Raw genomic sequence first — 112,571 nt, 5'->3', positions numbered from 1 at the left:
TAAAAGAATGGTTGAAAAAGTAAGCGGTGCGAAGAAATAGGCCTGCCGCAATACGCGAATCCGCCATAACGAGGCTGTCCCATGATTGTCCAAAACCGCGGTATGGTTGTCTTCTCCGGTGCGATGTTGCTTGCAGCCGGAAATGTGGGGGCCGAGGTTGGCAATCCCAGAGTCAACCAAATTGGCTATTTGCCCAATGCCGTCAAGATCGCCACATTTAAGTCCGAGACCAATTCCCCGCAGCATTGGGTATTGAGGAAGGACGGGAAAGTCATTGCAAAGGGGCGAACATTGCCTGGCATCGTGGATGCGTCAAGCGGCGACCGTGTGCAGCAAATTGACTTCAGTACTGTGACTTCTAGCGGATCAGGTTTCACCGTTGAAGTCGGATCCAATAGAAGCTATCCGTTCTCGATCACGTCATCAGTGTTTCGTGCGCCACTGTACGACGCTGCTAAATATTTCTATCACAACCGAAGTGGAATCGCGATCGATCTGCCATTCACGGGCGGCGGCAAAACGTCATTCGCACCCGATGCAAAATGGGCGCGTTCGGCGGGGCATGTCAACCAAGGCAAGAACCAGGGTGATTTCAAAGTGCCCTGTTGGCCAGGCACCTGTGAGTACGCGCTGGACGTTAGCAAAGGCTGGTACGACGCCGGCGACCACGGGAAATACGTGGTCAATGCTGGCATCTCCGTCTGGACCTTGATGAACATGTTCGAGCGGGGGCTTTACTGGGGCAGGGGAAAACGAATTGTGGACGGCGAGCTCAATATTCCCGAGAGCAAGAACGGTGTCCCGGACTTGCTCGACGAGATCCGCTGGGAACTGGAGTTCATGCTTTCCATGCAAGTACCCCAAGGGCTTGCGAAGACTGGCATGGTCCACCACAAAGTACACGACGTCAGCTGGACAGGATTACCGCTGTCGCCTTCCGAGGACCCGCAGACGCGCGCATTGGTTCCACCCTCCACCGCCGCCACACTCAACCTCGCTGCTGCGGCAGCACAAGCCGCGCGAATTTGGAAGGACATCGACCCAGCGTTCTCCGCGCAATGCCTGCAAGCGGCAAAGGCCGCCTGGAATGCCGCGATCCTGAACCCGTCGGATCTCTACAAGGGAGGGTATGACACAGGTGGTGGGGCGTATGACGATGGGGATGTCAACGATGAGTTCTATTGGGCCGCAACGGAACTCTATTTGACGACCAGTGACAGCCAGTACCTTTCCCGCATCGATGCATATTCCATTGCCCGTTCGGACTTCAGTTGGGATCACACGGCGCTGGCCGGGCTGATCTCCATGGCCACCGTCATGAATGCAGGCGCGAAGGCGCGGCGCGCCGCTGCGCAGCAGAAAATCGTCGCGATTGCAGACAAGCATTTGGCCGCGCAGCGTGTGGCTGGCTACTCCATTCCATTGACACTGAAGGAGTTTGAGTGGGGCTCCAACGGAGCGGTGCTCAACAAATTGATGTTGCTGGGTTGGGCCTACACCTTTACAAGCAAGCGCGACTACGCCAACGGCGTCGTTAAGGGTGTTGACTATCTGTTCGGTCGCAATGCGTTCTCTACATCTTTCGTCACCGGAGAGGGTACGGCGACCGTCAAATATCCGCACCACCGGTTTTGGGCGGGCGTTTTGAATCCGGATTTTCCGATGGCGCCACCGGGCGCCGTATCCGGAGGGCCTAATGCCAAGTTGCAGGATCCGGTTGCGATTGCCAAGTTGGGCCCATGTGTATCCAGACCTGCTACTTGCTGGATCGACGATATCAACGCCTATTCGGTAAACGAGGTGGCGATCAACTGGAACGCGCCGTTGGTCTGGGTACTCGATCTGGTCAACGATATCGGGAGTGACCGCAAGAAGTCAGCGCAGTAGCAAATTGGAAATTCCGTGTGACTCTCGAAGGGTCACTTGCCGGCTCATTCCCCAATCTTTGACGGACTGACTCCGGCATTCTGTTTATTGGGGAACGGCGCAAAGTAAGCCCCCAGTACGGACGGTATCGAAGCGGCCATGACGACCAGGAAGAAGGTCTGAAAACCCATATGGTCAGCCAGCACGCCGCTGGCCATCTGGGTTGGGATCAGCACGAGGTTCATGATGGCCGTGCAGTAGGCATAGTGCGTCATGTGGTACTTGCCTGGAGAAATCTGCTGCATCATGTACAGCATATTGGCGACGAAGCCAAAGGCGTACCCGGCCTTTTCGATGGTGACCAGAATTGCGATAACGGTCAGGGACACCGGCGCTTCGGGAGTCACCAGGCAACTCAAAATATAAAACGTAATGTGCGGCACGTTCAAACACAAAGCCATGAACACCAGTGTCTTGCGCGTGAGGCCAAACTTGCCGGCGAAGATGCCCCCCAACATGCCGAAGACAAGGCTGACGACGGTGCTGATCAGGCCGTCAATGAGGGCTTTGTCCTCCAGAAAGTGAGGGCAGGCGGCGCTGACAGCGGCCGTTGCACACATGCCAAGGCCTCCATTTGCGACACTGCCTTGCATAAATAACGGCGCTTCGATAAGCAAAAATCCTTCGCCCAGGCGAAACAAAAACACGAACATCAACATTCCAAGAAGGTGCGGCTTCTTGAGAAAGTCCACGAACTGGTCCTTGAAGGTGGACGCGACGGCCAGTGTGTTTTTGGGGCGCTCGGGGACAGAGCCCGGAGGAAGTACAAAGAAGTGATAGATGGCCAACAATGCCATGGCGGCCATGCTGACGGCTAGTGCAGCCGTCCAGGCTGCAGTGGCGGTCATCCCGTGCTTTTGCATGAAGCCAGCTGTGCCAACCACTACGGCCGTTGCGAAGATGCGCCCTGCATTCCAAAAAGCCCCCTGAAGTCCCATGAACTTGCCTTGGGCCTTCTCATCCAATGAGGTGATGTACACACCATCAATGCAGATGTCTTGGGTTGCAGACGCAAATGCCAGCAGCCACAACAGCAAGACACCAACGACAAAGTAGTTCGGCAAGGTCAATGACAGTGCCCAAACGCCAATCAAGGCGGCCAGCACGAGTTGCATGGCAATGACCCAAAATCGTTTGGTCTTGAACATGTCCAGGAAGCCGGCGTACAGCGGCTTCAAGGACCACATGATCCCCACACTCGCGGTCGATACCGTAATTTCAGCGTCGCTATGGCCCAGGTCCTTGAACATGGTCCCGGCCACCCAGATCACCATGGCGAAGGGGATGCCTTCCGCAAGGTATGCCGTGGGGACCCAGGCTATGGGGGATCGCTTTGTCTTGGTAGTGTCGGTCATGGAAATTGACCCGTTCAAGTCGAGGTAGCAGCTGACTTGCCCGCCTTGAACGCAGCGATGAAATCCCGGTACCACAGTGCGCTGTCTTTGGCCACGCGCTTTTGCGTCGCATAGTCGACGTAGAAAATACCGAACCGCTTCGTGTATCCGGAATTCCACTCGAAATTGTCGAGCAAACTCCAATAGAAGTAGCCCCGTACATTGACGCCAAGACTCACAGCACGGGCGACCGCGGCCACGTGATCATTTACATACTTCACGCGCTCAACATCCTTGATCTCACCTCCGACCAGGCTATCGGCATTGGCCATGCCGTTCTCTGTGATGAAGATTGGAGGGGGGCTGTACTCTCGCGAGATGCGCACCAGGTGCTGTGTCAGTGCTTCGGGGTAAATCTCCCACCCCATGTCGGTAAAGCCCTGCTTGCCGGGTGCGGGCTTGGGCGGCTGCTGTGTGCTGATGAAGCTGCGTGTGTAGAAATTGATGCCCAGAAAATCCAGCGGTTGGCAAATGAGTGAAAGATCGGCCGCTTCCATCTTGGGCGCGTCGGCACCCAGGTGATGGATAACGTCGGCGGGGTACTGCCCGCGGAAGATCGGGTCCATGTACCACCGGACATTGAGGCCGTCGTCAATGCGCGCCGCCTGACGGTCTGCCTCCAGCGGTTCGGCGGCATACGCGGGCGTGTGATTGAGTACGACGCCCAGCGACACCTTGCTGACTTCGCGCATCGCTTTCACTGCAGCGCCGTGCGCCATCATCAAATGATGGGAAACCTGCATTGCCATCGCGCGGTCTTTTTTTCCGGGTGCAAATTGCGCAACTTCGTAACCCAGTGTTGCGACACACCAGGGTTCGTTGAGCGTTGCGATGCTGGCAACCCGGTCTCCGAAACGCCGGGCGACTTCCGCTGCGTATTTTGCAAACAGCGGAACAATCTTGCGCGACTCCCAGCCTCCAAAATCCTCCTGCAATGCCAATGGCAGATCCCAGTGGTAGAGCGTGACGTGGGGGCGTATACCGGCCTTCTGAAGGCTATCCAGCAGCCTCTCGTAGAAGGCAAACCCCGCCTCATTCCACTCACCCTTGCCGTCGGGCTGCACGCGGGCCCAGGCCACTGAAAATCGATAGGCATCCAGTCCCAAGCCCTGCATAAGACCGATATCTTCCTTATAGAGGTGGTAGTGGTCGCAAGCGATTCGAATGTCAGATGCATCGTTGATCCGCCCTGGTTCTTCGCAAAAGCGGTCCCAGATAGTGAGCCCCTTGCCGTCCGTGGTGTAGGCGCCTTCGATTTGTGCGGCGCTTGTTGCAGCCCCCCATTGAAAATCATGCGGCAGGGCCCGGCACAGGTTTAGGAGTTCGGAGTTCGTGGGACTTGTCATTTTGAAATGTGGATTTGCGTAGAGGGGAAAGCCCCGATTTGCCGACTTGCAGGGATGGCGTTATTCAACGAAGACATGGTGGGCAGACGCGCAACAAGCCGACCATTGCGCGGCGCAACCCGAGTGAACAGGCGCGGCTAAATTCACGTTGTTGCCTTCGCATTTCGACTTGTCTCCAAACAGTTTTGCTGGCATGCATTGCTCAGCCCGACTATGGGGGTCGGTATTTTTAGGCGCGATCATACTATTTTTTGACAGCGTTGTCATAAATTGCGTTTTCCCATAGACTTATGGCCATGCGAGAGACAAGTTATCCACGCCTCCTTGCCGATGTCGGTGGCACCAATGCCCGTTTCGGATGCCAGTTTGAGCCGGGCGGTGCGATTGAATTCGTGCGCAGTTTTGCCTGCGCTGATTTCGAAACCCTGTGGGACGCAATAGTCCACTACCTCTGGATTGAAAAACTCCCGCAACCCCGCACGGGCGCAATCGGAATCGCCACTCCGGTTAACGGGGATCACGTGGGCATGACCAACCACCACTGGACTTTTTCGATTACGGCGTTACAGCATTGCCTGCACCTTGACAGACTGTTGGTGTTGAATGATTTCTCGACGCTGGCGCTGGCCCTGCCGACGCTAGGGGCAGAAGATCTGAGATCTATTGGTGGAGGACAGGCCGTGGAGGGCGCACCCATCGGGCTGATCGGCCCGGGCACGGGGCTGGGTGTTGCCTCGTTGGTGCCCATTCCTGGCAGCGATCAATTCATCGCGGTCCCTGGCGAAGGCGGGCACGTGACCTTGGGATCCTGTGAGCCAGAACAGGCTCAGGTGATTCAGGCGTTGCACGCCAGATTCGGCCATGTATCTGCGGAGCGGGCGCTGTCGGGCCCCGGTCTGGAAAACCTGTACCTGGCCTTGGCGCAGGTGCGAAACACCAGTGTCGACGCACGCAGTGCAGCAGAGATTACGGCAGCAGCCTTGGCCGGGAGGGATGCACACAGTGCGGATGTCCTCTCCATCTTTTGCAGTCTGCTGGGACAGGTCGCAGGCAACATGGCACTGACAGTGGGCGCGCGAGGCGGCGTCTACATCGGCGGTGGCATTGTGCCGCGGCTGGGCGAGTGGTTCGCGCATTCCGATTTCAGAAGCAGCTTTGAATCCAAAGGAAGATTTACGCGCTACCTCCGTTCCATACCGACGTTTGTGCTGAACGTAAGTTCAGATGCCGCATTGCGGGGAGCGAGTTGCGCGCTGGACAGTGAGGCGGTGGGCACGCCCATGCTTGCAGACGCTTCCGAATCCCCGGTTGCCTCCCGGGCTTCTTAACGGTTCAGGCAGGTTGCCGAACAAAAAATATGCATGGCGTGACGTAAATAGGGGGCTTTGCGTGCGGTGATGCACAGACGCGGACACAAGTGAATCTCAGAATCAACTGAAAAGGAGATTCCCATGCGCTACGAAGACTTGCAAGAGGGTGTTGCCCCCTACCTTCTGGGCGCAGTGACTATTTTTGTATTGCTGCTGGTCTTGCACCAAGTGCTGCGGAATGCGGTGCGCCAAGGCGCATCACTCAAGATTAGCTACGCCGAGCGCGTCGAAACCAATTGGCGCTGCAATGCTGCACATGGCCCACGCCAACGTGAGGACTGCATAGCCCAACGTACCGATGTCGCATCGAAAGCCGCAAACCAGCTTTTGGCCAATGCGGAGATGCGCAAGCCATGAATCTCAGACTGTTGGCCGCAGTCATGTTTTTGGCAGGCGCTCAGAGTGCCTGCAGTGACATCGCTACCTTGCCGGTTTCTGCCGGCACAGGCGCCAACCCTACCTTGCCTTCGCCCAATCCCGTGCTGATCCCGACCGTCAATATTGCCCCCGCCGTTGGATGGCCCTCAGGCGCGCTACCGCAAGCTGCGCCAGGCACGCGGGTCAATGCATTTGCGCGCGATCTGGACCATCCGCGCTGGCTGTATGTGCTGCCCAATGGGGATGTGCTGGTGGCGGAGTCCAATGCACCGCCCAAACCAAAAGAAAGCGGCGGCTTCATGGCTTGGGTGAGGGGGCTGGTGATGAAACGGGCGGGTGCGGGAGTGCCCAGCGCGAACCGCATTACGCTATTGCGCGATACCGATGGTGACGGCGTAGCAGACGTTCGAACGGTACTTCTGGAGGGCCTCAATTCACCGTTCGGCATGACACTGATCGGCAGCAACTTGTACGTTGCCAATACCGATGCGGTCGTGCGATTTCCATATACCGCAGGCGACACGCGCATTCGTGTCGCGGCTACCACTGTCGTCGCACTGCCCGCGGGGCCGATCAACCACCATTGGACCAAGAACCTGATCGCGAGCCCGGATGGCAGCAAGCTGTATGTCACGGTAGGCTCCAACAGCAACATCGCGGAGAAAGGCATGGACCTCGAAGCGCAGCGCGCGGCAGTGTGGGAGGTTGACACCAGGACCGGCACCAGCCGCATTTTTGCCAGTGGCCTGCGCAACCCAGTCGGGCTTGCGTGGGATCCGCGCAGTGCGTCGCTGTGGACCGTCGTTAACGAACGTGACGAGCTTGGAAGCGATTTGGTGCCGGACTACATGACCTCGCTGCGCGATGGTGCTTTCTACGGCTGGCCATACAGCTACTTTGGGCAACACGTGGACACGCGGGTGAAGCCGCAACGCCCGGACATGGTTGCCAAGGCCGTTGTGCCCGACTTCGCGCTGGGGCCGCATACAGCATCTCTGGGCCTCGCATCTTCGTTTGGTGCGTCGCTGCCGCCCTTTGGTGAGGGCATGTTCGTCGGCCAACACGGCTCATGGAATCGCAAACCGCACAGCGGCTACAAAGTGATTTTTGTTCCCTTTTCAGCGGGCAAACCGACTGGCGCCCAACCTGTGGACGTGCTGACCGGCTTTCTAAACGCCAAGGGCGAGGCGCTGGGCCGACCGGTGGGTGTTGCGATTGATTTGCAAGGCGCCTTGCTGGTTGCCGATGATGTGGGCAACGTGGTCTGGCGGGTCAGCGCCAGCCGATGATTCAGACGGATACCGCTCCGCGCTGCAACCGCTGGAGTTCAGTGTGTTCGGGTTGGAAGACCTGACACAGCGCGTCCATCAACGCTTGTGCTTTCGCCGAATGGTCGCCGCCAAAATTGCAGACATAGACATCCAACGTTACCGCCTTTTGCTCCGGCCAGGTGTGTACGCACAGATGCGACTCGGCCAGTAAAACCGTAGCTGTCACGCCGCCGGGGCCATGCCCTGTGGATGGGAACGCGTGAAACAACTGCGCCACCGCTTGCAGGCCGCTGGCCTGCACCGCCTGCACGCATCGCGCACCCAATTGCGCTGCATCAGTTAACCACAGTGCATCACATGCGCAGCCATGCAAATCCGCTGTGAGGTGCAAGCCCTGCATAGTCAGGCCCCCACGCCCGGCCGCTGCGCGGGTCGCTGCCCCCCAAGGGGGCTAACCCCAGCTTGGGGCGCCCCGGCGCTGGGGTTCCTCATCGCGCGACCACCACGGCGGTGGAAAAGACGGCGCCTGCTTCGCGCGGTGGTGCGCGCCAGTAGACCGGATTGGCATCCACCTGTCCGCCCAGCGCGGCAGCGGCTTGCCAGCCCCAGCGTGGCTGGTACAAAAATGCGCGGGCCATGGCGATCAGGTCGGCATCACCGGATTGCAAAATATCTTCTGCCTGCTGCGGCTCGGTAATCAGGCCTACTGCCATCGTTGGCAAGCCGGACGCTTCGCGTACCTGGCGCGCCAGCGGCACCTGGTAGCCCGCAGCCAAAGTGATCTTTTGCAGTGGCGACATGCCGCCGCTGCTGATGTGAATAAAGTCGCAACCTAGTGCTTTAAGGCGTTTTGCGAATTCGGCGCTTTGTTCGCCATCCCAACCGCCTTCGACCCAGTCTGACGCAGACAGACGCAGCCCCACTGGGCCTTTGAACACTGCGCGCACGGCAGCAAATACTTCTAGCGGATAGCGGATACGGTTCTCGAAACTGCCGCCGTAGGCATCTGTGCGCTGATTCGCCAGTGGTGACAAAAATTCGTGCAGCAAATAGCCGTGTGCGTTGTGGATTTCAATGGCGTCGATGCCCATCGCATAGGCCCGCTGCGCTGCGACGACAAAGGCATCGCGCACGCGGTCAAGCTCGGCCTGGGCCATTGCGGTGGGAGAGGTTTCGCCATCCTTGTAAGCCGTGGCGCTGGGTGCAAAGGTTTCCCAACCGCCCTGATCACCTGGCAACTGCTGCGCGCCCTGCCAGGGCAGCGCACTGGAGGCCTTGCGCCCCGCATGTGCCAGCTGGATGCAAACGGCGGTGTGTGGTGCGAGCTTGCGGGCGCGGTGCAGCTTGTCCGCAAGCGCACGTTCGGTTGTCTCGTCCCACAGACCCAGGCATGCCGGTGTGATACGCCCCTCTGGCGTGACAGCCGTCGCCTCGATAGTGAACAGGCCCGCGCCGCTGTTGAGCAGGTTGCCCCAGTGCATCAAATGCCAGTCGGTGGCGCAACCGTTGACGGCCGAGTACTGGCACATCGGTGCCACGACAATGCGGTTCGGAAGCGTCAGACCACCGCGGTGAGAAGGGAGTGTGTAGGGAGTGAAAAGCAGGCTCATGCGGTGAGCATAGCCCAGCGCAAAAGCCCTTGCAGGTCAGCCCGCTTTCACTCGGTAGCGGCGGTGGTGGTGGTGGTTGTAGCTGGCTGTGCCAAAAAGATGATGATGATGATCCAGCCGAGGAGGGGGACCAGCCACAACAGCTGCCACCAGCCGCTACGTTGGGTTTCGCGCAGGCGTCGGGTTCCTACGGCAAGCCCCGGTACCAAGGTGCCCAAGGAGAACACCACGCCCAGCATGGGACTGACGGCAGAGATGACGAAGTTGGCCACGACGCAGAACAATGCAAACCACCAGTACTCGGGGCGCGATGCCATGCCGGTGAAATCGGCGTACTTGGTAAAACAGGTTTTGACAGACTCCTGGAAATTCATCGCTCGGCTCCCGATAGTGATTGGATGGCCAGCATCGTAGACGATAAATGGCCAAATTGGCTACTAACGCCCGTATGAATTGCGTGACCAGCTATCAAAAGATGAGCGACCGGTGCCCCGGTCAGCGTGAAAGTCAGCCCTTTTTGGAGCCCACCAGCAACAGTGCCGCGCCGACTGCGATGGCAGCTACGCCCGCCCAGACCGGCACATTGATGGTTTCTTTTTCCTTGACGGAAAACTCTATCGGACCGAGTTTCACGTCATGTGTGTCCTTGGTGTAGCTGAAGCTGCCGTACAGCAGGCCCAGTACGCCGGCGACGATCAGTGCCAGTGCGGCGATTCTCAGAGAGTTCATGCTGTTTCCTTTGGATAGGGTTGCAGGGTAACACCCGGTGCCCTCATGTCTGTGCGTTTGACAACGGTTCGGTGGGTTTTGCGCCGTCGCGCACCAGCCAGGCGCTTAGTAAGGCGGCCACTGCCGCAAACCCCGCCCCCACCAGCATCGCCGTCTCGGAAAACTGCAAGTCCGCGCGTATGGAAGGCAGCGCCACATCCACAATGGTGGTGTCCAGCACGATCATCAGCGTGCCCAGGCACAGCACCATCAGGGCCAGCCAACGGGTGCGGGCGTCCAGTGTCGAGTTCACAAAAGAGTTCCCTTCATTCCAGCCCCGCACTGTACTGGCCCTTGTGTGGCCTACCCGTAACCCGACCCCCAAATTGCCCCGGTAAAATGGTGGGCTAACCCCAGCCCACCCCTCTCTTATCTACTCCGGAGTCGCTTGCCCCATGGCCCTCACGCAAAACCCCCAACAAATGGCCAACGCGATCCGCGCCCTGGCAATGGATGCCGTCCAACAGGCCAATTCCGGCCACCCCGGCGCGCCCATGGGCATGGCCGATATGGCGGTAGCCCTGTGGGGTGAGCACCTGAGCCACAACCCGACCAACCCCCACTGGATGAACCGCGACCGCTTCGTGCTGTCCAACGGCCACGGCTCCATGCTGATTTATGCGCTGCTGCACCTCACCGGCTACAAGCTGCCGATGAACGAGCTGAAGAACTTCCGCCAGCTGCACAGTAAGACCGCTGGCCACCCCGAGTTCGGCATCACCCCCGGCGTTGAAACCACCACCGGCCCGCTGGGTCAGGGTGTGACCAATGCGGTCGGCATGGCGTTGGCCGAAAAGCTGCTGGCTTCCGAGTTCAACCGCGAAGGCCACACCGTGGTCGACCACCACACCTACGTGATGCTGGGCGACGGCTGCCTGATGGAAGGCATCAGCCATGAAGCCGCATCGCTGGCCGGTGCATGGAAGCTCAACAAGCTGATCGCGCTGTACGACGACAACGGCATTTCGATTGACGGTCAGGTCACCCCCTGGTTTGCCGACAACACTGCATTGCGCTTTGTGTCCTACGGCTGGAATGTGATTGGCCCCATCGACGGCCACAACCCGGCGCTGGTGTCCAAGGCGATTGCCGATGCGAAGGCACATACTGAGCACCCCACGCTGATCATCTGCAAGACGCATATCGGCAAGGGCAGCCCCAACCGCGCCAACACCTCCAAGGCCCACGGCGAGCCGCTGGGCGCTGAAGAAATCAAGCTCACACGCGCGGCACTGGGTTGGGATTCCGCACCGTTTGTGATCCCCAAGGAAATCTACGCCGACTGGGATGCCAAGGAAAAAGGCAAGGCGGCAGAAGCAGCCTGGAACGTCAAGTTCGCCGCCTACAAAGCCGCCTACCCTGACCTCGCCAAAGAACTGGTGCGCCGCATGAAGGGCGACCTGCCGAAGAACTTTGTACAGACCGCGGTGGATACCGTGATCGGCGCGCACCAGAAGGCCGAGACCGTGGCTAGCCGCAAGGCATCGCAACTGGCGCTGGAGTCTTTCACCGCCGCGCTGCCTGAAATGTTGGGCGGCTCTGCCGATCTGACCGGCTCCAACCTGACCAACACCAAGAGCACGCCCAGCCTGCGCTTTGATGCGCTGACCGGTGCAGTCGTCAAGAACGAAGCGGGTCAAGGTGGTCGCCACATCAACTACGGCGTGCGCGAATTCGGTATGGCCGCGATCATGAATGGCGTTGCGCTGCACGGTGGTTTCATCCCCTACGGCGGCACCTTCCTGACCTTCAGCGATTACAGCCGCAACGCGATCCGCATGGCTGCGCTGATGAAGATCCGTGTGGTGCATGTGTTCACGCACGACTCCATTGGCCTGGGCGAAGACGGCCCGACGCACCAGTCCGTCGAGCACGCTGCATCGTTGCGCTTGATCCCGAACCTGGACGTATGGCGCCCGGGCGATACCGCAGAAACGGCTGTCGCCTGGACCGTCGCTTTGCAAAATACAGCCAAGCCCACCGCGCTGCTGCTGTCCCGTCAGAACATCAGCTACGCACCCAAGGGTGATTCGGCTGCGGCTCCTGACGCCAGCGGTCTGGACGCTATAGCCAAGGGCGCTTACGTGCTGGCCGAACCGACCGAAGTCGGCATCAACAAAAAGGCACAGGCCGTCATCATTGCTACCGGCTCCGAAGTGCAACTGGCACTGAAAGCGCAAGAGCTGCTGGCCCAACGCAAGATTGCAGTGCGCGTGGTCTCCATGCCCAGCACCACCACCTTCGACAAGCAAAGCGCTGCCTACAAGCTGGAAGTCCTGCCCGCAGGCATCCCCCGCGTGGCGGTGGAAATGGGCTCCACCGACGGCTGGTGGAAATACGGCGTCTCTGCCGTTGTCGGCCTCGACACTTTCGGCGAGTCTGCGCCCGCACCGGTACTGTTCAAACACTTTGGCTTCACACCCGAGAACGTGGCCGACACTGTGCACAAGGTGCTGCTGCGCAAGTAATCGGAACGTAACCCGCTGGCCAAAACATCCTGCAAAATCATTTCTTCTTTAAGGGGCTCCCATGACGATCAAGATTGGTATCAACGGCTTTGGCCGTATCGGACGCAACGTGTTGCGCTCAGCTATTCAAAACTTCAGCGATATCGAAGTCGTTGCAATCAATGACCTGCTGGAGCCCGAGTACCTGGCCTACATGCTGCAATACGACAGCGTGCACGGCCGCTTCAAGGGAACCATTGCGGTCGAGGGCAACACCCTGATCGTCAATGGCAAGAAGATCCGTTTGACACAGGAAAAAGACCCAACCGACCTGAAATGGAATGAAGTCGGTGCCGACATCGTGATCGAATCCACCGGCATCTTCCTGGACAAGGCCGGTGGCGAAAAGCACCTGGCAGCGGGCGCGAAGAAGGTCATCTTCTCCGCACCTTCCAAGGATGACACCCCCATGTTTGTCTACGGCGTGAACCACGCCACCTACAAGGGCGAAGCCATCATCTCCAACGCATCCTGTACCACCAACTGCCTGGCTCCGCTGGCCAAGGTTGTGCATGACAAGTGGGGCATCAAGCGTGGCCTGATGACGACGGTACACGCTGCAACCGCCACACAGAAGACAGTGGACGGCCCATCCAACAAAGACTGGCGCGGTGGCCGTGGCATTCTTGAAAACATCATTCCTTCTTCCACTGGCGCTGCCAAGGCCGTGGGCGTGGTGATCCCTGAGCTGAACAAGAAGCTCACTGGCATGTCCTTCCGCGTGCCTACTTCTGATGTGTCTGTGGTCGACCTGACTTGCGAGCTCAACAGCCCCGCTACGCTGGCTGAAATCTGCGCCGAGATGAAGGCACAGTCGCAAGGCGCGCTGAAGGGCGTGTTGGGCTACACAGAAGACAAGGTCGTTGCGACCGACTTCCGCGGCGAGACTTGCACCAGCGTGTTTGATGCGGATGCCTCCATTGCTTTGGACGGCACCTTCGTCAAGCTGGTGAGCTGGTATGACAACGAATGGGGCTACTCCAACAAGTGCCTGGAGATGGTTCGCGTCGTCGCCAAGTAATTCTGTTTGCGTTCTGTCTAAGGGGCGAGGGGTCTTCTCTCGCCCCTTTTTCATGCGCGCGAAGTCCTCTCTTTTGCCCGCTGACGGCACTGGGTAAGCCTCGAATAAAGGAGGAGGTCCCTCACGGGCCGGGGGACATTTGCGAAGGGGAGTACCCGACACGCATGATCCGGAAATAATGCTGCCATCACCATGCAAACAATGCCTCGACAACACGGCGCATAAAAACAATCCATGAACCGTGGCATTCTTTACGCCGCCCTGGCCTATACCTGTTGGGGCCTGTTCCCCATCTACTTTCATCTTCTGGCAGAGATCCCTGCTCTGGAAGTGGTGATGCACCGCACCGTCTGGTCATTGGTGTTTTTGCTCGGCTTACTGCTGGTGCGCAAGCACTGGGCGTGGCTGCCTGAGCTGCTGTGCAAACCGCGCATATTGGCAGCGTTTGCGCTGTCTGCGCTGCTGCTGTCTGCCAACTGGTTGATGTATGTCTGGTCTGTGCAAAACGGGCATGTGCTCGATGCGAGCCTGGGTTACTTCATCTTGCCTTTGGTCAACGTGGCGATGGGCTATGTACTGCTGCGTGAGCGACCCCGCCCATGGCAGTGGGTGGCAGTGGGGCTGGCCAGCGCCGGTGTGCTGTGGCTCACGGTGCAGGCCGGGCATTTGCCGTGGATTGCGTTGTTTCTCGCGTTCACTTTTGGTTTCTACGGCCTGCTGCGCAAGATCGCCACGCTGGGTGCGCTCGAAGGGCTGGCGCTGGAGACCATGATTCTGGCGCCGTTGGCACTTGCCGCCTTGGGCTGGTGGGCTGGTCAAGGCCAGGGCGTGCTGGTGCAGGGTGATATGCGAATGCTGGGTTTGCTGCTGCTGGCCGGGCCGCTGACCGCCATTCCGCTGCTGCTGTTTGCCGCTGGCGCGCGGCGTGTGCCGCTGACCACCATGGGCATCCTGCAGTACATCTCGCCGAGCCTGCAGTTTGCGTTGGGCGTCTGGATGTTCGGCGAGCCGTTTGAACACGCGCGCTTTGCCGGGTTCGCGTTGATCTGGGCGGCGCTACTGGTGTACAGCGCCGAAGGCTGGTGGCGCAGCCGCAGTCTGGGATGAAATAGTCCGCGGATGCCCGCCAGTAAAGCGTGAGCAGCTACCAAAATTATAGCGACCCCGTGGGTGTAAGGAATGCGCTGTTGGCCCGACCAATGGCAACAACGAATCCTCACCTATGCCCACCACCTACCTCTCCTCTTTGCGTCTGACCTATGTCTTGCTGATGTTCTGCGCGCTGCTATGCGGCGCGTCGGCCCAGGCGCAAAGCGCCGCAGCGCCGCCACTGTTGACACAGGCCACCACGCTGGAGGGCGCAAGTTTTGACCAATCCGCTCTCAAGGGCAAAGTGGTCATGCTGTTTTACTGGTCTACGCGTTGCGCGGTGTGTCGCTCGCACTTGCCTGAGTTGCGCGCCAATATGCTGGGCTGGCGTAACAAGCCCTTTGTATTGGTCACCGTCAACGTGGATAACGATGCGACGGAATGGCGCGCCTACGAGCATCTGGTGACCCAAACGCAATCTGCGCGCCCGGTGGTGCTGTGGTCGCCAGGGCAAGTCGCCGCCAAACTGCCGCTGACGCTGGTGCTGGATACGAACGGCAAGGTATTTGCCCGGCATGAAGGCCGTATTGCCCCCGAGGCCTGGGACGCGGTGGCCGAGATACTGCCTTAGTGGCGCTTTGCAAAGCAGGCAGGGGCAGCCGTCAGACCACAAATGGACCGTGGTTGCGTACCAAATACTTGCACAGCCTGAGGGGCAAAGGTGTATCGTGGTGGTCTTATGTCACTGACTATCGCCCAACTGGTCAACAACGCCACTGCTGGTAATCTGAGCAGTGGCCAGACCGCCAACCAAACGGCAGCGCAAACCACCGCCAATTCCACCACGGCCGCAAGCCCTGCCTCCAAGGCGATGGACAAGGCGACCGCCCGTATTCAGACACAGCTCGACACCACCACGGCCCAGCTTTCCTCTTTTGGCAAGCTCAAATCTGCGGTGTCGAACCTGCAGCTCGACGCAAAAAGCCTTGCTGCCACCACCCCCCAGTCCAGCGTTGCGAATGTGCGCGCTGCGGCCAGCAACTTTGCCGCCAGTTTCAGCGCCGCGGTGATCACAGCAAACGCCACCGCCAATCTTTCCAGCGCTTCGGCGCTGGAGTCCAGCAACGCCCGCCGTGTGACGCGCGATCTGGGAAATGCCCTGTCTGGCAACACTGCGGTTGCGGATGCAGCGAAGAAGCTGGGCTTCAAGCTGGAGTCGGACGGCACACTGACCGTTGATGCGAAGAAATTTGACGCGGCGCAAAAAGCCGATCCGGCTGCAGTGCAGGCCTCGTTGGTCAAGCTTGCGCAGGCTGTGGAGAAATCCGCCAGCAACGAATTGACCGCTGGTGGCGTGGTCAATGGCTCGATTGCGTCGTTGAACCAGCGCTCCACCACCCTGAAGACCCAACAGAGCGCGATACTCGCCGCGGTGAAGCAGTTGTCCGCCAGTCAGACCACGTTCGGCTCGAACACCGGCTACGTGGGCTACGGTTTGTCGGCCTACCTCAAGTAGGCCTCCGCCAAACCGTATTCAGGCTTAGCGCTGGAAGCGCGCCTGCGCCACTTCGTCGGCCACTACGCTGGTTGCGCGGCCTTCCTTGTCGGCACGTGTGAATACTTCCGTCAACGTGTCGCCGATCTCGCGCACATGTGCCTCGACATCGGCTTCCGGTTTCTTCAGGTATTCGTAGCAAACCTTGATGATGCCGCCGGCGTTGATCACAAAGTCCGGCACATACAAGACGCCCTTCTGGCGCAACTGTTCGCCAATCTCGGCCGTGGCCAATTGGTTATTCGCTCCGCCCGCAATGATGCTGGCTTTCAGGCGCGTAAGCGTGTTCGCGTTCAGCGTGGCGCCCAGTGCGCAAGGTGCGTAAATATCAGCTTGTGCGTCGTAGATCGCATCCACATCCACCACGGTCGCGCCAAACTCGGCACGCGCGCGGTCCAGCGCGGCGGTGTCAATGTCGGCAACGATCAGCTTGGCTCCCGCAGCGTGCAGGCGGCGTGCGTAGTCATAGCCCACGTGGCCCAGGCCCTGCAAAGCAACCGTCAGGCCCTCAAAGCTGTCGCGCTTCAGGTGGTGTTTGATGGCGGCTTGCGCACCGACAAAACAGCCCAGTGCGGTGAACGGTGACGGGTCGCCGCTGGCGCCCAGACCGGCCACGTAAGTAGTCTTTGTGGCCACATGCGCCATATCGGCGGGGCTGGTGCCCACGTCTTCGGCGGTGATGTAACGCCCGCCCAAACGCTCTAGCGCTTCGCCCAGTGCTTCAAACAGCGCAGGGGTCTTGTCAGTCTTGGGATTGCCTATGATCACGCTCTTGCCGCCGCCAATCGGCAGGCCGGCGACAGCGTTCTTGTAGGTCATGCCGCGCGAGAGGCGCAGCACATCGTTGACGGCCAGCGCTTCGGTCGCGTAGTTCCACATGCGGCAACCGCCCATTGCAGGCCCAAGGTTGGTGTTGTGGACGGCGATGATGCCTTTGAGGCCTGCCTTGGCGTTGGAGACGAAGACCACTTGTTCGTGGTCGTCAAAATTGAGTTCGTTGAAGATGAAAGCGCTCATGCTGTTTGGGTAAAAAAGCGTTGTAAGGGTGCGGGTCGGAGCGGGTAGCTCCGGGGCACGGCGTTGGCCGGGTAAGGCCGTTGGAAGTATAGGGGAGTGCGCTTTGGAGATAATGCGGCGCATTACTACCGATGCGAGGTCATACGTGAAACGCCGTCAATTTTCTGTCCAGCTCGCCGCCGCCAGCCTGGGCTTGCCTTTTTTGAACACCGCTCAAGCGCAAGCAGCGCCCACGGAGGGCACTGAGTACATGAAGATGCGCACCCCGGTGCCAGTCACGCCGCCCGCCGGCAAGGTCGAGGTGGTGGAGTTCTTCTCCTATGCCTGTCCACATTGCGCAGAGTTCGAACCCGCGCTGGATGCCTGGATCAAAAAGCTGCCGCCTGAGGTGTACTTTCACCGCGTTCCCGTCCCGTTTCTGGCCAATATGGCGAATTTCCAGCCGCTGTACTACGCGCTGGAAGAATTGCGCCTGGTCGACACGCTGCAGGCAAAGATTTTCAAGGCCGTTCACCAGGACGGCCAGCGCCTTGCAACACCCGATGAGATCGCCGCCTTTTTGACGAAAAGCGGCGTCGATGCCACCAAGGTCATGGCCGCGTTCAATTCCTTTGGTGTGCGCAGCAAAGTGATGCGCGGTACCCAACTGGTCAACGAATATCAGCTGGAGTCAGTGCCCATGCTCGCGGTGCAGGGTCGGTACCAGACCTCGCCGGCGATGGCCCGCAGCAGCGAAGGCGCCCTGCGCACGACCAGCTTTTTGGTGCAACGGGTGCGCAGCGGCAAATAAACGGTACGCCGCGCTGGCTCAGCGGTTGTCCGCAGCCCAGCAGTTGGCCTCGGTGCGCAGATCGTTGTGCACCCAGTATTCGTTGCCGCCCGCAAGCTGGAAGACACCGCCCAGGCTGGCCGCAGCGGCCACGCGGTGGCCAGCGCCCAACGCTTGTTCGCAGGCCTTGTCGGCTGCGCTGCGGGTGGCGAAATCGCTGCCACGGAAGGCGTCCGGTGTGGCCGACACCTCCAGCCACCGGCTGTTGCCTTCATCGACCACGACTCCACACGCCAGTGGCCGAGGTGTAGCGCAGTTCTGCGGTTTGACACACTTAAAGCCACAGTTGTTCAGATCGGCTGGCGTCGCAGGTACCGCCACTACGCTACCTGACGCACCGGTCGATGCGGGAAAGCCGCCGAGCACGCGGGCATTGGCTTCCAATTGGGCCGGAATGTCGGCCTCGGACTTCAACACCTCGCCACGGCAAAACCGGCCCACTTGCACTGGAGAAGTAGCGCTCACGCAGTCATAGAAAATGCCGTTGTCTGAGCGCACCAGTGGCACATACGTCAGGCGCACCGCGCGTCCGTCCACCTTGGCATCCAGTTCCACCAGGAGCGTGGTGTCGGCTTGCAGTGACCAGGCCTTGACGCCGCTGTTCTTGGGCACAGCGGGCAGGGCCCAATCGCCTGGCCCGGCGGGTTTCTTGTTTTTCATGAAGTACTGCATCAGCGGCCGCATCAGCACGGCCGAGTTCTCGGCAGACCAGGTCTCGTAGCGCTCCAGATTGATGCGCGAAGACTCTGACCCCAGCCGACTCCAGCTAAACAGTATCAGCAGCGGTACACATACCGCCAGCAGCAAACCCCATCCCCGCATCCGTGTCATCGTCCGTTCCTTTTTTCAGTGGGTAGTCGCTGCCATGCGCAGTCTTCGCGCTTCGTTCTCGGCCCGTGCATCGTCAATCTCGCGCAGCACGGCCTGCATGTCTACATTGGCGGTGGAGCGTTCGAAGTGGCCGGTCAGCGGTGTTTCGTTGCTGAGCAGGCCGCCCTGGTAAAGGCTCCAGATCTCGGGGCCAAAGTCGGTCTTCAAAAGCTCCGGCGCAAACTGGCCAAAGAAGTCACGCAAGTTCGCTACGTCGCGCAACAGCATGCGTTGTGCGTGGTTGTTGCCGGCGGCGTCAACCGCCTGCGGTAAATCAATGATCACCGGGAAGTCGACATCGTCTGCGCTTGCCAGCAGGATGTTGAACTCTGACAAATCTCCGTGCACCACGCCGGCGCCGAGCATGCGTACCACTTCGCCAATCAGCGTCGCGTGGTGTTGCAGCGCTTGTTCCGCGGTGAATGCCACATCGTTGAGTCGTGGCGCGGCATCGCCATTCGCATCGGTCACCAGCTCCATCAGCAAGATCCCGTCATGGAAGTTGTAGGGCTGCGGTACGCGTACGCCAGCCGCAGCCAGCCGGTACAGCGCGTCCACCTCGGCGTTTTGCCAGGCGGCCTCCTGCTCCTGGCGGCCAAACTTCGTGCCTTTGGCCATGGCGCGCGCGGAGCGTGAATTCTTAACTTTGCGGTTCTCGGTGTAATCCACTGCCTGTCGAAAGCTGCGGTTGTTGGCTTCCTTGTAGATCTTGGCGCAGCGCGTGTCGTCACCCACACGCACCACAAACACCATGGCTTCCTTGCCACTCATCAGCTGGCGTACCACCGTATCGATCAGGCCTTCTTCAATCAGGGCTTGGAGGCGTGGCGGAGCTTTCATACAGCTAATGTACGCGGCTGCACCTTGGGGCGGCCTGGATCAGGGCCGCAACTGCCATGTACCTGCAGCTTATGCGGGAATGGACACCATCCAGCCCACACCAAATTTGTCTTCCACCATGCCAAAACATGGCGACCAGAAAGTCTTGGCCAGCGGCATCTTCACATGGCCTTCGTCGGCCAGCGCGTTGAAGAAGCGCGTGGCTTGCGCAATGTCGTCTGCGGTGACCGACAGCGTGAAGCCCTTGAAGTCACCAGCCACATTGCTGTTGCCGTCAGACACCATGACGTCGGTCTTGCCGAAGCGCAAGGTCGCATGTGTCACTTTTTCTTCGAAACCCGCAGGCAGCATGCCGGGTGGCGTGGACTCGGGGGTTTCGTTGTTGCGCATCAGAAATTGCAATTCGGCATCGAGCGCTTTTTTGTAGAAGTCGATCGCTTCGTCGCAGCGACCATTGAAAAACAGATAGGCTCCAACTTCCATGTCGTTCTCCTTTCACAACAAAAACGCCTGTTTACACCCGTAGAACGTGCGTAAACAGCTATCAAATCAGGAGCGAGCGGGAATCACCAAGCCGCGCACCACGGCCGGTCGTTCCACAAACGCCGCCAATACGCGCGCCACGTTCGGGAAATCGGCAAAGCCCACCAGATCGCCCGCTCCGTAAAAACCAATCAGATTTCGAACCCACGGAAAAATCGCAATGTCTGCAATCGTGTATTCGTCGCCCATGATCCAATTGCGCCCGGTCAGGCGCTGCTCCAGCACGGCCAGCAAACGCTTGGATTCGTTCACATAACGGTCGCGCGGGCGCTTGTCTTCAAAGTCTTTGCCCGCAAACTTGTGGAAAAAACCGAGTTGCCCAAACATCGGCCCGATGCCGCCCATCTGGAACATCACCCATTGCAGCGTTTCGTAGCGGCCTGCGGCGTCCTTGGGAATGAACTGCCCGGTCTTCTCGGCCAGGTACACCAGGATCGCACCCGACTCGAACAGTGCCAGTGGCTTGCCGTCGGGACCATTCGGGTCCAGGATCGCCGGGATCTTGTTGTTCGGGTTCAGCGACAGAAACGCGGGCGACATCTGGTCGTTGGTTTCAAAGCTCACCAGGTGCGACTCGTAGGGCAGACCGATTTCTTCCAACAGGATGGACACCTTCACACCATTGGGCGTGGGCAGCGAATAGAGCTGCAGCCGCTCAGGGTGCTGCGCGGGCCATTTGGCGGTGATGGGATGGGTGAAGGGGGTGGTGGTTGCAGTAGTCATGGCAAGGATTCTGGCGAAAAAGCAATTTGCCTACTTGGCCAAGGTCTTCGCATCGCGCACCAGTTGGCCGCAATCGCTGTCGGCGCCAGGGCCGGCGTCAACCAGCGGGATCAGCGCCAAAAATGGATTGATGATGCCCAGGGCGACAGCACCCGCCGCGCGTATCGCGACCTGGCCCTTGTCCACGCCCACATTCGGCTTGGCGAAGTTGCCGCGCACATAGATCGGGCTGCGCAGCGCCACCGGGCTGGTGTTCTTGGTCCGCTGGTTCAGCAGCAGGTTGAATTGCTCCTGCTGCAAGTCAATGCTGCCGCTGCCAAACAGCGTGGTCACTTCGGTGTCAAACACCAGTGCATTGGTCTGCATGATGCCCTGCTTCACATCAAAGTCAGCCACTACACAGCGCAACTTGACCTGCTTGTCGCCAGTCAATGTGAGTGTCAGGATTTCCCATACGTGCAGGCCCGCCTTCTCCATCAGCATGCGGCTGATTTCCCCGCCGGATACGACCACCCCCATCTTGCCGTTGGACGCGCCCAATATGCTGCCAACCGAGTTGCCGCTACCCGACAAATCAAAGTCACCGTTGAGCTCCCCCAGGCTTTTCTTGGTCAACTCGACCGTGGGGAACAGCTTGGACAGCAGCAGCTTGCGTGCGCGAAACTTGGCTTTCGCCTGGATCGGTTTGGCTTTGCCATCCAGCGTGATGTTGGCGCGCAATGTGCCACCCGCAAAGCCGAATTCCAGTGGCTCCAGTGTCAACACCTCGTCCTGCATCTTCAGGTGCACTTGCAGGTCTTCAATCGGCAACTCCTTGGCGCGCGCAACCGTCTTGGCCTGCAGCTTCACGTCCGCGTCCACCGAATCCCAGCGCTCGGTATGGAACGGCATATCGGGCAACACACGCGCTTTCGGCGGCGTCTGTACAGGCGCCGACGTCGCGGGCGCTGGAGGTTGTGCAGCGGCTTGTGCTTGCGCCACGCTGCCGGGCCGCGAGCCAATCATGGGTCCCAAATCGTCCAGCGCCAGAGTTTCTGAACGCAGATCGCCGGTCAACATCGGGCGCTTGCCACCGGTGACCACTTGCACAAAGCCTGCGATATCGCTGGCCCCAACGCGCCCGGTGAATTTCTCGTAGCGCCAAGTCGTGTCGTGGTGCAGCAGGTGGCCCTCGGTCGTGTACGGCTTGGTCACCGGGAACGCAATGCCCAAGAGCGGATACAGCTGCTCCAGGCTCTCGCCCTTCAGCGCCATCTGCATGTCTACCGCAGTCAGTGCCAGGAGGCCGGTCACGGTGCCGTCCAACTTCAATTGCGTGCGCCCAAATGTCGCCTCGCCCTTCAGCGGATAAGGCTGTGTGGTGTCGCGCAGCGCCAGCACCGGGCCGCCCTTGCCTTGCGCCTTGAGAGGCACTCCGCGGAACTGGCCTTGCGCGGTAAAGCTCAAGTCGGTTGCGCCCTCGCTGGCGGTTGCGTTCGATGTAGACAGCTCGCTGCGTATGCTGGTTTTTTCCGCTTTGTCGTCATAGCCCAGTGTGCCGTGGTCCAGCAAAATACGGCCGTACCAGATGCGCGCGTCCTCATCCTGTTGACCCAGGTCCAGCAGCCAGCTCTTGCGTCCATCCGCTGCCTGCTCCAGAAACACCGCCGCATGGTCCAGCACCACTTCCGGGAGCGCGACCTTGCGCACAAACAGTTGCGACAGGTCCAACGCGACTTCCACGCCCTGCGCGGACAGCATTTTTTTCTCTTGCGCCCAATCAGGATTGGCAAACTCCACACCGTCAGCGCGCAGGCGCGCCACGGGCCAGCCGAACTTCACGGTCAGGTCGCCCTCAATCTGCAGCGCACGCCCGGTCTTTTCCTGCACGTAGTTTTCCAGCGGCTTGCGCGCCCAGTTCCAGCCATACAGCGAGATCAGCAGCACGACGATCAGGATCAAGGTCACCAGACCGGAGATGACCACGGCAAGAGCGCGAAGCAAGGTAGAAGGTTTCATGATGGTGTTGTCCTCGGTTGTTCCGCCACGAATTGCGCCAGCTCAGCCAATACCGTTTGCACGGCTTTGTTGGCGGCTGCCACGCCACTTTGCGGCGTGTCGGTGGCAGATGCGGCCTCGCCGCGGAACTCGCGCCATGCCAGCACACGGCGCGTCTGGTTGTCCAGCAAAAAGGCGCGCAGTGTGAACTGCACTTTGCTGGGGCTGGTCTGAAAATTGTGTTGCAGCTGGACGATCTCCGTCTCCAGACGTACGTCACCGGTCGCGCCCGCAGGCATCACCACCACCGCGCCAAAAACACCCGTGTTTTGCATGGCAGTGGCCAGCAATGGCCCCAGCATGCGTGCTGGTGTATCTACCCATTCGCTGCGCGCAAAGTATTCCAGCTGGTGGTCATTGCGTACATAGATGATGCGTTGGTGGTCAAAGCCCGCAGCAGCACGCGTGGGCGTGATGATCAGCGTGGGCAGCTTGCGCATAGTGCCGTCGCTTGCACGCGGTAGGGCACTGGCAGGTGCAGCCTCCAGCGCATAAAACGCAGGTGGCTCCACGGTGCTGGGCTTGAGCAGACTGCAAGCGCTCAAGGCCGCAACGCCCAGCGCTGCAAGCAGGCGCGTGGCCCGCCAAGAGTAAGTGTTGTGGGTCATCGCGCCCCTCCTGTTTCGCCGGGGCCTTCAGGCACCGGTGTACGTCCAAAAATCAGGCCACGCGGATCGCGCCGGGTCTGGTCGGTCAACTGGCGCAGCGAGCCGCTCAGCGTGCTCAGCTCGCCCAGCAGACGCTCCAGCTCGGGCAGCGTTTCCATGCTGAAGTGCTTCACATCGGCACCAATCACATCCACAGTCTTGCCCGCGCTGACGCTGGTTTTGGAGACCTCGGTGCCCATCTTGTCTATCGAGTCCGCGGCCCGGTTCACGCGGTCGGCCAGGTCCGTCAGCTTGGCGCTGGCCTGCGCGGTGTTCTTCAATGTGGTGGCGCCATCGACCAGGCCGCTGTCTATCTTGTCTTTGCGCGCGGCCACGGTGCGCGTCACGACCGCGATGTCTGCCAGCGCGCTGCGAAACGCCGCCTGGTTCTCGGGGCTCAGGATCGCGCTGATGCTGGTGGAGGTGCTGTCCAGTTTGGCCAGCACACTGGTGAGTATGTTTTCCAGACGCGCCGCCAGCGAAGGCTTGGTCTGGATTTGCGGGTATCTTTCATCGCCCTTGGCCACCAGCGTGGGCGATGTCACGCTGCCGCCGTTCAGCTCCACATAGGCAATGCCGGTCAGCCCCTGCGTCCGCAGCACCGCAATCGTGTCTTCCTTGACTGGCGTGCCGCGCTCAATCGCGAACAGCAGGTTCACGCGCTGCGGGTTGGTCCTGTCCAGTGAGATGGTCTGCACCTTGCCCACATCCACGCCGTTGTATTTGACCGGCGCGTCGATGTTCAGCCCCGCAACCGACTCGTCTTCCACGGCCAGGTAGACATCGTATTTTTTCTGCCATGCGCCGCCCGAGGCCAGCCACAGCAAGACGGCGACCAATACAGCGCCCAGTCCGAGGACGAATGCCCCGATCAGCGCATAGTTGACTTTGGTTTCTATGATGGCTCCCCGGCAAGCTCTTTGGCTTGCGTTTGTGTTTGTATTTGTGTCTTTGCGCCGGCCTGTCCTTGCGCAGTACGTGCGCGCGGCCCTTCAAAAAATGCACGTACGGCGGGCTTGTCGCTTTTCTCCAGCTCGGCCATAGCGCCCACCGCTTGCACCGTGCCGTCAGCCAACACCGCCACGCGGTCGGCCACTTGCCAGAGCATGTCCAGGTCGTGCGTGATCACCACCACCGTCAGGTTCAGCGTGTCGCGCAGCGTGCGCACCAGTTCGTCAATGCCTTCGGCGCTTTGTGGGTCCAGCCCTGCCGTGGGCTCGTCCAGAAACAAAAGCTCCGGCTCCAGCACCAAGGCGCGTGCCAGCGCGGCGCGCTTCAACATGCCGCCGCTCAATTCGGAAGGTAATTGGTCAGCCACTTCGGCAGCCAGTCCCACGGCCTCCAGCTTCGCGCGTGCGATGGTGTCGACTTCTGCGTCGCTCATCGTGCGGTGTTCGCGCAATGGCAAGCCGATGTTCTCCAATACGTTGAGCGAACCAAACAGGCCGCCATGCTGAAACAGCACACCAAAGCGCTGGCGTAGCGCAAGTGCCGCGTCGTCATCCATATCCGCCAAATTGGTGTCCAGCACGCGCACCGTACCTTCGCTGGGCGTTTGCAACAAAATCATTTCGCGCAGCAACGTTGATTTGCCGGTACCGCTGCCACCAATCACGGCGAACACTTCGGCCTTGCGTATTTGCAAATTAATCCCGTTGTGCACCACATGGCTGCCAAAGCGCGTGACCACGCCCTGCATTTCAATCGCCATGTCGGAGGTGTTGGTTGGGGTGGTCGGCGCTGGCATGTCAGAGATCCAGAATGCTGAAGGCGATCGAGAACAGTGCGTCCGCAAGAATCACCAGAAAGATGGACTGCACCACCGCGCGCGTGGTTTGCCGCCCCACGCTGTCGGCCCCGCCCTTGGTGCGAAAGCCTTGAAAGCAGCCGATGACAGAAATGATTACGGCAAACACTGGCGCCTTGCCAATGCCCACCATGTACGAAGTCGTGCTCACCGCATGCGGGAACCGGTCCAGAAACGCGCTGAAGCTGATGCCCAGTTGTGCGCGCGCCATCAGCATGCCGCCCGCAACGCCCAGCACGTCGGCAAATACGGTCAGCAATGGCATCGCAATCAGCAGCGCAATCAGCTTGGGCAGCACCAGCATTTCCAGCGGGGCAATGCCCAGCGTGCGCATCGCATCCACCTCTTGCGTCACCTGCATCGTGCCGATCTGCGCGGCGTAGGCCGAGCCGGAGCGCCCGGCAATGATGATCGCGCTCATCAGCGGCGCAAACTCGCGCAGCATCGACAAGCCTACGAGGTCAGTGACGTAAATATTGGCGCCGTACTGGCGCAACTGGTCCGCACCCTGGTAGGCCACCACGATGCCCAGCAGAAACGACAGCAGGCCCACGATGGGCAGCGCGTCCAGCCCGGCCGTGCGCAGATTGAAAAGAATCGGCCGCCAGCGAATACGTGGCGGATGTGTCACCCAACCCAGCAGGGCCAGCGCACTCTCGCCCACAAAGCTGAGCAACGCAAAGCACTGCTCCCATGCGCTCGCCGCACCTTTGCCCACACTTTCCAGTGTCGGGAACGCCGGTGCTGCGGTGTCTGCCATGCGAATCAACGCAGGCCGAACAGACCCACCAGCCCAATGATGATCAGGTACAGCGCCACGATGTAGTTCAACAGGCGCGGCACGACCAGGATAAGAACCCCAGCGATCAACGAGATCATGGGCGTCAGGACGAGATTCATGTTCATGGGAACTCCACAGAAAGGAGTCCATCGTGCTGTGTCGGGGCTTTTATTTCTGTGCGCTGCACCACCAAGCTACGTGCTTCACCGTACAGAAATGCAAACCGTTGCATCGCACCATTGCCATGTTGCAACCAAATTTCGAGGTCCCGCCATGCACCACGTCACCACCCCCGACAAAACCACGCTCTACGTCAAGGACTGGGGCGCAGGCAAGCCCGTCATCCTGATGTCCGGCTGGCCTTTCTCTTCTGACAGTTGGGACGATCAGGCCATGGTTCTGGCAGGCTCCGGCTACCGTGTCATCGCATACGACCGCCGTGGCTTTGGCCGCTCGTCGCAGCCCTGGGGCCCGTATGACTACGACACGCTGGCCGATGATCTGGCCACAGTCATTACGCAAACTGGTGCCGTCGATGCGACGCTGGTCGGCTTCTCGATGGGCGGTGGCGAAGTCGCGCGCTACATGTCGCGCCACGGTGGCAAGTCGGTCGTCAAGGCCGCGCTGATTTCTTCCATCGTGCCCTGCATGCTGCAGTCCGACAGCAACCCCTCGGGTGTGGAGCAAGCCGCGTTTGATGGCATGGCTGAGCAAATGCGTACCGATCGCGCGCAGTTTTTCCACGGTTTCTTCAAAGACTTTTTTGGCGTGAGTCTGCTGTCGCACCCGGTCAGCGCCGAGTTGATTGACTGGGCGCGCAGCCAGGCGATGCAAGCCAGTCTGCGTGCTACGCTGGAATGCGCGAAGTCGTTTGCCACGACCGACTTCCGCGGTGAACTCTCGGCCTTCAACGTGCCTACATTGATCATCCATGGCACAGAAGACGCCACCGTCCCCATCGCCGCCACGGCTCGCCCCGCGCACGCAGGTATCGCCCAATCCACACTGATTGAATACGACGGCGCGCCGCACGGCCTTTTCGCCACGCACAAGCACCGCCTGAGCGAAGACCTGCTGGACTTCATTCGCCGATAAGCGCCAGGGAGCTAACCACCATGCCGCAAAAAGCCTGGAGCGCCAAACGCGAACGCCAATACGCGCACATCAAAGAGAGTCTGCTGGAGCGCGGCAAGCCCAAGCCACTGGCCGAAGAGATCGCTGCCCGCGTCGTTAACAAGGAGCGCGCGCAGCATGGCGAATCCAAAGAGGCCAGCGCCTCGTCGCTCAACGACATGTCATCCGGTCGCCGCGGCGGCCTGCGCTCGCACAAAGGTGCGGGCGGGCGTACCGTGCTGCAGTTGCGCAATGAGGCGCGTCAGCGCGGCATCAAGGGCCGTTCAGCGATGAACAAGGCGCAACTGGAAAAAGCATTGAAGCGCTAACTGCCCCTGTTTTAGGTTCTTGCAGCTTGATACTGTTGATAAAAACAGTACCATTACGGCATGATCCCGCTCTCCCTTTTTGACGACCCGCCACCCGAAGCAGACGCCGCGCGCGTAGACATGTCGCCCGGCGCGGTGCTAATGCGCGGATACCTGGGCGAGGGCGATGCGGAGTTGTTGCAGGCAGTGGAGTCGGTGATGGCGCAATCGCCGCCGAAGCATTGGCAGACGCCGAGCGGGCATTTCATGTCGGTGGCCACCACGCGCTGCGGCCCGGTCGGTTGGGTGCCAGGGCCTGACGGTTACCACTACGCTGCGCAGCACCCACGTACCGGCGAGCATTGGCCCGCGATGCCCGGCTGCATGATGGACTTCGCGATTGCCGCCGCTACCGACGCCGGCTACCCAGACTTCGTGCCCGACTCCTGTTTGATCAACCTCTATGTGCCCGGCGCCAAGTTGGGTATGCACCAGGACAAAGACGAACGCGATCTGCGTGCGCCTGTCGTCTCGCTATCGCTGGGCTTACCGGCCACGTTTTTGTGGGGCGGCTTTGAACGCGTGGGCAGCCCCGAGCGTTATCGGTTGGTGCATGGCGATGTGGTGGTGTGGGGCGGGCCGTCGCGCTTGCGGTATCACGGTGTGTTGCCGCTGGCCGATGGCGAGCATGCGCTGGTGGGGCGTCGCCGTTTGAACGTGACGTTTCGCCGCGTGTGGCCGCCAGAAATGTCACCGCGTTAACTGCGGCCCTGGGGCTGTTTTGCCCTGCTTATTGGTCTTGCTTATATTCTGCGCCGGCGCACAATGCGAGCAGAACCATAGAGGAGACAAAAATGAGCAACCTCACAATCGGTGCCAAGCTCAAGGCCGCGTTCGCCGCGGTTGCGTTGTTGGCAATTCTTCAAGGCATGTTCGCGCTGCAGCGTGTCTCCATCCTGCATGACTCGGTCTCTGATCTGGCCGACAACGTATTGCCCAGTATCGTCCTGCTGTACAAGGCGCAGGGCAAGATGAACGACATGCGACGGCTAGAAACGCAGATGCTGCTGGCGGAAGACAAAGAGGTGGCCGCGCTCAAGACGCGCATTGAAACTGCCTATTCCGATGGCCAGGCACTGCTCAAGCAATACGAGCCCATGATCGTGGACAACGAAGACAAGCGCCTGTTTGGCGATGTGAGCACCAAGTTTGAGGCGTACCGCAACGTCAGCACCAAACTCGCGGCGCTGGCAGCCGGTGGCGAAGAAGGCCGCAAGAACGCGACAGCGCTGTTGTTTGCCGATTCGCGTGCCACCTACACCGCCTCCAGCACGGCCTTTGCCGAGCACGTCAAATACAACGAAAAGCTGGCCACACAATCGGGTGACCACGGCAAGACCGCTGCCAACGCCGCCAAGACAGGCACCTGGGTCGCGCTGGTCATCGTCGTCGTGCTCGCTGGCATCCTGGGCCTCACGGCAACCAATATGGTGGTGGGGCCGGTGAACCGGGCCACTGCTGCGGCCTCTGCCGTTGCCGCCGGTGATTTGACGCAAAGCATTGTGAGCCGCGGTGGCGACGAGCTGGCCAAGCTGTTGCGCAATATCAGCGAGATGCAGCAAAGCCTGATCAAGACAGTCTCTTCGGTGCGCAGCGGCGCTGAAGGGGTATCCACCGCCAGTGCCGAAATTGCGCAAGGCAACCAGGATCTGTCATCGCGTACCGAGAGCCAGGCCAGTGCGCTCGAAGAAACCGCCGCCAGCATGGAAGAACTCTCCGCCACCGTGAAGCAAAACGCCGACAGCGCGCAGCTGGCCAACAAGCTCGCGCAAAGCGCCAGCACTGTCGCCATTCAGGGCGGTCAAGTGGTGGGCCAGGTGGTCGAGACCATGAAAGGCATCAACGAATCGTCGCGCAAGATCTCCGACATCATCAGCGTCATCGACGGTATTGCGTTCCAGACCAACATCCTGGCGCTCAATGCGGCAGTAGAAGCTGCCCGTGCCGGTGAGCAGGGCCGCGGCTTTGCAGTGGTGGCTTCCGAAGTGCGCAGCCTGGCCGGACGTTCTGCCGAAGCCGCGAAGGAAATCAAGAGCCTGATCGGTGCCAGCGTGGAGCGCGTGGAGCAAGGCACGACGCTGGTCGACAAGGCCGGCGAAACCATGACCGAGGTGGTTGCCAGCATCCGCCGTGTGACTGACATCATGGGCGAGATCAGCGCCGCCAGCAGCGAGCAATCGCAAGGTGTTTCACAAGTCGGCGAGGCCGTGCAACAAATGGATCAGGTCACCCAGCAAAACGCCGCGCTGGTGGAAGAAATGGCCGCTGCAGCCAGCAGCCTGAAGGCGCAGGCCGCCGATCTGGTGCAGGTCGTGTCGGTCTTCAAGCTCGATGACAACGCTGCTGCGATGGCGCCGCGCCACAGTGCGCCGCGCAGTATCCCGCGCGCGCCCGCTGCCTTTGGCAGCAACCCCACAGCCCGCGCCGGCAAGCCCATGTCCGAGCGCATGGGCGCCAAGGCGCCAAGTCCGAGCCCGAGCCCGCAGGCTCCCCGCAAGCTTTCAGCGCCTGTCGCCGCCGCCAAAGTCTCCAAGCCCGCTGCTGGCGATGAAGACGACTGGACGACCTTCTAAGCCGCTCGCCGCCGCGTTAAGCCTTAGTTACTTCCGCGTTTGACGACGGACCAACCGGCTTGCCGGTTGACCTTGTTGTTCTCGTATTCCCAGATCGTGCCGCAGCGCTCGCAGCGGTATTTGGTGTGCACCACCGTGCCGTGCCGGTGCGCTACGGAGCGGTTGGTGCCCTGCATCAGCTCTGGGTGCCCTTTGGTGCCGCGCCAGTTGCGCTGAATGCCCGCGCACGACTCGCACAGGCCTTCGTTGTCGTTGGCTATGGGTTCTGGCTTGGGGCTGGTTTCTTGGTTCATGGGGTAGATTGTCCTCCACTGCCCGTGAGCGTGGGCTGTATCAAGCCGGCCAGCCGCCGCACTGTCATCTCCACAAACGCTGTCACCGCGCGCGGCACATGGCGCCGGCTTGGGTAAACCACATACAGATTCCCCACGCTGCTGGCCACGCCCGGCAATACCGGCACCAACGTGCCCGACTGCAAGCTGTCTTGCAACGAGCCCATCGGTAACAGGCAAATGCCCAGGCCACCAAGTGCCGCTTTCTTCTGTGCGGGCCCGGTGCTGGCGCTGAACCGCCCGCTCACCGCAACCTGCACCGGGCCGTCGGGCCCCACCAGTCGCCATGTGGTCGGCCCGCTTTGGCCCACTGCGCGAATGCAATCGTGCGCTGCCAGATCGTCCACCGTGCGCGGCGTGCCGCGCGCAGCCAGGTAGGCGGGGCTGGCCGCCAGCGTCAAGTAGCCACTGGCCACCTTGCGCGCCACCAGGCTGGAGTCGGGCAGCTCCGCGCTGCCGCGAAACGCCACGTCGATGCCCTCGCCGATGAAGTCCGCCATGGCATCACTCAATACAAACTCCAGCTGCACGCCGGGGTAGCTGTCCAAAAACTCCGTCACCCACTCCATCGGGAAGAAATCAAAAAACCCGGCCGATGCCGCCACGCGGATAGGGCCCTTGGGCGCCTGGTTGTCACCGGCCAACTGGCTGGCCGCGTTGTTCAGCGCGTCAATCTGCGCGGCGCATTGGTCAAACAGTGTGCGGCCTGCATCCGTGAGCGTCAGCTTGCGGGTCGTGCGTTGCAGCAGGCGCGCTTGCAACGTGTCTTCCAGCTGCGCCACCTGGCGGCTCAGCGTGGTCGGCGGCATGCCCAGGCGGCGCGACGCTTCGGCAAAGCTCCCGGCTTGCACCACCTGCACAAACAGCGCCATCTGGTTCAGGTCAAGCATGGCAATGGCCCCCACGGTCGCCCACTTCGTGTGCATCCCTGCCCCCCAAAGGGGGCTGTTTCCCCTTGGGGCGGCCCGGCGGTGATTCCTAACGAAAACGGCATAGTGAATGTCAATTGTGGCGTCTACACAAGTAATAGGGCAAGCCCTAATCTTCAGACATCGCATTCATTCACCGCTTCAGGAGCCACACCATGTCTGAAACCGCAACCGTTCAATCAACCGCCCAGCGCGCCATCGTCCACCAAACCCGCGGCAGCACGCATGGCGCCATCACGCGGCTGGTCAGCCCGTCCGATCTGGGCGAAGTGCTCAAGCCCTTTATCTTTCTGGATCGCTTTGAAGTGGCCGCTGGCGGCCAGCCGCCGCGCTTTGGCATGCACCCGCATTCCGGCATCGCCACGCTCACGTACCTCATGTCCGGCCAGACCGCCTACGAAGACACCACCGGCGAGAGCGGCGCGAAGGGCGCGCTGCCCAATGGCGGTGTCGAATGGATGATGGCCGGCGGCGGCGTGTGGCACACCGGCGCGCCTGACAACACCGAGCGTGTGCTCGGCTTCCAGCTCTGGGTGGCGATGCCGCCCGCGCTGGAGTTGGCCGAAGCCCACAGCATCTACCTCGGCCCGCAAGACGTTCCCCACGCAGGCCCTGCGCGCGTGCTGCTAGGTGCGTACGAAGGCAAGGTCAGCCCCATCCCCGCACCGTCCGACATGACGTACCTCGGCGTACACCTCAAGGCCGGAGAGACCTGGCGCTTCGAGCCGCCTGCGGGTCACACCGTCGCGTGGGTGGCGATCGGCGAAGGCGCGCTCACTGCGCCCGCAAGCTTGCGCACGGGCGATCTCGCCGTGTTTGACGACGCAGGCGGCGCCATCACGTTCGACGCAAAAACCGACACGGCCTTTGTGCTCGGCTCCGGCGTGCAGCATCCGCATGATTTGTTCATGGGGCCGTACTCGGTGCACACCAGCGAAGACGCTTTGCACCGCGGCCAGGCTGGCATCCGCGAGCGTGCGGTTCTGCTGCGCCAGCAGGGTCGCCTGTAAATTAGGTGCCAAATTGGCCTGCAAGCCGCATAAAACGTGCGTGAGCAGCTACTAAAGTTGTAGCAACTCGAGGCTGGGTTGGATCAGGCCGACAGACTCGCAGCCAGGGTCGAAGGCACCAAGTCCATCGGCGCAGAGTCGCGCGCCGCCGTCTCCGCCGCAAAGTTCACGCGGTCGCGCCCCAGGTGTTTGGCCTGGTACAGCGCCTTGTCCGCGCGCGCTATCAACGCAGAAGGCTCCAGCTCCGCGCTGGGCTGCATCACGGCCACGCCTGCGCTGATGGACACCCGTTGCAGGCCCGATTGCAGATGCGCCAAGTCCAGCGCGGCAACACCATCACGAATGCGCGTTGCCAGGTTGGTCGCGCCGGTGGCGTCGGTATTGGGCAGGATCACCGCGAACTCTTCGCCGCCGTAGCGCGCCGCCAAGTCACCCGGCCGCGCGCCCTGCGTGGCAATCACCCCCGCTACTTTGCGCAGGCAGTCATCGCCACTCAGATGTCCGTAGGTGTCGTTGTAGAGCTTGAAGTGGTCCACATCCAGCATCAGCAAAGCCAGCGGCTGCTGAAGGCGCTGGGCGCGCCGCCATTCGGTGGCCAGCATCTCATCAAACGTGCGCCGGTTCGCCAAGCCCGTCAGGCCATCGCGGCTGGCCAGTTGCGCCAGCATCGTGTTGACCTGCCGCAGGCGGCGGTACAGCAATGTCAGGTCCACATAGAGCGACATCAGCACCACCATCGATGTGAACAGGCTGCCCACCTTGGCCATATACCAGCCTACCGAGAACCGGTTGGTGCCATGGAACGTCAGCCACACATCCATGCAGGCTGCGATCATGCCCACCGTCAGCCAGACTTGCTCCGACGTCTTGTCCGTGATGCGCAGGATATTGAACAGCGCCACTACGTTGATGGCCAGCACGCCCCAGGCGATGCCCTGCATCGGGCCTTCAAAAAAGGTCTTGCCGTTGACCAGCAACGCGGGCAACCAGGGCAGGCCAATCGTCCCCGCGCATGCCAGCAGCACCACCGCCACCAGCACGCTCGCGCTTTCGCGTATGGTCCAGGCGCGCTTGGCAGGCTTGCCCGCCGCCTTGCGGTGTATGCCTATCGAGTAACGCAAGATCAGCGCCGCAAAGCCGCCATGCCAGAAACACCACAGCCAGACCGCGCTGACCGGCTCACCGATGATGCTGCCGGTAACAAACGCGCCAGGAAACGCCGCCATCAGCGGCAAGAAAATTGCAGCCACATAGAGATAGGCCGACCCCAGCTTGACCGTATCCGCGCTGCGCTCGGCAACGCCCCGGTTAAACAGCAGCGCAGCAAGCAGAACATTGGTCACGATCATCGCTGTGCCAAATGCCGTCATGTAGCCGGGAACAGCAGGCCAGGGATAGTTGGCAAACGGCGTCAACACCACGCCCCAGACCACCAGCAGTACGCTGGTGACGACAGCAATCCGGCGCTGCCGTGCAGATACGCCAGACGGCTCGGCCGCCGGTGTGACCAGCGGCGCGGCCGGAATTTGTCCGTCCATGACACGCTTTCCAACAAAACGTATCGCCTGCCTGCGCCCATCTGTGGGGCGTCTGCCGATCTTTGTCGGCGGGGCGATTTCAGGATATGCCCCCTGTAACGGATTCTCCGCCCTTAGTTTGGGGAAGGCAAGCTAAGCCAAGGCCCGAAGTCGCAAATGCGCCGCACTCTGCGGATCGGCCGGCAACTGCCGCTTGGCCTGCAGGTAATGGTGCGTGAAAACATCCAGATACGCCTCCAGCGCCTGCGCCGCCAAAGACTCCCCGGCCAGCTCCAGGCACAGAGCGCCCACCTCGCTGGTGCAAAAGTGGTCATCGCGGCGGCTGCGGCGCAGCTTGTAGCGCGAGATCTGGTCGGAGGCCAGGCTCAACACCGGCAGCTTGTCCAGGTAGGGGCTCTTGCGAAACATCTTGCGTGCCTCGGGCCAGGTCGCGTCCAGCAAGATGAACAACGGCCGCTTTCCGCCAGACGTTTCCTTCACTTGTGTAACGACCCTCTCAGGCGCCACAAACTCTCCGGGGAACACCACATACGGCTGCCACTGCGGGTCCGCCAACAGCGCCAACAGCGCCGGGTCCACCTCGGTGCGCGCCCAACCAAACGCAAACGTGTCGCTCACCACATCGGCAATCAGCCAGCCCGTGTTGCTGGGCTTCAGCATCTCGATGTCCGCCATGATCAGGCACACGCCCGCGTTCGTCGCAACGTCCGGGCGCACGGCGCACAGGCAATGGCTGGTCACCAGGCGGCAGCCCGCGCAACGTGGCTTGTCGGCCCCGCCGCGGGCGAGAAAGGGCTTGGTGCTGCGCGCCAGCCGCGCGGTGCGCAGACGGGAGACAGCGTGGGGTGCGTAGGTCATTCACCCGAGTATCGCCCGGCCCCACGGCCACGCCCACCGTTCAGCGCCGCATCGCCCGCGCCTGCAGGTAAGCCAACGTCCCCACAAACCCGGCTTGCAACACCACATACGCCACCCCCAGCGCCGTCAGCGTCTGGAATTGCAGCTCCACCACCGCCACGCTGCCCACGACCCACAAGGCATTGCCCGCCACCAGCGTGCGCAAGCCAAGCAGCGGCACCTGCGGCCGCGCCAGCAGCACGGCGATCAGCGCCACAAACACCAGCACCACCACCGCGCTAGCCTGTATCAGCGCCGCGGGCAGGCCGTACAGATTGCCCAGAAACTCCGGCACCGCCAGTTGCATGGCGCCAGACGCGAGACCCGTTGCGCCGTCTATCCACAACACTGTGCGCAGCCACGCCGGATAACGCGTGTTGCCTTTGCCGGTGTCGGGGGCGGGAGTGAACGAATTGGAAGATGCGTAGCCAGTCATGGAGAACTCCTTTGCAGTTGAAGAAGCCTGCATGCTCCGGCTTGCGGTGCGGCGCGTCCATTACCTGGCAGGTCATGTCGGGTGAGCCACAAAGCGGGTTTGCAAAGCTAATATGCGCCCATGTCTGCCCTCCCTCCCACGTCTGCCACGCCTTCCACCACTGCGCACAGCAGCTTTGGCCAGCACCTGCGCCACTGGCGCCAGCACCGGCGCATGAGCCAACTCGATCTGTCGCACCAGGCCGATATCTCCACCCGCCACGTGAGTTTTCTGGAGACGGACCGCTCGGTCCCCAGCCGCGACATGGTGCTGCGCCTGGCCGAACGGCTGGACGTGCCTCTGCGCGAGCGCAACGCACTGCTCACCAGCGCCGGTTACGCCGCCATGTACCGCGAACGCCCGTTGGACCATCCCGACATGGCCGAGGCCCGCGCTGCGGTGGACTTGATACTGCGCTGCCACGAGCCCAACCCCGCGCTCGCGATGGACCGCCACTGGAACCTGGTGGCCGCCAACCGCATGGTCCCCGTGTTTCTGACCGACGTGGCGCCTGAGCTGCTGCAACACCCCGTCAACGTGCTGCGCCTGAGCCTGCACCCGCAAGGCCTCGCCCCGCGCATCCTCAACCTCGCGCAATGGAAGCACCACCTGTTTGCCCGCCTGCAACAGCAAATCCAGAACACCCAAGACGCGCAGCTCAAAGCGCTGATGGCCGAGCTGCACACCTACAGCGCCCACCACGCGCCCGACGGCCTACACCTGCAGGGCGAGACGCGTGGCGTGGTCATGCCGTTTCAGTTGCAAAGCACGCAGGGCGTGTTGAGCTTCATCAGCACCGTCACCATTTTTGGTTCGCCCATGGACATCACGCTGCAAGAGCTGGCGCTGGAAACCTTTTTGCCCGCGGACCCCTTCACCGCGCAGCAACTCGCGCTGCTCGCCCCCGCGCAGGCATGAGCCACCCCGACCTGCTGGCCGCAGAGGCCCTGGCCTACGCGCCCATCGGCCTTGCCTGCACCGATGTGTTGCCCGAGGCCGAGAGCGCCGACTACGCCGCCCACACCTTGCTGCTGGGCGGCCAGCGTGTGTGTTTTCGCGTTGCCAAAACCACGCCCACCAAAGTGGGCCAGTTCGTCACGCTGTGGAAACGCGTGGGCCGTGGCCCCATACAACCGTTTGACCTGGGCGACCCGGTCGACGTGTTTGTGGTCAGCGCCCGCAGCGGGCCCCAGTTCGGCCAGTTTGTGTTTCCCAAAGCCGCGCTCGCAGCGCGCGGCGTAGTGGCGAAAAACGGTGTGGGTGGCAAACGCGCCCTGCGCGTCTACCCGCCGTGGGACACCACCACCAGCCGACAGGCACAAGCCACGCAGGCCTGGCAACTCGCGTACTTTCTGGATTTGTCGGACGGCCTTGCAAATGGACACAGGGTGGACCTGGGGCGGGCCAAGGCGCTGCTGACGCCGCAGGCCTAGTCGGGGCGGATTAAGGCATAAAAACCGGCTGTAGCGCCCGTAGAATGTGCGTAACTAGCTATCAAATCGGGAGCAAGCCAGTGCGCCTCAGCTGGCCCGGGTGAACCTCTCAGGCCAGTTTAAAAGCCGCCACGGTACCGACCAGTTCCTGCGCCTGACCTTTGAGGCTCGACGCAGCGGCGGCCATCTCTTCCACCAGTGCGGCGTTCTGTTGCGTGACATGGTCCATTTGCTGCACGGCATCACCGATCTGGCTGACGCCCTGGCTCTGCTCCGTGCTGGCCGCGCTGATCTCGCCCATGATGTCCGTCACACGGCGAATCGAGCTGACTACCTCGTCCATGGTGCTTCCTGCCTGGTCAACCAGTGTCGAGCCTTCTTCAACCCGCTCCACACTCGCAGAGATCAGCGACTTGATTTCCTTGGCCGCTTCGGCGCTGCGCCCGGCCAGACTGCGCACTTCAGACGCCACCACTGCAAAGCCGCGGCCCTGCTCGCCGGCCCGCGCCGCCTCTACGGCCGCGTTCAACGCCAGGATGTTGGTCTGAAAAGCGATGCCGTCGATCACGCTGATGATCTCGACAATTTTTTTGGAGCTGTCGTTGATCCCCTTCATGGTGTTGACCACCCGGGCCACCACTTCGCCGCCCTTGACCGCGACCGTGCTTGCGCTTTGGGCCAACTGATTGGCCTGTTTGGCGTTGTCGGCATTCTGTGTGACGGTGGAGCCCAGCTCTTCCATCGAGGCCGCCGTCTCTTCCAGCGCGCTGGCCTGCTCTTCGGTGCGTTGGCTCAGGTCGTTGTTGCCTTGCGCAATCTGGGCGCTGGCCGTGGCAACGGAGGCAGAGCCATCGCGCACGGTCGACACCACCTTCACCAAGCTCTCCTGCATGTCTTTCATCGCGGCCAGCAATTGCCCGGTTTCATCTCGCGAGCTGACGTCAATGCGCGATGACAGATTGCCCGCAGCCACCGTTTGCGCCAAGCGCACAGCGGTGGTGATGGGTACCACCACAGAGCGGGTGATAAAAAAGGCGGCGGTAATGCCCGCTGCAATAGCCAAGGCGCTCAGCGCCAGCATCAACGTGCGCGCAGAGGTATAGCTCGCGTCCGCCGCGCTGGCCGCTTCTTCGCTCGATTTGGCCTCGAAGTCCACCAACTCGTTCAAGGTATTGAGCCAGGCCCGCTGCGCTGGCAAGGCCTCTTTCATCAGCACTTTGGTGGCCTCGTCATTTTTATCGAGCAAGCCCAGCTCCACCACCTTGGCCAAAGCCGGCTGGGCCTGGCCCTTCAGTTCCTTGATCTTGGAGAAGAGTTCCTTCTCCCTGGACGTTGTGCCCGCCTCGGTGTCAAACATCTTGCCGAGCTTCGCCTCTGCTGCTTCGTAATCGGTACGCACCTTTTGCAAGTCGTCGTTCACCGCTTTCATCTCTGCAGGGTCCGACAGCAAAACGATGTCGCGCACATCAGCGCCAGCCCGATTGACATCGACGCGCATGTCCACGGCCAGCTTGCTCTCGGGGTTGTTGACGTGGGTGATAAGCGCCGTCGCCTGATTGATCTGCGCCATGCGGCTGAGCCCCAGGCCCGCCACGCTGGCAAGCAGCAAGAGAACCACTCCGAAACACAGACCAAGGCGCGTGCCGATTTTGAGGTTTTTCATGAGCTTCCAGCTTTCAAACTTTGTGAGATCACCCTGCACCTAGTTTGCGACATTTGCCAAGGATGCGCAATGCTCAGCGGAAGACGACCTGGTTATCCACGCTGTACAAAACGCAGGCCTGCTTGGCCCGCTCTTCACAGCGCTTCAGCGCGACCGCGTTGGCGTCTTCCGCACTGCCCGATATCCAGGCCCAGTGTTGCCGCGAGGGCGATACCGCAAACGCCCGTGGTAAGTTCGCTTGCAGGTAGCGCTGGTATTGCTCACGCCCCGCGACCGTGGCCAGCGGCAGCTTGCTCAGGTCATCCAAGGCCGCATAACCGCTGGCCGGAAACTGCTGCGCGCGCAGCCGCTCGGGTAGCGCAGCTTGGTCGGGGCTGGATACGCGGTGTAAATCGGTCACCACGCCGCGCTCCAGCGCATTGGTGGCAATGGGCTCGCAGCTCGTCACCTTCTGCGCCGTCAGCCCGTCGCAGAAAAATACGCTGTTGCCCAACGCCGCTTTCACATCCGGGTGGAAAAAGTTGGCCGCGCCCTTGTTCTTCTTGATCGCGATCCAGCGCTGCACCAAGTCCGGGTCGGCCTTGCCGTCGGAGTATTTGATGATCCAGTTGTAGAGGCCGCCTTTGCCTACCGATTGCGGGTCCAGATTGCCGTTCGCGTCGTAGTGCCCATGGAAGCCCACATAGGTGCGGTCTGCCGGATAGTCGTCGCTGAAAAGCCGCGTCTTGCCACCCAGAAACATCCGCGAGCACGACGAGATGCAATAGCCCGAGACCACCGTCGTCACACTCGCCTCGCGCAGCAGCTCGCCCACGCGGTAACCCGTCCACGCATCGCCCCCGTGTGAGTTGCGCAAGACCACCGTGTCAATCTTCGGGTTGGCAGTAAAGGCATCCTTCACCAAGGCCAGCTCTGTGCCCGCTACGGGGCCGGACAGGATGATGGTGTTGCCATGCGTGGCCAGCTCCATGCCATGCGCCGCGTTGCCCGCGATGGTGGCAACGCTCAAGGCCGCTACGGCGCAGAGTCGGCGCAAGGTGGTTTGCCGCATGGTTGTCTCCGTATCGAAATGTGTGGGCATGTTGCACCGGCGCCTAGCGCGGCTTGGGCACAAAGCCAATCGTCAGCCCTTCGTTTGTCACCGTGATGCTGCCCGGCTGCATGCCCAGCGTATCGGGCAGCGTCAGGTCTTGCGGGCGCAGGCGGTGCAACACCACCTCCAGCAACGAGCCTTCTGCCAACGCCGGGCCATAGGCGTTGAGCAGTGTCACCACGTTCGGTTGCAGGCTGGGAAACTGCAGCCGCTTGAAGCGCAGCTGGTGCGCGCGCACCGTGCGGTCCGTGGCCTCGTAGCGCAGCGCAAACTCCACTTCCAGCGTGCCGCTGTGGCTGCGGTTCAGCGCCGAGCCACTGGCCTCAACCACCATCTCCGCGCTCAGCTTGTTTTGCGTTGGCAGCAAGCGCAAGGTTGGCACCTGCACATCCAAATTCAGCAGCCCCGGCACCGGGTAGCGCATCGGAAAGCGCTGCGCCACGGCGGCCTGCAATTGCGCGGCAGACACCTTGTAGCTTGGCAACGCTTGCGGCGCGTCTTCTGCTTCAGCGTCCGCGGCCTGCGCCCAAGCCTGCCGGGTTAGCGGCAGACACAGGGCGATTGGGAGGAAGAGGCGTCGGCGCATGTTTGCAATCTTGGGATGACGGCATTGTGCGCTTGACAAGCCGCGCCCAAGCGCAATACTGGGCACAACTTCACCGGATACAAGCGGATACAAAAATGACACGCTGGACGCTGCTGGTTGCCGCTGCATTGGCTCTGCTGCCTGCCAGCCCGGTGTGGGCGCAAAAACTGCGCGTGGAGTACGCCGACATCGAACTGGCGCCCTACCAATTGGGCAATGGACCCGGCATACCCAGCCAGCCTGGCGCCATGGTGGAGCTGGTGCAAATGGTGGCGAAGGAGATGGGGCTGACGGCGGCATTTGAGCGTGCGCCCCAGCTGCGCACCTTTCGGCGCCTGCAGGGCGGAGAGATTGATGCGGCCTTCGGGTACTCCTATGTTCCAGATCGCCTGCAGTATGGCCGCTACCCCATGAAAGACGGCAAGCCCGACGAGTCCGCGCGCCTTTACTCCCAGTCGTATGTGTTTTATCGACTCAAGGGCTCGCCCTTTGCGTGGGACGGGTACACCGTCTCGGGTCTGGGTGAGGGCACTATCGGGTTCAACACCACGTTCTCCGTGGGTGCCGACCTCGCCCGCAGGGGTTTGAAGTCCGACAGCGCCAAGACCACCGAGCAGAACTTCCAGAAGCTATCGATGGGCCGCATCCTGGCGTATGCCACGCTGGAGCAGGCGGCCGACAGCTACCTGAGTAGCCACCCGATGCACGACGTGGAAAAGATCGCCATTCCGCTGGAGACCAAGGCCTATTACCTGATGCTTAGCCACCAGTTTGTGGCACAAGACCCCGAGCGCGCGGAGCGCCTTTGGGTCAAGCTGGCCAAGTTGCGGCAAGACAAGATGCCGGAGCTGCTGCGCAAATACGCTGCGTTGGCGCAATAGTGCGCAGCTAGACATAAAACGGCTGCAAGGCGCACAGAATGTGCGTAAGCAGCTATGAAAATAGGAGCTTAAGCAGGAGCATCAAACCTTGGGCGGACGGTGCAGCGCGCAAAGCTTGTTGCCATCCGGGTCGCGCAGATAGGCCAGGTACAGCTTACCCACGCCGCCATCGCGCCAGCCCGGCGGCTCTTCGCAGGTCGTGCCGCCATGGGCAAGGCCTGCTGCGTGAAACGCATCCGCCTGCTCGGGCGACGCCATGTTGAACCCGACCGTGCCGCCGTTGGCATGGCATGCTGGCTCACCGTTCAGCGGCTGCGTAATGCCGAACGAGCCCGTAGGCGAGCGGTAGAAGTAGCGGTTGACCACGCCGTTGTTATTGGCAATGCCGGGCTTGATGCCCAGCGTGGCAAACAGCGCGTCGTAAAAAATCTTGGAAGCTTCGAGGTCGTTGACGCCGAGCATTACGTGGCTGAACATGGTTGTCTCCTTTTATTGAAAGCCGTGGGGATGGTACGCCAAGCCTTTGCGCGCTCCTGCTAATCTTCTCCCGGTCCCATTTCAACAAAGAGAGTTTGCAATGAAAACACTATTTGCCTCACTGCTGCTGAGTAGCCTTGCGCTGGGCGCCAGCGCTGAGACCGTTGGCAGTGTCAGCACCACCTTCAAACTGCTCAGCCCCAACGACAAGGTGGTGGTCGATGTGTTTGACGACCCGGCGGTGGACGGCGTGGCCTGTTATCTGTCGCACGCCAAAACCGGCGGCTACTCCGGTGCGTTGGGTTTGGCAGAAGACACGGCAGACGCAGCCGTCGCTTGCCGCCAGGTGGGCCCCATCCGATTCAAAGAGAAGATCGACAAGCAAGACGAGGTGTTCAACGCCCGCTCCTCCTTCCTGTTCAAGCACGTGCGAGTGGTGCGCATGGTGGACGTCAAGCGCAACACCCTGGTCTATCTGGTGTACTCCGACAAGATCATCGACGGCAGCCCCAAAAACAGCGTGACGGCGGTGCCGGTGCCGGTCGATCAGCCGATCCCTGTCAAATAATTCATGAGCAACAAAGCGCACCACACGTTTGAAACACCTGAGCAGCTCCACGCGTGGCTGCAGGCAAACCACGCCAGCGAGACTGAGCTGTGGGTGCGCATCCACAAGAAAGGTACCGGCCTGCCCAGCGTCACGTGGGACGACTGTGTGGTGGCTTGCATTGCATGGGGCTGGATCGACGGGGTGCGCAACGCCTTGGACGACACCTCGTTTCTGCAACGCCTGACGCCGCGCCGCGCGCGCTCCAACTGGTCGCAGAAAAACGTGCAGCATGCCGAGCGGCTGATAGAACAAGGGCACATGCAAGCCGCCGGCCTGGCGCAAGTAGAGGCCGCCCGCAGCGACGGGCGCTGGGCCACCGCCTACGCCGGCAGCGCCACCATGGTGATACCCGAAGATTTTTTAGCGGCCCTGCAACAAGACCCCGCCGCCCACGCTTTCTACAGCACGCTCAAACGCGCGAGCCAGTTCACCATCTACCACCGGCTGCACAGCGCCAAGCGGCCGGAAACGCGGCAGAGGCGGATGGCGGAGATGTTGGCGAAGTTGGGGCGGGGGGAAAGTCCTTGAGATTTGCGTCCAGCACAAGAGGCCAAGAGCGTGCCGTAAAAATCTTGGAGGCTTCGAAGTCGTTGACGCCGAGCATTGCGTGGCTGAACATGGTTGTCTCCTTTTATTGAAAGCGTGGAGATGTTAAGTCAACCGCGAGTATGGCCTTGACTCGAAATCGATCGTGAGCTCTTCGTTTGTCAGTATGAGTCTGTCGGGCTGCAAGAGCAGCCAATCGGGCAGCGTAATGTCTAAGTTCCATCGCGTTGGTAAGGCCTTCGCGAACACTAGCTCCGAAAAGTGTTGCTATGCATACGCAGCTCTTTGGTGAGGCGACGGATTGTCGACTTCAGCTAAGTTAGGAAGGCGGTCTTCCAAGAGTTGCAAGCATTTCCGCATGGTATGTCGATCATTGGTTGTGTAGTCTCGAAATGCGGGGAAGTTCGGATTGGAATTGGCTCTTGGCAATTTTTGTAGAAAGGAGGCAAATGAGCGGTTTTCGCTGTAGTCAGAGAGAAGCGTTTTTTCTTGAGTGAGGAAATACATCACGGAATCGATACTGCCCAAGTTCCCCAGCACCACCAGATCGTTTTTTCCAGTTGCCTTTGCGATTTGAAACTCTTTGACCAGTCGACGGTCTTTGTGTACGCCTGCTACGGCCGTTAACACCAATGCAACAATTGTGAGAGGCGCTATGGTCAGCATTCCAATTAAGAGCCGAGGCTCCTTCCAATGGAAAAGATCAGTAGCTTCGCCTACCCATGCCACTCCGAAGCCGAGCAAATAAATTGCACCCAGCATCAGCGAAAAGACGCCGGCGACAGCGACAACAGGAATTAAATACCTGCTGAGTACATCAAGACTGGTAAGCCTTGAGAAATAGAAAGAAAAATTTAATCGCTCGCCTCTCGTTCTCAGGACATACAAAGTACAAAAAACAGAATATGGAATCATCAAGCAGGCGGTTAGAAGAACTGGCCACATGTCAAAAAGCGGCGTGACTTGCCACCAAGTGATATAGCTAGAAAGGTCGTTTGTAAGTATGAACTTCCCAGAGTATTCTGTAGAGTTACCCGCAGACAGTCTTTTGACGTTCGATGTAAGGGCTGCAAAGAATAGTCCTGCTAGCGTAACGCCTAAAAGAAAAACGGAATTACTCGGAGGAGTCCTTTGAGTTCGAGCCAAAGGCAGTACTAACCTTGTCGTGCTATCGAATGTTCTGAGTAGTCGGTCTGGGTAAATCAGCCGCGTAACGAAGGTAATTGCATGGAAAGCTTTACGGAGCGACGCATTTCGCTGGAATACTAAGCTTGCCCCAAACGCCTTCGGAAGGCGTGCCGCTAATGCTTCAAGTCGTATCAAAGTGCCACGATCACGTGCTGCCAAAGTTTCCGCAGATAAGCGTTTGAGGACAGCCTCCCGTATGATCTTTGGAGCGCCGCCAAGCAATGCCGCTGTTTGTTGAAATGCATTGACTTCATTTTTTTGCGTGCCAGATCTAAATGTCACTGCTAGGTACTTAATCAAAGTGGCTTGAGGCAATAGCGCACCGAGGCGGACTACTTCAGACCTGTCAAAAGAATCACCGCTCCGCCATCTGGGCTGCAGTAATTTCTGTACAGCCTGCGAAAGTATTGGCGGGACACTTTCCATTCTGCGCGCCATGCCCTCTTGGAGTAACTCCAAAACATAAGTTGAAATTTGCGAATGCCATTCAAAGTAGCCACAACCTGCTGAGATGGGTGTTTTTGCAGGCTGGATTTTTTGATCCATCGCTGCATTACTAAGAATTTCAGAGGCGGATCCTAAAATTGCTTCAATGGTCGCAGTTGGCTCTGTTTGCAGCAGCGTAACTGCATACTCCCTCCAGCGCGGGTCGGTAAGTAATTCCATCGCGGATAGATGTCCGGGATTCGAAACCAGGAATCGCACAAACAACGCCTCTTGATATCTCCGATGAGAAAAGGCGAAGCGACGATCACCATGTGCTGCATTTGGTACATCAGATCTACCAATTTTGCAGTCCACTAAAGCGGAAAGAAGTTGACTTACTTCACCTGCAGGGATGCCAGACGCAGGGGCCATTTTTTCGATTTGTTCCGATGTAGGCGCAAGGCCCAGCGTCGCTTCTTCTGCAAACAGCTGTGCGAGCCTTTCAGCCCCTGCAAGAAGGTTGTCGGGTGTCAAACCGTATTTACGCTCGAGGTAATGCGGGTCACGGCGTGCGAGCCTGTCAATGTGAAGCGAAAGTAAGTCGTAATCATTGATCGGAGCTCTATTCTCTGACTTCACATATTTACAGAGCAACGTTAAAAAGAGAGGCGTTGTACCTAACGTTCCACCGGGCTGTGCCAAATGATGCAAAGCAACTCTTTCTTGATCAGGGTTCAAAAACGCATTTCGAATGAGCTCATGTTGCTTGTCGCTATGGAGAGGCAAAATGCGAAATTTCTTCCATGGGAGGGCTTCCGGGCCTTTGAACTCTCTAGATGCTAAGACACCCTTGCACGCCCCCATGCCCTCTATGAACTGCCGAATGCCCATTGAATATGCAGCCGCTGCTGCGCTGCCCTTTTCGGCATGTAAGACTGCCGGTATTTCATCAAAGGAGTCGAAGAGAAAAAACCATACCCCTTTGTCACGATACTCATCCCAGTTCTCTCTAACAAATGCGCTTGTGTCTGAATCTCCGCGGCGAATGTTGTCAAGAATGAAGTCGCGTATGGAGTCTGCATTGACATGCTCGGGCGTGCTCGACTCCATTTCTCGCATGTTTACATATAGAGGGACTATCGCGTGCTTGCCTTTGGATCGAATTCCTTTGGCAGCCAGCTGACTTGCAAGATGTCGTAGGGCCACGCTTTTACCAGCACCGGGTTCGCCGACCAGTTGAATTGCTCTTTCTGTACTAGTCGCAATAGCTCGAATTAGTGACCGCTCCTTGCGCAAGCCGTGTGAACGCCTGCCGATTAGCTTATGAACTGAAGATGCGTAATAGCCGCCTTCTGTTTCTACTTCTGCCTCAAGGTCAGTGAAATATTGATCATTCCAACTCTCAGCCTTTGCAATGTAGTTAAGGTCGGCCGCCAGTACGGTACAAAATTGTGATCGCTTTCGCACTTTGGCCTTGTTCACTTTTGAAAGTAGAACTGGGAGGCCGCTCGATTTGTAGGCTTCGACTAGTTTGAAAATGACATCTATGAGCTTAGAAATCGCTCCGAGCAGCATCGTGAAAGCGAATGCCGCGACAGCTAGAACTATGAGAATCAACAAAATCCATCGAGGAATTTCCCCAGCACTTGGCCAGTTCCATATGGAGTCAAAAATGTGTATCCCACCTTCGACCAAAGGCGCAAGATCCTTCTCACTCGGCATAACGTCCCCCTGAATTCTTTTAGACGATTTAAATTATTTGGATTATTTAATCACGGCGGCGCTTCTCGATGTTGTCAATTTAGATGCGTGGTCTCCCGTGAGGTGGCGTTCAAGCATTCTTCATTTCAGAGAGTGCGCGTGAGTTTGCGAGTGACGAGCAAGAACATCGTGAAGTCGCACTGACCAGTAGTTCTTAATTGGCGCACGAAGCGGCTAAGCGTTGCAGCTACATGATTTCTTCCCGACCTCGTTGCCTCAACGCCAAGAAATAAATATGACGCGAATCGGACCACCCGCTATGTCCGGAAGAGACCGCCAACAAATCCAGGGTGGCGATTTATGCCTTGGTCAGTCAAATCCGTACGCCCAAAAGATCGCTTGGCGCTACATCGAATACGCCGGACAAATCCGCTTGCAAGTCCGCTTGTAGATCGCCGCCACTACACCATCACCACCGGTCGGGCAGCCTGGGGAGCAACGAAATGCCCCATTGCCGCGCGGCGAGGAAGACGATCAGCGAGTTGGAGCCCTTTGGCGGGTGAGCATCATCAGCGCTATTGCGACTGGGGTGGCTGAGAGCAATCAGTGGACGCTGGGTTTTCACAAGAAAATAGGCCGCTAGCACGCATAGAACGTGCGTAAGCAGCTATCAAAACCATAGTATCCAAGTCGCCTACCTGAAGGCAGGCCAGGCACGAGACTTGCGGCGCGTGTAGCATCCGCCAACCAACCAGCAAGACCGTGTTAACCAAGACCATGCGCGACCTCACCGCTTCCGACGCCACTCCGCCCGCCGCCACGGCCCTGGCGGACAGCGATGCGCTGGTGCGCGCAGACACGCTGGCCTTGCTGATTCGGCAGGCGTTTCCGGCGATGTTTCAGAGCATGGCGGTGGGCGGCCTGATGTGTTGGGCGCTGTGGGGGCTGGTGGAGCAGGACAAGCTGGTGACCTGGCTGGGGGTGTTGGGCCTGAGTTCGGTGGTGCGGCTGGTGATGCATCTGCTGTACTTTCACGCCAAGCCGGTGGGGCTGGATATCCTGGTGTGGGAGCGGCCCTATGCGATCACGCTGGCGTTTTCGTCGCTGGTGTGGGGGCTGGGCGCGGTGTGGCTGATGCCGCAGCAGCAGGCGGTAGAGCAGTTTGTCATTTTGTTTTTTGTGGTGGGGCTGGTGGGTGCCAGTACGTTTACCTACTCGGCCCACCGGGGCATGACGCTGATTGCGATGACGTCGGTGCTGGTGCCCAGCACGGTGTGGCTGTTTTTGCAGCCCGGCCGCATTTACCTGGGGCTGGCAATCTCGGCCAGTATCTTTCTGGTGGGCGCATTGCGGGCCACCAGGATGCTGGCCACCTCCATGCAAGCCAGCTCGCTGTTGGCCCTCAAGCTCAAGCGCGCCAACGCGGTGGCCGATCACATGGCGCGCACCGATGTGCTCACCGGCATTCCCAACCGGCGCTCGTTCATGGAGTTGGGCGAGCAGATGAGCCGCCTGTGCCAGCGCCAGGGCAGCCCCTTAAGCGCATTGCTGATTGACGTGGACCACTTCAAGGCCTTCAACGACACCTACGGACATAGCGCGGGCGATCTGGTGCTGCAGCGGGTGGGCATGCTGCTGGATCAGCAGTTTCGCGCGGCCGACTTGTGCGGGCGCTTGGGGGGGGAAGAGTTTGCGGTGCTGCTGGCGGACACGGACAGCCGCACCGCCGCGTCAGTCGCTGAAAAGCTGCGCCGGTCGGTTGCCAGCGAGACCATCGCGTGGCAGGACCATATCTTGCAGGTCACCATCAGCATCGGTGTCGCCACCCACAGCCATCACCTAGGCACGCTGTTGCAAGGGGCAGACGCCGCCATGTACCAGGCCAAGAACGGCGGGCGCAACCGCGTGGTTTCCTACAAGCACACACCCGGCTGATCCGGACTGGATCAGACCCAATACGCCGGATACGCCCGCTTGCAAGCGCGGTGATAAACCAGCGCGACCAGCACCATAACGACCGCGCCGGACAGCGTGGGAAACAGCAAAAAGCCCCACTGCGGCGCAACCAGAAAGACGATCAACGGGTTGGAGCCCGCGGGCGGATGCACGGTGCGCGTGAGCATCATCAGCGCGAGCGCTACCGCCGCCGCGCCTGCCAGCGCCCACCACGCGGGGCCGAACACAGCGAGGGCCGCCAGGCCCACGGCGGTGCAGATCACGTGGCCGCCGATAACGCTGCGCGGTTGCGAAAAATGGATGTCGGGAAACGTGAACACCATCACCGCGCTGGAGCCGAACGAGCCGAGCAACAACATGGTGCCGAGGTTGAACGTGCCAAATGCCAGCACGCCGATGATGGTGAAAACCCCTGCGCAAGCAAGCAAAGCATGGCGCAGCGTGTAGCTGGGCGCGCGGGATACAGGGCTGAGCGCAGGCGTGAGGCCTTCAGCGCGCGGCGCGGTGGCCACGGCTTCCAAAGAAACTTCCATGCCGGCTATTCTATTTACGCCGGGTTGCTGGCAGGACTTCCCGCCGCACTTCCAGGAATCGCACCCAGCTCGCCCGACTCGCGCGCCTTCTTGCCATAGACCAGCTCGAACACGGGGCTGGCCATCATGGTGGTAACCACGGCCATCAGCACCAGCATCGAGAACAGCGCGGGGCCGATGATGCCTTTTTGCAGACCGATGTTGATGATGATCAGCTCCATCAGGCCGCGCGAATTCATCAGCGCGCCGATGCCCAGGGCTGTGCGGTTGTCTTCGCCCGACATGCGCGCTGCCAGATAGCAGGCGCCAAACTTGGCAAGCACCGAGGCGGCCAGCACGCCCAGCGCGATCAGCAGTAGCTCGCCGGAGTTGATCATGTCCAGGCGCGTGTTCAGGCCGGAATAGGTGAAGAACATAGGCAGCAGCAGGATCACCGCCAGCGGTTCGACTTTCTTCTTCAGCTCTGCAGCAAACAGGCCGCGTGGCATCACGGTACCCAGGATGAAGCCGCCGAAGATGGCGTGGATGCCAACGGCGTCCATGATGAAGGCGGATACGCAGAACGCTATCAGCGTGAAGCCCAGTACGGTGTGGCTCATCTCGCCATCGCGCTCGACCATGCGGCCCAGCGGCGCGAGCAGCTTGCGGCCGAACATCAGCACGAAAGCGCCCCACAGGATGCCGCCGCCAATCGCCAGCACGGCAACGCCTGGGCCTGCGCCAAAGGCGGCCAGCACAATAGCCAATACACACCACGAAGCGGCGTCGTCAAACGCGCCAGCCGTCAGTGCCAGCGTGCCCAGCGAAGTATTGGCCAGGCCGCGCTCATTGATGATGCGGGCCAGCATGGGGAAGGCGGTCAGCGCAATGCAGGCGCCCATGAAAAGCGTAGCGTTGGTCTGCGAGATGCCCACCGCAAACAGGCCGGGAACGCCCATCAGGAAAGGCGTGATCAGGAAGGCGATGAAGAAAGGAGCTGCGATGCCGGCCATCGACACGCCCATGGCGCTCTTGCCCTTGGTGGCAAAGTGGTCCAGCCGCAAGGTGGTGCCGACCAGGAACATGTACAGGCCCACGCCCAGTTGCGCGCCGGTGTACAGCACGTTTTTCATTTCCTTGGGGAAGATCGCGGCTTGCAGCTCAGGCGCCAGCATGCCGAACAGCGATGGGCCAAGCACCACGCCCGCAATCATTTCGCCGACGACCTGCGGCTGGCCGAGGAACTTGCTGCCGATCCAGCCAAAGATGCGGCAGGCCAACATGATGATGGCCAGTTGTAGAAAGAAGCGAACGCTGAAATCCCCTGGTGTGAACGTTTGTGCGATCGCCGGAACTGACGGGCCGTGTTTGGCGAACACATCGCCAATCAGGGCCCAAAGGTTGATGTTGTCGAAATCCATGCTGTCTCCAGATGCTTTTTTTGATGTGTGACGTTTCGGGGCGGATTTTGTGAGAGCGTTTTCAAGCCGTCTATGGGTATCGACATCTTTGTGCCTACGTACCTACATAGTGGTTGGACTTATATAGGCACGTCTCGTACAATTTTCGTAACCATGAAGTTCCTCAGCAGCCGAGAATTCAACCGCGATGTGAGTTTCGCCAAGCGCGAAGCGCGGATTGAACCTGTCTTGATTACAGACCGGGGGCAGCCGACCCATGTGTTGATGAGCATCGAGGATTTCCGCCGTTTCACTGGGGAAAGCGAGAGTATTTTGGAAGTATTGGCGATGCCAGATGTAGTCGAACTAGACACTAATGATGCATCCGATGGCGCCTGGGATCACCGGGAAGGGCTGGACTAAGATGTACCTTGCTTACCTACCTTGCGTCCCGAATATTGTTCCTTACATCGGGTGCGCAAGCCACTTCCGGTAGATAGACAACGCTGACATGTTCCTCCTTGACACCGGTATCGTGCTCGACTTGCGCAAGGCCAAAACGGCGCAGGCGGACCCTGGTTTGGCGGCCTGGGCCAACGGCGTTGCGCGCCAGAAATTGTTCATCTCGGCGCTGAACCTGCTGGAGATAGAAAACGCCGCGGCGCGGCTGGGTCGCAAGGACCGGGCAGCGGGCCTGGTGGTGCGGGAGTGGATAGACAACCATGTGTTGCCGGCCTTCGATGGACGCATATTGGCGGTGGACGCCGCCATCGTGCGCCGCCGCGCGCAATTGCCCTATGCGAACACGCGCGATGGCCTGATGGCAGCAACGGCGCTGGAGCATGGGCTCACGTTTGTGACGCGCCGCGTGGCGTCGTTTCGCATTGGCCGCGTGAAGCTGTTGAACCCCTCGGGCCACAGCTTGCAGCAGGCCGAGGACGAAGAAGATTGGGGCCAGGGCGCCCAGACCGGCCACCTGTGGCTGAAGAACCTGTACGTGAGAGCTTAGAAAAAATGACAAGAACAAATGACGAATAAGAGACGCATCCTGATCGTCGGCGGCGGTACGGCGGGCTGGCTGACGGCGGCTTACCTGGCGAAGTACCTGGCGCTGTCCGAGCGCAGTCACTTGGAAGTGACCGTGCTGGAGTCGCCCGACATTGGCGTGATTGGCGTGGGCGAAGGCACCTTCCCCACCATCCGCACGACGCTGCAGTTTCTGGGTATCGACGAGAAGCGCTTTATCCGCGAAACCTCGGCCACGTTCAAGCAGGGCATTCAGTTTGTTGACTGGGCGCATGCGCCGGTGGGCGATCAACACCACACCTATTTCCATCCGTTTGAAGCGCCGTTTTATACCGAGGGAACCAGCCTTGTGCCTTACTGGCTGCTGCAAGAGCCCGCCACACGCCCGCCTTTTGCCCAGGCGGTAACGCTGCAGCAGCGCGTGGCTGAAGCGCGGCGTGCGCCCAAGCGCGCCAGCGATGGCGCATACACAGCGCCGCTGAACTACGCCTATCACTTCGATGCGATGAAGCTGGCCAAGCTGCTGGCTGAGCGCGCCAAAGAGTTGGGCGTGCAGCATGTGGAAGCGACGCTGTCCCGTGTTGCGCTGACGCCAGCGGGCGCGATTGACCATATCGATACGCTGCAGAACGGCAGTTTCGCGGCAGACCTGTACATCGACTGCACGGGCTTTCGCGCGGAGTTGATAGCGCAGATGCCGGGCGCTGCATTCAAGTCGGTGCGCGACATGCTGTTCACCGACCGGGCGCTGGCTTGCAAGCTGCCGCTGGATGAGCGGGACGCGGCGATGGAGAGCGTGACGATTGCCACCGCGCACGAAGCCGGCTGGATCTGGGACATTGGCCTGAACGGCGCGCGCGGCATTGGCTGCGTCTATTCCAGTGACCACATCAGCGACGACCGCGCTGCCGAAATCCTGCGCGGCTATGTGGGGCCGGGGCACGACGATCTGGCGATGCGCAGTATTCCGTTTGCGCCGGGCTACCGTGAAAAGCAGTGGGTCAAAAACTGCGTCGCGGTCGGTCTGTCCGCGGGCTTTCTGGAGCCGCTGGAATCCACCGGCCTGGTGCTGATCGAAGCTGCCGCCGGCATGATTGCCGAGATGCTGCCGCACAGCGGGCCCATAGAAGCACCCGCGCGTCGCTTCAACGAGCTGATGACGGCGCGCTTTGAGAACATCGTCAACTTCCTGAAGCTGCACTACTGCTTGAGCGAGCGACCCGAGAAGTTCTGGCGCGACAACGCCGACCCGGCCACGATCCCCGAGCGGCTGGCGGAGTTTCTGGAGCAATGGAAGCTGCGGCCACCTGGGCGTTTCGATTTCGTGCTCGACACCGAGACCTTTGCCTTCTTCAACTACCAGTACATCCTCTACGGCATGGGCTTCCAGACCGACCTGAGCGCAGGCCGTGACGACTTTCCGCAAACCGAAGAAGCCGAACGGCTCTTCGCGAAGATCAAACGCTTCGGCGACCGCGCGCTGGTCGACCTGCCCAGCCACCGCACGCTGATTCAGCAGATCAATGGAATGAAATAGGGCTGCAGCGCGCATAGAGCGCTCGCCTATGGCTATCAAAATGATAGCGTTGTGCCTCGCGCAAACTGCTGGTCTTGTGAAGGAATACCGACACCGGATAAGCTATCACCCGAGGTTCAAATTTCATTACGAACCGAGAAAGAAAAAATCATTTCAGGAGGAGCTATGGGCGATGGCTTGAGTCGGCGAGATTTGCTGAATGCGATGTATTGCATGGCTGCAATATGCGCTATGGAAAAGAAGTCGTTCAGCGTGGCAATGGCCGCGACGTCGGATGAACAGAATGTCTGGGCTATAGCAGGCTCATCCAATTTCAAGGCCATTTACGGGTCGCCAAAACTCCGGGCCGACTTCTTTCTGTTTCTAAAGAATGTCTACCACCTGTATCCGGAAGATAGATTTGACGCGCTGATTGAAGATGTAATGCAGTCCGAAATGACGGACAAAAGCATTTACAAAAAAGTGCAGAGTCGTATTGCTGAAATCAAGCCACTGCTAGCTGATGTGCGGTACGCCCTTCCCGCTCTGGCGCGCCAAAAAGTGGAGATGGCACGGCAGACTATGGAACTTCTGGGCACATCGCGCACTATCAACGGCTACATGGAAATTGGAACGACGGGCCGGTACATCAGTAAATTCAAATCATCTGTGAGTCTGCGTGGAGACGTGGTGTTGTTGCATACGGATCAGCCCACATTTTCTCCGGCAGACATTGTGGAGCGGGCTCAGCTCACAAAGCTCGGCCGCTATGTTTCATTGAATGACTATGCGCCTGTTTCGTCGACCCAGGTCGCGGATCGTAGTCTGGACCTCATCAGCAATTTCATAGGCTTCCATCACAGCCCGCCGGAAAAGCGGGATGCATTCGTGGCTTCGTTGCATCGCATCCTCAGGCCTGGAGGAAGAATGATTGTTCGCGATCACGATGTGAATTCAGACGACGCCAATCGTATGGCGGCGCTGGCGCATGATGTTTTCAACCTGGGGCTGGGTACCGGCTGGCACACAAACCAGGAAGAAATACGCAATTTCACATCGCTGGAACGGTTGATTGAGTATCTGGAAGGCTTTGGGTTCAAAAGAGCGCCAAAGGTTTTGTACCAGCCGGGTGACCCGACGCGCAACGCGCTGTTCGAGCTGGTTCGGGTCTAGGGCATTGACTGCTCAAGGCTTGTAATACGCATCCCACAGCTTGTTGCGAAACTTATTGGTTGGGTCAACCGTCTTTTTAAGCGCGAAAAATGCGTTGGCATTTGGATATGCGGCATGAAATTGCTGGTCAGTCGCGTGAATCTGATAGGGCAAGTAGTAAGCGCCGTTGAATGAGATCGCTACATCAATCAGCTCTCTGGTCCACGCGCCGACAGCCTTGCGGTCATCATCTGTTGTTCCTTGTTTGTAGTAGAGAACAAAAGCGAAGACCTCGCTGCGTGCCCAGGCCAGCATCGTGCCGGGGTCTTGCTTTGCGTGTCGGATCGATACGTTGATGGCGTTGACCTTGTGCTTGTTCAGAATTCCCCCCATCCTTGGCACAAACTCGTCCAGCTTTTCTACGGGGATGAAGTATTCCTGAAGCACATAGGTCGAGTCTTTGCGCGAAGCGGGCTCCAGTTCTTTGACGTCATAACTTGCTTCGTAATTCCGCCACTCAACACGGTCGCCTGAGAAAAGCAATGGATCTACAACATAGCGTCGTAGAGCCTTGCCGCCAGGGAGTTCAGACATTACCCAAAAGGCGAAGCGATCGGTCTTGTAGTCCTGACCGAGAGGCATTAGTCTGTCAAACACCGTGACGGGCTTTTCGGTTTTTATGTAGGAATTTGCTCGAACGGTGTTGAATGCAGTGGGATAGATATCTGCGTTGTGGAAGATTACATCGGGGTTGCTCCGAATGGTTTTGAAAAAGTAATCCTTGTATTGACTCAGTGGCATCACTTCCGACTTGCGTTCGACCCTCGAGTTGTCTGCTAGGTTCAATGTGGCCTCCACGATTACACCCATTGCGCCATACCCGCCAATGGCGCTGTAAAACAGTTCTTTGTTCTGGCTTGGGCTTGCGTTGATCAAATCTCCGTTGGGCAAAACCAAGCGGATAGATTGGACCGAGTACACCAGTGGGCCCTGGCCAACATAGCGGCCGTGCGAATTGACGCTGAGCGAGCCACCTACAGTGAAGTTGGCATAGGTTTGCATGATCTGTAGCGAAAGATCACTAGGATCAATGAACTCTTGAATCTTTCGCCATGTGATTCCGGTTTGAACCGTGATTTGCTTTTTTTCCTTAGAGAAATCAATGACCTTGTCGAACTGTCGCATGTCGATCTGGATGGCCTGCTCGGTGGCAGTCTGGCCGCCCATGCTGTAGCGCCCTCCGCCAATGGAAATGGGGCCTGCATGCGTCTTTACCGCTGCGACTATCTCTTCCACAGAGTGCGGAGTAATGACTCCCTCAACGCGGATAGGGTTGATCTGGGTGACGTCATTGACAACAGTCCCACTGGGGCTGACCTGACTCCAGACTGAAGTCGCAAAAAAAGCAAATGCTGCTACCGAAGCAGCTGCGGAAAAGCGCCTGATCGAAAACATATGACTCCCTGTTGTTACCCTTTTGTCGGGCTGCCTCTTATTATTCAAGAATTTATGGGCTATAGAAAACGCCCTGTCGTCCTATTATTCAACTATGAAAAGAACCGCCAAGTTTCTACTCGCATTTCTAGCGACGATCACTGTTTTGTTGGTTGGGACGATTGGATTTGCATACTTTTACTTTCAACAAGGCTATCGCAGTGTTTCAGAGGAAGACCGTCAATCCGTCAAAGGCTTGGCACCTGGCAATTCAATTGCAGCCCCACTTCCGAACGAACTTCGGAAACCCAGCAACGCCTATCTGAGCGTGCCGGAATGGTTCATTGTGTTCATCTCGGATGACTATGCACAAGCCATATCAAAAGAGCCGCCGAGTGCATTCGCTTATGGTGAGTACCTGAAAGACTATTGGCGGCTCTATGGCCGCCTGGCTGCCGAGATTGAAGGTGTTTACCCGACGGACTCTGAATATCACACTATGGTGCGCGTCATTGGCATCAGCACGACGATTGAGTTTGGGCTGAAGGCAGCGTACGAAGGAACAGTTGGGCGTACCTTCGAATGGTTTTCTGGATATTCCACGGCAGAGGATGAATATGCTGCCAAGGTGGCAGCTGACTATGTGAACTTCATACGGTTGCGACCTTGGTATGAATATGACTTCCATAAAGCCCTCGTCAATTGCTGGGCCGAGGTTCCGCAGCATGGCCCCTCGCGTTTGCGCAAATACGAGAGACGAACCATTTTGTCAATCGAATATGCCCTCAAATGGGGGTATGCCTCTCTCATTGAATGGGCGACACATGAGGCCTATGGTGTTGCTGATGTTGACACCTATGTGAGATTGCTCGGCGATCGGGGGCAGTTGGCGGATTTGGATTCGCGTATCAATGTCGTTGGCGGCGAGCATGGAGCGGTTTATGCAGTTATTCCCCGGTACCACCCATTCACAGAGATAGCTCCGAAAATTACTGCTGTGGGCGGAGTATTTCGTACCATTTCAGGTCATTCTTTCGTGACAGTGGGTGTCATTGCATCCTCAGGGTTTAAGGCCGAAAAGGATGTTTACGTCCTTGCAGCATCGCCGGTTCATCTTCCGGATGCAGGCGGCGGGCCTCGCACCCGGCTGTTGTACCTCTTGCCAGTAGAGAAATTAGGCAGCCTGTTGGACGCCGTGCAGAAGTCCAATGGAACGCTCGAGCACATTTACGATTTTTAGATGGCGGGAATTCCTTGCCCACCGCCTATGCATTGCGTAGCGAGCGCATAGCAGCCGCCTTCGCGTTGCCAAGCCACCGCACGCTGATTCAGCAGATCAACGCGCTTGGCAAACAGGGCGCTTAGGCTTTACAAGAAAAAGTGCCTCTAGCAGGCATAGAACGTGCGTAAACAGCTATCAAAATCGTAGTAGTTCATGGGGCTGTGAGGCCTTATGATTCCTCGGGCCGGTCGACTCCAACAACGCGTCTTTTGAATGCCTAACGAATCCATCTTGCTGTGTGAATTCCGTCATTGCGCAGAGGCTTTGCGATGAGCTTGCGCGCGCGCCTGCTGTCGCTGATCCTGGCCGCCACGTTGTTGCCGGTGCTGGCGATGCTGTGGGTGCTGTTTGAAAACCGGGCAGACACCATAGAGCGGGCGCAGCAGCAGCTCACCAACCGGGCCGAGACCATTGCCAGCGATCTGGATGACCGCATCAGCGGCACGGCGCAGTTGCTGTTTGGCCTGGGGCAGGTGCCGCTATTGGGCGGTGCGAACAAGGAGGCCTGCTCCGAATTTCTGGGCGATGTTCTGAAAGAGCACCCACAGTACACCGGCTTTCTGACCATCAAGCCCAATGGCATGCTGCATTGCGATTCGCTGCAGACCGGCCGCGTGCTGAACCTGACTGACCGCAACTATTTCCGGCGCGCACAGCAGACCAGTCGCTACGTAGTGGAAGCGGCGATGGGCCGCCTGACCGGCAAAGGCGTCTTGCAGATTGCCTACCCGGTGCGCAATGCAGAGGGCGAGCTGCAGTATGTGTTGCTGGCGTCACTGAACCTCGATGAGTTTGGCCATACGGTGGCGGCGACCATGCCGTATGACCACATGAATTTCCAGATCTGGAACGACGATGCCAGCCTGGTGATGGACCACCAGGGCCGCGGCGCGATGACGCTGACGCCGGGGCCGACCGAGAAGGCCTTTGTGCTTTCGGGCGACGTTGGCAAGCTGACCACCATTGGTAGGGGCAAGGATGCCCGTATCTGGACCAAGGCCACACTGCCACGCACGCTGGGTACGGGCCTGTGGATGGCGCTGAGCGTGCCACAGGCGGACTTGCTGGAGCGCGAAGAGCGGCAGTTCAAGCGGGCGCTGTTTCTGCTGCTGTCGTTCTCGGCAATGATTCTGGTGGTGGCAATGGCGTGGGGTGAGTTTGCATTGCGCCGCCAGGCTGCGCGCCTGATTGCCGCGGTCACGCGGCTGGACCAGGGCAACTTCAAGGAGCGCATCGGCGCCCCCTATCCCAAGGGCGAGTTGGGCGACATGATGCTGGTAGTGGACCGCATGGCGGAATCGCTGGAGCAGCAGCGCGCCGAGATTGAACGCAACACCGAGGCGCTGGAGCACCAGGCGAATACCGATGCGCTGACAGGATTGGCCAACCGCAATCTGCTGACCGACCGGCTGGAGCAGGCGCTGATTTATGCGCACCGCGCGCACCGCGTGACGGGTGTGCTGCTGATGGATCTGGACCGTTTCAAGATGGTCAATGACAGCCTGGGCCACAGCCAGGGCGATGTGCTGCTGCAGACCGTGGCGAAGCGACTGAAGGCCTGTGTGCGCGAGGGCGACACCGTGGCGCGTTTGGGCGGCGATGAGTTTGTTCTGGTGCTCTCCGACATGGCGCAGGCGCAGGACCTGCTGCAAGTGGCGCAGGAGATTCTGAAGGCGCTGAGCGAGCCCATGGAGCTCAATGGCCATGTGATGAGCGTGGGCGCGAGTCTGGGCATCAGCGTCTATCCGCGCGATGGCGACACGGCCGATGTGTTGATCCGCCATGCCGATACCGCGATGTACCGCGCCAAGGAGCAGGGCGGCAGTGCGATGGCCTTCTTCACACCGGAGATGGACGACAGCATGACGGAGCGCCTGCGCATAGAGACCGGGCTGCGCCGCGCGCTGGAGAACAACGAGCTGCGCGTGTACTTCCAGCCCATCGTCAGTTTGAGCACGGGCAAGGTCACCTCGGCGGAGGCCCTGGTGCGCTGGCAGGACCCGGTGCTGGGCATGGTGCCGCCGATCCAGTTCATCGGTATCGCAGAAGAAACGGGTTTGATTCTTCCGATTGGCAACTGGGTGCTGCAACAGGCTTGCCTGCAGGCAAAGGCCTGGCAGGACCAGGGCTTGGGCACGATCCCGGTGGCGGTGAACCTGTCGGCGCGGCAGTTCAATTCACCGGTGCTGGATGCGTCCATTCAGGCGGCGCTGGACGCCGCCCAATGCCCGCCCGAGCTGCTGCAACTGGAGATCACCGAGAGCATGGTGATTGCCAACGCCAACCTGGCGCTGGAGACCATGCACCGCATCCGCGCGATGGGCGTGCATCTGTCGATTGACGATTTCGGCACCGGCTATTCATCGCTGAGCTACCTGAAGCGCTTCCCGGTCAGCAAGCTGAAGATCGACCGCTCGTTCGTCAACGACATCCATAAAGATGCCAACGACCGGGCCATCGTCGACGCGATCATGACGCTGGCCCACAAGATGGGCCTGCGCACGGTGGCGGAAGGCGTAGAGACGGCGGAGCAGTTGCAATACCTGAAGGCGCAGGGTTGCGATGAGTGCCAGGGCTACTTCTTCGCCAAGCCCTGCCCTGCGCCGGAGTTTGAGAACTACCTGCGCAATCAGGCTTAGGCTTTGCGCAAGCGCTGGATCTGCAGTCCGGTGCCGATCAGGAACAACACCAGCAACACGCCGGTAGCGGCTTTCAGTTCCGGCGCTTCGGCATTGGCTAAGAGCGGCGCGCCCAGCGGCAGGCGGGTGCTGGTCTCGGTGATCGCGGGAATCCAGTGGAACAGGAACGTGGCCGAGTAGGACACGGTCTTGAGGTACTTGGATGCTTTGCCAAATACGGTGGTCAGCTCCGCCAGGGCGGCGACGGCCAGTGCGATCAGCGTGATGATGCCAAGCGCGTGCGGCTTGCCAAAGCCGCCGTGCTGGAAGATGCCAAAGCCGGTGATGCAGACGATGATGGTGGTGAGCACATAGACCTTGCCCACTGTGGTCTGCCAGTTGATCTCTTTGTATTTGAAGAAGGCCACGAATCCGGCCGCAACGGCGATCAGGCTGATGGCGGTGTGCCACACGCCCAGTTGGGTGAGTCCGTAATACATGGCGATCCTTTTCAAAAAGTAGATGAAAGACTATTCAGTGGCTGCTCCGAGGTAAGGGGCGTTTTCTGTCGACAGCCCCAGCTTCACATTGCGGCTGAGTTCATCCGCCAATACCTCGTCCTTGCCCGCTTCCAGTGCAGCCAGCGTCTGGCGCGCAACGTCCAGCGGGTCGGCCTTGGGCCCAGGCACATTTCGTGCCATATCGGTGTCCATAAAGCCCACATGCAGGCCAACGACCTGCGTGCCCTGTTCGCGCAACTCGCCGCGCAAGCCGTTGGTCAAAGACCAGGCGGCGGACTTGGAGGCGCTGTAGGTCGCGGCGAAGGCAATGTTGAGCCAGCTCAGCACGGACAGAACATTGACGATGGCACCACCGCCGTTGGCCTTGAGGACAGGCGCAAACGCCTGGCTCAACATCAACGGGCCGAAGAAGTTGGTTTCCAGTTCAGCGCGCGCGGCGTCTACGCTGCCCGCAGCGAGGAACGATGCGCCGCGGCCAATACCTGCGTTGTTGATCAGCAGCGTGAGATCCGTGCACTGTTTGGCGGCAGCGGCGATGTCGGCGGCGTTGGTGACATCCAGCTTGATGGGGATTACGCCTTCGAGCGTGATGCTCTTGGGGTCACGCGCAGCGGCGTAAATCTTGGCGGCGCCCGCTTCGAGCAGCGCGTTGACAAAGGCCTGGCCCAGGCCGCGGTTGGCGCCGGTGACGAGGACTACGGAGTTCTTGATTTTCATGATGGTGCTTTCAGTTGTTAGATCAGATGCGTTCGAGAATGGTGGCAATGCCTTGGCCGCCGCCAATGCATTGGGTGGCTAATGCGTAGCGGCCGCCTTCGCGTTGCAGCAGGGCTGCGGCCTTGCCGGTGATGCGTGCGCCGGTGGCGCCCAGCGGGTGGCCGATGGAGAGGCCGCCGCCGTCGATGTTCACGGTGGTCGGGTCCAGACCCAGGTCGCGAATACAGGCCAGCGCCTGCGATGAAAACGCTTCGTTGATTTCGACCACATCCAGATCGGCCACGGTCAGGCCTGCGCGGGCCAATGCCTTGCGTGTGGCGGGTATCGGGCCAATGCCCATCACGGCCGGGTCTACGCCCACGCTGGCAAACGACACGATGCGTGCGGTGGCGGTCAAGCCATGCTGTTTGGCAAAGGCTTCGCTGGTGACCAACACGGCGACGGCGCCGTCGGTCAGTGGAGAAGACGTGCCGGCAGTGACCACGCCGTCAGCCTTGAACACGGGGCGCAGTGCGGCGAGTGCTTCAGCGTTGGTGGTGGGGCGTATGCAACCGTCTTGCGTGACCTGTTCGCCGGTCGTGGTGGTGATGGCAACGATCTCGTCGCTCAAACGCCCTTGCTCACGCGCTGCGGCGGCCTTGCGGTGCGATTCGACGGCCAGCGCTTCCTGGTCGGTGCGGCTGACGTTCCAGCGCTCGGCCACGTTCTCGGCGGTGTCGCCCATACTGATGTAGGCGTCGGTGTTTTCATAGAGATGCGGATTCGGCGAGAAGTTGAAACCGCCTTGCGGCACCATGGTCATGCTTTCCACGCCCACGCACAGGAAGGCATCGCCCATACCCGCCTCAATCTGCGCGGCGGCGATGTGGATGGCCTGCATGGACGAGCCGCAGAAGCGGTTGACGGTCATGCCGCCGACTTCCGTGGGCAAACCGGCCAGCAGTCCGACGATGCGCGCCAGGTTGTTGCCCTGCGCCGCTTCGGGGTAAGCGCAGCCCAGGATCACGTCTTCCAACAGCGCCGGGTCCAGCTTGGTGCGTTCCAAAAGCCCTTTGACCACCTGCGCGGCCATGTCGTCCGGGCGCACCCCGGCAAGCGCCCCTTTCTTGGCAACGGTAAATGGGGAACGGGCGTAACCAGCGATGACTGCTTTCATGGAGGACTCCTGTTAAATGATGATCATCATGATTGAATTATATGACGTACATCATTTAAAATACAAGCCACTACCAAGGAATGACCATGAAAGTGACACGGGAACAAGCCAGCCAGAACCGCGACCGCGTGCTCGAAGTCGCCGCCAAACTGTTCCGCGAACGCGGCTTTGACGGCATTGGTGTTTCGGACTTAATGAATAGCGCAGGGCTAACGCACGGTGGCTTTTACGGGCAGTTCGCGTCCAAGGAAGAGCTGATGGCCGAGGCCTGCGAGCGATCGTTCGACAACGCAGTGGATACCTGGACGGGCGTCGCCGAGCGCTACCCCGACAAGCCGCTGGCCGCCGTGATGAAGGGCTATTTGAGCAAGCAGCACCGCGACAATCCGGGCGAGGGTTGTGTGTTGGCATCGCTGGGCGCAGATGTGGCGCGCCAAGGCCCCAACCTGCGCCACGCGGTAACCGAGGGCACGCGCAAGTTGCTGGATTTGTTTACAAGTCTCGCACCGGGCCGCATCAAGGCGCTGAAGCGGGAGCGCGCAATCGTGGCTTACGCCAGCATGGTGGGCGCGCTGATACTGGCGCGCGCGGTGGACGATGAAGCACTGTCGAATGAAATCCTGAAGACAGTGGCAGCATCCCTACCCGGTGCGGGGGCAAGCTAGCGAAACCCTACAATGCAGGCGCTTTTTCATAGGTGCCTGATACATGACTACTCCAACGCCCCACACGCCCGGCGCTCCGCGCAAACTGCGCCCGATCCCGAATTTCATCTTCGCCAGCCGCTGGCTGCAGTTGCCGCTGTACCTGGGCCTGATCGCCGCGCAGGGCGTCTATGTCTTCCACTTCTGGGTGGAGCTGGTGCATCTGCTGGAAGCCGCGTTTGGCAGCCAGACCGCGCTGCAGGCGCTGATCACCAGCATTGGCTACAAGGGCGATACAAGCGTTCCAGTGCTGAACGAGACCATCATCATGCTGGTGGTGTTGGCGCTTATCGACGTGGTGATGATCTCCAACCTGCTGATCATGGTGATCGTGGGTGGTTACGAAACTTTTGTGAGCCGCATGGACCTCGACGGCCACCCGGACCAGCCTGAGTGGCTAAGCCACGTAAACGCATCGGTACTGAAAGTGAAGCTGGCCACCGCCATCATCGGCATCAGCTCCATCCATTTGCTCAAGACCTTTATCAACGCCGCCAACTACGACGAAAAAGTGTTGCTCTGGCAAACGCTGATCCACGTCACCTTCCTGGCCAGCGCGCTGGCGATTGCCTACACCGACCGCCTGCTGACCGGCACGCACAACGCGCAACAGCACTGATCATTGCAATACGTGCTGTAGCGAACAGACGGTAGCAGGGCGGATGAATAACTTCGTAAGCGTTGATACGCAACCACGAAGGATGTTTTATGAAATTCCGTAAATCTCTAATGGCCGCGCTGTGCGTCGCGGCCTTGGGTGCTACTGCTATTCCGACGACAGCCAGTGCGCAGGTCGGCGTCTATCTGAATATCGCGCCCCCACCTCCGCGCAACGAGGTCGTGCCCGCTCCACGCAGGGGCTATGTGTGGGTGCCCGGCTACTGGAATGCGCGCAACAAACGCCACGTCTGGCAACCGGGGCACTGGGAACGCGAACGCCGCGGTTATGTATTTGTTGAACCCAGATGGGTCCAGCACGACAACCGCTGGCAATTGGAGCGCGGCAATTGGCGCAGGGGTGATCGTGACCGTGACGGCGTGCCCAATGCCGTTGACCGCGCACCGAACAATCCAAACCGGAACTAGTCCGCGTGAAACTGGTCCGAGTTCTTGCCCTTGAACGGGGCATAGAAGGCCTTGATCGCGACCATATCAGCTTCGATGTCGCCCGTGGGCATGAACACCGGTCCCAGGCCGCTGATCTTGCGTGAGTAGTCCATGTAGGCCATCACGATTGGCACATTGGCGCCCCGCGCGATGTAATAGAAGCCGGTCTTCCAGTAACGCACTTTGCGGCGCGTGCCTTCGGGTGGCACTACCAGTTGTAGCGGGCCATCGGCGTCGATGATGGCTTGCGCCGAAGCTTCCACCATGTTGCTGGCCTTGTCGCGCTGCACGGGTATGCCGCCCAGCCACCGCATCGTGTGGTGAAACGGGAATTTGAAGATCTGGTGTTTTCCCATCCAGTAGATATTGAGCTTGAGCGCAAAGGCCACCATCAGCGTGAAAGGCAAATCCCAGTTGCTGGTGTGCGGTGCAGCGATGAATACGCTTTTTTCGCAACCCGGGGGCAGGCTGCCCTCCACTTTCCAGCCCAGAAGTTTGAGGGTGGCCAAGGAGATGCCGCGTAGCACCGAGTTGACGATAGGGGTGTCGAATATGGTGCGGTGCATAAAAGTGCCCGCATTATGTCGCAGCCACCTGACGCGAACCGCAGGAATCAGGCGTTGTGATCAGCGTCCGGGCGCTGCGCCGGATCGACGTGGGTCATCATGTTGAGAACGCGGTGGCGGCGCATCACAGCGGCACGCGCCGCCACGGCAATGTTGTGACCTTCTTCGACGGTCAGCGTAGCCTTGACTTCGATATGGGCGTCGACAATGACCATGTCACCCATTTTGCGGGTGCGGATGTCATGGACACCCGCGACACCTGGCGTGGATTCCACCGTCCTGCGGATGGCCAAGACCTCGGCTTCATTGACGGCGCGGTCGGTCAGGTCGTGCATGGCATCCCAGCCGAAACTCCAGCCCATCTTGCCAACCATGAAGCCGACGATCAGCGCGGCAATCGGGTCCAACAGCGGGTAACCAGCCAGATTGCCGATCAGGCCAATGCTCACGACCAGTGATGACGCTGCATCGGAGCGCGCGTGCCATGCGTTGGCAACCAGCATGCTCGACTTCACGGCCTTGGCCACATGCAGCATGTAGCGGAAAAGAAGCTCCTTGGCCGCAATCGCGGCGAACGCCACCCACAGCGCGCTGGCGTGCGCAGTGGCAATGGATTCGGGCGCTTCCAGTTTTTGCAGAGCCGACCAGATCATGCCCACACCCACGGCCAGCAGCAGAAGACCTAATGCCAGGGAGGCCGCGGTCTCGAAGCGCTGGTGACCATAGGGGTGGTCTACGTCGGCGACTTTCTGGCTTTGGCGGTTGGCCAGCAACACGACAAAGTCAGCGACCAGGTCGGACAGCGAATGCACGCCATCAGCGATCAGGCCTTGCGACTTGGCAAGCACGCCCACCACGATCTGTGTTGTCGAGAGCACCACGTTGACGATGACGCTGACCCAGGTACTGCGCGATGCCGCCGCCGCACGCTCCGCGGGGGTGTGTGTCGCGTGCTCGGAGTCGTCGTCCTCGACCGGGATGAATTCCATGTCAGCTCAAATGCTTACCCGCAATGCCAGCCAGTTCAAACATCGTGACTTGTTCCTTGCCGAATACCTTCAGCAACTTGGCGTCGGCGTTGATAGCGCGTTTGTTGGTCGCGTCCTGCAGGTTGTTGGCCTTGATGTAATCCCACAGCTTCTTCATCACCTGTGGGCGGGCCACCAATTCTGGCCCGATCACCGCAGCCAGCTCGGGGCTGGGCGTCTTGCCGCTGGCAGCGGTGACCTTGCGTGGTGCCTTGGGTTTGGCTTCCTTGACAGTTTTCGCCGCCGCTTTCTTGGCCGGCGCTTTTTTGGCGGCCACTTTCTTAGCAGGCGTCTTCGCCGCTGCGGTCTTGGCAGCGGTCTTGCGCGGCGGGAACTTGGATGGCGCGAACTCGAAGTTCACCTTGCCTGCTTCAGCGTCCCAGGCCAGCATGGCCTTGAACGCGCGGCGTGTGCGCATCGAGACAAACTTCTCCAGCATGTCGGTCTTGCCGGTTTCCAGCAGCTTGGTCATTTGCGTACGCTCGATCGGCTGCTGCAGGATGATCTGTCCGCTCTTGAAGTCGCAGGTCGGTGTGGGCTGCTCCATCGTTGGCACCGATTTGTTGCAGACGTAGTTCTTGCCGTGTTCAAACACCGTGCCGCCACACTTGGGGCAAGTGCCTAGCGGCTCTTTGCCGCTGAAATCAATCAGCTCGCCTGATTCTTCGTCGGCCTTGTCATTGCCAAAGTCGAATTCGAGTTTGTAGTTCTTGGTGTCTTCGTCGTACTTGATGACCATCTCGGCAACGAAAGGCCAACCTGCTTTGGAACGGAAGCCATCCAGCGGGCCAATGTGTTTGTCGCGCAGGAACTGTTCAACTTCAGCAACTTCAAACGTACGGCCCGCCGGCGATTTGCCAAAAGAGAAACCGCAGCCTTCGTCCGCTCCCTTGGGCCCCGTGCAGGTGTAGCGGCGGTAGTTTTCCTTGACGATGCCACCGCAGTTGGGGCACGGGCTGCTTAGCGTGGCGTAGTCACCGGGGATGGTGTCGCGGTCGTATTCCTTGGCTTTCTTGACCATGCGCTCGGTCATCGCCGCAATCTCGGCCATGAAGGCCTCGCGGCTCATCTTGCCGTGCTCCATCTGGCTGAGTTTGTATTCCCATTCGCCGGTGAGTTCGGCCTTGGTCAACTCCTGCACATCCAGGCCACGCAAGAGCGTCATCAGCTGGAATGCCTTGGCAGTCGGGATCAGCTCGCGGCCTTCGCGCAGCATGTATTTCTCGGCGATCAAGCCTTCGATGATGGACGAGCGGGTGGCGGGTGTACCCAGGCCCTTCTCCTGCATCGCTTCGCGCAGCTCGTCGTCTTCGACCGTCTTGCCCGCACCTTCCATGGCGCCCAGCAGGGTCGCTTCGGAGTAGCGTGCAGGAGGACGGGTTTTCAGGCCCTTGGGGTCGACCGCTTCGGTCTTGACCTTCTCGCCAGGCGCGACGGGCACCAGGCTCTGGCCCTTGTCGCCGTCTTTGGCGTCGGCCACTTCGTCCGCAGCTTCCTTGCCGTAGATCGCCAGCCAACCTGGCTTGACCAGTACCTTGCCCTCGGTCTTGAAGGAATGACCAGCGGCGCTGCTGATGCGCGTGGTGACCTGGTATTCGGCGCTGGGGAAGAAGATGGCCATGAAGCGGCGCACCACTAGGTCGTAGATCTTTTGTTCAGCTTCCGACAGGCCAGATGGTGCCTGCAGTGTCGGGATGATGGCAAAGTGATCCGAGACCTTGGCGTTGTCAAACACGCGCTTGGTCGGCTTCACATAGCTGCCCTTGACGGCTTGCGCAGCAAACGGCGCCAGGTGCTTCATGCCGCTGTCGGCCAGCATCTCCAGCGTTTGTTTGGCGACGGCCACGTAGTCTTCGGGCAGGTAGCGCGAATCGGTACGTGGGTAGGTCAGTGCCTTGTGGCGCTCATATAGAGACTGTGCAATCGATAGCGTGGTCTTGGCGGAGTAGCCAAACTTGCCGTTGGCCTCGCGTTGCAGGCTGGTCAGGTCGAACAACTGGGGCGAGGCCTGGGTGGTGGGCTTGCTTTCTTCGGTCACCGTGGCCTGCTGGCCGCGCACGGCGTCGGCAATCGCCTGCGCTTCTTTTTCAGACCAGACGCGGTCGGCCTTTTTCTCGGCGTCGTCCGCATCCTTCTTGTGCGCGGGGTTGAACCATTTGGCAGCGTACTCGCCGGCCTGCGCGCCGAAGGACGCGTGGATTTCCCAGTAGTCGCGGCTGATGAACTTGCGGATCTGTTCTTCGCGTTCTACGACGACGGACAGCGTCGGCGTCTGCACCCGGCCGACGGTGGTCAGGAAGAAACCACCATCGCGCGAGTTGAACGCGGTCATGGCCCGCGTGCCGTTAATGCCCACCAGCCAGTCGGCCTCGGAACGGCAGCGTGCGGCATCGGCCAGCGGCTGCATTTGTTTGTCGGTACGCAGATGGTCAAAGCCATCGCGAATCGCTTGCGGGGTCATGGACTGCAGCCACAGGCGCGAAACCGGCTTGCCCAGTGGCTTGGCGCCTCCGGCATATTGCTCGATCAAACGGAAGATCAACTCACCCTCGCGGCCCGCGTCACAGGCGTTGACCAGCTTGTCCACGTCCTTGCGCTTGGCGAGTTTGACGACTGCGTTCAGGCGCGTCTTGGTCTTGTCGACGGGCTTCAAATCAAAGTGCGGCGGAATCACGGGCAGGTTGGCGAAGCTCCATTTGCCGCGTTTCACATCAAACTCTTCCGGCGCCTGGATCTCAACCAGGTGGCCCACGGCGCTGGAAACGACATAGCCGTCGCTCTCAAAATACTCGTCGTGCTTCTCGAATTTGCCCGCCGTGGGCGTGAGGGCGCGCACGATGTCTTGGGCAACGGAAGGCTTCTCGGCAATGATCAATGTTTTCATCTGACTACAATCCAGTCTCTCGCGTGCGCGCAGGTACGCGCGCCCACATACGCGGGCACGCACATGCGCGCCCATACGATTCACCATACCAAATTTTTGAGCCGTGGCAAAACCCGCACCGATTTCCTCCAGTAAACGCATTCAGACCCGTCGCTCCGGCGTGCATGGCAAGGGCGTGTTTGCGCTGCAGGATATTGCCGAAGGCGAGACCATCATCGAGTACATCGGTGAAGTGATTTCCTGGCCCGAGGCGCAGCGCCGCCACCCGCATGACCCGAAGGATCCGAACCACACGTTCTACTTTCATGTGGACGAAGGCCATGTGATCGACGCGCTGTATGGCGGTAACAGCTCGCGCTGGATCAACCACTCGTGCGATGCGAATTGCGAAGCCGACGAAGAAGGCGGCCGCGTGTTCATCAAGGCGCTGCGCAATATCAAGGCCGGTGAAGAGCTGAATTACGACTACGGTCTGATCATCGACGAGCGCTATACCCCGAAGCTGAAGGCCGAATACCCCTGCTGGTGCGGCGCAAAGAAGTGCCGCGGCACCTTGCTGGCCCCCAAACGCGGAAAACGTTAAAGCAATGGGCGGTGTAGGGCAACCCCTCCGCTGGCCTGCTGAGGCCATCTGGGAGGCCGTCGTGCCGCTGTTGCCCGGGTTTACCGTCGAGGTACTGCCCGAAATCGATTCCACCAACACTGAGCTGATGCGCCGGGCACGCGCCGGGCAGTTGGACCCCACGCTGTTGGTCGCCGAGCGGCAAACAGCTGGGCGTGGGCGCCTGGGCCGCACATGGTCTGGCGCGGCGGAGGGCGAGAACCCCTCGCTGACTTTCTCGCTGGGCTTGCCGTTGGCGCCACCCGATTGGTCTGGTCTGTCGCTGGCCGTGGGGCTGGCAGTAGTGTCCAGCCTGCATCCTGAGCTCAGATTGAAATGGCCGAACGACATCTGGCTGCAGGACCGAAAGTTGGGTGGCATCCTGATCGAGACCGTCAGCGTGGGCGAGGTGCGCTACGCGGTGATTGGCGTGGGCATCAACATCAGCATTCCTGCGGCAAGCGATTTGCGCACCGCGCCTGCAGCATTGCGCGAACTGTTACCCGATGCGCAGGCCGCCGAAGTGCTCGGTCGTGTGGTGCTGCCTCTGGTGCAGCAAGTGCAGCGTTTTGCAGCCGAAGGTTTCGGCCCTTTGCGAACGACTTACCACGCGCGGGACCTGCTTTACGGCAACGAAGTGGTGTGCAGTGACGGCATGACGGGTACTGCGCGCGGCGTAGATGCCAGCGGCGCGTTGCTGGTGCATACTGCCCACGGTCTGAAAAAAATATCGAGCGCGGAGGTCAGTGTGCGACCGCAAACTGAAATTCGAGCCTCTTCCATCTGAGTTATGTTGCGACTGCTTGTACTGGCACTGCTATTGATCAACGGCATCTACTTCGGCTGGAGCCATGGGATGCTGAAAGCCTACGGCTTTGCACCCGAACAGCAGGGCGAGCCGCAGCGCCTGGAGCAGCAGGTCAAACCAGAAGGACTGAAGATTCTCTCCACGCAGGAGCTCAGCCGTGTCGAGGCGCAGTTGCAAGCCGATCTGGCGCCAAAAGAATGTCTGCAAGTCAGCCCATTGAACGAGGGCCAGGTCAGCGCACTGCGCCGCGTGCTGGAGCCTAACTGGCCTGCCAATAGCTGGCAGATGGTGCCGATACAGATCGCGCCGCGCTGGATCATCTACATGGGCAAATACCCGAATGAAGAAATGCTGGTCAAAAAACGCGGCGAACTGAATGTGATGAAGTTGCCGCTGGAGCCGCTGCAAAACCCGGCGCTGGAGCTTGGTATATCACTGGGCGGCTTTCCTACCCAGGCCGAAGCCAACACAGAGCTGGCCAAACTGAATCTGCGCGGTGTGCGCACGGCCCACGTGGTTCAGGAGCTGCAAGGCGGCAATGCAACGCAGCTCAAACTGCCTGCGGTCAACGATAGCCTGAAGGCCCGGTTGGGTGAACTCAAGTCCGCCTTAGGCAATCAGCTCCTCAAGGCCTGCGGCTGATTTGCCTCAGGCCTCGCTGTCCCGCGAAAAACGCACCGTAAAGCTGGCGCCAGGCGGCACCTGCCCGGGACGGCTGTCGTCCAGCGTGATGGTCGCGTTGTGCTGGCGTGCAATCTCCAGCACGATCGGCAGCCCCAAGCCTGATCCATCGGCCTCGGTTCCCAGCGCCCGATAGAACGGCTGGAATACCAAGTCCCGTTCGGCAACAGGGATGCCCGGGCCGGAGTCTTCCACTTGCACCACAAGCACCTTGCTGAATGGATCAATCAACACGCGCGCGGTGATCACGCCCGGACGCTCCGGTGTGGAAGGCGTGTAGTTGATGGCGTTGTCCACCAGATTGCGCACCATTTCCTTGAGCAGCGTGGCGTTGCCCATCAGAGTGCCGCCGTCCACGCCTGGCTCCGCACCTTCGTAGCCCAGGTCGATGTGCTTGTCCATCGCGCGCGGTACGCTGTCGCGCACCACGTCCATGACCAGTCGCGGCAGATCGCAGGGCTGGTGGCTCAGCACCGCACCGCTGCTTTCAGCGCGCGCCAGCGCCAGCAGCTGGTTGACGGTGTGGGTCGCGCGAATGCTGGAGCGGCCAATCTGGCGCAGTGAGAGTTTCAAATCTTCGGCGCTACCGCCTTCGCGCTGGGCCAAATCGGCCTGCATGCGTAAACCCGCCAGTGGCGTCTTGAGCTGGTGTGCAGCGTCGGCCAGAAAACGCTTTTGTGTGGCGATGGATTCTTTGAGCCGCATCAGCAAATCGTTGACCGACGACACCAGCGGCGCCACTTCCATGGGCACGGCTTCCACGTCCAGCGGGCTCAGGTCGTCCGGATTGCGCGCGCGGATGCGTTCTTCCAGATGGTTCAAAGGTTTGATCGCTTGCACCAGCGCCAGCCAGACCAGCAGCACGGCCAGCGGCAGGATCACGAACTGCGGCAGCATCACGCCCTTGACGATTTCGGTCGCCAGCACGGAGCGTTTCTCCATGGTCTCCGCCACTTGCACCAGCGCAGGCTTTGACTGTGGAATGTCCAGCCGCACCCACATGTAGGCCACTTTCAGATCGACGCCGCGGTATTCGGCATCGCGAATGCGCACTTCGCCGAGGGGTGTTTTGTCGTCTTCGGGTGGTGCGGGAAGCTCACGCTCGCCGCTGAGCAATTCGCCTTTGGCGCCCACCACTTGGTAGTACACGGTGTCCGCGTCATCGGCGCGCAACAGCTCGCGCGCTGGCAGGGGCAGAGCGAATTGCGCACGGTCGTTGTTGACGGTGATCAATTGCGCCAGTGCGCCGACGTTGTATTCCAGCGCGCGGTCAAACGGCTTGCCAGCAATGCCTTGCGCGACCAGCCAGGTCAGCACCAGACTGACGGGCCATAGCAGCAGCAATGGCGTGAGCATCCAGTCCAGGATTTCCCCGAACAGTGACCGCTGCTCACGCTGGAAAATTTTCACGCGCCGAGCCCCGCAGAGCCAAATTCAGAGGCAAAAATGGCTGCAACGCCCGTGGAATGTGCGTAAGCAGCTCCTGAATTCATAGCGAATGTTTAGCCCGGAATTTTTTCGAGGCAGTACCCAAGGCCACGCACGGTCGCAATGCGGATCGGCCCTTTCTCGATCTTTTTGCGCAAGCGATGGATGTAGACCTCGATCGCGTTGTTGCTGACCTCTTCGCCCCATTCACACAGGCGCTCGACCAACTGGTCCTTGCTGACCAGGCGGCCAGCGCGCTGCAGCAAGACTTCGAGCAGGCCCAGCTCGCGGGCAGACAGTTCGACCATCTTGCCGTCGATGGTGGCAACGCGGCCGGCCTGGTCATACGTCAGCGGACCGTGCTTGATGCTGCTGGATGTGGCGCCCATGCCGCGGCGTACCAGTGCGCGCACGCGGGCTTCGAGTTCCTGCAGGCTGAAGGGTTTGGCCATGTAGTCATCGGCGCCGTAGTCCAGTCCTTTGACGCGCTCGTCCACGCTGTCGGCCGCGGTGAGGATCAGTACCGGCAATGAGGAACCGCGTCCGCGCAGTTTCTTCAGCACTTCCAGACCGTGCATCTTGGGCAGGCCCAGATCGAGGATCAACAGATCGAACTCGGTGTTGGTCATCAGTGCCGCGTCGGCCTCGGTGCCGCTGGCGACGTGGTCCACTGCCGCACCCGCGCTGCGCAGGGCCCGCAAGAGGCCATCGGCCAACACCTGGTCATCTTCGGCAATCAAAATCCGCATGTCTGTCTCCTCGTGTGCGCTGTTGCCAGCGCTGTGTCTGTCATTCTAGGCCTGCACTTTTTCGGAGGCCTTACTGTCCACTGTAGGCTTCCAGCCCCAAAGCCACGACCGTGGCTACTTCGGGGCTGACGGCGGCGCGTAGTTCGTCTTCGGCCTGCGCCACTGCGTCTTGGTACGCGGTCAACCACGCCAAGCCGGTGGCGGTGAACATCACGCGCTTGGCGCGCGCATCTAGTGGATCGTCCTCGCGGCTCACCATGCCCCAGGCCTCGCACTGGTTGACCAGCGTGCCCATGGCCTGCTTTGTCATGCCAGCTGCTTGCGCCAACGCGGTCAGGCGTGCGCCGCCTTGAGGCAGATGGCGCGTGATGTGGATATGCGCTGCGCCGACCTGCCCGCGTGCCGCCAGATTGGACAGGCCCAGCGGAACGCCAGGGTGGTGGGCCATCAGTTCCATCACTCGACCGTCAAAGCGCTCCAGCGCCAGACGCAACCAGTGGCCGAGGTGGTTGCTGCGCCACGGCTCGGGAGCGGAATTAGGGGTTTCGGACATTTCGTAAATAGTAATACAAACTGACTAAAAAATGTATTTACGCATTTCAATCAATGCGCTTAAACTACTGTTCAAGCATCCAGCCTGTAGCAAAACGCAGTGGTTTGGCCAGATGCACGAATGCCACCCAATTGTTTGATTTTTAAGGAGATTTCCATGGACGCACCGGTCAAGAACCCCAACAACACGAATGGCGCCAACAGCGAGAAAGCCAAGGCACTGCAAGTGGCCCTGGCCCAGATCGAAAAGCAATTCGGCAAAGGCACCATCATGCGCCTGGGTGAAGGCGAGGTGATTGAAGACATCCAGGTGGTTTCCACCGGTTCCTTGGGGCTGGACATTGCGCTGGGCGTCGGCGGTCTGCCACGCGGTCGCGTCGTTGAAATCTACGGACCTGAGTCGTCCGGCAAGACCACGCTGACATTGCAAGTCGTCGCCGAAATGCAAAAGCAAGGCGGCCAATGCGCCTTCGTCGACGCCGAGCACGCACTGGACATCCAGTACGCGCAAAAGCTGGGCGTGAACCTGCAGGACCTGCTGATCAGCCAGCCCGATACCGGCGAGCAGGCGCTGGAAATCGTCGACAGCCTGGTGCGCTCCGGCGCGGTTGATCTGATCATCGTGGACTCGGTGGCGGCGCTGACCCCCAAGGCCGAACTTGAAGGCGAGATGGGTGACTCTTTGCCCGGCCTGCAAGCGCGTCTGATGAGCCAGGCGCTGCGCAAGCTGACCGCTCACATCAAGAAGACCAACTGCACGGTGATCTTCATCAACCAGATTCGCATGAAGATCGGCGTGATGTTCGGCAGCCCCGAAACAACGACCGGCGGTAATGCGCTGAAGTTCTACGCCTCGGTCCGCCTGGACATCCGCCGCACCGGCACCATCAAGAAAGGCGAAGAGGCCATCGGCAACGAGACCAAGGTCAAGGTGGTTAAGAACAAGGTCGCGCCTCCGTTCAAGACGGCGGAGTTCGACATTTTGTTCGGCGAGGGCATCAGCCGCCATGGCGAAATCATCGACATGGGTGTGACCGCCGGTATCCTGGAAAAGTCCGGTGCCTGGTACGCTTACCAGGGCGAGAAGATCGGCCAGGGCCGTGACAACGCCCGCGAATTCCTGCGCGAAAACCCCGACTTGTCGATCGAGATCGAAAACAAGGTGCGCGATTCGCTGGGCATCCCACTGCTGCCAGTGGCGGAGCCGGAAATCAAGGCTGCCAAGAGCAAGAAGGCCGACAAGGCTGAAAAATCAGAGTAAAAAGTGCCTCCAGCGCCCGTGGAATGTGCGTAAGCAGCTATTAAAACAATAGCATTCCGCGGGCAGCTTGAGGGTTCAGTAAATGGCCACTACGTCGTTGTCCCTCACGGGCCGGGCTTTGCGCCTGCTCAGCGGCCGCGAGCACTCGCGTGCCGAGTTGGAGCGCAAGCTGGCGAAATTCGAGGAAGAGCCCGGCCAACTCGCCAAGGTGCTGGACACGTTGGCAGCCAAGGATTTCATCAACGAAACCCGTGTGGTGGAGTCCGTCATTCACCGCCGCTCCGCCAAGCTGGGCGCGTCACGGATCAAGCAGGAGTTGCAGCAAAAGGGGTTGGAGCCCGAAGCAGTTGCCATCGCCATTGATTGGTTACGCGCCAGCGAGGTGGAGCGCGCGCGCGAAGTCTGGCGCAAAAAGTTTGGTCAACCGCCTGCCGATGCTTCTGAGCGGGGCAAGCAGATGCGGTTTTTGGCGAATCGGGGGTTTGGTGGGGACACCATTCACAAAGTGGTTTCTGGGTCCGACGACTGAAGTCAAATCCCGCTTTCGATCGTCCGCCCAGCAATCCCCGATTTGCCAGCACCGCGCCGAGCGACTGGCTATGGCCGGAGCGCTCATGGCGTTACGCAAAATCGCTTTCCGACCCTAGCCTGCCACTCAGCGCTCATCTCCCGTGCGAGGTGAGGTCTGAATCTTCCGTCTGGCGCCCGCCGACAAGGCGAGAGGAAGGGGTGTGTCGGCAACCGATTTTGCGTAACGCCATGAGGGGGCCGGCACACTCCTTCTTCTTGCCGCCGACAACGCCCATACGCCAGCGGGCCAACGTCAGGACCCTTACAGCCCCAACATCAGTTGCAAGTTCTGCACCGCAGCACCCGAGGCGCCCTTGCCCAAGTTGTCCAAGCGGGCAACCAACAAGGCATGCCCAAACTCTCCATTAGCAAACACGCGCAATTCCATCTTGTTCGTGTCTTTCAGCGCCACCGCATCCAGTTTCAGGTCGGCGGTCGGCTCTTCCACTGTGACCCAGGTGCTGCCAACGTAATGCTGGGCCAGCGCGTCGTGCAGGGCTTTTGCCGACGGCTTCCCGGGCAAAGTGTCCAAGTGCAACGGAAGTTGCACCAGCATCCCCTGATCGAAATTACCCACTGAGGGCACGAACAGCGGGCGCCGGGTCAGGCCGGTGTACTGCATGATTTCCGGAATGTGCTTGTGCGTGAGGCCCAGTGCATACAACTCAAAAGCGGGCGCCGTGCCGGCCTCATAGGCCTCCATCATGGTTCGACCCCCGCCGGAATAGCCGCTGACGGACGGCAGGCAAACCGGGAAATCGGCGGGAATCAGCTTCGCGTCGATTAACGGTCGCAATAGCGCGATAGCGCCGGTCGCATAGCAGCCGGGGTTCGAGACACGTTGCGCATTTTTGACTGCTTCGGCCTGGCCGGCGGCCAGTTCCGGAAAGCCGTAAACCCAGCCGGGGGTGGTGCGGTGGGCTGTCGAGGCGTCGATGATGCGTGGGCCGGGTTTGCCGGTCTTTTTTTCCAGTCCGTCCACCATGGCGACAGTTTCGCGGGCGGCGTCATCGTGCAGGCACAGAATGACCAAGTCGGCCTGACTGATCAGCGCCCGCTTGGCGATCGGGTCTTTGCGCAGCGATGGGTCGATGCTGAGCAGTTCAATCTGGGGCACGGCTTGCAGCCGTTCCCGGATTTGCAGGCCGGTGGTACCGGCTTCGCCGTCAATAAAGATCTTTTTCATGGGTGCAGTGGTCAGACGGGCCTAGCTTGCGCTGTAAGCCCCGTAAAAGCTTGGTTTGTAACCGCATGATACAGTCCCGCCTCTGTGTTCCCGTGCCATGCTGGCCCCTCAGTTCCCCGCTGCAGCATGGCGAAAATTGTCCAGTCCTAAGAGAGACGTCATGAAGATTCACGAGTACCAAGGCAAGGAAATCCTGCGCCAATTTGGTGTGCCCGTTCCCCGCGGCATCCCAGCATTCACAGTCCAGGAAGCCGTCGAAGCGGCCCAAAAGCTCGGCGGCCCGGTCTGGGTAGTCAAGGCGCAAATCCACGCCGGTGGGCGCGGCAAGGGCGGCGGCGTCAAGGTTGCCAAGACCATTGAAGACGTCAAACGCATTGCTGGCGAAATCCTGGGCATGCAGCTCAAGACGCACCAAACCGGCCCCGAAGGCCAGAAGGTCCGTCGCCTCTACATCGAAGACGGCGCCGACATCAACAAAGAATATTACGTGTCCATCGTGACCGACCGCGCCACGCAGAAGCTGGCGTTCATCGCGTCCAGCGAAGGCGGCATGGACATCGAGGAAGTGGCCCACTCCACGCCCGAAAAGATCATCACCGAGTTCATCGATCCGCTGACCGGTCTGGGCGACGCGCAAGCCAAAAAGATTTCGGATGCGATCGGCATGCCAGCGGACTCCACCGCCCAGGCCGTGGACATCTTTCAGAAGCTCTACAAGTGCTACATGGACACCGATGCGTCGCTGGTTGAAATCAATCCGCTGAACCGCGATAGCAAGGGCAATGTGATGGCGCTGGACGCCAAGTTCAACTTTGACTCCAACGCGCTGTTCCGCCACCCCGAAATCGTGGCCTACCGCGATCTGGACGAAGAAGATCCGGCCGAAGTGGAAGCTTCCAAGTTCGACCTGGCCTACATCAGCCTGGACGGCAACATCGGCTGCCTGGTGAACGGCGCTGGCCTCGCGATGGCGACCATGGACACCATCAAGTTGTTCGGCGCTGAGCCTGCCAACTTCCTGGACGTGGGCGGCGGTGCCACCCCCGAGAAGGTCACCGAAGCCTTCAAGATCATGTTGAAGAACCCCAAGGTCAAGGCCATTCTGGTCAACATCTTCGGCGGCATCATGAAGTGCGACACCATTGCCACTGGCGTGATTACGGCTTGCAAGGCCACCAACCTGAACGTGCCGCTGGTCGTGCGCATGAAGGGCACCAACGAAGATCTGGGCAAGAAGATGCTGGCCGAGTCCGGTCTGCCCATCATCTCGGTAGACACCATGGCAGAAGCTGCACAGGCAGCCGTTAAAGCGGTAAAGGGTTAATCATCATGTCGATTTTCATCAACAAAGACACCAAGGTCATCACCCAGGGTATTACCGGCAAGACCGGTCAGTTCCACACCGAGAAGTGCCAGGAATACGCGAACGGCAAGAACTGCTTCGTCGCCGGCGTGAACCCCAAGAAGGCTGGCGAGTCCATCTTCAACATTCCAATCTACGCCTCCGTCAAGGAAGCGGCATCGGAAACCGGTGCCACTGTATCCGTGATCTACGTGCCACCAGCTGGCGCTGCTGCTGCCATCTGGGAAGCGGTTGAAGCCGACCTGGATCTGGCGATCTGCATTACCGAAGGCATTCCGGTCAAGGACATGCTGGAAGTGCGCAACCGTATGAAAGCCAAGGAAGCGGCTGGCGGCAAGAAGACCTTGCTGCTCGGACCGAACTGCCCCGGCCTGATCACGCCTGACGAAATCAAGATCGGCATCATGCCCGGCCACATCCACCGCAAGGGCCGCATTGGTGTGGTCAGCCGCTCCGGCACGCTGACCTACGAAGCCGTGGCTCAATTGACCGAAATCGGTCTGGGCCAGTCTTCCGCTGTTGGTATTGGTGGCGACCCTATCAATGGCCTGAAGCACATCGACGTGATGCGCGCCTTCAATGACGATCCCGATACCGATGCCGTCATCATGATCGGCGAAATCGGTGGGCCGGACGAAGCCGAAGCCGCCCGCTGGTGCAAGCTCAACATGAAAAAGCCCATCGTTGGCTTTATCGCTGGCGTGACCGCCCCTCCCGGCAAGCGCATGGGCCATGCCGGCGCGCTGATCTCCGGCGGCGCCGACACGGCGGATGCGAAATTGGCTGTGATGGAAGAGTGCGGCTTCAAGGTCACACGCAATCCGTCTGAAATGGCTAAGTTGCTGAAAGCCATGCTGTAAAAAGAGGCGGAACGCTGCCAATGCAAAGTGCCCATACCCTGCGGTTGGGCACTTTTCACATGTGAAGCTGGAGAATTGAATGGAACTACTGCAAAGCCCTGATTTCTGGATCGGTCTGATCAAGATCGTCTGGATCAACATCATCCTCTCTGGCGACAACGCTGTAGTGATTGCGCTCGCGGCGCGATCACTACCACCGCATCAACAGCAAAAGGCGGTGATCTTCGGCTCGGGAGCAGCCGTGGTGCTGCGCGTGATCCTGACGGTAGTGGCGGCCAAGCTGCTGGCCATGTCCTTCCTGCAGATAATTGGCGGCATTCTGTTGCTGTATATCGGTGTTCAGCTGCTGACTGATGAAGACGGTGAAGAAGGGCATAGCGGCCAGACCGGCAGCCTGATGTCGGCGGTGCGTACCATCCTGATCGCCGATCTGGTGATGAGCCTTGACAACGTGATTGCGGTAGCCGCCGCGGCCAAGGGCAGCATGTTTTTACTGGTTTTGGGGCTGGCGATCAGCATCCCACTGGTGATTTTTGGCAGCACGCTGATGATCCGCCTGATGGAGCGCTTCCCCATCATCGTGCTGTTTGGCGCCGCGTTGATCGGATGGGTTGGTGGCGAGACCATCATGGGTGACAACGCCCTCAAGGAGTTTGTTGCAACCACGGGCTGGTTGCATTGGGTTGCCGCACCCTTGGGTGCGGCCTTGGTGGTTGGATTGGGCAAGTTTCTGGCGCGGCGGCGCGTTGCAAGTGCGCAGTGAATGCGCGTGCGAAGCGCATTTACAACGATGCCGGATGGGTGTCTACCCTTTCATCGTCTTTGCTGGCCGTTTGTCAAAAAACCACAGTTTTGACAACGCTTGTCACTTGTCGTTACGGTGGGCCTCTGATAACGTACCCGACTAACCCGATTTTCAAGTCGGAGTGTTTGTTTGCGGGCAACAGATAAGGCTTTGAGGTAGTACTTGGCTAAAGCATCTTCAAAATCACGTCCCTCGTTTTGGCGTGCCGACTGGTTCGCCGGAGTGGTGATCATCGTGCTCGTCGTGCTGTTGCAAAACACCACCGACTCCATCTCAACGCTGGAGCGTCGCTTCTACGACTTTGCCAGCACCAGTACCTCTCGCCAGCCGTCCGACCGCATTGCGGTCATTGCGATTGACGACACCAGTATCCAGAACATTGGCCGTTGGCCCTGGTCGCGTGACGTTCACGCCAAGCTGATCGACAAGTTGGCCGCCGCCAAGGCCAAGACCATTGTTTATACCGCCCTGTTCATTGAACCGCAGGTAGACCAGGGCTTAGGCTACATTCGCAAGATTAAAGAAGCTTTGGGTGCAACCACTGATGCGGGCGCCGCCAACGAACAAGTTGGCAAACTGATCGTCGAAGCCGAAGGCGCGCTGGATACAGACTCGGTGCTCGCCGCCAGCGTCGCCAAGGCTGGCAATGTGCTGTTGCCATCGGTTTACGCGATTGGCGAACCACAAGGCAACCCCGATGCGCCGCTGCCCGCCTTTGCGCTGAAAAGCACGATCGACGATGCCAATGGCTTTTCGCTGCCTGCGGTCTCAGGTCAGCAACCGCTTGAATTGCTTGGTAACGCTGCAGCGGGTGTCGCGCATCTGAACCAGTTCAATGACCTGGATGGCGCGGTGCGGGACGAGCCTCTACTAATCAATTACTACGGCCGCGATGTGCCATCGATGTCGTTGCTGACGGCGCTGAAAAGCCTGAATCTGCAGGTCTCCGACGTCAAGCTGAACCCCGGTGAATCGGTGCAGATCGGCAAACTCAAGGTTCGCACGGATGCGGCGGCGATGATGCGGCCACAGTTTTACAAGGGCAAGGATGGCAAGCCAGCGTTTAGCTCGGATTCGTTCTATGACGTGCTGACTGACAAAATTCCGGCGTCGAAGTACGCCGACAAGATCGTGATCATTGGTGCCACCGCGGCCGGCATCGGCGCCCGCTTCCCGGTCCCCGGCAATGCTTCTCTGTCACCCGCCGAAACCATCGCCCACATTACTTCCAGCATCCTGAGCGAGCACTTTATCGTCGCGCCTTCTTGGGGCGTTTTTGCGCAGTTGGGTCTGTTCCTGCTGGTAGCTGGCTACATCCTGTTTGCATTGCCGCGTTTGTCGGCGGGCATGTCAGCCGGCATCACGTTTGCGGGTTTCGTGGTCTTGCTACTGGTCGAATTTGTATTGCTGTCGTCGTCAGCGCTGTGGCTGCAAATGGTGTTCCCCGCAACACTTTTGGTATTGGGCCATTTGGCACTCACCACCAAGCGATTCCTGATGACCGAAGCTGGCAAGGTCAAGGCCGACGAAGAATCCGCCGAGACCAATCGCATGATGGGCTTGGCGCTGCAGGGCCAGGGCCAGTTGGACATGGCGTTTGACCGCTTTCGCCGAGCCACGATGGGTGACGCGTTGATGGGCAACCTGTATAGCCTCGCGCTGGACTTCGAGCGCAAACGCCAGTTCAACAAAGCCGAGGCCGTGTATGAGCACATGGCCGCTTACGACAAGGATTACAAAGACATCAAGACCAAGCTGAGCCGCGCCAAGAATCTTTCCGAGACGGTCATGTTGGGCGGTGGCGGCGGATCACATCCAGGCGGCACCATGCTGCTGGACGGGGGTGCTGTCGAGAAGCCGATGTTGGGTCGATACCAGGTTGAAAAAGAACTCGGCAAGGGCGCGATGGGCGTGGTCTATCTGGGCAAGGATCCCAAGATTGGACGTGTCGTAGCCATCAAAACCATGGCGTTGAGCCAGGAATTTGCCGGTGAGGAACTTACGGATGCGCGTGAGCGCTTCTTCCGTGAAGCCGAGACTGCAGGACGCTTGCAGCACCAGAACATCGTCACGATTTTCGATGCGGGTGAAGAGCACGACTTGGCCTATATCGCGATGGAATTCCTCAAAGGCAAGGACTTGGTGGATTTTTGCAAGGGTGACAAACTGTTGCCTATACCGAAGGTGCTGAGCATCGTTGCACGTGTGGCCGAGGCTTTGGCCTACGCGCACACGCAAAACGTGGTACACCGGGACATCAAGCCCGCCAACATCATGTACGAGTTGGACAGCGATACGGTGAAGGTGACCGACTTCGGCATCGCCCGTATTACCGACTCCAGCAAGACCAAGACCGGCCTGGTACTTGGCACGCCAAGTTTTATGTCGCCGGAACAACTGGCAGGCAAGAAGGTGGATGGCCGCTCTGACTTGTATTCCTTGGGCGTCATGTTGTTTCAGATGCTGGCCGGTGTGCTGCCATTCCGTGGCGACTCCATGGCCGAGCTGATGTTCAAGATCGCCAACGAAGAGGCGGCGGATATTCGCATCATTCGACCAGAGATATCCGAGCTCCTCGCTAACGTAGTCGCACTGTCCGTAAGCAAGCGACCTGAAACCCGTTATCAGACTGGCGACCAGTTTGCAGCGGATTTGCGCAATGTCTTGGCCACTATGTCCGGTGCTGGCGCCCTAGCTCCTGCCGCCGCGCCGGCCGAAAAGCGGGCGCCGATGGAATTTGCCCCGACCCAGCCGGCTTCACCAGACATGTTTGACAAGACCTCCATCCAGCAAGCTGCGCCGCCCAAATCGTCAGGTGCTCCAGATAGCACCGACCTGGAACTCTAAAACTAACAATGAATTACCAATTTTTCGCAAAGACCGACCCAGGTCGGGCGCGCGACAACAACGAAGACTCGGTTGCGTTTGACCAGGACACCTGCACGGCGGTTCTGGCCGATGGAATGGGCGGTTACAACGCGGGGGAAATCGCCAGCGGCATGGCGACCGCATTTATCAAAGCGGAGCTCAGCCGTTGGTTGACGGAAGCAGGCGCCAATGCCCGAAGCCGTGAAGTGCGTCGGGCCATGGAGATTTGCGTTGAAAACGCAAACTTGTCGATCTACAACGCGGCAAACTCCAACGCACATTACGCGGGGATGGGTACGACATTGGTGGTCGGCGTATTCAGAGAAGATACGCTGCTCGTTGGCCATATCGGCGACTCTCGTTGCTACCGTTGGCGTGGCGGTGTTCTTACGCAGATTACCAAGGACCACTCCTTGCTGCAGGAGCAAATTGATGCAGGCTTGATCACGCTGGAGCAGGCGGCAACCTCGAATATCAAGAATTTGGTGACCCGGGCGCTGGGCGTAGAGGAACTGGTACTCTTAGAGGTCAATGAGTATCCCGTCGAGGTTGGTGATATCTATCTGATGTGTTCAGATGGCCTGTCAGATATGGTGGACGATTCCGCAATCGCTAGAATTGTTGGCGAAGGGGTAGACCTTGAGCAGCAGGCCGCGCAGCTCATCGATGCGGCAAATCACAATGGGGGCCGGGACAATATCTCGGTTCTGATGGTGGAAGTCAGCGACGAGCCCGAAAAGCGCGGTTTAATTGCACGGTTACTAGGGAAGTAGAGATCACATGCGTTACCCAGAATTGAATTACACACAAAGGAGCCGGTCATGCCGAAAATGATCGTATCGATCGATGAGGTCGTAATTAAGGAAGTGCAGCTCACCAAAGACCGCACTACCCTGGGACGCAGGCCGTATAACGATATCGTTATTGACAATCTGGCCGTCAGCGGAGAACACGCTGTATTGCAGATGACAGGCGGCGATGTTTTCCTTGAAGACCTGAACAGTACCAACGGCACTTACGTTAACGGCAAGGCCATCAAGAAAAAACAGCTTGCCAATGGCGATTCGGTGGAGATCGGCAAGTACAAGATAAAGTTTGTTGCAGACAACGCCGCTCAGGACTTCGACAAGACCATGGTCGTGCAGGCTCGGCCTGTCGCAGCGGCAACCCCGTCTGGCTTCCAAGTGGGTGCAGGTGATTCGGTCGGCATGGGCGCATTTCACGCTGCAATCAAAGTGCTGTCTGGCGCTGCCTCCGGGCGCGAGGTACCACTGACCAAGGTGGTGACTACCATCGGCAAGCCCGGGGTAGCGGTGGCCGCAATTACCAAGCGTCAGCATGGCTTCGTGGTCCACCATGTAGAAGGCGCAGGCAACCCGACGCTGAACGGTGCGCCTATCGGGTCAGACCCGATATCCCTCAAAAATGGTGACATGATCGAACTCGCTGGCACACAGATGCAGTTTGTACAGACCTGAATTGCAGTATGCGGTCCGGTCCGATTCCATGTAGACCGGTCTGGTGTGGGGGGCCGACGTGAAATCCATTGCAAAGCACTGGCCTCGCATCGCAGTAACCCTGCTGCCGCTGCTGTTTGCGCTTCTGCACGCCGTTGGCATCGCGCGCATCGGTGTACTACAGCGGCTGGATGACATCATCTATGACGCGCGTTTGCGCGCGACCAACCCCAAGACACTGGACGAACGTATCGTTATCGTCGATATCGACGAAAAGAGCTTGGCCGAACTGGGCCATTGGCCTTGGGGGCGCAACAAGCTGGCTCAATTGGTTACCACGTTATTCGACGAGCAAAAGATTGCAGTGTTGGGTTTTGACGTGGTGTTTCCGGAGGCCGATGACAGTTCGGGCCTGTCCCGTCTCAATGAGCTGGCCCGCAACGAATTGAAAGACCAGTCCGGGTTTGGCGAACGGTTGCGTGCATTGCAGCCGCAATTGGACTATGACGGTGCCTTTGCCAAGGCTATGGAAGGTAGGCCCGTGGTACTGGGCTATTACTTCACCAGTGATCGCGCAGGGCACGCAGCAGGTGTTTTGCCTGCGCCCATCATGACCAAAGATGCATTGCAGGGGCGCACTATCAGCGCGACCTCCTGGAGTGGTTTTGGATCGAATATTGAAGTTCTTGGCAATGCTGCCCCAATCGCTGGTTTTTTCAACTCGATTACGGACGGCGATGGAGTCGTCCGGTCGTTGCCACTGATTGCGGAGTACAAAGGCCAGTATTACGAATCCTTGCCATTGGCGATGTTCCGAACACTCGCCGGGTTCCCCGCTGTGGCGCCAGGGTTTTCGAACGAGAAATTTTTGTCGCGCAACCTTCAGGCGATGGACCGCGTGCTGCTCAAACAGGGCGACAAAACCATGGCCATTCCCGTTGATGAACGCGTAGTGGCACTCGTACCGTACCGAGGCCCAGGTGGCGCAACCGGGGGCTCTTTCAAATATATTTCGGCGGCGGATGTTGTTGCCAAACGTATTCCTGCTGGCAGCCTCAAAGACAAAATCATTCTGCTGGGTACGACTGCGCCAGGGCTTCTGGACTTGCGCGTTACGCCGGTTGGGGAAACCTATCCTGGAGTGGAGGCGCACGCAAACTTTATCTCCGGGTTGTTGGATGGCAAGGTCTTGTTGAAGCCGGACTTTGCCTTGGGCTATGAAGTGGCGCTGTTGATTCTGGCTGGCCTAGTGCTGGCATTTGGTTTGCCTTTGCTGACGGCCACCAGTGCTGTGGGCCTCAGTGTGGGCGTGCTGGCAGTGCTGGCCGGAATTAATTTCTGGCTTTACATGGCGTATGGGTTGGTATTGCCGTTGGCCTCCAGTATCACGATGGCATTGGCCGCATTTGGGCTCAATATGAGCTACGGCTACTTTGTCGAGAGCCGCTCCAAGCGCGAACTGGCGCATTTGTTTGGGACTTACGTTCCGCCTGAGCTGGTGGACGAGATGGTGAAAGACCCGGATAGCTACACCATGCAGGCTGCCAACCGGGAATTGACGGTGATGTTTTGCGACATGCGTGGCTTCACCAAGATGTCCGAACGCATGGAGCCTTTGCAATTGCAGGCGCTACTGACCGGCGTGTTCAGTCGGCTGACCAGCCTGATACGGGCCAATCGTGGCACCATTGACAAATACATGGGCGACTGCGTGATGGCCTTTTGGGGGGCACCGGTCGAGACCGAAAACCACGCACATTTGGCAGTCAAATCTGCTATGGAGATGGCCTATGCCGTACGTGAAATCAACCAAGAGCATCGCGAAAAGGGACTTCCCGAAATCGGCGTCGGCATCGGATTGAACACTGGCACTATGTGCGTGGGCGATATGGGCTCCAATATTCGCCGCAGTTACACGGTCATTGGGGACTCTGTGAATCTGGGTTCCCGGTTGGAGGGGCTGTCCAAGGCCTATGGTGTGGATATTGTGGTCAGTGAGTCCACCCGCAAACTTGCGCCTGATTTCGCCTGGCAGGAACTGGACCGTGTTCGTGTCAAAGGCAAGGAACAAGCGGTAGCCATCTTCTGGCCCATGGCGCCATCGGATCGTCTGAGTGCCGAGGCCTCCACTGAGCTCAAGACCTGGGGCAACTTCATCAAGGCCTACCGGACGCAGAATTGGGACCAGGCGGACGTGCTTTTGATCAACTTGATGCGCATGAATGCCAAAAAATATCTTTACCAACTGTACTCAGAACGCGTAGCCTCTATGCGATTGTTGCCGTTCGATCCTGAATGGGATGGCGCAACAAATTTTGAAACCAAATGAGGCTATTGTGAAAGTACGCGTTTTAGGTTGTTCCGGTGCCATTGCCAAGGACTGCAAAACCACGTCCTTTTTGATCGATGGAGAAATACTGATGGACGCGGGAACTGGCGTTGGAGACCTGACGCTGGAAGAGATGGCCCGTGTAGATGATGTATTGCTGACGCACTCGCACCTGGATCATGTTGCCGCACTGCCTTTGATGGTGGATGCGGTCGCCTCACAGCGCAAGGCGCCACTGAGAATCCATGCCTTGGCAGGCACGATATCCGCGCTCAAAGCGCACATCTTCAACAATACCATCTGGCCAGATTTCTCAGTTATCCCTTCGCCACAGGCGCCTTTCATCAGCTTTCATGAGGTGCGAATCGGGCAGACCCTCAAAATCGGTAACAAGCTGATTGAAGTGTTGCCCGCTGTGCATACAGTTCCTGCAGCAGGATATGCCGTGACAGCTGGTAGCGGATGCTGGGTTTTTACCGGTGATACGGAGCGAAATCCCGCACTATGGGCGAGAATCAACCAGCTCAACGTAGCGATGCTGGTCATTGAGACTGCATTCAGCAACCGTGAGCGTGATTTGGCCAAACGCAGTCTGCATTTGTCTCCTAATGTGCTGGCAAACGAACTCGATTGCATTGCCAAAGACAAGCGATACCCTATCTACATTACCCATACCAAGCCAGCGGAGACGGAATTGATCATGGCGGAAATCCAGCGGTTTGATCAGACCCAACCGTTTGGCCCCAATGTGACGCACGACATACGCTGGTTGCGCGTCGGACAGGAGTTTGAAATATGAGTGCCGTAATGCCTCCTGCTGGCGGCGTTGTGCCTTCCGAGCAGGCCTTTTTTGACTCCCAAAAACTGCCCTCCGCGAAGCGGGGCATGACCTTTGAGGCGTTGTTTTACAAGCAGTTGCACCACGTCACTGCACGTATTCACGAGACCGAGAATATCGAGCAAATCATGCTCGAGGCCAGCCAGGACATCTGCAAGCTGTTAAATGCGGATCGGCTGACGTTGTATGCGGTCAACGAAGATCAATCCGCGATTGTTTCCAAAATCAAGACGGGACTGAATAGCAGTCGCGACCTGAAATTGCCCATCTCACCCCAAAGCATTGCGGGCTATGTGGCGTTCAGCAAAAAGGCGCTGAATTTGATAGACGTCTATGACGAAGAAAAGCTAAAACAGATTCACCCGGCACTGACGTTCTTGAAGGAAGTCGACAAACGATCCGGCTACCGAACCAAGCAGATGTTGGTGGCGCCCATCATGGAAGGCGATGTCCTGCATGGTGTGCTGCAGGTCATCAACAATAAGAGCGACGAACCATTCGGAGAGCTGGAGCTGGATGGGGTGGCGGAGCTTTGCAAGACGCTTGCTACCGCAATCCGCCAGCGTCTTACTGGTACCAATATCAAAGCGGGACCCAAGAAAAAAGCCACCAAATACGATGGGTTGGTGTCAGACGGGTTGATTACCGAAGAGGAATTGAACCAGTGTGTGCAGGACGCGCGCAATGCAGGCAAGCCGATTGAGCAACTGCTGATAGAAAACTACAGTTTTCAGCCAAAGATCATAGGCCCTTCGCTCTCCAAATTCTTTGGTGTGCCCTATGAGCCGTTCAATGCCAATCGCATTCGTTCGGAAATGCTGCATGGCGCGCTTAAGCGCGACTTCATGGAAGAGCAGGGCTGGTTGCCTGTGGAGGAGGCCCCGGAAGGCCTGGTCATCATGTGCTTGGATCCGGAGGCGGTCCGAGGTTCAAGGGTGGTGCCCCAGGTGTTCCCGCGGACGCAAAAGTTTGCGTATCGGGTAACGACATTGTCCGAGTTCAAGGACACCATGTCGCAGTTTTTTGGCGCTGCAGCAGAAGGCGGATCCATCGACGACATGCTCTCCGATATGGAGGGCGCGCCACTGGACGACGGTGGCAACGATGACTCTCTGGAGTCCGCAGCTGCAGACAACGAGCTCGTCAAGTTCGTTAACAAGGTCATCATTGACGCCTACAACCAGAAGGTGTCCGACATCCATATTGAGCCTATGCCGGGTAAGTTCAAAACCGGCATCCGTTTCCGGATTGACGGAAGCCTTGTGCCCTATGTGGAAGTTCCCGCACACTTCCGGCAGGCCATGGTGACCCGTTTGAAGATCATGTGCGATCTGGACATCTCCGAGCGCCGCAAGCCACAGGATGGCAAGATCAAGTTCAAGAAGTATGGTCCGCTGGACATTGAGCTGCGGGTCGCTACGATCCCGTCAGCGGGCGGTGTCGAAGATGTGGTGATGCGTATTCTTGCTGCGGGCGAACCCATTCCCCTGGAGAAACTGGGTCTCACGCCGCACAACAAGGAACGCTTGGAAGCCACGGTCAGCAAGCCCTACGGACTGTTTTACGTGTGCGGTCCTACCGGCTCCGGCAAGACCACGACGCTGCACTCCATCCTGAAATTCCTGAATACGCCGGATACCAAAATCTGGACGGCCGAAGACCCGGTGGAAATTACCCAAAAAGGGTTGCGCCAAGTCCAGATCAACAAAAAAGCGGGTATCGATTTTGCATTGGTCATGCGGGCTTTCCTGCGTGCGGATCCAGACATCATCATGGTGGGTGAGTCGCGCGATAAGGAAACTGTGTCCATGGGCGTGGAAGCGTCGCTGACAGGCCACCTGGTCTTCTCAACGCTGCATACCAACTCGGCGCCGGAATCTATCACCCGGTTAATGGACATGGGGATGGATCCCTTCAATTTTGCAGATGCGCTTTTAGGAATTCTGGCGCAGCGCCTGGCCAAGAAGCTCTGCGACTGCAAGCAGTCCTACCACCCTGACGCCGAGGAGTTGCGCCTATTCGCTGCCGAATACGCAGAAGAGCTGCGTCATTCCAAGGCGTGGAAGGCCGACTACGCTGGCGAGAGCAAGAAGATGGTTGACCAGTGGATTGCGACCTACGGCGAAAGCGGCCAGGTCAAGTTCTACAAGGCGGTCGGATGCGACAAGTGCAGCAAGACCGGCTACAAGGGCCGCATTGGTCTGCACGAGTTGCTGGTCGCCGATGACCCAGTCAAGAAGTTGATCCAAGAGCGCGCCCGCGTCGCAGAGTTGTTTGCCCAATCCGTTGAGGGCGGCATGCGGACTCTGAAAATGGACGGTATGGAGAAGGTAATGATGGGCCTAACCGACTTGAAAATGGTTCGGTCGGTTTGCATTAAGTAAACGCAAGCCGAGTGACAAAATTGTCAACACCCCTGCCGGCATTGACATAAATGCTTGCAAAACTATTGTGTGGTTCGGCAAAAAATGCAACATTTTTCACAGTTTCATGGCTAGAATCCGTGGCACGGAAACTGCTCATTGCTATGTTCCCGTTCTTCATCACCTAAGGAGTTTTCAATGAAGCGTTCTCTGCAAAAGGGTTTTACCCTGATCGAATTGATGATCGTGGTTGCGATCATCGGTATCTTGGCTGCTGTGGCTTTGCCCGCGTACCAAGATTACACAATCCGCGCGAAGATGTCCGAGGTAATCTTGGCCGCCTCTTCTTGCCGTACAGGTATTACCGAGTTCTATCAAACTGGCAACTCACTGCCGCAGACCGCCAATCAGTTTGGCTGTGAGCAAACTCAGGCTGGCTCTGGTTCCCGCTATGCATCGACGGTAACGACTGACACCGTTGGCATTATTACGGTGGCATCGACGGTTGCTGGTGCAACGGGCAATGTGACATTGCAACCATGTGCTCAGCAAGGTATCTCCACCCCTGGTTATGGGACTGGTGCTTGCACCACAGCGATGACGGCACCTGGTCAAAGCGTTGTTGCCTGGATTTGTGGAGGCGCTGGTACCAATCTTAATGGCGGTGTTGCAACTGCACAGAAGTACCTCCCATCCTCTTGCCGTGGCGCCTAAGTCGTTTTTTGGCTTAAACAGAAAGGCGCCCTTTGGGCGCCTTTTTTTTGCCCAGATTTTTGGTGTGTTGGGGGCAGTACTCTGGATCATCTCTTGGTTGAATCCGAATCACTATCCGCCATGGATAGTGTTTGAAAACGAAGCGTGTACATTTGCGGCTCTCATTTGCGCCTCCGTCGCGTTGCTAATAGTGCGGGGCTCACGGCCCTTTCGTGTGCCGTTGAATCCACTGCTTTGGATTTTTGCAATTACGGTAATTGTTGCAATCCAATTTGGAATCTCAATGATTTCACAGCAACAGGCCTTTCTTGGCTCGTTGTATCTTGTGGGTTTCGCACTCAGTTTTATCGTTGGTTGCCAAGCGTTTGCCACGGCCAATGACCGGCACCACGACTGGGAGGTCGTGGCTTGCTTTGCAATATTACTTACGGCCTTGCTGTGCGCAGGTGTCGTACTCATTCAGTATTTTGATGTCGATGATGCCTATCCGGTGCTAGTTGCATCCCGCGGTGTGTTCCGCCCATTCGGCAACTTGGGGCAACCCAATAATCAGGCCACGTTTCTGGCAATGGCAATTGTCTGCATGGACCTTCTCGCGCGTCAAAGAAAAATCCAGATACTTGTCGGAGTAGCAGCTGCGCTCACTCTCATTACTGCACTCTCAGCTACCGGCTCTCGAGCTGGCCTTGCCGGGGCTCTCTGTGCGGCTATTTGTCTTCAATGGGATGGTGCGAAGGGCGAGGGCAAGTTCACGTCAATGTGGGCAATTTCGCTTTTAGGGTCCTTCATATTGATGCCCGAGTTAAATAGGCTATTCCATTTGCAGCCTTGGCGGGGTGGGGCCGAACTACTGTCTGACAACCCAAGGCTATTGATCTATAGCCAACTGACAAAAGCCCTGTTTGTGCAGCCCTGGACAGGCTATGGATTCGGCAACACCGGTTATGCGCAATCCATGATTGCGCTTGACGCATTCGCTGGCATGCCCGTTAGCAATGCCCATAATTTGCCTTTGGAGTTGCTGATTTGGTTCGGTGTTCCTATCGGGCTAGTGCTAGTCGGAGGTGCTGCCATATTGGCGGTCTCGATACGGAAAAATTGCCTCGCAAATCATAGTCTCTTGTATTGCATCGTGATTCCATTTGTGACGCACTCATTGCTTGAGCTGCCGTATACATATAGTTTTTTCTTGCTTACTTCAGGGTTAATAGTCGGCTACGTTTCAATGGGCTCGCAGATAACGCAAACCCTAAAGTCGTCCAAGGTTTTGATGTCTGGTCTTACCCTCTATGTCGGGCTGTGCGGCTACATTGTTTTGTTTGACTACGTACATCTTTCAGAGTCTTTTACTCTAGCAAGATTTGAAAGCAGAAAGTTAGGCGCTTTGCCCAAGGCGCACGTCTCGTACCAATCTCGTGTGCTTAAAGACATGAACGGGATGCTTGACGCGACGAGAATAACGCCGACCAAAGATCTGCACCAAGATGCGGTGGAAGACCTATCCATGCAGGCGCTCACTTATCATATTCCGCTGGCACACATCAAGTTAATCTGGTACTTGCTGGCCGCTGAAAATAGTAAGAAAGCGGAAGAGGAAATAAAGAGATTCAAACATTTGTATGCGCCTGATATCAGGCGTTGGGGGCTGGAAACCTTGCAAAGCGACTTTTGTCCGGATGACAAAGCGTCGGCGCCACTTGATTGGCGGTGCAATCTCATTCGCTCATATTTGCCTTGAATGTTAGTAATCATGGTCGATTGCCAGAGTCGAATTGGATTGGCATCATGAATTTTCTTACGGAGTACCTTATCGGAAGATTTAGGGATACCCAATCCGATTAAATCCTCTCAGTTCATGAAAGTTAGAGGCAACCGTCTGCAAGTTCCCTTGCTGTTGATCTTCACGTTACCTTGGCTCGTCCCTTCGGTGTACGGACCCAGCCCGGGTTGTGTGGGTATCTTGCTGGCTTGGAGTTGTTTGGCGTTAGGCGTTGTCGCAATGGCGGGTTGCTCCAAAGGCAACTTCAATCCAGCACACTCGTTCCCCGTAGGTAGCGCTTGGATTTTGGCTGCAACGATAAGCAGTATCTTTGCAATTTGCCAGTACCTTGGTTTTGCATCCGAGCTGTCACCTTGGATTAGTGGCGCGAGCGTGGGGGAGGCTTATGCAAACTTGCGACAGCGAAACCAGTTCGCAACCTTAACCAATATTGGACTGGCGGCTGTCATTTGGCGCCACGCGCGCAGTTCTGGTGACTTCACGCAAAGACAATTCGCTTGGGTGCCGTCGGCAATTGCATTGATGGCCATTGCGAACGCCGCCTCTGGATCACGCACTGGCTTGGCGCAGCTAATCTTGTTATGTACCTTTGCGTACGTTTGGGGTCGAAGGAGCACGTCCGCTAGAGGTGAAGTGGGGCTGGCGTTGCTCTGCTACGCGTTCGCTGCATTTGTATTACCGTGGGTCGCAGGTTTGCCGACAGGAACGGGGGGTATTCTTGCTCGCATTCAAGAGGAAGCGCCAGCATGTGCCAGTCGTCTGACGCTTTGGTCAAATGTGTTGCAGCTGGTTTCCCAGAAGCCATGGTTCGGTTGGGGCTGGGGCGAGCTGGACTATGCCCATTTCGTCACGTTGTATCAAGGGCAACGTTTTTGCGATATCTTAGATAACGCACATAATCTGCCGCTGCACTTGGCTGTAGAGCTGGGTGTTCCGTTTGCGTTGCTGATTGTTATCTTGAGCTTGTTGTGGATCTTTCGTGCGAAGCCGTGGACTGAGGCACAGCCCGCGAGACGATTGGCTTGGACCGTATTGGGGCTCATTGCACTGCACAGTATGCTCGAGTACCCATTGTGGTACGGGCCCTTTCAGTTGGCCGTCGCGTTGTGCTTTTTGTTGCTATGGATAGCGCCAAGAAGCGCGGTTGCCCCGAGGCAACAGAGCCAATCGTTGTCACAAAATGCAGCCAGAGCTTTGGTCGGTAGTAGCGCCATCATCCTAATCGGCTGCATCTATGTTGGTTGGCAATACTGGCGAGTTAGTCAGATTTACATGCCATCTGAGCAGCGCGCGATGGCCTACAAAGTCGATACTTTGCAGAAAATCCGCGACAACACTTTGTTTCGAGACCAAGTGCATTTTGCGGAATTGACGACTACTCCGTTGACAGCGGACAACGCGGCGGTAATGTTTGACTTAGCCAAAGAGCAACTTCACTTTTCGCCCGAACCCAAGGTTGCCCAGTTGGTCATAGAAAGCGCATTGCTATTGAAGAGGGACACCGAAGCCGCCTACTATCTTGAGCGCTTTCGGGCGGCTTTTCCTAAACAATATGCTGCTTGGCAGCCTTAAGTCGGGGCCGCAACAAAGCTGCCTGATTTGCCACCGTGCTTTTCCAGGAGGGTGACGCCGGAAATCGTCATCCCCCGATCCACCGCCTTGCACATGTCGTAAATCGTGAGCAATGCAATTTGCACGGCTGCAAGTGCTTCCATTTCTACGCCGGTGGGTCCGACGGTTTCAGTAGTGGCGGTGCAGGTGATGTGCGATTCTGCGCTGGAGGACGCCGGATGAACTTCGAAGTCGATTGCAACCCGGGTCAGGCCAATGGGATGACACAGGGGTATAAGGTCTGAAGTCTTCTTGGCGGCTTGAATGCCTGCGATGCGGGCAATGCCCAGTACATCGCCTTTCCTTACACTGCCAGACTGCACCATGGCCAATGTTGTCGGTAGCATCTCGATGCGGCCAGCTGCGATAGCGATACGATGTGTGTTCTGCTTCTTGCCCACATCTACCATATGTGCTTGTCCTTGCGCATCAAAGTGGGTGAGTTTGCTCATAATCGGCACTTTACCCGAGCTTTATCGAAACCTGTTTCAATCCACGGTGCCCTATGAAAATGTTTGCTGATACCCCCGCCTTCTGGAGAGACCGCTTCCAGGCCAGTGCCATCCATCTTGGACTGAGTGCTGTGGTCGCCGCGCTGGCCGGGCTGCTGGTATTTGCGGTCTGGTATCCCTACCCTTACCGAGAGATATCTGGGGGGCGCGAATTATTCCTGCTTGTGGTTACTGTAGATGTAATTTTGGGGCCGCTGATTACGCTTGCGGTATTCAACCGAACCAAACCATGGTCAGAGTTACGCCGGGATTTGTCGATCGTTGCGCTTATTCAGCTGGCGGCGCTGAGCTATGGGTTATGGGCAGTTTTTGTGGCTCGCCCGGTTCATATGGTTTTTGAGATTGACCGGTTTCGGGTGGTGCATGCGATTGACGTAGATTTGGACTTGCTGACTAAGGCCCCAACCAATCTTAATACTCTTCCGCTGCTTGGACCGACTGTGATTGCGATACGCCCTTTCAAGGACCAGAAGGAAAGCGCAGACGCAACAATTGCTGCGCTTCAAGGCGCGCAGTTGGGTGCGCGCGCAGATATGTGGATGCCATATAAGGATGCCAAGGTAGCCGTACTGAGAGAGGCCAAACCAGTGACGGCACTGCTGCAACACTTAAAAACGCAAGCGCCTGTCATTGAGCGTTATGTGAAGGAGACAGGGCGAACCGCCGACAACTTGACATATCTACCCTTGGTGAGTCGAAAATTGTTTTGGACGGTGTTGCTGGATGCGAAGACGGCCGACATAGTGGCCGCGATTCCCGTGGACCCTTATTGATGGTCAGATCTCGGGCACAGTTTTTAATAAATGCCTCGCTTGGAGCCAAGTTGCTCCTGGCGCTGAGTACGTTGGTTTGGGCGCAGGCCGGCGTAGCGCAAGCTACAGTCAAGCCCGCGACTACGCCTGCTACATCGCTGCCCCATTTGGGTGACGACAGCGCCATGACCCCCGGCGCCGAGCGACGTCTTGGCGACCGCATCATCCGCGAGCTGTACAAAGACCCGGACTATGTAGACGACGCGGTGCTGATGGAATACGTGCAGTCCATTTGGCAGCCACTGTTGGCCGCATCCCGTCTCAAGGGTGAGTTGCCGCCGGAGCTGGACGAGGCCTACGCTTGGGAAATACTACTGAGTCGCGACAAATCGGTCAACGCCTTTGCGTTACCCGGCGCTTACTTCGGCCTGCATCTGGGATTGGTGGGAATCGTCGCCAACAAGGATGAGCTGGCATCGGTGCTGGGGCATGAGCTCAGTCACGTCACCCAGCGCCATATTTCGCGCATGATGTCACGTCAGGCCACGCAGACGCCGTGGCTAATAGGCGCAATGATTCTGGGCATTCTGGCCGCCAGTAAAAGCCCGGACGGTGCCAACGCGATGATTGTGGGCGGGCAAGCTGCTGCGGCACAGGGCCAGCTCAATTTCTCACGCGACATGGAGCGCGAAGCGGACCGCATCGGCTTTGGCGTAATGACGCAAGCAGGCTTTGACCCAGTGGGTTTTGTCACCATGTTCAGCAAGCTGCAGCAGTCCTCGCGCCTCAACGACAGTGGCGGCTTCCCTTATTTGCGCAGCCACCCGTTGAGCACGGAGCGTATGGCCGACATGCAGGGGCGTGTTCCACAGACCAATAATCCGGCCGGCATTGGCGCCACCGCGACGGTGCAGGCGATGGACCACGCGATGATTTCTGCGCGTGCGCGCGTGCTCTCCAATATGGCGATTGATGGGCTGCGCAGTTGGGCTGTCGATGCGGACCCGGCGCGTGCGCCAGGCATGCGCCCAGCAGTGCTGGCAGGGGCGCTTTATGGTGCCACGCTCGCATCCATCAAAACGCGTGATTTTGACTCTGCGCAAGCCACTTGGGTGCGGCTGGACCAACTGACGCAATCCGATCCTGCGGCCGCCAAGTTGGCGCGCATGTTGGGGGCCGAGTTGGCGCTGGCGCGTGGCAACCCAGCGCGTGCGCTGGAGTTGCTGCCAGCAGAACCTTCCAGTGCCAGCCGTGCGGCGCTCATTCTTCGACTTCAGGCTCAGCTCGATTCCAACCAAGCCGCCAAGGCTAGCGACACGCTACAAATCTGGGTGACGGACCATCCGCGCGACGCGCAGGCTTGGCAGTTGTTGGCCCGTGCGTACGCTGCGCAGGGCCGCACGCTGGCGTCCATCCGTGCCGAGGCTGAGGTCAGTCTGGCCCATCTGGATTACGCGGGTGCTATGAGTCGGCTTAGGGCCGCACAGGATGTGGCCCGCAAAGGCGTGCAGGGGGCGGAGCACATGGAGGCATCCATCGTGGATACCCGGGCCCGCTATGTGGAGTCACTTCTTCGCGAACAACTGCTCGAGCGCTGATTCAATCACCACGCCCATCAGCGTGTACATCAGCGAGCCCAGCAGCGCGGCGCCAAACCCCTGTACCTGAAAACCATCCAGCAGGTTGGCCGCCCACCAGAACATCAGTGCATTGATTACGAACAGGAAGAGTCCCAGCGTCAACACCGTGACCGGCAGCGTCAATATCACCAGGATAGGTCGCACGATGGTGTTGAGCAGGCCTATGACCAGCGCAGCCACCAGCGCGGACGTGAAGCTTTGCACTTCGACGCCGCCGTAGAGTTGGGAGACCGCCAGTAGCGCGATCGCACTGAGCAGCCATTTTGCAAGGAGTTTCATGGCACAGCAGCATAGCACTGCCTGCGTGCCACGCCCCTTAATTTCAGTGATTGGCTGGCGCCGAAGTGCGGCGCGCCTGCCAGCGCCCGGCCAACAACACCCCAGCCACCGTCACCGCATACACGCCCCAGCGTGCGAGGGATTGCATGGATGTAGTATCAGCACCCTTGGCGCCGAAGACGTCCGCCAGCAACTGCTCGTTGATGATCATCTGCGCAGCTGTAAAGGCCAACACTGCCGCACCAATCTGGATGATCGCCGGGAAGCGTTCCACCAGCTTCAGCACCACGGTACTGCCAAACACTACGATGGGCACGCTGACCAGCAATCCGATCACCACCAGATCAAACGCGCCATGCGCCGCACCGGCCACGCCCAGCACGTTGTCGACACCCATCAGCGCGTCGGCCACCACAATCGTTTTCATCGCGCCCCAAAAAGTCGACGCGACCGGGCCATCATGCCCGCCATCGCCTTGGTCGGCCAACAACTGGTAGGCGATCCAGACCAAACCCAGCCCGCCTATCAACATCAAACCGGGGATCTTCAGCAGCCAGACTACGCCAATGGTCATCACGGAGCGCACAACGATAGCGCCTACTGTGCCCCAGATGATGGCTTTCTTTTGCAGATGACTTGGGAGATTGCGCGCAGCCAGCGCAATCACGATGGCGTTATCGCCAGCCAGTACCAGATCGATGAGGATGATCGCCAGCAGGGCGGACCACCAGGGGGTTGAGAATAATTCCATGGCAAAACCTTCTTTTTTGTGTGAACGGGGTCAACACCGGTTTGCGTCGCATGGGTAGGGGACCAACGGCCCTTCGCACGCTGCACACACCGGTGCATGGCGAAGGTCTTGCTCGATGGACAGAGCGAACCCTTGCCATCTGACAGACCGGGAGGGCTTTGCCTTCCGTATTGACGATCTGCCAACTGAGGAGCTACTCCCCTTCAACCCCGATTTTAGTGGCTTGGATTTTGTCCCCAGCAGGTGTGGGGTTGCCTGTACTTCAGGGCTATGATGCGCCTCCCCTACTCGACATGACGATGGCAGGCATCCACATCACCGACATCGAAGCGGCCATTAACTATTGGCGCGCCCGCGAACCCTCGCCCGATGGGGTGGTTCTGCCCGCGCCCACCCGCGCGCTGGCCGCGGTCTATGCGTTGATGATCTTTCACCATGAAAACGAGGCCGATGCCGCTTCCATGCCGCCCAAGGCCCATGCCGCGTGGATGGAGTGGTACGGGTCGACGCCCGACACGCCCTGCATCGCCATTTGCTCTACCAGCCAGGGCGACGAAATGTGCAAAGGCTGTGGCCGGACCTTTGAAGAGGTTCAGTTGTGGCCGGAAATGGGGCCAGTCGAGAAGCGCGCCACCTGGCGGCGTATTACGGCAGAGGGTACGGCGTGGCGATTCAACCGCTATGCCGAGCGGGCGCGTGAATCGGGCACCCAGTCGGAGGCTGATCTGCTATCAAAAAAGTAGCTGCTTACGCACATTCTGCGGGCGCCAGCGGCACTTTTTATGCCTATTTCCAACGGATAGGTTCGACGTCTACTGTTTCGGCGCCGTCACCCAGCATCAACACGCCTTCCTGAATAGTCGCCTGCAACTGCATGCTGCGTTGCGCCAGTTTGGCCAAGGCTTGCGAGGTGGCGGACGGAATGCGCCAGACCTGCAGCTTGTCCAGCCGCGTGAGTTTGGTCTCAATCCCTTTCCACCAGATGTCGGCGGAGTGGGCAAAGCAGTACAGCAGCACCGCGTCGGCTTTGTTGCAGGCCTTGGAGATAGGCTTGTCTTCTGGCTGGCCGACCTCAATCCACAGGCGCTTGTGGCCGGTGAAGTCGGTGAGTGAGACGTCAGGGTCTTCCACGTCGGACAAGCCCGCGCCAAAGGCCAGGGTGCCGTCGCCGTTGCATTCGCTTTGCAATTTGTAGGCATTGAGCGCCAGCGCTACCAGACGCACCATCATGCGTTCGTCGGTTTCACTCGGGTGGCGCGCCAGGGTCAGCGCGTGGTCGGCGTAGTAGCTGTGGTCAATGTCTGCAATTTGCAGGTTGGCCTTGTAGATGGTGGATTTGAGCGCCATCAGACGCGCTTGGCCAGTTCGGAAGCTTTGCCGGTGTAACTGGCAGGCGTCATGGCCAGCAGGCGGTCTTTCTCAGCTTGAGGGATGTCCAGCCCGGCGATAAAGCCGCGCATTAGTTCCTGCGTCATCGCTTCGCCGCGGGTGAACTTCTTCAGTTGTTCATACGGCTGGGGCAGGCCAAAGCGGCGCATCACGGTCTGAATTGGCTCGGCCAGCACTTCCCAAGACGCATCCAGATCCTTGGCAATGGCGGTTTCGTTGATTTCCAGCTTGTTCAGACCGTTCATCAGCGAGCTGTAGGCCAGCACGGCGTAACCCATGGCCACGCCCATGTTGCGCAGCACGGTCGAATCAGTCAGGTCGCGCTGCCAACGGGAAATCGGCAGCTTCTCGCTCATATGGCGGAGCAGGGCATTGGCCAGGCCCAGGTTGCCTTCGGCGTTCTCGAAATCAATCGGGTTGACCTTGTGCGGCATCGTGGAGGAGCCGACTTCGCCGTCTTTCAGGCGCTGCTTGAAATAGCCCAGGCTCACATAACCCCAGATATCGCGAGACAGGTCAATCAGGATGGTGTTGGTCCGCGCTACCGCATCGAACAGCTCGGCCATGTAGTCGTGCGGCTCGATCTGGATGCTGTAAGGCTGGAAGTTCAGGCCCAGACCCAGTGGTTCGGGCGTTTCTACGACCTTTTTGGCAAAGGCTTCCCAGTCAAAGTCAGGCCAGGCAGACATATGGGCGTTGTAATTGCCGACCGCACCATTCATTTTGGCGAGGATCTTGACCGAGGCAATCCGGTCGGTGGCGGTTTGTAGGCGCATCACCACGTTGGCGATTTCCTTGCCCACGGTCGTGGGGCTGGCGGTCTGGCCATGGGTGCGGCTGAGCATGGGCACGTCGGCGTAAGCGCGGGCCATGTCGCGCAGCTTCAGCACGATCTTGTCGAGCGCGGGCAACACGACCACATCGCGGGCCGAGCGCAGTTGCAGCGCGTGGCTGGTGTTGTTGATGTCTTCACTGGTGCAGGCAAAGTGCACGAACTCTTCTGCGTTCTTCAGCTCCGGGCGTGCTTCAAACTTGGACTTGATCCAGTATTCGACGGCTTTGACGTCGTGGTTGGTGGTCTTCTCAATCGCTTTGATGGCTTCGCCGTCGGTCTCTGAGAAGTTCTTTACCAGGCCGAGCAAGTAAGTGCGTGCTCCCGCAGTCAATGGCTTGAATTCTGCGAAGCCTGCATCGCTCAAAGTAATGAACCAGGCCACTTCCACTTGCACGCGCCGGTGCATATAGCCCAGCTCGCTGGTCAACGGGCGCAGGGTGGCGAGCTTGGCGGCGTAACGCCCGTCCAGAGGGGAAAGTGCAGAAATGGCAGAGAAATTCATACCCCGATTGTAGGTTGTGCACCACGTTGGCAGCCCCCCTTTCCATTCGCGATGTTCTGGTTAACCCCAGTGGATAGAATGGGCGCTCCCGAATCTACAGACCTCTTATGAAATTAATCGGCTCCCTGACCAGTCCCTATGTCCGCAAAGTTCGCGTTGTGATGGCAGAGAAAAAACTGGAATACACCTTCATTGCAGAGGATGTATGGGCGGCCCAAACACAAATTGCCGAATCCAACCCGCTGGGCAAAGTGCCCTGCTTGGTCATGGAGGGGGCGGAAGCCTTGTTCGATTCCCGCGTCATCGTCGAATACCTGGACACGCTGTCGCCTGTGGGCAAGCTGATTCCGGCGGTGGGTCGCGAGCGCGCCGAAGTCAAAACCTGGGAAGCGCTGGCTGATGGTCTGCTGGACGCAGCCATCCTGGCTCGCCTTGAAGCCACCTGGACGGGGCGCACCAAGGCCCAGCGCAGCCAGGCCTGGATCGATCGCCAGATGCGCAAAGTCGATGATGCCCTCGAAGCCATGAGCAATGGCCTTGGTGACAAGCCCTTTTGTGCCGGTATCCATTTGAGTCTGGCCGATATCGCTGTCGGCTGTGCACTGGGCTGGCTGTCGTTCCGCTTTCCTAGCATCGACTGGCGCACCCAGTACCCCAACCTGGACAAGCTGCATGAAAAGCTGATGCAGCGTCCCAGTTTCGCGGACACCATCCCGGGTTAAGCGGCGCAGCGTAGGGGCCGCGTTACAGCGATTTACACTAAATCAGGTGCGTAGTTCCGTGCGCCGGCGTACAGTGGTGTCAATCATGGCGAAACCCACTCGTACCGTCTACAAGTGCCGCGAATGCGGCGCCACCAGCTACCAGCAGGTGATTGACCGTGCGCAAAACGGCTTGCTGAAACCCACGGGCCAATACAAGTGCACCGGCTGTCGCAATGTGTTTGCCAGCATCCGCGCGTGGTGGGAGCCGCGCCGCGCCGCTGACTTCCAGCCCAGCAAATTCTCCAGCGCGTAAAGCGACCCATCGGGACCCAATCGCCCGTTGCGTGCATGGTTATGTCATGCCGTAGTAACCTTTTTGTCACACGCGGGGCATAAAATCGGCTCGCACTGAAAGGTTTTCATGCTGTACCCGGAACTCTTCAAGCAACTCGAATCAGTCCGCTGGGATATGAACCGCGATATCCCGTGGGACAGCTTCGACCCTGCCCTGCTCAGCGACGAGCAAGCGGCGACGATCAAGATGAACGCCATCACCGAGTGGGCGGCCTTACCTGCCACCGAAATGTTCCTGCGCGACAACCGCGGCGACAGCGATTTCTCGGCCTTTATGTCGATCTGGTTCTTTGAGGAACAGAAGCACTCGCTGGTTCTGATGGAATACCTGCGCCGCTTCCGGCCCGATATGGTGCCTACCGAAGCCGAGCTGCACGCCGTGCGTTTTGAGTTCGATCCGGCGCCGGTGCTGGAGACGCTGATGCTGCACTTCTGCGGCGAGATCCGTCTGAACCATTGGTACCGTCGTGCCAGTGAATGGCATACCGAGCCAGTCATCAAAACCATTTACACCAAGCTCAGCCAGGACGAGGCCCGCCATGGCGGTGCTTACTTGCGCTACATGAAGCGTGCGATTCAGAACTTTGGTGTGGAGGCCAAGAGTGCGTTTGCCAAAGTGGGCGTGCTAATGGCCAGCGCGCGCCGCACTGCACAGGCGCTGCACCCCACTAATTTGCATGTGAACAAGGCACTGTTTCCGCTGGACACGATTCAGAGCCGCCTGCCCAACCCCGAATGGCTGGAGCACTGGCTGGACAAGCAAATCAACTTTGACGCCGTGTGGGAGACCAAGGTGGTCGAGCGCATCCTGCACAACATGAGCCTGTTGATGGAGCGCAGCTTTGGCACGGTGCAAGAACTGAACAAATACCGCAAGGAACTGGCGCGCGATATCGCCGACAGCATGGGCCGCGCGCCGGGGCTACCAGGGGCGGTTTGACACCGGTGTGATGGTCAGTGGCAGCAGCCGGTCCAGGTTGACCTGCACCTTCACATCGCGGTGGGCCACGCTGGCCACAATCTTGTATTCCTTCAGACTCGTGTCGCGAATGGTCGGCTCCACGGTGGGCAATCCGTTGCGATTGATCAGTACCGCCACACGCGGTGCAGTCGTGTTGCGCCCGCGTTTGACCACAATCGCCACCTCATCCGTCAGTAGTTTCACAAATGAGCCAGGCTGGTAAATGCCAACCGCCTTGATCAGCGCTCCGCCCGCCTCGTCCACTTGGCGTTTTTCATCGAAGTAGCAGGCCTGCATGGCAGCGGCCGGTGCCGTGGGTGTGCGTGAAGCACGTGGGGCAAGGCGGGCCGAGAACATGTCGGCGCGCTGAATCAGCCGGGACATGGCCGCAGCGGGAGTCCTCCCCGTGAGCGGGCCGGGCTCTTGGGCGTGATGTGTGCGCACGGCTTGCAACCAATCCGGGTCGGTCACACCGACTGACTCCAGCATGGCGGCGCTGCGCCCGGCGTGCTCGTCAATCGCACGGCGTTGGGCAGCGTTGGGCGGTTCAAGTTGTATGGCCAGGCGGTCCTGCAGCTCGGTCATGCTTAGATTCATCGTCAGCGCAGCGCGGCACAGTGAGCGGACCTGGTCTTCCGGCCAGGCCAGCACTTCGTGCGCGGCCAGGCCACACATCACGCTGGTCACCATGGCGTGTGCGGCGCTGTACATGCGCTTTTCTGTAGCTGACAGGTAGATCAGCGCAAACAGCGTGCCGTCGGGGTTGCGGCGCACCTGCGTGGCCAGCGCGATGCTGAGCTTGTCCAGCCGTTCCATGAAGTTCTCGCGGTAGCCTTCGCGCAGGAAGTAATTCCATTGCTCCAGCATGTCCAGCCAGTCGGGCTTTTCTGCCTCCTGCTCGGCGCGGTCGCTCAGCGTGGTGTTGGTAATTTTTGTGTTGGCAATTTCGCCCAGCGACTTCTCATCGCGCACCAGACCATACAGCCGGTCTACGTAGGCGCGGTGGTGCTGCTCGGAGTCCGACACATTGATATACAGACCGTTGCCGCGTTTGGAGATTTCTTCCAGGTCACTTTTGGATTCCACGACAAAGGATTTCGCGGCAAGCAGTACGCCGTCCTTGTCCATTAACGGAAAAGGCAGGGGAGCTCCAATGCGAATGGACTCGACGTTGACGGGGATGAGGCGCATGGCGGGTCTGATTATGCCTAGCGCATCGGCGTTTGAACGCCCCTATTTGGCGGGCAAAAAGCGCGTAAATGCCCTCGTGCTGATAGCATCAGAGACATGCACCCTCCTGTAAAAGATCCTGATTTCTTGCAAAAAATCCACGACCGTGGTGCCTTAGTCGCGGCATTGCGTGACTTGCCGCGGCCCTGGGTGTTTACCAACGGCGTCTTTGATGTTCTGCACCGTGGGCACGTCTGTTACCTGGCGCAAGCCCGCCAATTGGGTGGCAGCCTGATCGTTGCGCTCAACACCGACGCCTCGGTCAAGCGCCTTGGCAAGGGCGACGACCGCCCGCTCAATGCCGAGATGGACCGCGCCATCGTGATGGCCAGCCAGCAAGCCGTGAGTCTGGTGACCTGGTTTGACGAGCACACGCCCGTGGAAATCATTGGGGAAATCCGGCCCGACATTCTGGTCAAAGGTGGCGATTACGACATGGACACCTTGCCCGAAACCGCATTGGTCAAGTCATGGGGCGGTACTGCGCTGGCCTTGCCTTTCGTGCAGGGCTATTCGACTACCAAGCTGGTGCAACGCATTCGGGCCAGTTGATTCAACACCATGGCGCAGCTTTCGGTACTGCTCATCGCCGCCAGCTGCCTCATTGTTCTGGCGCTGGGCAGCGCACATTTGTTTTTCACTTACAGCGGCACCAAGTTCCACCCTCGTGATCCGGCAGTGATGCAGAAGATGCAGGAAGTGTCGCCCCGGATTTCCAGCCAGACCACGTTGTGGGATGCTGGCATGGGATTCCATGCCAGCCACAGCCTGGGCGCCATTCTGTTCGGTCTGGTCTATCTGGGACTGGTGCTGGGAGATGCGGCGGTGCTGTTCCAGTCACGCTACCTGCAAATCCTCGGGCTGGCCTATTTGTGCGCCATGGTGGCGCTGGCAAAACGCTATTGGTTCAAGGTGCCATTTCGGGGCATCAGTGCGGCGACTGCGCTGTATGCCATGGGGCTTGCCGTCTGAGCGGATTTTTCGTTGCTACCAATTCAGTAGCTGCCTGCGCACAGCCCAAGCGCGCCAGAGGCATATTTCTTCTGGAAACTGCTTAGCCGCGGTGACCGACGATGGTCACAGTATTCAGAGTCACCAACGCAGGGCTGGCTTGGGCTGCAGCAGGTTGCTGTGCCATGTCGTCAAACTGTGACAGCATGCCGCCGTTGATGGCTGCAGTGATCAGCAATGCGGCCAGGAAGCTGGTGATTTGGGTGGTAGTAGCTGTGTTCATGGTTCTCTCCGGTGGTGTTGGTTAGGGGCCTTCGTGGCCCGTTGAAGAGAATGTAATTTTTGCTTGCGCGCATTGCACGGCGTTTGCGACGGAATGCCAAAACACGCGATGATCAGGGTTAATACGGTGACGAATAAATAGGAGATAGACGATGCGAAGCGCTTTACGGGCCTTGTTGGGAGCCCTTTTCCTCGGTTTGGGTGCCGCCAGCGCCCACGCTGCGCCAGATACCGTCCCCGCGCAAAGGGCCGTTGCACCTAGCGCCGCCGACCAGCGCTTCCAGCGCTATGCCACGCAGGCGCTGGAAGACTATTTGCGTGAGTTCCCTGAAAGCGCCGTCGCCTATGGCCGCTATGAGTTGGCCGACAAGATGACCGTGCCCGATCAGGCCTCCCGAACCCGTGCGGTGGCCTTCTACGACCGCCAGCTCGCTGCGCTGGCTGCGTTCGATCCGGCCAGCCTGTCCGTCTCCAGCCGCGTGGACCGGCAGTTGATGCACAACGAATTTGCCTCCAACCGCTGGAACCTGCTGACTTTCAAGGAGTGGGAGTGGCAGCCCTCGCAGTACAACGTCGGCGACAGCTTTGGCCGTTTGCTGACTACCGAATATGCACCGCTGGACACGCGCCTGCGCCACGTCTTGGCGCGCATGGCGCTGGTACCGGCTTATTACGATGCTGCCCGTGCTTCTATTGCCAACCCCACGCTGGAGCACACCCTTCTCGCGCTGCAACAAAACAAAGGCGCACTGGATATCTTTGGTGATGATCTGGTCAAGAAGCTCGCGGCCTCTGGCTTGTCAGCTGCAGAGAAACAGTTGTTCACCACGCGCCTTGCAGCGACCAAGGCCGCCATCTCCGGCTTTGTGGACTGGTTGAAAGTGCAGGAAGCCGCCCTGAAGCAAGGCGGCGCGCACAGTTTTCGCATTGGCAAGACGCTGTATGAACAGAAGTTCGCCTACGACATCCAATCCGGCTTCACTGCGGATCAGTTGTATGCGCGCGCTCTGCGCGAGAAAGCCAGTCTGCACGACCAGATGGAAAAACTGGCGCGCGAACTCTGGCCCAAATACTTGGGTGCCAAACCTATGCTCGCTGACCGGCTGGACGTGATTCGGGCGGTGATTGATGAACTCAGCAAACACCACACGGCGCCCGCTGCGTTTGTAGCGACCGTGCGCCAGCAAATCCCGGCGCTCGAAGCCTTTGTGCGCCAGCACGATCTGGTCGAGCAAGACCCAACCCGCCCGTTGCAGGTGCGCGAAACACCGCCCTATATGCGCGGAGTCGCAGGTGCCTCTGTCAGCGCGCCAGGCCCGTTTGATCCCACCGCCAACACCTATTACAACGTCGACCCGCTGGACGAGTTCACACCCGAACAGGCGGAGTCGTACCTGCGCGAATACAACGACTGGATGCTGCAAATCCTCAACATCCACGAAGCCATCCCCGGGCATTACACGCAACTGGTCCATGCCAACAAATCCAAAAGCACGATCAAAGCCATCTTTGGTAACGGCTCGATGGTGGAGGGCTGGGCGGTGTTTGGCGAGAAGCTGATGCTGGACGCGGGCTACGGCAACAACGCGCCCGAGATGTGGCTGATCTGGATGAAATGGAACCTGCGCTCGGTGGCCAACACCATCCTGGATTACGAGATTCACACCCAGGGCCTGCAGCGCGATGCCGCCATTACACTGATGACCCGCGAAGCCTTTCAGCAACAAGCCGAAGCCACAGGCAAATGGCGCCGCGCGACGCTGTCGCAGGTGCAACTCACTAGCTACTACAACGGCTACGCCGAAATCACCGCGCTGCGCGATGAGCACCGCGCTCGATTGGGCAAGGACTTTTCTGTGCGCAAGTTCAATGACCACTTTTTGTCATTCGGCAGCGCGCCGGTGAAATTCATTCGGGAGTTGATGGCGGCGCCCTGAGACCCCCCACACTCCGTGCACAACGCAGTCATTTTTAGCTGCGGTGCGCAACGATGGTGACCGTCTCCAGAGTCACCAGCGTCGGGCTACTTTGGGTTTGGGTGGCCTGCTGGGCCATGTCATCAAACTTTGACAGCATGCCGCCGTTGATGGCTGCAGTGATCAGCAATGCGGCGAAGAAGCTGGCAATGTGGGTGGTGTTGGCTGTGTTCATGTTTCTCTCCAGTTGGTAGGCCTTCGTGGCCCGTTGAAGAGAATGTAGTTTTTGCCTGAACACAATGCACGTCGTTTGCGACGGAATGCCAAAACACGCGGCGATTGGGCCAAATACGGGGACGAATCGTTGACGTCTACTTCGTCGCGACCGCTTCCACCTGGATGCGCAGTCCCACATCCATATTGAAGCCATAGTCTTTGCCGGCATCGAGGCCGAATTCGTCGCGTTTGAAGATGGCGCTGGCGTCAGCGCCGCAGAAATCGCGTTTGAGCATGGGGTGCGGCGTGCATTTGAAACGGGTGATGGCAAGGTTGACCGGTTTTGTGCGGCCATTGAGCGTGAGTTCGCCAGTGACCGCGGTGGGAGCACCGTTCACAAATTTATCCAATGTGCCTTTGTAGGTCGCGGTCGGCGATTTCACGACATTGAAAAATTTATCGCCAACCGCCCATGCGTTCATGGCTTCCAGCCCGAAGTCGATGGATGCCAGGTCGATGGTGATTTCCACGGTGCCTGTGCCCGCTTCCTTGTCCAGAACCACCGTCCCGGAATTCTTGTTGATCTTGCCGCGCCAGAAAGACATGCCCATGTGGTCGGCTTCAAAACTGGGGTAGGTGTGGGTGGGATCAATCGTGTAAGTGGCCGGTGCAGCCATGGCACTTCCCGCCGCCATGGCAAGTGCGATCAAAAGTGCTTTGGGATGGGACTTGAACATTTGAGACTCCTTCTGGTGTGGTTTTGTCATTTCTGGGTCGGATCGACCGCTATAAATTCAGTAGCTGCTTGCGCACATTCTGCGGGTGTTGCAGGCCAATTTGCCCATTAACTCCCAAATACAGCGGCCCACAGCGCCAGCCCGACTTCGCGCTCCGTTTGCGCAATGCCCGCGTCCACCTGCGTTGCTTCTTCGTTGAGCCGGGCCTTGTGCTGCAACTGGCGCAGCATGCGATAGGCCTGGGCAGCGTTCTCGCCGATGGGTGCAGGCAACAGACCGCAACTCTGGGCTCTTTGTAGCAGTGCGATGTTGCCGACATTGGCCAACAGTTCGGGATGCTTGCAACCTTGGGACAGTACCAAGAACTGCACGACAAACTCGATATCCACCATGCCACCCGGACTGTGCTTCACATCAAACTTCTCACCACGCACCGGGTGCGCGCTGCGCACCTTGCCGCGCATTTCGACGATCTCCTTGCGCAAGCTCATCTCTTCGCGTGCCGTGCCGATCACGGCGGCGCGCACGGCGTCAAAGCGTTGCGCCAGGTCTGCGCTGCCGAGCACACAGCGCGCCCGGGTCATGGCCTGGTGTTCCCAGGTCCAGGCGGTGTTGTTGCCGCGTTGTTGCTGGTAGTTGGCATAAGACGTGAAGCTGGTGATCAAGAGGCCGGAGTTGCCGTTGGGGCGCAGCGCGGTGTCGATCTCGTACAGGTCGCTCTCGCCGGTCTTGACGGTCAGCCAGTTGATCAGCTTGCGCACCAGTGCGGCGTACACCTCGGCTGCGCGCTCATCATCGTCGTCGTAGACAAACACCAGATCCAGATCGCTGCCATAGCCCAGCTCCTTACCGCCCAATTTGCCGTAGGCAATGATGGCCAGCTGGTGCGCATCGCGGTGGCGGTTCTTCAGGCGCTCCCAACACCAGCGGGTGGTTACGCGCAACACCGATTCAGCCAGCGCGCTCAAATCGTCAGCCACCTGTTCCACCGTCAAGCTGCCCTCGACATCGCGGGTCAGTGTGCGAAAGACTTCTGCATGGTGGGCGCGGCGCAGCAGGTTCAGCAGCGCCTCATCATCGTCCTCCGCGCTGCCTTGCAACGAAGCGCGTCGACGCTCCAGATCCTGCTCAAACTCGGCGGCCTCAAAGCGCTCTTCCAGAATCGCACTGCTGGCCAGCTCGTCAATCACGCCGGGGTGCTTGAGCAGATAGCGCGCGGGCCAGCGCGCGGCGCCCAGCATGCGCAAGAGCCGCTCGTGGATGTGCGGGCGCTCTAGGAGCAGCGCGAGGTAGCTTTCACGCCGCAACAGCGGTTCAATCCAGTCGACCAGCCGGATCGCAGCAAGCTCCGTTACCTTGCCTTCGTTGAGCCATTGGGTGGTACGCATGATGACCCGGCCCAGCCGGGCGCGGGATTCTTCGCGCAGCGCCAGCACGCGCGGATGCGTGCGCCAGTGTTCGACCCGCTCGCGGAACTCGCCGGTCAATGATTCCAGCAAGCCGTCCAGGTCTTGCGGTGCTGCACCTGCAGGCTTGCCCTTGCTGCAGCCCTTGCAAGGTGGTTGCCCGCCACCGAGCAGCGCGTCAAATTCCTGCGCAACCAGTTCGCGGTGCGTGTCCAGCATGCAGAGGAAGGCGCAGCTGTCCGTAAAGCCCAGCGTCTGCGCGATCCAGTCCAGGTCGGCATCGGCCGTGGGCAGCACGTGGGTTTGCTGGTCGTCCAGGTACTGGATGCGGTGCTCGACGCGGCGCAAAAACAGGTAGGCCAGGGCCAGCGCATCGGCGGTGGCCTGCGGCATCAGCCCGGCTTTGGCCAGACGCTGCAGTGCACTGATCGTGGGCCGGGTGCGCAGTTCCGGGAATTGCCCGCCGCGTACCACCTGCAGCAACTGCACGGTGAATTCGATTTCACGGATGCCGCCGCGTGACAGCTTGACGTCGTTGGCACGCTCGGGTCGGCCGGCGCTGCGCTTGGCGGCGTGGTCGCGGATCTGCGCGTGCAATACGCGCAGCGCATCGAACACGCTGTAGTCCAGGTAGCGGCGGAAAACGAAAGGCACGACCACCGCGCGCAAGCCTTGCGCGCAACTGGAGCCGACCGCATCAAAGGGCGCCACAACACGGCTTTTGAGCCACGCAAAGCGCTCCCATTCCCGTCCCTGCACCTGGAAGTATTCCTGCAATGCGTCCAGCGACACCGCGGGTGGGCCTGAGTTGCCGTTGGGCCGCAGTGCCAGATCGACGCGGAATACAAAGCCATGCTCGGTGCTGTCGCCGACCAGCGCGTGCACACTGCGTACCAGCTTGCCAAAGTATTCCTGGTTGGATATTTTCCCGCGTCCCTCGGGTGTGCCGCGGGTCTCGCCGTTCTGGTCGTAAACGTAGATCAGGTCGATATCGCTCGAAACGTTGAGTTCACGCGCCCCCAGCTTGCCCATGCCAACAATGCACAACTGGGCGCGCTGGCCACTGTCGGTCAGCGGCTCGCCGTGCTGGGCGTCCAGCATCTGGCGGCTCTCGGTGCAGGCGGTGTGCAGCGCGATTTCGGCCAACAGGGTCATCGCGCCGGTCACATCATCCAGCGTGGCGTCCTGTTCGCAATCCAGTACGGCCAGGCGTTCCAGCACCAGTTGGCGGGTAATGCGCAATGCGGTGGCGGCGTCGTGTCCGTCCTGGCGCAGGCCGTCGTACAGAGACTGGATGCTGCTGCGCTCCAGTTTCCCCGGGTAAAGACGCTGCAACTCGTCGGCGTAACGGCGCCGGATGCGTTGAACAAACCTGGAGCCCGCCGCAGCCGGTGGCATGGCCACTGAGCTGGCCAGCGCGTTGCCATGGGCAGTCATAATTCCCGCCATGGGTTTTTCAGTGCGTCGTTCGATTTGACAGTTCTATCCTCACCGTTGCGAAAGGTGGCGACGCTCGCCGTCAAAGTGAGCCTGTGGTTGCTGGTGATAGCCTGGGGCACGATTGGTCTACTGGCTGTGGCATTGCATTTTCTGATTGTGCCGCGAATCGGGGAATTGCGTCCTTGGCTGGAACAGCAGGCCTCCCGGGAGCTGGGGGTAAGCGTACGCATAGGCGCCATCGAGGCGCGCTCCAATGACCTGATCCCCTCCTTTGAGATCCGTGACGTCGTGTTGCTGGACGCCCAGGGCCGCGAGGCGCTACGGGTGCCGTCGGTGCTGGCAGCCCTGTCGGCGCGCTCGCTCTTAAGCCTGGGGTTTGAGCAATTGCATGTGGACGGACTGGTGCTGGAAGTGCGCCGCGCACAGGACGGCCAAATCTGGGTGGCCGGTTTTGCGCTGCCGCAGCAAGAGAGCCCCGACAGCGCCCGGGCGGATTGGCTGTTCAAACAAACCGAGCTGGCGATCCGCCACGGCACCCTGCATTGGACCGACGAATCGCGCAACGAACCCACGCTGACACTGACCGACGTGGACCTGGTGCTGCGCAACCGCCATCGGCAGCACGACATGCGGCTGGACGCGACCCCGCCGGGAACCTGGGGCGAGCGGTTCACGGTGCAGGGCCAGTTCCGCCAGCCATTGTTGTCTGGCAGCGAAAAGCCCTGGAAGGTGTGGGACGGCCAGTTGCACGCCGACTTCAAGGCGGTCGATCTGGCGCAGTTGCGCCGCTATGCCAACCTGGGGGTCGATTTGGCGCAGGGCAGCGGTGCGCTGCGGGCCTGGGTGGATATCAAGCGCGGCGCGGCGGTGGCAGCAACTGCCGATGTGGCGCTGCGCGGGGTCAATGTCCGTACCGCGCCGGAGCTGGAGCCGCTGGCGCTGGCCTCCATCACTGGGCGCCTGAGCGCCAAGGAGATTGATGGCGGCTTTGAATACGCCACGCAGGCGCTTCAATTTGAAACCCAGGACGGCCTGCGCTGGCCTGGTGGCAATGCGCTGTTGCGCCTGATGGCGGGCAATGAGCGGGTTCCGCCGCGCGGCGAGCTGGAGGGCGATCAACTCGACTTGGCAACGATGTCCCAGATCGCCGGGCGCTTGCCGGTGGGCGACGCAGCCCGCCACGCGCTGCAGAATTACGCGCCGCAGGGGCTGGTGCGCAAAGTGCAGGCCCAATGGCAGGGCTCGTTGGCCGCCCCGCTGCGTTTTACCGCCAAGGGTCGTCTGGAACAATTGAGCATCGCCGCGCAGCACAGCGGAACCATAGGCACGCCAGGGCTCAAAGGCGTCACGTTGGACTTTGACCTGAACCAGTCCGCCGGCCGCGCCACGATTGCGATGCAAAACGGCGCGGTGGAGTTGCCAGGTATCTTTGAAGAACCGGTGCTGCCGCTGGAGCAATTCCACAGCGAGGTGCAGTGGAAAGTGGACGGTGCACAGCTCAGCGTCACGTTGCCCAATGCGCGTTTCAGCAATGCCGACGCACAGGGCGAAGCGCAGATCAAGTGGCAATCGGGCGTGTTGCCGGAAGGCGTGGCGCCAGGAGATGCCGGGGACAAGCGCTTTCCCGGAACACTGGATTTGCAGGGCACGCTGGCGCGGGCCAACCTGGCGCGGGTTTACCGCTATTTGCCGCTGGGCTTGGAGCCAGAGGTGCGCAATTACGTGCGCGACGCCGTGCTGCGCGGAACCGGTTCAGCGGTCAAGTTCCGCCTCAAGGGCGCGCTGCAGGATTTCCCGTATACAGAAAGCGCGCAGGGTGATTTCCGCGTGTCGGCCAACATAACAGATGCGGACTTTATGTATGTGCCCGGTTCCTTATTGCACAAGGACAGCCTGATGTGGCCAGCAGTGCATCTGGTCACAGGCGACTTCCTGATTGACCGCGGCCTGCTGCAGGTGCGCACGGCCAAGGCCAGTGTGGCCGGCTTGCCTGGGCTGCAATTCTCCAAAGCCGAAGGCACGGTGCGCAACCTGTACCACGAGGCCCAATTGGCTGTGACCGCCGAAGCGCGCGGTCCGCTGCCGGACCTGTTGACGTTCGTCAACAAATCACCTTTGGGCGGCTTGTTGGGCGATGCGCTGGCAGAGTCCAGTGGCAGTGGTTTGGCGGATTACCGATTCAAACTGGGCTTTCCGCTGGCCGCGGTGGAGAAGGCCACAGTGCAGGGCACCGTCACGCTGACCAACAACGACTTGCAGATCACGCCGCTGACACCGCGCATGGCGCGTGCCCGCGCGGTGATCGGCTTCAACGAATCGGGTTTTACGGTATCCAACGGCCAGGTGCGTGCGCTGGGCGGTGATGCGCGCATCGAAGGGGGCATGTTCTTCGGCACGCTGCCCGCGGTTACACCCGCTGCAAAAACACCGCAAACAGCACCGCCGCAGGTGCTGCGTATCAATGGTGTGGCCTCGGCCGACGGTTTGCGCCAGGCGCGCGAGCTGGGCTGGCCTGCGCGGCTGGCGCAGTTTGCCAATGGCAGCACGCCCTATACCGCGACGATAGGCGTGCGCGGTGGCATGGCCGAGGTGAGTATCAACAGTAACCTTAGCGGTATGGCGATCACACTGCCCGCGCCGTTTGCGAAGGCGGCAGATGCGGCCATGCCTTTGCGTCTGGATATCGCGGCGGTACGCGCTGCGTCCACTGGCGCAGTGGCCGCCAACGCACCGGCTACCCAGGATCAGGTGCAACTGGAGGTGGGGCGGCTGGCCAGCGTGAATTACGTGCGTGACATCGCCGGCGCAGAGGCACGGGTGGCGCGGGGCGCGATTGCGGTGGGGCTGGCGACGGACGAGTCTGCGCCCTTGCCCGCCGAAGGCGTGATCGCCAATGTCAATCTGCAAAACCTGGACCTGGATGCATGGAGCGAAGTAGTGAATGCGGTAACGGGTACGGTGGCCGCCAAGGGGACCAATACCGCAGGTGCGAATGCGGCAAGCGCGGTGTCCGCGCTCGGCTCGGGCTATCTGCCAACCGCCATGGCCGTGCGCGCGCGCAACGTGGCCTACGGTGGGCGCAAGCTCAACAACGTGGTGCTGGGCGGTACACGGGATGGTCTGCTGTGGCGGTCTAACCTGGA

General features: G+C 59.4%; 108 protein-coding genes and 1 pseudogene (2 of these 109 running past the window's edge). 58 read left to right on the top strand and 51 right to left on the bottom strand.

The genetic code is table 11. The features are described from left to right. Together AC1DV6_RS06750 and AC1DV6_RS06745 are read left to right on the top strand one after the other, a co-directional pair. On the top strand, positions 1 to 40 hold the 3' portion of the coding sequence (locus AC1DV6_RS06750; protein WP_477976379.1) for a LacI family DNA-binding transcriptional regulator. The gene continues 1,094 nt to the left of window position 1, outside the view; 40 of the gene's 1,134 nt are visible here — the last part of the coding sequence; its start codon lies beyond the left edge, outside the window; the stop codon is at positions 38 to 40. Between the two features lie 41 nt (positions 41 to 81). Continuing rightward, complete coding sequence (locus tag AC1DV6_RS06745; RefSeq protein WP_477976377.1) at positions 82 to 1,887, top strand: glycoside hydrolase family 9 protein; 1,806 nt, start codon at positions 82 to 84, stop codon at positions 1,885 to 1,887. Positions 1,888 to 1,931: 44 nt separating this feature from the next. Here the strand turns inward: AC1DV6_RS06745 and AC1DV6_RS06740 are convergent, their stop codons facing one another. Both AC1DV6_RS06740 and AC1DV6_RS06735 read right to left on the bottom strand, forming a co-directional pair. After that, positions 1,932 to 3,281, bottom strand: coding sequence for an MFS transporter (locus AC1DV6_RS06740; protein WP_477976375.1), 1,350 nt, complete (start codon positions 3,279 to 3,281; stop codon positions 1,932 to 1,934). 14 nt (positions 3,282 to 3,295) lie between these two features. Continuing rightward, on the bottom strand, positions 3,296 to 4,666 hold the full coding sequence (locus AC1DV6_RS06735; protein WP_477976373.1) for a GH1 family beta-glucosidase: 1,371 nt from the start codon (positions 4,664 to 4,666) through the stop codon (positions 3,296 to 3,298). Between the two features lie 296 nt (positions 4,667 to 4,962). Between AC1DV6_RS06735 and AC1DV6_RS06730 the strand changes: the two genes are divergently transcribed. From AC1DV6_RS06730 to AC1DV6_RS06720, 3 genes are all read left to right on the top strand, one after another. Then, complete coding sequence (locus AC1DV6_RS06730; RefSeq protein ID WP_477976371.1) at positions 4,963 to 5,994, top strand: glucokinase; 1,032 nt, start codon at positions 4,963 to 4,965, stop codon at positions 5,992 to 5,994. 123 nt (positions 5,995 to 6,117) lie between these two features. After that, on the top strand, positions 6,118 to 6,393 hold the full coding sequence (locus tag AC1DV6_RS06725; protein ID WP_477976369.1) for a hypothetical protein: 276 nt from the start codon (positions 6,118 to 6,120) through the stop codon (positions 6,391 to 6,393). Continuing rightward, on the top strand, positions 6,390 to 7,703 hold the full coding sequence (locus AC1DV6_RS06720) for a PQQ-dependent sugar dehydrogenase (RefSeq protein WP_477976367.1): 1,314 nt from the start codon (positions 6,390 to 6,392) through the stop codon (positions 7,701 to 7,703). Before AC1DV6_RS06725 ends, AC1DV6_RS06720 begins: the two co-directional genes overlap by 4 nt. A gap of 1 nt (position 7,704) precedes the next feature. On the opposite strand, the gene speD is transcribed toward AC1DV6_RS06720, so the two are convergent. The 5 genes and pseudogenes from speD to AC1DV6_RS06695 form a co-directional block, all read right to left on the bottom strand. Beyond that, the gene (gene speD, locus AC1DV6_RS06715; RefSeq protein WP_477976365.1) at positions 7,705 to 8,085 is read right to left on the bottom strand and encodes an adenosylmethionine decarboxylase; all 381 of its coding nucleotides are present in this window, start codon (positions 8,083 to 8,085) and stop codon (positions 7,705 to 7,707) included. Positions 8,086 to 8,173: 88 nt separating this feature from the next. After that, the gene (locus AC1DV6_RS06710; RefSeq protein ID WP_477976363.1) at positions 8,174 to 9,295 is read right to left on the bottom strand and encodes an NADH:flavin oxidoreductase/NADH oxidase; all 1,122 of its coding nucleotides are present in this window, start codon (positions 9,293 to 9,295) and stop codon (positions 8,174 to 8,176) included. Between the two features lie 47 nt (positions 9,296 to 9,342). Beyond that, complete coding sequence (locus AC1DV6_RS06705) at positions 9,343 to 9,669, bottom strand: DUF805 domain-containing protein (RefSeq protein ID WP_477976361.1); 327 nt, start codon at positions 9,667 to 9,669, stop codon at positions 9,343 to 9,345. 133 nt (positions 9,670 to 9,802) lie between these two features. Next, a complete protein-coding gene (locus AC1DV6_RS06700; protein WP_477976359.1) occupies positions 9,803 to 10,024 on the bottom strand; it encodes a hypothetical protein in 222 nt (73 codons plus the stop codon). A gap of 142 nt (positions 10,025 to 10,166) precedes the next feature. Next, positions 10,167 to 10,316, bottom strand: a pseudogene (locus tag AC1DV6_RS06695) (MFS transporter); the annotation flags it as partial. 142 nt (positions 10,317 to 10,458) lie between these two features. Between AC1DV6_RS06695 and tkt the strand changes: the two are divergent. From tkt to fliD, 5 genes are all read left to right on the top strand, one after another. Further along, entirely contained in the window at positions 10,459 to 12,531 is a 2,073-nt protein-coding gene (tkt, locus tag AC1DV6_RS06690; protein ID WP_477976357.1) for a transketolase, read from the top strand. Between the two features lie 61 nt (positions 12,532 to 12,592). Continuing rightward, positions 12,593 to 13,591 carry a type I glyceraldehyde-3-phosphate dehydrogenase gene (gap, locus tag AC1DV6_RS06685; protein WP_477976356.1) on the top strand — a complete coding sequence of 333 codons (999 nt, stop codon included), beginning with the start codon at positions 12,593 to 12,595 and terminating at the stop codon, positions 13,589 to 13,591. 234 nt (positions 13,592 to 13,825) lie between these two features. Further along, positions 13,826 to 14,698 (top strand): EamA family transporter RarD, encoded by an 873-nt coding sequence (rarD, locus tag AC1DV6_RS06680; RefSeq protein ID WP_477976353.1) that lies wholly within the window; start codon positions 13,826 to 13,828, stop codon positions 14,696 to 14,698. Between the two features lie 115 nt (positions 14,699 to 14,813). Continuing rightward, positions 14,814 to 15,311, top strand: a complete 498-nt coding sequence (locus AC1DV6_RS06675; protein ID WP_477976352.1) for a TlpA family protein disulfide reductase — start codon at positions 14,814 to 14,816, stop codon at positions 15,309 to 15,311. Between the two features lie 108 nt (positions 15,312 to 15,419). Continuing rightward, positions 15,420 to 16,196 (top strand): flagellar filament capping protein FliD, encoded by a 777-nt coding sequence (gene fliD / locus AC1DV6_RS06670; protein ID WP_477976350.1) that lies wholly within the window; start codon positions 15,420 to 15,422, stop codon positions 16,194 to 16,196. 24 nt (positions 16,197 to 16,220) lie between these two features. Here the strand turns inward: fliD and AC1DV6_RS06665 are convergent, their stop codons facing one another. Further along, positions 16,221 to 17,252, bottom strand: coding sequence for a Glu/Leu/Phe/Val family dehydrogenase (locus AC1DV6_RS06665; RefSeq protein ID WP_477976348.1), 1,032 nt, complete (start codon positions 17,250 to 17,252; stop codon positions 16,221 to 16,223). 145 nt (positions 17,253 to 17,397) lie between these two features. Between AC1DV6_RS06665 and AC1DV6_RS06660 the strand changes: the two genes are divergently transcribed. Continuing rightward, positions 17,398 to 18,042, top strand: coding sequence for a thiol:disulfide interchange protein DsbA/DsbL (locus tag AC1DV6_RS06660; protein ID WP_477976346.1), 645 nt, complete (start codon positions 17,398 to 17,400; stop codon positions 18,040 to 18,042). An 18-nt stretch (positions 18,043 to 18,060) separates the two neighbouring features. Here the strand turns inward: AC1DV6_RS06660 and AC1DV6_RS06655 are convergent, their stop codons facing one another. From AC1DV6_RS06655 to AC1DV6_RS06610, 10 genes are all read right to left on the bottom strand, one after another. Further along, the gene (locus AC1DV6_RS06655; protein WP_477976345.1) at positions 18,061 to 18,912 is read right to left on the bottom strand and encodes a hypothetical protein; all 852 of its coding nucleotides are present in this window, start codon (positions 18,910 to 18,912) and stop codon (positions 18,061 to 18,063) included. A 15-nt stretch (positions 18,913 to 18,927) separates the two neighbouring features. Further along, entirely contained in the window at positions 18,928 to 19,791 is an 864-nt protein-coding gene (locus AC1DV6_RS06650) for a PA4780 family RIO1-like protein kinase (RefSeq protein ID WP_477976344.1), read from the bottom strand. A gap of 69 nt (positions 19,792 to 19,860) precedes the next feature. Next, positions 19,861 to 20,274, bottom strand: a complete 414-nt coding sequence (locus AC1DV6_RS06645; protein ID WP_477976342.1) for a VOC family protein — start codon at positions 20,272 to 20,274, stop codon at positions 19,861 to 19,863. A 66-nt stretch (positions 20,275 to 20,340) separates the two neighbouring features. Then, the gene (locus AC1DV6_RS06640) at positions 20,341 to 21,057 is read right to left on the bottom strand and encodes a glutathione S-transferase N-terminal domain-containing protein (RefSeq protein ID WP_477976340.1); all 717 of its coding nucleotides are present in this window, start codon (positions 21,055 to 21,057) and stop codon (positions 20,341 to 20,343) included. 30 nt (positions 21,058 to 21,087) lie between these two features. Beyond that, a complete protein-coding gene (locus tag AC1DV6_RS06635) occupies positions 21,088 to 23,055 on the bottom strand; it encodes an AsmA family protein (RefSeq protein ID WP_477976338.1) in 1,968 nt (655 codons plus the stop codon). Then, a complete protein-coding gene (locus tag AC1DV6_RS06630) occupies positions 23,052 to 23,702 on the bottom strand; it encodes an ABC-type transport auxiliary lipoprotein family protein (RefSeq protein WP_477976336.1) in 651 nt (216 codons plus the stop codon). The genes AC1DV6_RS06635 and AC1DV6_RS06630 overlap by 4 nt, the downstream gene beginning before the upstream one ends. Next, the gene (locus tag AC1DV6_RS06625) at positions 23,699 to 24,580 is read right to left on the bottom strand and encodes an MlaD family protein (protein ID WP_477976334.1); all 882 of its coding nucleotides are present in this window, start codon (positions 24,578 to 24,580) and stop codon (positions 23,699 to 23,701) included. The genes AC1DV6_RS06630 and AC1DV6_RS06625 overlap by 4 nt, the downstream gene beginning before the upstream one ends. Before the next feature lie 56 nt (positions 24,581 to 24,636). Then, positions 24,637 to 25,488 (bottom strand): ABC transporter ATP-binding protein, encoded by an 852-nt coding sequence (locus tag AC1DV6_RS06620; protein ID WP_477976332.1) that lies wholly within the window; start codon positions 25,486 to 25,488, stop codon positions 24,637 to 24,639. Position 25,489: 1 nt separating this feature from the next. Further along, positions 25,490 to 26,308 carry an MlaE family ABC transporter permease gene (locus tag AC1DV6_RS06615; RefSeq protein ID WP_477976330.1) on the bottom strand — a complete coding sequence of 273 codons (819 nt, stop codon included), beginning with the start codon at positions 26,306 to 26,308 and terminating at the stop codon, positions 25,490 to 25,492. Positions 26,309 to 26,313: 5 nt separating this feature from the next. Then, positions 26,314 to 26,454 (bottom strand): DUF3096 domain-containing protein, encoded by a 141-nt coding sequence (locus AC1DV6_RS06610; RefSeq protein WP_477976328.1) that lies wholly within the window; start codon positions 26,452 to 26,454, stop codon positions 26,314 to 26,316. A gap of 148 nt (positions 26,455 to 26,602) precedes the next feature. Here AC1DV6_RS06610 and AC1DV6_RS06605 point away from each other — a divergent pair, with 148 nt between their 5' ends. From AC1DV6_RS06605 to AC1DV6_RS06590, 4 genes are all read left to right on the top strand, one after another. Beyond that, entirely contained in the window at positions 26,603 to 27,424 is an 822-nt protein-coding gene (locus AC1DV6_RS06605; RefSeq protein ID WP_477976326.1) for an alpha/beta fold hydrolase, read from the top strand. Between the two features lie 20 nt (positions 27,425 to 27,444). Continuing rightward, on the top strand, positions 27,445 to 27,771 hold the full coding sequence (locus AC1DV6_RS06600; RefSeq protein ID WP_477976325.1) for a plasmid stabilization protein: 327 nt from the start codon (positions 27,445 to 27,447) through the stop codon (positions 27,769 to 27,771). Positions 27,772 to 27,831: 60 nt separating this feature from the next. After that, entirely contained in the window at positions 27,832 to 28,512 is a 681-nt protein-coding gene (gene alkB, locus AC1DV6_RS06595; protein WP_477976323.1) for a DNA oxidative demethylase AlkB, read from the top strand. Positions 28,513 to 28,604: 92 nt separating this feature from the next. Beyond that, complete coding sequence (locus AC1DV6_RS06590; RefSeq protein ID WP_477976321.1) at positions 28,605 to 30,383, top strand: methyl-accepting chemotaxis protein; 1,779 nt, start codon at positions 28,605 to 28,607, stop codon at positions 30,381 to 30,383. A gap of 23 nt (positions 30,384 to 30,406) precedes the next feature. Here the strand turns inward: AC1DV6_RS06590 and AC1DV6_RS06585 are convergent, their stop codons facing one another. Continuing rightward, complete coding sequence (locus AC1DV6_RS06585; RefSeq protein WP_477976320.1) at positions 30,407 to 30,676, bottom strand: hypothetical protein; 270 nt, start codon at positions 30,674 to 30,676, stop codon at positions 30,407 to 30,409. Continuing rightward, entirely contained in the window at positions 30,673 to 31,641 is a 969-nt protein-coding gene (locus tag AC1DV6_RS06580) for a LysR family transcriptional regulator (RefSeq protein ID WP_477976318.1), read from the bottom strand. The genes AC1DV6_RS06585 and AC1DV6_RS06580 overlap by 4 nt, the downstream gene beginning before the upstream one ends. Positions 31,642 to 31,799: 158 nt before the next feature. On the opposite strand from AC1DV6_RS06580, the gene AC1DV6_RS06575 reads away from it, so the two are divergent. Further along, positions 31,800 to 32,654, top strand: coding sequence for a pirin family protein (locus AC1DV6_RS06575; protein WP_477976316.1), 855 nt, complete (start codon positions 31,800 to 31,802; stop codon positions 32,652 to 32,654). A gap of 83 nt (positions 32,655 to 32,737) precedes the next feature. Here the strand turns inward: AC1DV6_RS06575 and AC1DV6_RS06570 are convergent, their stop codons facing one another. The 3 genes from AC1DV6_RS06570 to AC1DV6_RS06560 all read right to left on the bottom strand — a co-directional run bounded on the left by AC1DV6_RS06570 (position 32,738) and on the right by AC1DV6_RS06560 (position 35,525). Continuing rightward, positions 32,738 to 34,192, bottom strand: coding sequence for a sensor domain-containing diguanylate cyclase (locus tag AC1DV6_RS06570; protein WP_477976314.1), 1,455 nt, complete (start codon positions 34,190 to 34,192; stop codon positions 32,738 to 32,740). Between the two features lie 132 nt (positions 34,193 to 34,324). Beyond that, positions 34,325 to 35,050, bottom strand: coding sequence for a tRNA-uridine aminocarboxypropyltransferase (locus AC1DV6_RS06565; RefSeq protein ID WP_477976312.1), 726 nt, complete (start codon positions 35,048 to 35,050; stop codon positions 34,325 to 34,327). 40 nt (positions 35,051 to 35,090) lie between these two features. Continuing rightward, complete coding sequence (locus tag AC1DV6_RS06560) at positions 35,091 to 35,525, bottom strand: hypothetical protein (protein ID WP_477976310.1); 435 nt, start codon at positions 35,523 to 35,525, stop codon at positions 35,091 to 35,093. A 120-nt stretch (positions 35,526 to 35,645) separates the two neighbouring features. Between AC1DV6_RS06560 and AC1DV6_RS06555 the strand changes: the two genes are divergently transcribed. Together AC1DV6_RS06555 and AC1DV6_RS06550 are read left to right on the top strand one after the other, a co-directional pair. Then, on the top strand, positions 35,646 to 36,482 hold the full coding sequence (locus tag AC1DV6_RS06555) for a helix-turn-helix domain-containing protein (protein WP_477976308.1): 837 nt from the start codon (positions 35,646 to 35,648) through the stop codon (positions 36,480 to 36,482). Further along, positions 36,479 to 36,997: a MepB family protein gene (locus AC1DV6_RS06550; protein ID WP_477976306.1), complete on the top strand. Its 519-nt coding sequence runs from the start codon at positions 36,479 to 36,481 to the stop codon at positions 36,995 to 36,997. Before AC1DV6_RS06555 ends, AC1DV6_RS06550 begins: the two co-directional genes overlap by 4 nt. A gap of 109 nt (positions 36,998 to 37,106) precedes the next feature. On the opposite strand, the gene AC1DV6_RS06545 is transcribed toward AC1DV6_RS06550, so the two are convergent. The 3 genes from AC1DV6_RS06545 to AC1DV6_RS06535 form a co-directional block, all read right to left on the bottom strand. Beyond that, the gene (locus AC1DV6_RS06545; RefSeq protein WP_477976304.1) at positions 37,107 to 38,660 is read right to left on the bottom strand and encodes a methyl-accepting chemotaxis protein; all 1,554 of its coding nucleotides are present in this window, start codon (positions 38,658 to 38,660) and stop codon (positions 37,107 to 37,109) included. 73 nt (positions 38,661 to 38,733) lie between these two features. Further along, positions 38,734 to 39,711: a hypothetical protein gene (locus AC1DV6_RS06540; RefSeq protein ID WP_477976302.1), complete on the bottom strand. Its 978-nt coding sequence runs from the start codon at positions 39,709 to 39,711 to the stop codon at positions 38,734 to 38,736. Positions 39,712 to 39,754: 43 nt separating this feature from the next. Next, positions 39,755 to 40,339 (bottom strand): DUF1439 domain-containing protein, encoded by a 585-nt coding sequence (locus AC1DV6_RS06535; RefSeq protein WP_477976300.1) that lies wholly within the window; start codon positions 40,337 to 40,339, stop codon positions 39,755 to 39,757. A gap of 95 nt (positions 40,340 to 40,434) precedes the next feature. Here AC1DV6_RS06535 and AC1DV6_RS06530 point away from each other — a divergent pair, with 95 nt between their 5' ends. Continuing rightward, complete coding sequence (locus AC1DV6_RS06530) at positions 40,435 to 41,220, top strand: substrate-binding periplasmic protein (RefSeq protein ID WP_477976298.1); 786 nt, start codon at positions 40,435 to 40,437, stop codon at positions 41,218 to 41,220. 81 nt (positions 41,221 to 41,301) lie between these two features. Here the strand turns inward: AC1DV6_RS06530 and AC1DV6_RS06525 are convergent, their stop codons facing one another. After that, positions 41,302 to 41,697 (bottom strand): VOC family protein, encoded by a 396-nt coding sequence (locus AC1DV6_RS06525; RefSeq protein ID WP_477976296.1) that lies wholly within the window; start codon positions 41,695 to 41,697, stop codon positions 41,302 to 41,304. A 100-nt stretch (positions 41,698 to 41,797) separates the two neighbouring features. Here AC1DV6_RS06525 and AC1DV6_RS06520 point away from each other — a divergent pair, with 100 nt between their 5' ends. Together AC1DV6_RS06520 and AC1DV6_RS06515 are read left to right on the top strand one after the other, a co-directional pair. Next, positions 41,798 to 42,265 carry a CreA family protein gene (locus AC1DV6_RS06520; RefSeq protein ID WP_477976294.1) on the top strand — a complete coding sequence of 156 codons (468 nt, stop codon included), beginning with the start codon at positions 41,798 to 41,800 and terminating at the stop codon, positions 42,263 to 42,265. 3 nt (positions 42,266 to 42,268) lie between these two features. Further along, on the top strand, positions 42,269 to 42,835 hold the full coding sequence (locus AC1DV6_RS06515; protein WP_477976292.1) for a YdeI/OmpD-associated family protein: 567 nt from the start codon (positions 42,269 to 42,271) through the stop codon (positions 42,833 to 42,835). Between the two features lie 285 nt (positions 42,836 to 43,120). Here the strand turns inward: AC1DV6_RS06515 and AC1DV6_RS06510 are convergent, their stop codons facing one another. Beyond that, complete coding sequence (locus tag AC1DV6_RS06510) at positions 43,121 to 46,189, bottom strand: NACHT domain-containing protein (protein ID WP_477976290.1); 3,069 nt, start codon at positions 46,187 to 46,189, stop codon at positions 43,121 to 43,123. 756 nt (positions 46,190 to 46,945) lie between these two features. Between AC1DV6_RS06510 and AC1DV6_RS06505 the strand changes: the two genes are divergently transcribed. Further along, positions 46,946 to 48,103 (top strand): GGDEF domain-containing protein, encoded by a 1,158-nt coding sequence (locus AC1DV6_RS06505; protein ID WP_477976288.1) that lies wholly within the window; start codon positions 46,946 to 46,948, stop codon positions 48,101 to 48,103. Between the two features lie 11 nt (positions 48,104 to 48,114). Here the strand turns inward: AC1DV6_RS06505 and AC1DV6_RS06500 are convergent, their stop codons facing one another. Then, positions 48,115 to 48,657, bottom strand: a complete 543-nt coding sequence (locus AC1DV6_RS06500; protein ID WP_477976286.1) for an HPP family protein — start codon at positions 48,655 to 48,657, stop codon at positions 48,115 to 48,117. A gap of 14 nt (positions 48,658 to 48,671) precedes the next feature. After that, on the bottom strand, positions 48,672 to 50,057 hold the full coding sequence (locus AC1DV6_RS06495) for a cation:proton antiporter (protein ID WP_477976284.1): 1,386 nt from the start codon (positions 50,055 to 50,057) through the stop codon (positions 48,672 to 48,674). Between the two features lie 153 nt (positions 50,058 to 50,210). Between AC1DV6_RS06495 and AC1DV6_RS06490 the strand changes: the two genes are divergently transcribed. From AC1DV6_RS06490 to AC1DV6_RS06475, 4 genes are all read left to right on the top strand, one after another. Further along, positions 50,211 to 50,459, top strand: coding sequence for a type II toxin-antitoxin system Phd/YefM family antitoxin (locus tag AC1DV6_RS06490; RefSeq protein ID WP_477976282.1), 249 nt, complete (start codon positions 50,211 to 50,213; stop codon positions 50,457 to 50,459). 88 nt (positions 50,460 to 50,547) lie between these two features. Next, positions 50,548 to 51,045 (top strand): PIN domain-containing protein, encoded by a 498-nt coding sequence (locus AC1DV6_RS06485; protein WP_477976280.1) that lies wholly within the window; start codon positions 50,548 to 50,550, stop codon positions 51,043 to 51,045. A gap of 18 nt (positions 51,046 to 51,063) precedes the next feature. Continuing rightward, a complete protein-coding gene (locus tag AC1DV6_RS06480; protein WP_477976279.1) occupies positions 51,064 to 52,599 on the top strand; it encodes a tryptophan halogenase family protein in 1,536 nt (511 codons plus the stop codon). Positions 52,600 to 52,764: 165 nt separating this feature from the next. Then, complete coding sequence (locus AC1DV6_RS06475) at positions 52,765 to 53,751, top strand: methyltransferase domain-containing protein (RefSeq protein WP_477976277.1); 987 nt, start codon at positions 52,765 to 52,767, stop codon at positions 53,749 to 53,751. A gap of 12 nt (positions 53,752 to 53,763) precedes the next feature. Here the strand turns inward: AC1DV6_RS06475 and AC1DV6_RS06470 are convergent, their stop codons facing one another. Next, the gene (locus AC1DV6_RS06470; protein ID WP_477976275.1) at positions 53,764 to 55,185 is read right to left on the bottom strand and encodes an FAD-binding oxidoreductase; all 1,422 of its coding nucleotides are present in this window, start codon (positions 55,183 to 55,185) and stop codon (positions 53,764 to 53,766) included. A gap of 94 nt (positions 55,186 to 55,279) precedes the next feature. Here AC1DV6_RS06470 and AC1DV6_RS06465 point away from each other — a divergent pair, with 94 nt between their 5' ends. Both AC1DV6_RS06465 and AC1DV6_RS06460 read left to right on the top strand, forming a co-directional pair. Then, entirely contained in the window at positions 55,280 to 56,404 is a 1,125-nt protein-coding gene (locus AC1DV6_RS06465) for a hypothetical protein (protein WP_477976273.1), read from the top strand. 311 nt (positions 56,405 to 56,715) lie between these two features. After that, a complete protein-coding gene (locus AC1DV6_RS06460) occupies positions 56,716 to 59,085 on the top strand; it encodes a bifunctional diguanylate cyclase/phosphodiesterase (protein WP_477976271.1) in 2,370 nt (789 codons plus the stop codon). Here AC1DV6_RS06460 and AC1DV6_RS06455 read toward each other — a convergent pair. Genes AC1DV6_RS06455 through AC1DV6_RS06445 form a run of 3 tightly spaced genes read right to left on the bottom strand, consistent with a single transcriptional unit; the run spans position 59,082 to position 61,458 of the window. Then, entirely contained in the window at positions 59,082 to 59,564 is a 483-nt protein-coding gene (locus tag AC1DV6_RS06455; protein ID WP_477976269.1) for a hypothetical protein, read from the bottom strand. The genes AC1DV6_RS06460 and AC1DV6_RS06455 overlap by 4 nt on opposite strands. Before the next feature lie 30 nt (positions 59,565 to 59,594). After that, entirely contained in the window at positions 59,595 to 60,302 is a 708-nt protein-coding gene (locus tag AC1DV6_RS06450; RefSeq protein ID WP_477976267.1) for an SDR family oxidoreductase, read from the bottom strand. A gap of 22 nt (positions 60,303 to 60,324) precedes the next feature. Continuing rightward, complete coding sequence (locus AC1DV6_RS06445; protein ID WP_477976265.1) at positions 60,325 to 61,458, bottom strand: thiolase family protein; 1,134 nt, start codon at positions 61,456 to 61,458, stop codon at positions 60,325 to 60,327. 86 nt (positions 61,459 to 61,544) lie between these two features. Between AC1DV6_RS06445 and AC1DV6_RS06440 the strand changes: the two genes are divergently transcribed. From AC1DV6_RS06440 to AC1DV6_RS06430, 3 genes are all read left to right on the top strand, one after another. Next, the gene (locus AC1DV6_RS06440; protein ID WP_477976263.1) at positions 61,545 to 62,123 is read left to right on the top strand and encodes a TetR/AcrR family transcriptional regulator; all 579 of its coding nucleotides are present in this window, start codon (positions 61,545 to 61,547) and stop codon (positions 62,121 to 62,123) included. A 43-nt stretch (positions 62,124 to 62,166) separates the two neighbouring features. Beyond that, complete coding sequence (locus tag AC1DV6_RS06435; RefSeq protein ID WP_477976261.1) at positions 62,167 to 62,781, top strand: TIGR00645 family protein; 615 nt, start codon at positions 62,167 to 62,169, stop codon at positions 62,779 to 62,781. Between the two features lie 89 nt (positions 62,782 to 62,870). Continuing rightward, a complete protein-coding gene (locus tag AC1DV6_RS06430; protein WP_477976259.1) occupies positions 62,871 to 63,248 on the top strand; it encodes a YXWGXW repeat-containing protein in 378 nt (125 codons plus the stop codon). Here AC1DV6_RS06430 and AC1DV6_RS06425 read toward each other — a convergent pair. From AC1DV6_RS06425 to AC1DV6_RS06415, 3 genes are read right to left on the bottom strand one after another with little or no spacing between them, the layout of a single operon-like run. Further along, positions 63,245 to 63,835 carry a lysophospholipid acyltransferase family protein gene (locus AC1DV6_RS06425; RefSeq protein ID WP_477976257.1) on the bottom strand — a complete coding sequence of 197 codons (591 nt, stop codon included), beginning with the start codon at positions 63,833 to 63,835 and terminating at the stop codon, positions 63,245 to 63,247. The two genes, AC1DV6_RS06430 and AC1DV6_RS06425, sit on opposite strands and share 4 nt — an antisense overlap. A gap of 47 nt (positions 63,836 to 63,882) precedes the next feature. Continuing rightward, positions 63,883 to 64,824 (bottom strand): cation diffusion facilitator family transporter, encoded by a 942-nt coding sequence (locus AC1DV6_RS06420; RefSeq protein ID WP_477976255.1) that lies wholly within the window; start codon positions 64,822 to 64,824, stop codon positions 63,883 to 63,885. 1 nt (position 64,825) lies between these two features. Next, positions 64,826 to 67,747: a DNA topoisomerase III gene (locus tag AC1DV6_RS06415; RefSeq protein ID WP_477976253.1), complete on the bottom strand. Its 2,922-nt coding sequence runs from the start codon at positions 67,745 to 67,747 to the stop codon at positions 64,826 to 64,828. Between the two features lie 103 nt (positions 67,748 to 67,850). On the opposite strand from AC1DV6_RS06415, the gene AC1DV6_RS06410 reads away from it, so the two are divergent. From AC1DV6_RS06410 to AC1DV6_RS06400, 3 genes are read left to right on the top strand one after another with little or no spacing between them, the layout of a single operon-like run. Then, positions 67,851 to 68,330 (top strand): SET domain-containing protein, encoded by a 480-nt coding sequence (locus AC1DV6_RS06410; RefSeq protein WP_477976251.1) that lies wholly within the window; start codon positions 67,851 to 67,853, stop codon positions 68,328 to 68,330. A 4-nt stretch (positions 68,331 to 68,334) separates the two neighbouring features. Beyond that, positions 68,335 to 69,135 carry a biotin--[acetyl-CoA-carboxylase] ligase gene (locus tag AC1DV6_RS06405; RefSeq protein ID WP_477976249.1) on the top strand — a complete coding sequence of 267 codons (801 nt, stop codon included), beginning with the start codon at positions 68,335 to 68,337 and terminating at the stop codon, positions 69,133 to 69,135. Between the two features lie 3 nt (positions 69,136 to 69,138). Then, the gene (locus AC1DV6_RS06400) at positions 69,139 to 69,798 is read left to right on the top strand and encodes an SPOR domain-containing protein (protein WP_477976247.1); all 660 of its coding nucleotides are present in this window, start codon (positions 69,139 to 69,141) and stop codon (positions 69,796 to 69,798) included. A gap of 6 nt (positions 69,799 to 69,804) precedes the next feature. Here AC1DV6_RS06400 and AC1DV6_RS06395 read toward each other — a convergent pair whose 3' ends face one another. From AC1DV6_RS06395 to AC1DV6_RS06385, 3 genes are all read right to left on the bottom strand, one after another. After that, positions 69,805 to 71,247 carry a sensor histidine kinase gene (locus AC1DV6_RS06395; protein ID WP_477976245.1) on the bottom strand — a complete coding sequence of 481 codons (1,443 nt, stop codon included), beginning with the start codon at positions 71,245 to 71,247 and terminating at the stop codon, positions 69,805 to 69,807. 92 nt (positions 71,248 to 71,339) lie between these two features. Then, positions 71,340 to 72,014: a response regulator gene (locus tag AC1DV6_RS06390; protein WP_477976243.1), complete on the bottom strand. Its 675-nt coding sequence runs from the start codon at positions 72,012 to 72,014 to the stop codon at positions 71,340 to 71,342. A 70-nt stretch (positions 72,015 to 72,084) separates the two neighbouring features. Then, positions 72,085 to 72,567, bottom strand: a complete 483-nt coding sequence (locus tag AC1DV6_RS06385; protein WP_477976241.1) for a MarR family winged helix-turn-helix transcriptional regulator — start codon at positions 72,565 to 72,567, stop codon at positions 72,085 to 72,087. Positions 72,568 to 72,723: 156 nt separating this feature from the next. Between AC1DV6_RS06385 and recA the strand changes: the two genes are divergently transcribed. Both recA and recX read left to right on the top strand, forming a co-directional pair. After that, positions 72,724 to 73,827: a recombinase RecA gene (recA, locus tag AC1DV6_RS06380; protein ID WP_477976239.1), complete on the top strand. Its 1,104-nt coding sequence runs from the start codon at positions 72,724 to 72,726 to the stop codon at positions 73,825 to 73,827. 82 nt (positions 73,828 to 73,909) lie between these two features. Next, on the top strand, positions 73,910 to 74,356 hold the full coding sequence (gene recX / locus AC1DV6_RS06375; RefSeq protein WP_477976237.1) for a recombination regulator RecX: 447 nt from the start codon (positions 73,910 to 73,912) through the stop codon (positions 74,354 to 74,356). 303 nt (positions 74,357 to 74,659) lie between these two features. On the opposite strand, the gene argC is transcribed toward recX, so the two are convergent. Continuing rightward, on the bottom strand, positions 74,660 to 75,583 hold the full coding sequence (gene argC, locus AC1DV6_RS06370; protein ID WP_477976235.1) for an N-acetyl-gamma-glutamyl-phosphate reductase: 924 nt from the start codon (positions 75,581 to 75,583) through the stop codon (positions 74,660 to 74,662). A gap of 160 nt (positions 75,584 to 75,743) precedes the next feature. Here argC and sucC point away from each other — a divergent pair, with 160 nt between their 5' ends. The 12 genes from sucC to AC1DV6_RS06310 all read left to right on the top strand — a co-directional run bounded on the left by sucC (position 75,744) and on the right by AC1DV6_RS06310 (position 92,532). After that, positions 75,744 to 76,907 carry an ADP-forming succinate--CoA ligase subunit beta gene (sucC, locus tag AC1DV6_RS06365; RefSeq protein ID WP_477976234.1) on the top strand — a complete coding sequence of 388 codons (1,164 nt, stop codon included), beginning with the start codon at positions 75,744 to 75,746 and terminating at the stop codon, positions 76,905 to 76,907. Between the two features lie 5 nt (positions 76,908 to 76,912). Next, a complete protein-coding gene (gene sucD, locus AC1DV6_RS06360) occupies positions 76,913 to 77,806 on the top strand; it encodes a succinate--CoA ligase subunit alpha (protein WP_477976233.1) in 894 nt (297 codons plus the stop codon). Between the two features lie 79 nt (positions 77,807 to 77,885). Further along, positions 77,886 to 78,569, top strand: a complete 684-nt coding sequence (locus AC1DV6_RS06355; protein WP_477976231.1) for a TerC family protein — start codon at positions 77,886 to 77,888, stop codon at positions 78,567 to 78,569. Positions 78,570 to 78,773: 204 nt separating this feature from the next. Continuing rightward, entirely contained in the window at positions 78,774 to 81,458 is a 2,685-nt protein-coding gene (locus AC1DV6_RS06350) for a CHASE2 domain-containing serine/threonine-protein kinase (protein WP_477976229.1), read from the top strand. A gap of 8 nt (positions 81,459 to 81,466) precedes the next feature. After that, complete coding sequence (locus AC1DV6_RS06345) at positions 81,467 to 82,252, top strand: Stp1/IreP family PP2C-type Ser/Thr phosphatase (protein ID WP_477976227.1); 786 nt, start codon at positions 81,467 to 81,469, stop codon at positions 82,250 to 82,252. Between the two features lie 48 nt (positions 82,253 to 82,300). Beyond that, on the top strand, positions 82,301 to 82,957 hold the full coding sequence (locus tag AC1DV6_RS06340) for an FHA domain-containing protein (RefSeq protein WP_477976225.1): 657 nt from the start codon (positions 82,301 to 82,303) through the stop codon (positions 82,955 to 82,957). A 58-nt stretch (positions 82,958 to 83,015) separates the two neighbouring features. After that, positions 83,016 to 85,265, top strand: a complete 2,250-nt coding sequence (locus tag AC1DV6_RS06335) for a CHASE2 domain-containing protein (protein WP_477976223.1) — start codon at positions 83,016 to 83,018, stop codon at positions 85,263 to 85,265. 7 nt (positions 85,266 to 85,272) lie between these two features. Next, positions 85,273 to 86,064 carry a 3',5'-cyclic-nucleotide phosphodiesterase gene (locus AC1DV6_RS06330; RefSeq protein WP_477976987.1) on the top strand — a complete coding sequence of 264 codons (792 nt, stop codon included), beginning with the start codon at positions 85,273 to 85,275 and terminating at the stop codon, positions 86,062 to 86,064. Continuing rightward, complete coding sequence (locus AC1DV6_RS06325; protein WP_477976221.1) at positions 86,061 to 88,487, top strand: ATPase, T2SS/T4P/T4SS family; 2,427 nt, start codon at positions 86,061 to 86,063, stop codon at positions 88,485 to 88,487. Before AC1DV6_RS06330 ends, AC1DV6_RS06325 begins: the two co-directional genes overlap by 4 nt. A gap of 177 nt (positions 88,488 to 88,664) precedes the next feature. Next, on the top strand, positions 88,665 to 89,180 hold the full coding sequence (locus tag AC1DV6_RS06320) for a pilin (protein WP_477976219.1): 516 nt from the start codon (positions 88,665 to 88,667) through the stop codon (positions 89,178 to 89,180). Continuing rightward, positions 89,125 to 90,918, top strand: a complete 1,794-nt coding sequence (locus AC1DV6_RS06315; protein ID WP_477976217.1) for a PglL family O-oligosaccharyltransferase — start codon at positions 89,125 to 89,127, stop codon at positions 90,916 to 90,918. Before AC1DV6_RS06320 ends, AC1DV6_RS06315 begins: the two co-directional genes overlap by 56 nt. A gap of 117 nt (positions 90,919 to 91,035) precedes the next feature. Further along, positions 91,036 to 92,532, top strand: coding sequence for a PglL family O-oligosaccharyltransferase (locus AC1DV6_RS06310; protein WP_477976215.1), 1,497 nt, complete (start codon positions 91,036 to 91,038; stop codon positions 92,530 to 92,532). On the opposite strand, the gene moaC is transcribed toward AC1DV6_RS06310, so the two are convergent. Next, entirely contained in the window at positions 92,529 to 93,023 is a 495-nt protein-coding gene (moaC, locus tag AC1DV6_RS06305) for a cyclic pyranopterin monophosphate synthase MoaC (RefSeq protein ID WP_477976213.1), read from the bottom strand. The genes AC1DV6_RS06310 and moaC overlap by 4 nt on opposite strands. Before the next feature lie 53 nt (positions 93,024 to 93,076). Between moaC and tfpZ the strand changes: the two genes are divergently transcribed. Both tfpZ and AC1DV6_RS06295 read left to right on the top strand, forming a co-directional pair. Next, positions 93,077 to 93,856 (top strand): TfpX/TfpZ family type IV pilin accessory protein, encoded by a 780-nt coding sequence (tfpZ, locus tag AC1DV6_RS06300; RefSeq protein WP_477976211.1) that lies wholly within the window; start codon positions 93,077 to 93,079, stop codon positions 93,854 to 93,856. A 50-nt stretch (positions 93,857 to 93,906) separates the two neighbouring features. Further along, positions 93,907 to 95,433, top strand: a complete 1,527-nt coding sequence (locus AC1DV6_RS06295) for a M48 family metalloprotease (RefSeq protein ID WP_477976209.1) — start codon at positions 93,907 to 93,909, stop codon at positions 95,431 to 95,433. Here the strand turns inward: AC1DV6_RS06295 and AC1DV6_RS06290 are convergent. Together AC1DV6_RS06290 and AC1DV6_RS06285 are read right to left on the bottom strand one after the other, a co-directional pair. Beyond that, positions 95,401 to 95,754, bottom strand: coding sequence for a phage holin family protein (locus AC1DV6_RS06290; RefSeq protein ID WP_477976207.1), 354 nt, complete (start codon positions 95,752 to 95,754; stop codon positions 95,401 to 95,403). The two genes, AC1DV6_RS06295 and AC1DV6_RS06290, sit on opposite strands and share 33 nt — an antisense overlap. Before the next feature lie 43 nt (positions 95,755 to 95,797). After that, positions 95,798 to 96,505 carry a TerC family protein gene (locus AC1DV6_RS06285; protein ID WP_477976205.1) on the bottom strand — a complete coding sequence of 236 codons (708 nt, stop codon included), beginning with the start codon at positions 96,503 to 96,505 and terminating at the stop codon, positions 95,798 to 95,800. A 299-nt stretch (positions 96,506 to 96,804) separates the two neighbouring features. On the opposite strand from AC1DV6_RS06285, the gene AC1DV6_RS06280 reads away from it, so the two are divergent. Continuing rightward, entirely contained in the window at positions 96,805 to 97,248 is a 444-nt protein-coding gene (locus AC1DV6_RS06280) for a DUF3717 domain-containing protein (RefSeq protein ID WP_477976985.1), read from the top strand. Between the two features lie 43 nt (positions 97,249 to 97,291). Here the strand turns inward: AC1DV6_RS06280 and AC1DV6_RS06275 are convergent, their stop codons facing one another. Further along, entirely contained in the window at positions 97,292 to 97,852 is a 561-nt protein-coding gene (locus AC1DV6_RS06275) for a YaeQ family protein (protein WP_477976203.1), read from the bottom strand. Then, complete coding sequence (purB, locus tag AC1DV6_RS06270) at positions 97,852 to 99,231, bottom strand: adenylosuccinate lyase (RefSeq protein WP_477976201.1); 1,380 nt, start codon at positions 99,229 to 99,231, stop codon at positions 97,852 to 97,854. The genes AC1DV6_RS06275 and purB overlap by 1 nt, the downstream gene beginning before the upstream one ends. Positions 99,232 to 99,338: 107 nt before the next feature. On the opposite strand from purB, the gene AC1DV6_RS06265 reads away from it, so the two are divergent. The 3 genes from AC1DV6_RS06265 to AC1DV6_RS06255 all read left to right on the top strand — a co-directional run bounded on the left by AC1DV6_RS06265 (position 99,339) and on the right by AC1DV6_RS06255 (position 101,229). Beyond that, entirely contained in the window at positions 99,339 to 99,953 is a 615-nt protein-coding gene (locus AC1DV6_RS06265; RefSeq protein WP_477976199.1) for a glutathione S-transferase C-terminal domain-containing protein, read from the top strand. An 85-nt stretch (positions 99,954 to 100,038) separates the two neighbouring features. Then, entirely contained in the window at positions 100,039 to 100,248 is a 210-nt protein-coding gene (locus tag AC1DV6_RS06260) for a hypothetical protein (RefSeq protein ID WP_477976197.1), read from the top strand. A gap of 108 nt (positions 100,249 to 100,356) precedes the next feature. Beyond that, on the top strand, positions 100,357 to 101,229 hold the full coding sequence (locus AC1DV6_RS06255; RefSeq protein ID WP_477976195.1) for a ferritin family protein: 873 nt from the start codon (positions 100,357 to 100,359) through the stop codon (positions 101,227 to 101,229). On the opposite strand, the gene AC1DV6_RS06250 is transcribed toward AC1DV6_RS06255, so the two are convergent. After that, positions 101,212 to 102,441 (bottom strand): HD-GYP domain-containing protein, encoded by a 1,230-nt coding sequence (locus AC1DV6_RS06250; RefSeq protein ID WP_477976193.1) that lies wholly within the window; start codon positions 102,439 to 102,441, stop codon positions 101,212 to 101,214. The two genes, AC1DV6_RS06255 and AC1DV6_RS06250, sit on opposite strands and share 18 nt — an antisense overlap. A 96-nt stretch (positions 102,442 to 102,537) precedes the next feature. Here AC1DV6_RS06250 and rfaE2 point away from each other — a divergent pair, with 96 nt between their 5' ends. Next, complete coding sequence (gene rfaE2 / locus AC1DV6_RS06245; protein WP_477976191.1) at positions 102,538 to 103,032, top strand: D-glycero-beta-D-manno-heptose 1-phosphate adenylyltransferase; 495 nt, start codon at positions 102,538 to 102,540, stop codon at positions 103,030 to 103,032. Between the two features lie 9 nt (positions 103,033 to 103,041). Next, entirely contained in the window at positions 103,042 to 103,452 is a 411-nt protein-coding gene (locus AC1DV6_RS06240; RefSeq protein ID WP_477976189.1) for an LIC_13387 family protein, read from the top strand. A gap of 82 nt (positions 103,453 to 103,534) precedes the next feature. On the opposite strand, the gene AC1DV6_RS06235 is transcribed toward AC1DV6_RS06240, so the two are convergent. Continuing rightward, positions 103,535 to 103,714, bottom strand: coding sequence for a hypothetical protein (locus AC1DV6_RS06235; protein WP_477976187.1), 180 nt, complete (start codon positions 103,712 to 103,714; stop codon positions 103,535 to 103,537). A gap of 151 nt (positions 103,715 to 103,865) precedes the next feature. Here AC1DV6_RS06235 and AC1DV6_RS06230 point away from each other — a divergent pair, with 151 nt between their 5' ends. Continuing rightward, entirely contained in the window at positions 103,866 to 105,650 is a 1,785-nt protein-coding gene (locus AC1DV6_RS06230) for a DUF885 domain-containing protein (RefSeq protein WP_477976185.1), read from the top strand. Positions 105,651 to 105,684: 34 nt separating this feature from the next. Here AC1DV6_RS06230 and AC1DV6_RS06225 read toward each other — a convergent pair whose 3' ends face one another. The 3 genes from AC1DV6_RS06225 to glnE all read right to left on the bottom strand — a co-directional run bounded on the left by AC1DV6_RS06225 (position 105,685) and on the right by glnE (position 109,425). Further along, positions 105,685 to 105,864 (bottom strand): hypothetical protein, encoded by a 180-nt coding sequence (locus AC1DV6_RS06225; RefSeq protein ID WP_477976183.1) that lies wholly within the window; start codon positions 105,862 to 105,864, stop codon positions 105,685 to 105,687. Between the two features lie 136 nt (positions 105,865 to 106,000). Then, the gene (locus AC1DV6_RS06220; protein ID WP_477976181.1) at positions 106,001 to 106,582 is read right to left on the bottom strand and encodes a YceI family protein; all 582 of its coding nucleotides are present in this window, start codon (positions 106,580 to 106,582) and stop codon (positions 106,001 to 106,003) included. A 107-nt stretch (positions 106,583 to 106,689) separates the two neighbouring features. After that, positions 106,690 to 109,425, bottom strand: coding sequence for a bifunctional [glutamate--ammonia ligase]-adenylyl-L-tyrosine phosphorylase/[glutamate--ammonia-ligase] adenylyltransferase (gene glnE / locus AC1DV6_RS06215; RefSeq protein ID WP_477976179.1), 2,736 nt, complete (start codon positions 109,423 to 109,425; stop codon positions 106,690 to 106,692). A 66-nt stretch (positions 109,426 to 109,491) separates the two neighbouring features. On the opposite strand from glnE, the gene AC1DV6_RS06210 reads away from it, so the two are divergent. After that, on the top strand, positions 109,492 to 112,571 hold the 5' portion of the coding sequence (locus AC1DV6_RS06210) for a YhdP family protein (protein WP_477976178.1). The gene runs 1,039 nt beyond the window's last position; 3,080 of the gene's 4,119 nt are visible here — the first part of the coding sequence; the start codon lies at positions 109,492 to 109,494; its stop codon lies beyond the right edge, outside the window.

This window comes from Rhodoferax sp. P2_H8_2, from assembly GCF_056403235.1.
Note: the sequence above shows the minus strand (reverse complement) of the source record. Positions and strands in the feature narration are given on the sequence as shown.

Coding starts and splice junctions, on each gene's coding strand:
- AC1DV6_RS06705 (WP_477976361.1), bottom strand. CDS start 9,669: ATGAATTTCCAGGAGTCTGTCAAAACCTGTTTTACCAAGTACGCCGAT.
- AC1DV6_RS06475 (WP_477976277.1), top strand. CDS start 52,765: ATGGGCGATGGCTTGAGTCGGCGAGATTTGCTGAATGCGATGTATTGC.
- AC1DV6_RS06255 (WP_477976195.1), top strand. CDS start 100,357: ATGCTGTACCCGGAACTCTTCAAGCAACTCGAATCAGTCCGCTGGGAT.
- AC1DV6_RS06545 (WP_477976304.1), bottom strand. CDS start 38,660: ATGAAAAACCTCAAAATCGGCACGCGCCTTGGTCTGTGTTTCGGAGTG.
- AC1DV6_RS06310 (WP_477976215.1), top strand. CDS start 91,036: ATGAAAGTTAGAGGCAACCGTCTGCAAGTTCCCTTGCTGTTGATCTTC.
- AC1DV6_RS06225 (WP_477976183.1), bottom strand. CDS start 105,864: ATGAACACAGCCAACACCACCCACATTGCCAGCTTCTTCGCCGCATTG.
- AC1DV6_RS06730 (WP_477976371.1), top strand. CDS start 4,963: ATGCGAGAGACAAGTTATCCACGCCTCCTTGCCGATGTCGGTGGCACC.
- AC1DV6_RS06570 (WP_477976314.1), bottom strand. CDS start 34,192: ATGGACGGACAAATTCCGGCCGCGCCGCTGGTCACACCGGCGGCCGAG.
- tfpZ (WP_477976211.1), top strand. CDS start 93,077: ATGAAAATGTTTGCTGATACCCCCGCCTTCTGGAGAGACCGCTTCCAG.
- AC1DV6_RS06735 (WP_477976373.1), bottom strand. CDS start 4,666: ATGACAAGTCCCACGAACTCCGAACTCCTAAACCTGTGCCGGGCCCTG.
- AC1DV6_RS06275 (WP_477976203.1), bottom strand. CDS start 97,852: ATGGCGCTCAAATCCACCATCTACAAGGCCAACCTGCAAATTGCAGAC.
- AC1DV6_RS06665 (WP_477976348.1), bottom strand. CDS start 17,252: ATGAGCGCTTTCATCTTCAACGAACTCAATTTTGACGACCACGAACAA.
- AC1DV6_RS06585 (WP_477976320.1), bottom strand. CDS start 30,676: ATGAACCAAGAAACCAGCCCCAAGCCAGAACCCATAGCCAACGACAAC.
- speD (WP_477976365.1), bottom strand. CDS start 8,085: ATGCAGGGCTTGCACCTCACAGCGGATTTGCATGGCTGCGCATGTGAT.
- AC1DV6_RS06650 (WP_477976344.1), bottom strand. CDS start 19,791: ATGAAAGCTCCGCCACGCCTCCAAGCCCTGATTGAAGAAGGCCTGATC.
- AC1DV6_RS06550 (WP_477976306.1), top strand. CDS start 36,479: ATGAGCCACCCCGACCTGCTGGCCGCAGAGGCCCTGGCCTACGCGCCC.
- AC1DV6_RS06630 (WP_477976336.1), bottom strand. CDS start 23,702: ATGACCCACAACACTTACTCTTGGCGGGCCACGCGCCTGCTTGCAGCG.
- AC1DV6_RS06280 (WP_477976985.1), top strand. CDS start 96,805: ATGGCAGGCATCCACATCACCGACATCGAAGCGGCCATTAACTATTGG.
- AC1DV6_RS06220 (WP_477976181.1), bottom strand. CDS start 106,582: ATGTTCAAGTCCCATCCCAAAGCACTTTTGATCGCACTTGCCATGGCG.
- glnE (WP_477976179.1), bottom strand. CDS start 109,425: ATGACTGCCCATGGCAACGCGCTGGCCAGCTCAGTGGCCATGCCACCG.
- AC1DV6_RS06530 (WP_477976298.1), top strand. CDS start 40,435: ATGACACGCTGGACGCTGCTGGTTGCCGCTGCATTGGCTCTGCTGCCT.
- AC1DV6_RS06615 (WP_477976330.1), bottom strand. CDS start 26,308: ATGGCAGACACCGCAGCACCGGCGTTCCCGACACTGGAAAGTGTGGGC.
- AC1DV6_RS06520 (WP_477976294.1), top strand. CDS start 41,798: ATGAAAACACTATTTGCCTCACTGCTGCTGAGTAGCCTTGCGCTGGGC.
- AC1DV6_RS06560 (WP_477976310.1), bottom strand. CDS start 35,525: ATGACTGGCTACGCATCTTCCAATTCGTTCACTCCCGCCCCCGACACC.
- AC1DV6_RS06600 (WP_477976325.1), top strand. CDS start 27,445: ATGCCGCAAAAAGCCTGGAGCGCCAAACGCGAACGCCAATACGCGCAC.
- AC1DV6_RS06655 (WP_477976345.1), bottom strand. CDS start 18,912: ATGACACGGATGCGGGGATGGGGTTTGCTGCTGGCGGTATGTGTACCG.
- AC1DV6_RS06605 (WP_477976326.1), top strand. CDS start 26,603: ATGCACCACGTCACCACCCCCGACAAAACCACGCTCTACGTCAAGGAC.
- sucD (WP_477976233.1), top strand. CDS start 76,913: ATGTCGATTTTCATCAACAAAGACACCAAGGTCATCACCCAGGGTATT.
- AC1DV6_RS06425 (WP_477976257.1), bottom strand. CDS start 63,835: ATGCACCGCACCATATTCGACACCCCTATCGTCAACTCGGTGCTACGC.
- AC1DV6_RS06465 (WP_477976273.1), top strand. CDS start 55,280: ATGAAAAGAACCGCCAAGTTTCTACTCGCATTTCTAGCGACGATCACT.
- AC1DV6_RS06505 (WP_477976288.1), top strand. CDS start 46,946: ATGCGCGACCTCACCGCTTCCGACGCCACTCCGCCCGCCGCCACGGCC.
- AC1DV6_RS06675 (WP_477976352.1), top strand. CDS start 14,814: ATGCCCACCACCTACCTCTCCTCTTTGCGTCTGACCTATGTCTTGCTG.
- AC1DV6_RS06235 (WP_477976187.1), bottom strand. CDS start 103,714: ATGAACACAGCTACTACCACCCAAATCACCAGCTTCCTGGCCGCATTG.
- AC1DV6_RS06430 (WP_477976259.1), top strand. CDS start 62,871: ATGAAATTCCGTAAATCTCTAATGGCCGCGCTGTGCGTCGCGGCCTTG.
- AC1DV6_RS06620 (WP_477976332.1), bottom strand. CDS start 25,488: ATGCCAGCGCCGACCACCCCAACCAACACCTCCGACATGGCGATTGAA.
- rfaE2 (WP_477976191.1), top strand. CDS start 102,538: ATGCACCCTCCTGTAAAAGATCCTGATTTCTTGCAAAAAATCCACGAC.
- AC1DV6_RS06610 (WP_477976328.1), bottom strand. CDS start 26,454: ATGAACATGAATCTCGTCCTGACGCCCATGATCTCGTTGATCGCTGGG.
- AC1DV6_RS06340 (WP_477976225.1), top strand. CDS start 82,301: ATGCCGAAAATGATCGTATCGATCGATGAGGTCGTAATTAAGGAAGTG.
- AC1DV6_RS06260 (WP_477976197.1), top strand. CDS start 100,039: ATGGCGAAACCCACTCGTACCGTCTACAAGTGCCGCGAATGCGGCGCC.
- AC1DV6_RS06540 (WP_477976302.1), bottom strand. CDS start 39,711: ATGCGGCAAACCACCTTGCGCCGACTCTGCGCCGTAGCGGCCTTGAGC.
- alkB (WP_477976323.1), top strand. CDS start 27,832: ATGATCCCGCTCTCCCTTTTTGACGACCCGCCACCCGAAGCAGACGCC.
- AC1DV6_RS06240 (WP_477976189.1), top strand. CDS start 103,042: ATGGCGCAGCTTTCGGTACTGCTCATCGCCGCCAGCTGCCTCATTGTT.
- AC1DV6_RS06440 (WP_477976263.1), top strand. CDS start 61,545: ATGAAAGTGACACGGGAACAAGCCAGCCAGAACCGCGACCGCGTGCTC.
- AC1DV6_RS06230 (WP_477976185.1), top strand. CDS start 103,866: ATGCGAAGCGCTTTACGGGCCTTGTTGGGAGCCCTTTTCCTCGGTTTG.
- AC1DV6_RS06470 (WP_477976275.1), bottom strand. CDS start 55,185: ATGTTTTCGATCAGGCGCTTTTCCGCAGCTGCTTCGGTAGCAGCATTT.
- AC1DV6_RS06320 (WP_477976219.1), top strand. CDS start 88,665: ATGAAGCGTTCTCTGCAAAAGGGTTTTACCCTGATCGAATTGATGATC.
- AC1DV6_RS06415 (WP_477976253.1), bottom strand. CDS start 67,747: ATGAAAACATTGATCATTGCCGAGAAGCCTTCCGTTGCCCAAGACATC.
- purB (WP_477976201.1), bottom strand. CDS start 99,231: ATGAATTTCTCTGCCATTTCTGCACTTTCCCCTCTGGACGGGCGTTAC.
- AC1DV6_RS06390 (WP_477976243.1), bottom strand. CDS start 72,014: ATGCGGATTTTGATTGCCGAAGATGACCAGGTGTTGGCCGATGGCCTC.
- AC1DV6_RS06490 (WP_477976282.1), top strand. CDS start 50,211: ATGAAGTTCCTCAGCAGCCGAGAATTCAACCGCGATGTGAGTTTCGCC.
- AC1DV6_RS06435 (WP_477976261.1), top strand. CDS start 62,167: ATGACTACTCCAACGCCCCACACGCCCGGCGCTCCGCGCAAACTGCGC.
- gap (WP_477976356.1), top strand. CDS start 12,593: ATGACGATCAAGATTGGTATCAACGGCTTTGGCCGTATCGGACGCAAC.
- AC1DV6_RS06385 (WP_477976241.1), bottom strand. CDS start 72,567: ATGTCCGAAACCCCTAATTCCGCTCCCGAGCCGTGGCGCAGCAACCAC.
- moaC (WP_477976213.1), bottom strand. CDS start 93,023: ATGAGCAAACTCACCCACTTTGATGCGCAAGGACAAGCACATATGGTA.
- AC1DV6_RS06575 (WP_477976316.1), top strand. CDS start 31,800: ATGTCTGAAACCGCAACCGTTCAATCAACCGCCCAGCGCGCCATCGTC.
- AC1DV6_RS06250 (WP_477976193.1), bottom strand. CDS start 102,441: ATGCGCCTCATCCCCGTCAACGTCGAGTCCATTCGCATTGGAGCTCCC.
- AC1DV6_RS06265 (WP_477976199.1), top strand. CDS start 99,339: ATGAAATTAATCGGCTCCCTGACCAGTCCCTATGTCCGCAAAGTTCGC.
- AC1DV6_RS06535 (WP_477976300.1), bottom strand. CDS start 40,339: ATGCGCCGACGCCTCTTCCTCCCAATCGCCCTGTGTCTGCCGCTAACC.
- fliD (WP_477976350.1), top strand. CDS start 15,420: ATGTCACTGACTATCGCCCAACTGGTCAACAACGCCACTGCTGGTAAT.
- AC1DV6_RS06325 (WP_477976221.1), top strand. CDS start 86,061: ATGAGTGCCGTAATGCCTCCTGCTGGCGGCGTTGTGCCTTCCGAGCAG.
- sucC (WP_477976234.1), top strand. CDS start 75,744: ATGAAGATTCACGAGTACCAAGGCAAGGAAATCCTGCGCCAATTTGGT.
- AC1DV6_RS06445 (WP_477976265.1), bottom strand. CDS start 61,458: ATGAAAGCAGTCATCGCTGGTTACGCCCGTTCCCCATTTACCGTTGCC.
- AC1DV6_RS06725 (WP_477976369.1), top strand. CDS start 6,118: ATGCGCTACGAAGACTTGCAAGAGGGTGTTGCCCCCTACCTTCTGGGC.
- AC1DV6_RS06455 (WP_477976269.1), bottom strand. CDS start 59,564: ATGTATTACGGACTCACCCAACTGGGCGTGTGGCACACCGCCATCAGC.
- AC1DV6_RS06515 (WP_477976292.1), top strand. CDS start 42,269: ATGAGCAACAAAGCGCACCACACGTTTGAAACACCTGAGCAGCTCCAC.
- AC1DV6_RS06590 (WP_477976321.1), top strand. CDS start 28,605: ATGAGCAACCTCACAATCGGTGCCAAGCTCAAGGCCGCGTTCGCCGCG.
- AC1DV6_RS06355 (WP_477976231.1), top strand. CDS start 77,886: ATGGAACTACTGCAAAGCCCTGATTTCTGGATCGGTCTGATCAAGATC.
- AC1DV6_RS06495 (WP_477976284.1), bottom strand. CDS start 50,057: ATGGATTTCGACAACATCAACCTTTGGGCCCTGATTGGCGATGTGTTC.
- AC1DV6_RS06525 (WP_477976296.1), bottom strand. CDS start 41,697: ATGTTCAGCCACGTAATGCTCGGCGTCAACGACCTCGAAGCTTCCAAG.
- AC1DV6_RS06460 (WP_477976271.1), top strand. CDS start 56,716: ATGAGCTTGCGCGCGCGCCTGCTGTCGCTGATCCTGGCCGCCACGTTG.
- AC1DV6_RS06485 (WP_477976280.1), top strand. CDS start 50,548: ATGTTCCTCCTTGACACCGGTATCGTGCTCGACTTGCGCAAGGCCAAA.
- AC1DV6_RS06450 (WP_477976267.1), bottom strand. CDS start 60,302: ATGAAAATCAAGAACTCCGTAGTCCTCGTCACCGGCGCCAACCGCGGC.
- AC1DV6_RS06645 (WP_477976342.1), bottom strand. CDS start 20,274: ATGGAAGTTGGAGCCTATCTGTTTTTCAATGGTCGCTGCGACGAAGCG.
- AC1DV6_RS06290 (WP_477976207.1), bottom strand. CDS start 95,754: ATGAAACTCCTTGCAAAATGGCTGCTCAGTGCGATCGCGCTACTGGCG.
- AC1DV6_RS06720 (WP_477976367.1), top strand. CDS start 6,390: ATGAATCTCAGACTGTTGGCCGCAGTCATGTTTTTGGCAGGCGCTCAG.
- AC1DV6_RS06420 (WP_477976255.1), bottom strand. CDS start 64,824: ATGGAATTCATCCCGGTCGAGGACGACGACTCCGAGCACGCGACACAC.
- AC1DV6_RS06480 (WP_477976279.1), top strand. CDS start 51,064: ATGACGAATAAGAGACGCATCCTGATCGTCGGCGGCGGTACGGCGGGC.
- AC1DV6_RS06740 (WP_477976375.1), bottom strand. CDS start 3,281: ATGACCGACACTACCAAGACAAAGCGATCCCCCATAGCCTGGGTCCCC.
- AC1DV6_RS06640 (WP_477976340.1), bottom strand. CDS start 21,057: ATGACTACTGCAACCACCACCCCCTTCACCCATCCCATCACCGCCAAA.
- AC1DV6_RS06635 (WP_477976338.1), bottom strand. CDS start 23,055: ATGAAACCTTCTACCTTGCTTCGCGCTCTTGCCGTGGTCATCTCCGGT.
- AC1DV6_RS06405 (WP_477976249.1), top strand. CDS start 68,335: ATGGGCGGTGTAGGGCAACCCCTCCGCTGGCCTGCTGAGGCCATCTGG.
- AC1DV6_RS06400 (WP_477976247.1), top strand. CDS start 69,139: ATGTTGCGACTGCTTGTACTGGCACTGCTATTGATCAACGGCATCTAC.
- AC1DV6_RS06555 (WP_477976308.1), top strand. CDS start 35,646: ATGTCTGCCCTCCCTCCCACGTCTGCCACGCCTTCCACCACTGCGCAC.
- tkt (WP_477976357.1), top strand. CDS start 10,459: ATGGCCCTCACGCAAAACCCCCAACAAATGGCCAACGCGATCCGCGCC.
- rarD (WP_477976353.1), top strand. CDS start 13,826: ATGAACCGTGGCATTCTTTACGCCGCCCTGGCCTATACCTGTTGGGGC.
- AC1DV6_RS06565 (WP_477976312.1), bottom strand. CDS start 35,050: ATGACCTACGCACCCCACGCTGTCTCCCGTCTGCGCACCGCGCGGCTG.
- AC1DV6_RS06700 (WP_477976359.1), bottom strand. CDS start 10,024: ATGAACTCTCTGAGAATCGCCGCACTGGCACTGATCGTCGCCGGCGTA.
- AC1DV6_RS06500 (WP_477976286.1), bottom strand. CDS start 48,657: ATGGAAGTTTCTTTGGAAGCCGTGGCCACCGCGCCGCGCGCTGAAGGC.
- AC1DV6_RS06510 (WP_477976290.1), bottom strand. CDS start 46,189: ATGCCGAGTGAGAAGGATCTTGCGCCTTTGGTCGAAGGTGGGATACAC.
- AC1DV6_RS06580 (WP_477976318.1), bottom strand. CDS start 31,641: ATGCACACGAAGTGGGCGACCGTGGGGGCCATTGCCATGCTTGACCTG.
- argC (WP_477976235.1), bottom strand. CDS start 75,583: ATGAAAAAGATCTTTATTGACGGCGAAGCCGGTACCACCGGCCTGCAA.
- recA (WP_477976239.1), top strand. CDS start 72,724: ATGGACGCACCGGTCAAGAACCCCAACAACACGAATGGCGCCAACAGC.
- AC1DV6_RS06345 (WP_477976227.1), top strand. CDS start 81,467: ATGAATTACCAATTTTTCGCAAAGACCGACCCAGGTCGGGCGCGCGAC.
- AC1DV6_RS06315 (WP_477976217.1), top strand. CDS start 89,125: ATGGCGGTGTTGCAACTGCACAGAAGTACCTCCCATCCTCTTGCCGTG.
- AC1DV6_RS06285 (WP_477976205.1), bottom strand. CDS start 96,505: ATGGAATTATTCTCAACCCCCTGGTGGTCCGCCCTGCTGGCGATCATC.
- AC1DV6_RS06745 (WP_477976377.1), top strand. CDS start 82: ATGATTGTCCAAAACCGCGGTATGGTTGTCTTCTCCGGTGCGATGTTG.
- recX (WP_477976237.1), top strand. CDS start 73,910: ATGGCCACTACGTCGTTGTCCCTCACGGGCCGGGCTTTGCGCCTGCTC.
- AC1DV6_RS06710 (WP_477976363.1), bottom strand. CDS start 9,295: ATGAGCCTGCTTTTCACTCCCTACACACTCCCTTCTCACCGCGGTGGT.